Annotated in this window: 100 protein-coding genes and 1 pseudogene (2 of these 101 running past the window's edge); 68 read left to right on the top strand and 33 right to left on the bottom strand. The window is 64.4% G+C overall.

What is annotated here, in order from left to right; translation table 11 throughout:
* The 3 genes from AB7008_RS34755 to AB7008_RS34745 all read left to right on the top strand — a co-directional run.
* On the top strand, window positions 1-955 hold the 3' portion of the coding sequence (locus AB7008_RS34755; protein ID WP_304494236.1) for a CaiB/BaiF CoA transferase family protein. 320 nt of this gene lie to the left of the window's left edge; 955 of the gene's 1,275 nt are visible here — the last part of the coding sequence; its start codon lies beyond the left edge, outside the window; it ends in the stop codon at window positions 953-955.
* Window positions 956-1,161: 206 nt separating this feature from the next.
* The gene (locus tag AB7008_RS34750; protein WP_441260261.1) at window positions 1,162-2,367 is read left to right on the top strand and encodes an acyl-CoA dehydrogenase family protein; all 1,206 of its coding nucleotides are present in this window, start codon (window positions 1,162-1,164) and stop codon (window positions 2,365-2,367) included.
* Window positions 2,368-2,376: 9 nt separating this feature from the next.
* Entirely contained in the window at window positions 2,377-2,940 is a 564-nt protein-coding gene (locus tag AB7008_RS34745; RefSeq protein WP_028156636.1) for a flavin reductase family protein, read from the top strand.
* A gap of 6 nt (window positions 2,941-2,946) precedes the next feature.
* Here the strand turns inward: AB7008_RS34745 and AB7008_RS34740 are convergent, their stop codons facing one another.
* Window positions 2,947-3,873 carry an NAD(P)-dependent oxidoreductase gene (locus tag AB7008_RS34740; RefSeq protein ID WP_028156635.1) on the bottom strand — a complete coding sequence of 309 codons (927 nt, stop codon included), beginning with the start codon at window positions 3,871-3,873 and terminating at the stop codon, window positions 2,947-2,949.
* A 167-nt stretch (window positions 3,874-4,040) separates the two neighbouring features.
* On the opposite strand from AB7008_RS34740, the gene AB7008_RS34735 reads away from it, so the two are divergent.
* From AB7008_RS34735 to AB7008_RS34710, 6 genes are all read left to right on the top strand, one after another.
* Window positions 4,041-5,024 (top strand): ABC transporter substrate-binding protein, encoded by a 984-nt coding sequence (locus AB7008_RS34735; RefSeq protein ID WP_014493744.1) that lies wholly within the window; start codon window positions 4,041-4,043, stop codon window positions 5,022-5,024.
* Between the two features lie 66 nt (window positions 5,025-5,090).
* Window positions 5,091-6,785 carry a dihydroxy-acid dehydratase gene (gene ilvD, locus AB7008_RS34730; protein ID WP_441260260.1) on the top strand — a complete coding sequence of 565 codons (1,695 nt, stop codon included), beginning with the start codon at window positions 5,091-5,093 and terminating at the stop codon, window positions 6,783-6,785.
* A 124-nt stretch (window positions 6,786-6,909) separates the two neighbouring features.
* Window positions 6,910-7,755, top strand: coding sequence for an ABC transporter ATP-binding protein (locus AB7008_RS34725; RefSeq protein ID WP_049826286.1), 846 nt, complete (start codon window positions 6,910-6,912; stop codon window positions 7,753-7,755).
* Entirely contained in the window at window positions 7,752-8,537 is a 786-nt protein-coding gene (locus tag AB7008_RS34720) for an ABC transporter permease (protein WP_304490709.1), read from the top strand. The genes AB7008_RS34725 and AB7008_RS34720 overlap by 4 nt, the downstream gene beginning before the upstream one ends.
* Window positions 8,534-9,301 (top strand): ABC transporter permease, encoded by a 768-nt coding sequence (locus AB7008_RS34715; protein WP_028156631.1) that lies wholly within the window; start codon window positions 8,534-8,536, stop codon window positions 9,299-9,301. The genes AB7008_RS34720 and AB7008_RS34715 overlap by 4 nt, the downstream gene beginning before the upstream one ends.
* 40 nt (window positions 9,302-9,341) lie before the next feature.
* Window positions 9,342-10,388 (top strand): peptidase M29, encoded by a 1,047-nt coding sequence (locus AB7008_RS34710; RefSeq protein WP_028156630.1) that lies wholly within the window; start codon window positions 9,342-9,344, stop codon window positions 10,386-10,388.
* Here the strand turns inward: AB7008_RS34710 and AB7008_RS34705 are convergent.
* The 5 genes from AB7008_RS34705 to AB7008_RS34685 are packed head-to-tail and all read right to left on the bottom strand — an operon-like array spanning window position 10,385 to window position 16,094.
* On the bottom strand, window positions 10,385-11,377 hold the full coding sequence (locus AB7008_RS34705) for a 3-hydroxybutyryl-CoA dehydrogenase (RefSeq protein ID WP_304490707.1): 993 nt from the start codon (window positions 11,375-11,377) through the stop codon (window positions 10,385-10,387). The two genes, AB7008_RS34710 and AB7008_RS34705, sit on opposite strands and share 4 nt — an antisense overlap.
* A 3-nt stretch (window positions 11,378-11,380) precedes the next feature.
* Window positions 11,381-12,469 carry an NAD/NADP-dependent octopine/nopaline dehydrogenase family protein gene (locus AB7008_RS34700; RefSeq protein WP_304490706.1) on the bottom strand — a complete coding sequence of 363 codons (1,089 nt, stop codon included), beginning with the start codon at window positions 12,467-12,469 and terminating at the stop codon, window positions 11,381-11,383.
* On the bottom strand, window positions 12,466-13,992 hold the full coding sequence (locus AB7008_RS34695) for a class I adenylate-forming enzyme family protein (protein ID WP_304490705.1): 1,527 nt from the start codon (window positions 13,990-13,992) through the stop codon (window positions 12,466-12,468). The genes AB7008_RS34700 and AB7008_RS34695 overlap by 4 nt, the downstream gene beginning before the upstream one ends.
* A gap of 2 nt (window positions 13,993-13,994) precedes the next feature.
* On the bottom strand, window positions 13,995-15,284 hold the full coding sequence (locus AB7008_RS34690) for an acyl-CoA dehydrogenase family protein (RefSeq protein ID WP_304490704.1): 1,290 nt from the start codon (window positions 15,282-15,284) through the stop codon (window positions 13,995-13,997).
* A gap of 12 nt (window positions 15,285-15,296) precedes the next feature.
* The gene (locus AB7008_RS34685; protein ID WP_304490703.1) at window positions 15,297-16,094 is read right to left on the bottom strand and encodes an alpha/beta fold hydrolase; all 798 of its coding nucleotides are present in this window, start codon (window positions 16,092-16,094) and stop codon (window positions 15,297-15,299) included.
* Between the two features lie 210 nt (window positions 16,095-16,304).
* On the opposite strand from AB7008_RS34685, the gene AB7008_RS34680 reads away from it, so the two are divergent.
* From AB7008_RS34680 to AB7008_RS34670, 3 genes are all read left to right on the top strand, one after another.
* On the top strand, window positions 16,305-17,066 hold the full coding sequence (locus AB7008_RS34680) for an SDR family NAD(P)-dependent oxidoreductase (protein WP_039152612.1): 762 nt from the start codon (window positions 16,305-16,307) through the stop codon (window positions 17,064-17,066).
* A 31-nt stretch (window positions 17,067-17,097) separates the two neighbouring features.
* Window positions 17,098-17,934, top strand: a complete 837-nt coding sequence (locus AB7008_RS34675; protein ID WP_039152610.1) for an enoyl-CoA hydratase family protein — start codon at window positions 17,098-17,100, stop codon at window positions 17,932-17,934.
* 240 nt (window positions 17,935-18,174) lie between these two features.
* A complete protein-coding gene (locus AB7008_RS34670) occupies window positions 18,175-19,425 on the top strand; it encodes a flavin-dependent oxidoreductase (RefSeq protein WP_441260259.1) in 1,251 nt (416 codons plus the stop codon).
* Between the two features lie 9 nt (window positions 19,426-19,434).
* Here AB7008_RS34670 and AB7008_RS34665 read toward each other — a convergent pair whose 3' ends face one another.
* Both AB7008_RS34665 and AB7008_RS34660 read right to left on the bottom strand, forming a co-directional pair.
* Window positions 19,435-19,890, bottom strand: coding sequence for a cupin domain-containing protein (locus AB7008_RS34665; protein WP_028149662.1), 456 nt, complete (start codon window positions 19,888-19,890; stop codon window positions 19,435-19,437).
* Between the two features lie 27 nt (window positions 19,891-19,917).
* Window positions 19,918-21,093, bottom strand: coding sequence for an ABC transporter substrate-binding protein (locus AB7008_RS34660; protein ID WP_441260258.1), 1,176 nt, complete (start codon window positions 21,091-21,093; stop codon window positions 19,918-19,920).
* 259 nt (window positions 21,094-21,352) lie between these two features.
* On the opposite strand from AB7008_RS34660, the gene AB7008_RS34655 reads away from it, so the two are divergent.
* The 3 genes from AB7008_RS34655 to AB7008_RS34645 all read left to right on the top strand — a co-directional run bounded on the left by AB7008_RS34655 (window position 21,353) and on the right by AB7008_RS34645 (window position 24,182).
* Complete coding sequence (locus AB7008_RS34655) at window positions 21,353-21,862, top strand: MarR family winged helix-turn-helix transcriptional regulator (protein ID WP_014493760.1); 510 nt, start codon at window positions 21,353-21,355, stop codon at window positions 21,860-21,862.
* Between the two features lie 148 nt (window positions 21,863-22,010).
* A complete protein-coding gene (locus AB7008_RS34650) occupies window positions 22,011-23,702 on the top strand; it encodes a benzoate-CoA ligase family protein (RefSeq protein ID WP_441260257.1) in 1,692 nt (563 codons plus the stop codon).
* Between the two features lie 21 nt (window positions 23,703-23,723).
* Window positions 23,724-24,182 carry a RidA family protein gene (locus AB7008_RS34645; protein WP_439711264.1) on the top strand — a complete coding sequence of 153 codons (459 nt, stop codon included), beginning with the start codon at window positions 23,724-23,726 and terminating at the stop codon, window positions 24,180-24,182.
* 18 nt (window positions 24,183-24,200) lie between these two features.
* Here AB7008_RS34645 and AB7008_RS34640 read toward each other — a convergent pair whose 3' ends face one another.
* The 3 genes from AB7008_RS34640 to AB7008_RS34630 form a co-directional block, all read right to left on the bottom strand.
* A complete protein-coding gene (locus AB7008_RS34640) occupies window positions 24,201-24,929 on the bottom strand; it encodes a CBS domain-containing protein (RefSeq protein ID WP_304490698.1) in 729 nt (242 codons plus the stop codon).
* 92 nt (window positions 24,930-25,021) lie between these two features.
* Complete coding sequence (locus AB7008_RS34635; protein WP_304490697.1) at window positions 25,022-25,996, bottom strand: CHAD domain-containing protein; 975 nt, start codon at window positions 25,994-25,996, stop codon at window positions 25,022-25,024.
* 25 nt (window positions 25,997-26,021) lie between these two features.
* Window positions 26,022-27,545 carry an AAA family ATPase gene (locus AB7008_RS34630; RefSeq protein ID WP_441260256.1) on the bottom strand — a complete coding sequence of 508 codons (1,524 nt, stop codon included), beginning with the start codon at window positions 27,543-27,545 and terminating at the stop codon, window positions 26,022-26,024.
* A 183-nt stretch (window positions 27,546-27,728) separates the two neighbouring features.
* Here AB7008_RS34630 and AB7008_RS34625 point away from each other — a divergent pair, with 183 nt between their 5' ends.
* Window positions 27,729-28,568: a universal stress protein gene (locus AB7008_RS34625; protein WP_441260255.1), complete on the top strand. Its 840-nt coding sequence runs from the start codon at window positions 27,729-27,731 to the stop codon at window positions 28,566-28,568.
* 68 nt (window positions 28,569-28,636) lie between these two features.
* Entirely contained in the window at window positions 28,637-31,330 is a 2,694-nt protein-coding gene (locus tag AB7008_RS34620; RefSeq protein ID WP_441260254.1) for a bifunctional acetate--CoA ligase family protein/GNAT family N-acetyltransferase, read from the top strand.
* A 9-nt stretch (window positions 31,331-31,339) separates the two neighbouring features.
* Here the strand turns inward: AB7008_RS34620 and AB7008_RS34615 are convergent, their stop codons facing one another.
* A complete protein-coding gene (locus AB7008_RS34615; protein ID WP_248878971.1) occupies window positions 31,340-31,822 on the bottom strand; it encodes a phage holin family protein in 483 nt (160 codons plus the stop codon).
* Window positions 31,823-32,098: a hypothetical protein gene (locus AB7008_RS34610; RefSeq protein ID WP_264621352.1), complete on the bottom strand. Its 276-nt coding sequence runs from the start codon at window positions 32,096-32,098 to the stop codon at window positions 31,823-31,825. It lies immediately after the preceding gene.
* 177 nt (window positions 32,099-32,275) lie between these two features.
* Here AB7008_RS34610 and AB7008_RS34605 point away from each other — a divergent pair, with 177 nt between their 5' ends.
* From AB7008_RS34605 to AB7008_RS34595, 3 genes are read left to right on the top strand one after another with little or no spacing between them, the layout of a single operon-like run.
* The gene (locus AB7008_RS34605; RefSeq protein WP_441260253.1) at window positions 32,276-33,415 is read left to right on the top strand and encodes an ABC transporter permease; all 1,140 of its coding nucleotides are present in this window, start codon (window positions 32,276-32,278) and stop codon (window positions 33,413-33,415) included.
* Window positions 33,416-33,417: 2 nt separating this feature from the next.
* Complete coding sequence (locus AB7008_RS34600) at window positions 33,418-34,185, top strand: ABC transporter ATP-binding protein (RefSeq protein WP_039152589.1); 768 nt, start codon at window positions 33,418-33,420, stop codon at window positions 34,183-34,185.
* Between the two features lie 3 nt (window positions 34,186-34,188).
* Window positions 34,189-35,292: an ABC-type transport auxiliary lipoprotein family protein gene (locus AB7008_RS34595; protein WP_441260252.1), complete on the top strand. Its 1,104-nt coding sequence runs from the start codon at window positions 34,189-34,191 to the stop codon at window positions 35,290-35,292.
* 6 nt (window positions 35,293-35,298) lie between these two features.
* On the opposite strand, the gene AB7008_RS34590 is transcribed toward AB7008_RS34595, so the two are convergent.
* Window positions 35,299-35,616 (bottom strand): c-type cytochrome, encoded by a 318-nt coding sequence (locus AB7008_RS34590; RefSeq protein WP_028156608.1) that lies wholly within the window; start codon window positions 35,614-35,616, stop codon window positions 35,299-35,301.
* Between the two features lie 152 nt (window positions 35,617-35,768).
* On the opposite strand from AB7008_RS34590, the gene AB7008_RS34585 reads away from it, so the two are divergent.
* The 3 genes from AB7008_RS34585 to AB7008_RS34575 all read left to right on the top strand — a co-directional run bounded on the left by AB7008_RS34585 (window position 35,769) and on the right by AB7008_RS34575 (window position 37,702).
* The gene (locus AB7008_RS34585; protein ID WP_441260251.1) at window positions 35,769-36,482 is read left to right on the top strand and encodes a helix-turn-helix domain-containing protein; all 714 of its coding nucleotides are present in this window, start codon (window positions 35,769-35,771) and stop codon (window positions 36,480-36,482) included.
* 83 nt (window positions 36,483-36,565) lie between these two features.
* A complete protein-coding gene (locus AB7008_RS34580) occupies window positions 36,566-36,691 on the top strand; it encodes a hypothetical protein (protein ID WP_259195858.1) in 126 nt (41 codons plus the stop codon).
* Window positions 36,692-36,973: 282 nt separating this feature from the next.
* Window positions 36,974-37,702, top strand: a complete 729-nt coding sequence (locus tag AB7008_RS34575; RefSeq protein ID WP_028156606.1) for a Crp/Fnr family transcriptional regulator — start codon at window positions 36,974-36,976, stop codon at window positions 37,700-37,702.
* A 4-nt stretch (window positions 37,703-37,706) separates the two neighbouring features.
* Here AB7008_RS34575 and AB7008_RS34570 read toward each other — a convergent pair whose 3' ends face one another.
* Window positions 37,707-38,489, bottom strand: coding sequence for a cyclase family protein (locus tag AB7008_RS34570; RefSeq protein WP_039152580.1), 783 nt, complete (start codon window positions 38,487-38,489; stop codon window positions 37,707-37,709).
* A gap of 429 nt (window positions 38,490-38,918) precedes the next feature.
* Here AB7008_RS34570 and AB7008_RS34565 point away from each other — a divergent pair, with 429 nt between their 5' ends.
* The 5 genes from AB7008_RS34565 (at window position 38,919) to AB7008_RS34545 (ending at window position 42,808) form a co-directional block, all read left to right on the top strand.
* A complete protein-coding gene (locus tag AB7008_RS34565; protein WP_155255959.1) occupies window positions 38,919-39,077 on the top strand; it encodes a hypothetical protein in 159 nt (52 codons plus the stop codon).
* Between the two features lie 22 nt (window positions 39,078-39,099).
* Window positions 39,100-40,071: a TRAP transporter substrate-binding protein gene (locus AB7008_RS34560; protein ID WP_212099594.1), complete on the top strand. Its 972-nt coding sequence runs from the start codon at window positions 39,100-39,102 to the stop codon at window positions 40,069-40,071.
* 76 nt (window positions 40,072-40,147) lie between these two features.
* Complete coding sequence (locus AB7008_RS34555; RefSeq protein WP_014493779.1) at window positions 40,148-40,696, top strand: TRAP transporter small permease; 549 nt, start codon at window positions 40,148-40,150, stop codon at window positions 40,694-40,696.
* Window positions 40,687-41,979 carry a TRAP transporter large permease gene (locus AB7008_RS34550; protein WP_014493780.1) on the top strand — a complete coding sequence of 431 codons (1,293 nt, stop codon included), beginning with the start codon at window positions 40,687-40,689 and terminating at the stop codon, window positions 41,977-41,979. Before AB7008_RS34555 ends, AB7008_RS34550 begins: the two co-directional genes overlap by 10 nt.
* 22 nt (window positions 41,980-42,001) lie before the next feature.
* Entirely contained in the window at window positions 42,002-42,808 is an 807-nt protein-coding gene (locus tag AB7008_RS34545; RefSeq protein ID WP_441260250.1) for an SDR family NAD(P)-dependent oxidoreductase, read from the top strand.
* A 15-nt stretch (window positions 42,809-42,823) separates the two neighbouring features.
* Here AB7008_RS34545 and AB7008_RS34540 read toward each other — a convergent pair whose 3' ends face one another.
* Genes AB7008_RS34540 through AB7008_RS34525 form a run of 4 tightly spaced genes read right to left on the bottom strand, consistent with a single transcriptional unit; the run spans window position 42,824 to window position 47,105 of the window.
* A complete protein-coding gene (locus AB7008_RS34540; RefSeq protein ID WP_441260249.1) occupies window positions 42,824-43,522 on the bottom strand; it encodes a molybdate ABC transporter substrate-binding protein in 699 nt (232 codons plus the stop codon).
* Window positions 43,519-45,651: a molybdopterin cofactor-binding domain-containing protein gene (locus AB7008_RS34535; protein ID WP_441260248.1), complete on the bottom strand. Its 2,133-nt coding sequence runs from the start codon at window positions 45,649-45,651 to the stop codon at window positions 43,519-43,521. Before AB7008_RS34535 ends, AB7008_RS34540 begins: the two co-directional genes overlap by 4 nt.
* Window positions 45,648-46,118, bottom strand: coding sequence for a (2Fe-2S)-binding protein (locus AB7008_RS34530; protein ID WP_441260247.1), 471 nt, complete (start codon window positions 46,116-46,118; stop codon window positions 45,648-45,650). The genes AB7008_RS34535 and AB7008_RS34530 overlap by 4 nt, the downstream gene beginning before the upstream one ends.
* Window positions 46,119-46,133: 15 nt before the next feature.
* Window positions 46,134-47,105 carry a tripartite tricarboxylate transporter substrate binding protein gene (locus AB7008_RS34525; protein WP_304490686.1) on the bottom strand — a complete coding sequence of 324 codons (972 nt, stop codon included), beginning with the start codon at window positions 47,103-47,105 and terminating at the stop codon, window positions 46,134-46,136.
* A 236-nt stretch (window positions 47,106-47,341) separates the two neighbouring features.
* On the opposite strand from AB7008_RS34525, the gene AB7008_RS34520 reads away from it, so the two are divergent.
* Window positions 47,342-49,432, top strand: coding sequence for a molybdopterin oxidoreductase family protein (locus AB7008_RS34520; protein ID WP_441260246.1), 2,091 nt, complete (start codon window positions 47,342-47,344; stop codon window positions 49,430-49,432).
* Between the two features lie 129 nt (window positions 49,433-49,561).
* Window positions 49,562-50,344 (top strand): enoyl-CoA hydratase/isomerase family protein, encoded by a 783-nt coding sequence (locus tag AB7008_RS34515; RefSeq protein WP_441260245.1) that lies wholly within the window; start codon window positions 49,562-49,564, stop codon window positions 50,342-50,344.
* 196 nt (window positions 50,345-50,540) lie between these two features.
* Here AB7008_RS34515 and AB7008_RS34510 read toward each other — a convergent pair whose 3' ends face one another.
* The 3 genes from AB7008_RS34510 to AB7008_RS34500 form a co-directional block, all read right to left on the bottom strand.
* Window positions 50,541-50,969 (bottom strand): GlcG/HbpS family heme-binding protein, encoded by a 429-nt coding sequence (locus tag AB7008_RS34510; protein WP_028156596.1) that lies wholly within the window; start codon window positions 50,967-50,969, stop codon window positions 50,541-50,543.
* A complete protein-coding gene (locus AB7008_RS34505; RefSeq protein ID WP_441260244.1) occupies window positions 50,962-53,937 on the bottom strand; it encodes an FAD-binding and (Fe-S)-binding domain-containing protein in 2,976 nt (991 codons plus the stop codon). The genes AB7008_RS34510 and AB7008_RS34505 overlap by 8 nt, the downstream gene beginning before the upstream one ends.
* 104 nt (window positions 53,938-54,041) lie before the next feature.
* Complete coding sequence (locus tag AB7008_RS34500; RefSeq protein ID WP_441260243.1) at window positions 54,042-54,779, bottom strand: GntR family transcriptional regulator; 738 nt, start codon at window positions 54,777-54,779, stop codon at window positions 54,042-54,044.
* A 133-nt stretch (window positions 54,780-54,912) separates the two neighbouring features.
* Between AB7008_RS34500 and AB7008_RS34495 the strand changes: the two genes are divergently transcribed.
* The 11 genes from AB7008_RS34495 to AB7008_RS34445 all read left to right on the top strand — a co-directional run bounded on the left by AB7008_RS34495 (window position 54,913) and on the right by AB7008_RS34445 (window position 65,905).
* Window positions 54,913-56,115 (top strand): pyridoxal-phosphate-dependent aminotransferase family protein, encoded by a 1,203-nt coding sequence (locus AB7008_RS34495; RefSeq protein WP_441260242.1) that lies wholly within the window; start codon window positions 54,913-54,915, stop codon window positions 56,113-56,115.
* Window positions 56,116-56,167: 52 nt separating this feature from the next.
* Entirely contained in the window at window positions 56,168-57,451 is a 1,284-nt protein-coding gene (locus AB7008_RS34490) for an MFS transporter (protein WP_441260241.1), read from the top strand.
* Window positions 57,452-57,577: 126 nt separating this feature from the next.
* On the top strand, window positions 57,578-58,777 hold the full coding sequence (locus AB7008_RS34485) for a pyridoxal-phosphate-dependent aminotransferase family protein (protein ID WP_441260240.1): 1,200 nt from the start codon (window positions 57,578-57,580) through the stop codon (window positions 58,775-58,777).
* 58 nt (window positions 58,778-58,835) lie between these two features.
* Entirely contained in the window at window positions 58,836-59,633 is a 798-nt protein-coding gene (locus tag AB7008_RS34480) for an enoyl-CoA hydratase/isomerase family protein (protein ID WP_028156590.1), read from the top strand.
* A gap of 296 nt (window positions 59,634-59,929) precedes the next feature.
* Window positions 59,930-60,904 carry a Bug family tripartite tricarboxylate transporter substrate binding protein gene (locus tag AB7008_RS34475; RefSeq protein WP_014493796.1) on the top strand — a complete coding sequence of 325 codons (975 nt, stop codon included), beginning with the start codon at window positions 59,930-59,932 and terminating at the stop codon, window positions 60,902-60,904.
* A gap of 155 nt (window positions 60,905-61,059) precedes the next feature.
* The gene (locus AB7008_RS34470; protein ID WP_441260239.1) at window positions 61,060-61,602 is read left to right on the top strand and encodes a tripartite tricarboxylate transporter TctB family protein; all 543 of its coding nucleotides are present in this window, start codon (window positions 61,060-61,062) and stop codon (window positions 61,600-61,602) included.
* A gap of 9 nt (window positions 61,603-61,611) precedes the next feature.
* Window positions 61,612-63,126: a tripartite tricarboxylate transporter permease gene (locus tag AB7008_RS34465; RefSeq protein WP_028156587.1), complete on the top strand. Its 1,515-nt coding sequence runs from the start codon at window positions 61,612-61,614 to the stop codon at window positions 63,124-63,126.
* A gap of 207 nt (window positions 63,127-63,333) precedes the next feature.
* Window positions 63,334-64,323, top strand: coding sequence for a right-handed parallel beta-helix repeat-containing protein (locus AB7008_RS34460; RefSeq protein WP_304490678.1), 990 nt, complete (start codon window positions 63,334-63,336; stop codon window positions 64,321-64,323).
* 35 nt (window positions 64,324-64,358) lie between these two features.
* On the top strand, window positions 64,359-64,511 hold the full coding sequence (locus tag AB7008_RS34455; protein WP_304490677.1) for a hypothetical protein: 153 nt from the start codon (window positions 64,359-64,361) through the stop codon (window positions 64,509-64,511).
* Window positions 64,512-64,709: 198 nt separating this feature from the next.
* The gene (locus tag AB7008_RS34450; RefSeq protein ID WP_304490675.1) at window positions 64,710-65,573 is read left to right on the top strand and encodes a leishmanolysin-related zinc metalloendopeptidase; all 864 of its coding nucleotides are present in this window, start codon (window positions 64,710-64,712) and stop codon (window positions 65,571-65,573) included.
* Between the two features lie 59 nt (window positions 65,574-65,632).
* Window positions 65,633-65,905, top strand: coding sequence for a hypothetical protein (locus AB7008_RS34445; protein ID WP_304490674.1), 273 nt, complete (start codon window positions 65,633-65,635; stop codon window positions 65,903-65,905).
* Between the two features lie 90 nt (window positions 65,906-65,995).
* Here the strand turns inward: AB7008_RS34445 and AB7008_RS34440 are convergent, their stop codons facing one another.
* Both AB7008_RS34440 and AB7008_RS34435 read right to left on the bottom strand, forming a co-directional pair.
* Window positions 65,996-67,189, bottom strand: a complete 1,194-nt coding sequence (locus tag AB7008_RS34440) for a CaiB/BaiF CoA transferase family protein (protein WP_304490673.1) — start codon at window positions 67,187-67,189, stop codon at window positions 65,996-65,998.
* Between the two features lie 130 nt (window positions 67,190-67,319).
* A complete protein-coding gene (locus AB7008_RS34435) occupies window positions 67,320-67,646 on the bottom strand; it encodes a hypothetical protein (protein WP_304490672.1) in 327 nt (108 codons plus the stop codon).
* Window positions 67,647-67,848: 202 nt separating this feature from the next.
* On the opposite strand from AB7008_RS34435, the pseudogene AB7008_RS34430 reads away from it, so the two are divergent.
* From AB7008_RS34430 to AB7008_RS34410, 5 genes and pseudogenes are all read left to right on the top strand, one after another.
* A pseudogene (locus tag AB7008_RS34430) lies at window positions 67,849-69,138 on the top strand (M10 family metallopeptidase); the annotation flags it as partial.
* Window positions 69,130-71,337, top strand: a complete 2,208-nt coding sequence (locus tag AB7008_RS34425; protein WP_441261264.1) for a CARDB domain-containing protein — start codon at window positions 69,130-69,132, stop codon at window positions 71,335-71,337. The pseudogene AB7008_RS34430 and the gene AB7008_RS34425, both read left to right, overlap by 9 nt.
* Window positions 71,338-71,499: 162 nt before the next feature.
* Window positions 71,500-71,961, top strand: a complete 462-nt coding sequence (locus AB7008_RS34420; protein ID WP_304490670.1) for a tetratricopeptide repeat protein — start codon at window positions 71,500-71,502, stop codon at window positions 71,959-71,961.
* Window positions 71,962-72,447: 486 nt separating this feature from the next.
* Entirely contained in the window at window positions 72,448-74,508 is a 2,061-nt protein-coding gene (locus AB7008_RS34415; protein WP_441260238.1) for a metallophosphoesterase, read from the top strand.
* 351 nt (window positions 74,509-74,859) lie between these two features.
* A complete protein-coding gene (locus AB7008_RS34410) occupies window positions 74,860-77,322 on the top strand; it encodes a hypothetical protein (protein ID WP_304490667.1) in 2,463 nt (820 codons plus the stop codon).
* A gap of 256 nt (window positions 77,323-77,578) precedes the next feature.
* Here AB7008_RS34410 and AB7008_RS34405 read toward each other — a convergent pair whose 3' ends face one another.
* Together AB7008_RS34405 and gspD are read right to left on the bottom strand one after the other, a co-directional pair.
* On the bottom strand, window positions 77,579-78,175 hold the full coding sequence (locus tag AB7008_RS34405; protein WP_304490666.1) for a prepilin peptidase: 597 nt from the start codon (window positions 78,173-78,175) through the stop codon (window positions 77,579-77,581).
* 107 nt (window positions 78,176-78,282) lie between these two features.
* Window positions 78,283-80,562: a type II secretion system secretin GspD gene (gene gspD / locus AB7008_RS34400; RefSeq protein ID WP_441260237.1), complete on the bottom strand. Its 2,280-nt coding sequence runs from the start codon at window positions 80,560-80,562 to the stop codon at window positions 78,283-78,285.
* Window positions 80,563-80,798: 236 nt separating this feature from the next.
* Here gspD and AB7008_RS34395 point away from each other — a divergent pair, with 236 nt between their 5' ends.
* Genes AB7008_RS34395 through gspM form a run of 9 tightly spaced genes read left to right on the top strand, consistent with a single transcriptional unit; the run spans window position 80,799 to window position 88,314 of the window.
* Window positions 80,799-82,487 carry a GspE/PulE family protein gene (locus tag AB7008_RS34395; protein WP_304490664.1) on the top strand — a complete coding sequence of 563 codons (1,689 nt, stop codon included), beginning with the start codon at window positions 80,799-80,801 and terminating at the stop codon, window positions 82,485-82,487.
* Between the two features lie 3 nt (window positions 82,488-82,490).
* Window positions 82,491-83,702: a type II secretion system F family protein gene (locus AB7008_RS34390; protein WP_441260236.1), complete on the top strand. Its 1,212-nt coding sequence runs from the start codon at window positions 82,491-82,493 to the stop codon at window positions 83,700-83,702.
* Window positions 83,703-83,724: 22 nt separating this feature from the next.
* On the top strand, window positions 83,725-84,180 hold the full coding sequence (gspG, locus tag AB7008_RS34385; protein WP_441260235.1) for a type II secretion system major pseudopilin GspG: 456 nt from the start codon (window positions 83,725-83,727) through the stop codon (window positions 84,178-84,180).
* The gene (locus AB7008_RS34380) at window positions 84,143-84,682 is read left to right on the top strand and encodes a pilus assembly FimT family protein (RefSeq protein ID WP_441260234.1); all 540 of its coding nucleotides are present in this window, start codon (window positions 84,143-84,145) and stop codon (window positions 84,680-84,682) included. Before gspG ends, AB7008_RS34380 begins: the two co-directional genes overlap by 38 nt.
* Window positions 84,660-85,055: a type IV pilus modification PilV family protein gene (locus tag AB7008_RS34375; protein WP_441260233.1), complete on the top strand. Its 396-nt coding sequence runs from the start codon at window positions 84,660-84,662 to the stop codon at window positions 85,053-85,055. The genes AB7008_RS34380 and AB7008_RS34375 overlap by 23 nt, the downstream gene beginning before the upstream one ends.
* A 26-nt stretch (window positions 85,056-85,081) precedes the next feature.
* Window positions 85,082-85,786 carry a hypothetical protein gene (locus AB7008_RS34370; protein WP_441260232.1) on the top strand — a complete coding sequence of 235 codons (705 nt, stop codon included), beginning with the start codon at window positions 85,082-85,084 and terminating at the stop codon, window positions 85,784-85,786.
* Entirely contained in the window at window positions 85,783-86,694 is a 912-nt protein-coding gene (locus AB7008_RS34365) for a general secretion pathway protein GspK (protein WP_441260231.1), read from the top strand. Before AB7008_RS34370 ends, AB7008_RS34365 begins: the two co-directional genes overlap by 4 nt.
* Before the next feature lies 1 nt (window position 86,695).
* Window positions 86,696-87,736 (top strand): PilN domain-containing protein, encoded by a 1,041-nt coding sequence (locus tag AB7008_RS34360; RefSeq protein WP_441260230.1) that lies wholly within the window; start codon window positions 86,696-86,698, stop codon window positions 87,734-87,736.
* Window positions 87,733-88,314 carry a type II secretion system protein GspM gene (gspM, locus tag AB7008_RS34355; RefSeq protein WP_441260229.1) on the top strand — a complete coding sequence of 194 codons (582 nt, stop codon included), beginning with the start codon at window positions 87,733-87,735 and terminating at the stop codon, window positions 88,312-88,314. The genes AB7008_RS34360 and gspM overlap by 4 nt, the downstream gene beginning before the upstream one ends.
* Before the next feature lie 7 nt (window positions 88,315-88,321).
* Here the strand turns inward: gspM and AB7008_RS34350 are convergent, their stop codons facing one another.
* Window positions 88,322-91,924 carry an autotransporter domain-containing protein gene (locus AB7008_RS34350; RefSeq protein ID WP_441260228.1) on the bottom strand — a complete coding sequence of 1,201 codons (3,603 nt, stop codon included), beginning with the start codon at window positions 91,922-91,924 and terminating at the stop codon, window positions 88,322-88,324.
* A gap of 409 nt (window positions 91,925-92,333) precedes the next feature.
* On the opposite strand from AB7008_RS34350, the gene AB7008_RS34345 reads away from it, so the two are divergent.
* From AB7008_RS34345 to AB7008_RS34310, 8 genes are all read left to right on the top strand, one after another.
* The gene (locus tag AB7008_RS34345; protein ID WP_441260227.1) at window positions 92,334-92,993 is read left to right on the top strand and encodes a hypothetical protein; all 660 of its coding nucleotides are present in this window, start codon (window positions 92,334-92,336) and stop codon (window positions 92,991-92,993) included.
* 338 nt (window positions 92,994-93,331) lie between these two features.
* Complete coding sequence (locus AB7008_RS34340) at window positions 93,332-94,882, top strand: lipopolysaccharide biosynthesis protein (RefSeq protein WP_245285758.1); 1,551 nt, start codon at window positions 93,332-93,334, stop codon at window positions 94,880-94,882.
* A gap of 3 nt (window positions 94,883-94,885) precedes the next feature.
* Window positions 94,886-96,724, top strand: a complete 1,839-nt coding sequence (gene asnB / locus AB7008_RS34335; protein WP_441260226.1) for an asparagine synthase (glutamine-hydrolyzing) — start codon at window positions 94,886-94,888, stop codon at window positions 96,722-96,724.
* A 3-nt stretch (window positions 96,725-96,727) separates the two neighbouring features.
* A complete protein-coding gene (locus AB7008_RS34330) occupies window positions 96,728-97,813 on the top strand; it encodes a glycosyltransferase (protein ID WP_304490651.1) in 1,086 nt (361 codons plus the stop codon).
* 133 nt (window positions 97,814-97,946) lie between these two features.
* Window positions 97,947-98,546 (top strand): acyltransferase, encoded by a 600-nt coding sequence (locus AB7008_RS34325; RefSeq protein ID WP_441260225.1) that lies wholly within the window; start codon window positions 97,947-97,949, stop codon window positions 98,544-98,546.
* Window positions 98,547-98,574: 28 nt separating this feature from the next.
* On the top strand, window positions 98,575-99,387 hold the full coding sequence (locus AB7008_RS34320; protein ID WP_369525467.1) for a class I SAM-dependent methyltransferase: 813 nt from the start codon (window positions 98,575-98,577) through the stop codon (window positions 99,385-99,387).
* Window positions 99,388-99,389: 2 nt separating this feature from the next.
* Window positions 99,390-100,322 (top strand): NAD-dependent epimerase/dehydratase family protein, encoded by a 933-nt coding sequence (locus tag AB7008_RS34315; RefSeq protein WP_304490648.1) that lies wholly within the window; start codon window positions 99,390-99,392, stop codon window positions 100,320-100,322.
* Window positions 100,315-101,511: a glycosyltransferase family 4 protein gene (locus AB7008_RS34310; RefSeq protein ID WP_304490647.1), complete on the top strand. Its 1,197-nt coding sequence runs from the start codon at window positions 100,315-100,317 to the stop codon at window positions 101,509-101,511. Before AB7008_RS34315 ends, AB7008_RS34310 begins: the two co-directional genes overlap by 8 nt.
* Here the strand turns inward: AB7008_RS34310 and AB7008_RS34305 are convergent, their stop codons facing one another.
* Together AB7008_RS34305 and AB7008_RS34300 are read right to left on the bottom strand one after the other, a co-directional pair.
* Window positions 101,512-102,822, bottom strand: coding sequence for a hypothetical protein (locus AB7008_RS34305; protein WP_304490646.1), 1,311 nt, complete (start codon window positions 102,820-102,822; stop codon window positions 101,512-101,514). It lies immediately after the preceding gene.
* A gap of 43 nt (window positions 102,823-102,865) precedes the next feature.
* Window positions 102,866-103,828, bottom strand: coding sequence for a UDP-glucuronic acid decarboxylase family protein (locus AB7008_RS34300; protein WP_028160193.1), 963 nt, complete (start codon window positions 103,826-103,828; stop codon window positions 102,866-102,868).
* Between the two features lie 219 nt (window positions 103,829-104,047).
* Between AB7008_RS34300 and rfbF the strand changes: the two genes are divergently transcribed.
* Together rfbF and rfbG are read left to right on the top strand one after the other, a co-directional pair.
* A complete protein-coding gene (gene rfbF / locus AB7008_RS34295) occupies window positions 104,048-104,818 on the top strand; it encodes a glucose-1-phosphate cytidylyltransferase (protein WP_014493827.1) in 771 nt (256 codons plus the stop codon).
* Window positions 104,815-105,888: a CDP-glucose 4,6-dehydratase gene (gene rfbG / locus AB7008_RS34290; RefSeq protein WP_441260224.1), complete on the top strand. Its 1,074-nt coding sequence runs from the start codon at window positions 104,815-104,817 to the stop codon at window positions 105,886-105,888. The genes rfbF and rfbG overlap by 4 nt, the downstream gene beginning before the upstream one ends.
* On the opposite strand, the gene AB7008_RS34285 is transcribed toward rfbG, so the two are convergent.
* The 4 genes from AB7008_RS34285 to AB7008_RS34270 all read right to left on the bottom strand — a co-directional run bounded on the left by AB7008_RS34285 (window position 105,852) and on the right by AB7008_RS34270 (window position 111,630).
* Window positions 105,852-107,669, bottom strand: a complete 1,818-nt coding sequence (locus AB7008_RS34285; RefSeq protein WP_441260223.1) for a chloride channel protein — start codon at window positions 107,667-107,669, stop codon at window positions 105,852-105,854. The two genes, rfbG and AB7008_RS34285, sit on opposite strands and share 37 nt — an antisense overlap.
* Before the next feature lie 235 nt (window positions 107,670-107,904).
* Window positions 107,905-109,383 carry a DUF6056 family protein gene (locus tag AB7008_RS34280; RefSeq protein WP_304490643.1) on the bottom strand — a complete coding sequence of 493 codons (1,479 nt, stop codon included), beginning with the start codon at window positions 109,381-109,383 and terminating at the stop codon, window positions 107,905-107,907.
* An 84-nt stretch (window positions 109,384-109,467) separates the two neighbouring features.
* On the bottom strand, window positions 109,468-110,217 hold the full coding sequence (locus tag AB7008_RS34275; RefSeq protein ID WP_304490642.1) for a glycosyltransferase family 2 protein: 750 nt from the start codon (window positions 110,215-110,217) through the stop codon (window positions 109,468-109,470).
* A 12-nt stretch (window positions 110,218-110,229) separates the two neighbouring features.
* Window positions 110,230-111,630, bottom strand: coding sequence for a capsular polysaccharide export protein, LipB/KpsS family (locus AB7008_RS34270; protein WP_304490641.1), 1,401 nt, complete (start codon window positions 111,628-111,630; stop codon window positions 110,230-110,232).
* A gap of 178 nt (window positions 111,631-111,808) precedes the next feature.
* Here AB7008_RS34270 and pseG point away from each other — a divergent pair, with 178 nt between their 5' ends.
* The 3 genes from pseG to AB7008_RS34255 form a co-directional block, all read left to right on the top strand.
* The gene (gene pseG, locus AB7008_RS34265; RefSeq protein ID WP_304490640.1) at window positions 111,809-112,903 is read left to right on the top strand and encodes a UDP-2,4-diacetamido-2,4,6-trideoxy-beta-L-altropyranose hydrolase; all 1,095 of its coding nucleotides are present in this window, start codon (window positions 111,809-111,811) and stop codon (window positions 112,901-112,903) included.
* A 251-nt stretch (window positions 112,904-113,154) separates the two neighbouring features.
* On the top strand, window positions 113,155-114,261 hold the full coding sequence (gene pseI, locus AB7008_RS34260) for a pseudaminic acid synthase (RefSeq protein ID WP_304490639.1): 1,107 nt from the start codon (window positions 113,155-113,157) through the stop codon (window positions 114,259-114,261).
* On the top strand, window positions 114,254-115,343 hold the 5' portion of the coding sequence (locus AB7008_RS34255) for a surface carbohydrate biosynthesis protein (RefSeq protein WP_304490638.1). Its footprint extends 311 nt past the window's final position; only the first 1,090 of its 1,401 coding nucleotides appear in the window; it begins with the start codon at window positions 114,254-114,256; the stop codon falls past the right edge of the window. Before pseI ends, AB7008_RS34255 begins: the two co-directional genes overlap by 8 nt.

Here is a 115,343-nt window from a genome sequence, read left to right as displayed (position 1 = left end):
TGTGGTCGTGGAGAATTTTTCGAGCGGGGTCATGAGGAAATTCGGCCTCGACTACGAGGCGGTCGCGCCGCTCAACCCGCGGCTGGTCTATTGCTCGATTTCCGCTTACGGACGCACCGGGCCGTTCGCTTCACGCCCCGGCTTCGATCCCATCACGCAGGCGGAAAGCGGCTTCATGTCGCTCAATGGGTTTGCCGATGGGCCTGCGGTTCGTACCGGCCCGCCGATCGTGGACATGGCGACGGGGATGTCCGCCTGCAACGCCATCCTGCTGGCGCTGTTGGCGCGCGATCGGCTCGGCCGTGGGCAGCATGTCGAGGTCGCCCTGTTCGACGTCGCCATGGGCATGACCGGCTTCTACGGCATGGCCTATCTGATCAACGGCGAAAACCCTGGCCGGTTCGGCAATTCGCCGAGCGGGTCCCCCACTGTCGGTGTCTATGAAGCTTCCGATGGGCCGCTTTACATGGCCTGCGCCAATGACCGGCTCTATCGCCGGCTGGTGGTCGAGGTGCTGAACCGGCCCGATTTGATCACTGATCCGCAGTTCGCGTCGCGCAAAGCGCGCTCTGAGAACAAGGAGCTCCTGCGGGCAGCCATTGCAGAGGTCTTCGCGAGCGATACCCTCGAGAATTGGATGGCGAAGATGAAGCTGGCCAATATCCCGGTCGGCTATCTTCGAACGGTCGAGGAGGGGTTCAATGCGCCCGAGGCCCGCGAGCGCCATCGCTTGAACAGGATTCCGCACCGTACGGCAGAGTGGGTCCCCAATATCGAACCTCCAATCAATATGAGCCTGACGGGAGCCATTGATCCCGTCGCTGCGCCCCTGTTAGGCGAGCATACCGAAGACGTCCTGCGTGATACGCTCGGCTACGACGAGCGCCGGATTTCGGAGTTCACTCAGCTGGGCGTCTTTGGATCAGGCAAGCCATCGACCTCAGGCCAAGCCTGAGCGGTCGGCTCTGTGGAGCCAGGCATCGCAAAGCTCGCGGAGAGCTGCTTTGAGAAGACGGTATACGCGACATCGCATTCCTGCGAACAGCCGGGGTGCAGGGCGACCACGCAACGTTAACCCTGCCCAGCTTGATTTGGCGAAGTTCCCGCCGCATAACTATGTGAAAGCGAGGGACTCGAATGGCGCCTGGTCAAGAGCCGAGCATGGGCCAGCCGACGGGGCAGGAAGCCGGCGAACGCGCCTATGCGGCAATGATCGCGAGGACCCGGGCGCTCGTGCCGCGGCTGCGAGAGCGGGCTGCCCGCACGGAGGAACTGCGGCATCTTCCGACGGAAACCGAGAAGGATCTCCACGACGCCGGCCTGTTCCGCATGCTGCAGCCGAAGCGCATCGGCGGTGCCGAGCTTGACTATGTCGCTCTTGTCGATTGCGCCGAACTGCTGGGAATGGCGGATGCGTCAGTGGCGTGGAATCTCGCTAACCTGGCAAGCCACCATTGGATGCTCGGCATGTTCGCGCAAAAGGCGCAGGATCTGGTCTGGGACCGCGATCCGGACGCGTTGATTGCGTCCTCTTTCATTTTTCCTGCCGGACGCGCCACGAGGGTCGAGGGCGGCTACCGGTTGCACGGCAGCTGGCCGTTTTCCTCCGGCGTTGCCTCCTGCGAGTGGAACATGCTCGCAAGCGTCGTTTACTCCGACGACGAGGCGGACGGCATCGAGTATCGAATCTTTCTGCTGCCGAAGGGCGATTACAAGGTGTTGGACACCTGGAATGTCGCGGGCCTGCGCGGGACGGGGTCCTGCGACGTCGAAGTCAGGGACGCTTTCGTGGCCGACTATATGACGGTTGCGGTTGGCGATCTTGCCGGCGGCCCGACGCCGGGAAGCAAGGTCAATCCCAATCCGCTGTATGCGCTACCTGTGTTCTCGCTGTTTCCCTACGTCCTCTCCGGCGTCGCGCTGGGGAACGCTCAAGTATGCCTCGACGATTATGCGGAGGTCGCGCGTCATCGCATCTCGACCTACAACCGTGCCAAGCTGAGCGACTTTCAAAGCACGCAGATCAAGATCGCGGACGCTTCGGCCAAGATCGACGCTGCGCGCCTGATCATGCGTTCGGCCTGCGTCAATGCAATGGAAGATGCGAGGCGCGGTCGTATTCCTGATATGGCGACCAAGACCAGATATCGTCGCGATGGCGCATTTTCGGTGAATCTGTGCACCGACGCGGTCTCGATGCTGTTTGCGGCGAGCGGAGCGCGCGGTCTGTTCACGACGGGCGTGTTGCAGCGGCAGTTCCGCGACGCGCACGCGATAAACTCGCATCTTGCGTTCAACTTCGATGCGGCCGGAACCAATTACGGACGGGTGGCTCTGGGCCTGCCGTCCGAGAATCTCACACTGTGAGGCCGGCCGATGAATGATCTGCCGAAGCAGCCGGCCATTTCAGATCCAGCCAATGAACTCGCCAGCGACAACTCGCCGATCGATCCTCGTGATTTTCGCAACGCGCTTGGCACATACGGAACGGGCGTAACGATCATCACGGCCATGGCTGCTGATGGAAAGCCCTATGGTATCACCTGTAATTCGTTCGCGTCGGTCTCCCTGAATCCCCCTCTGGTCCTGTGGAGCCTCGGATTCTATTCCTCAAGCCTCCCCGTGTTTCAGAACGCCAGCCATTTCGCCGTTCACATACTCGGCACATCGCAGCAAACGCTAGCGAACAAATTTGCAAAATCGTCCGAGGACAAGTTTGCCGGGGTCGACTGGACCCCGGGCCTCGGGAACGCGCCGGTCCTTGCCGAGAGTGTCGCCAACTTTCAATGCCGATCGGTCAATCGCTATTATGGCGGTGACCACGTGATTTTTCTCGGAGCGGTCGAGGCCTATGCCTACAGTGCCAAGGAGCCCCTGCTGTTTGCGCGCGGGGGGTATGGCCGGTTCCTGGCTGATGATGAACGCAAGAAGTCGCCATAAGGCGATTCAAGGACGCTCGTCGGCTCGGCGGTCTGTGGCCGAGAGCTTGTAGATTTCCAAAGCGTCCGCGTCGGCGCCGCGTGCAGCCTTGGCCAGCCTGAATATCTGTCCCGCGAGGGTCGCCATCGGCACCGGCGTTGACGTCGCCTGGGCGACATCGGCGACCGTGTCGAGATCCTTGAGCATTGTCGCGATATGGCCAAGCGGCGGCGAGTGGATGCCCTGGACCATGCGCGGCACGAAGAGCTGAAGCGGGATGGAATCCGCAAAGCCGCCGGCGAGCGCCTCGGGCAGCCGGCCTGCGTCAATCCCTGCATTCGAGGCAAGGCGCGTTGCTTCCGCCAGAACGGCCATCGCGCATCCGACGATTACCTGGTTGCAGAGTTTTGTGGTTTGGCCAGCCCCGATCGGGCCCATGTGGGTGAACCTGCGTGCCATGTGCAGCACATAGGGCCGTGCCCGCTCGATGTCAGCAGCTTCTCCGCCGGCCATGATGGCGAGCGTGCCTTCCTCTGCGCCCTTGGTGCCGCCGGACACCGGCGCATCTATCCAGCCCGCGCCATTCGCGTCTTTCAGCCGCGCTGCAAGATCGCGCGCGGCGTCGGGATGGATTGACGAGAAGTCGACGACGAGCTTGCCTGCGCCGGAAGCCGCTGCAAGACCCTCGGGTCCGAAGATCACCTCTTCGACGGCGGCGGCATCGGTCACGCACATGAACACGATATCCGCGTTCGCCAACATGTCGCGGGGGGTGGTTGCGCGCCTGGCGCCGGCCGCGACGAGCGGAGCGACCTTGCCCTCTGAACGATTCCAGACAGCGACCTGATGGCCGGCTTTGAGCAGGCGCCGGGTCATCGGCGTTCCCATCAGTCCAAGGCCGAGATAGCCGAGCCTCTCGACGCCCTGCGGGTTTGTCTTGCTCGCATCAGCCATAGGTTGCCTCCTTCTGTCGCAGCGCAAACGCCGCCTTACCATACATTGCAGGTCGGACAGCGAAACCGTCCGGCTCGCATGGCTTGCCTGATTGTTTGAACCATGAAACATTTGCGCCAGTCGGGTTGGGCGGCGCCGGTCGGCGCCGGAGCAGCGGAGTGGGCATGATGCGAACCGTTTCGAAGTGGATCCTGGCTTTGGGAGCGGCGGCGGCTTTGAGCGCGGGGGCGGGCCCGTCATGGGCACAGCAGACAATTCGCGTCGGCTGGACCATCCCGGCCGAGGAATCCAAGTACTGGATGATGCGCAGGCCGGCCGAGTTTCCCAATATCGGCAAGGCCTACAATATCGAATGGACCCAATTTCAGGGCACCGCGCCGATGACGCAGGCATTGGCGGCCGGCGCGCTGGATTGCGCGACGCAAGCGCCGCTGTCGCTGGCCAACGGTGTGGTCGGCGGCAATCTCAAGGCCTACATCGTGGCGCAGCACGTCTTCGAGAAGCCCGGCGGTTTCTCGGTCTATTGGGCGGTGATGGATGACTCGCCGATCAAGACGATCGCCGATCTCAAAGGCAAGACGGTCGGCATTTCCGTGATCGGCGGCGGCACACAAGGCCCCTTCAACCTGTTGCTCAAGCAGAATGGCGTCGATCCGGCCAAGGACATCAAGCTGGTCGAGGTCGGTTTTGCCGTGTCCGAAGATGCGCTGCGCCAGGGCCGTGTCGACGCGGTCAACATGAACCAGCCGTTTGCCGCACGTGCGGAAGCGAAGGGTGGCACAAGAAAGCTGTTCTCGTTGTCGCAGGCGATGCCGAACATCGTGCACATCCTGGAAGCCTGCCGCGCCGATTTCGTCGACAAGAACCCCGACTTGGTGAAGGCCTACGTGCGTGACATTACCTCAGGTATGAAGAAAGCGCTGGCCAACCGCGAAGAGACGCTAAAGGTCGTGAATGAGGTTCTGAAGGCGCCTATTCCGGTGCTCGAGACCTATCTGCTCAAGGACAACGATTTCGGCCGCGATCCGGGTGCGGCGCCGAACTTCCCCGCGATCCAGAAGATGCTGGACATCTACGCGGAGACCGGAATGCTGCCGAAGCTGGATGCCACGCAGTTCAAGCACGCGACCATCGTCGCGCCGCTGGAATAGGCAACGGGCGAATTGTCCGAACGAGGGGGCGCGGCGTCCCGGACGTTGCATGAAGAAGATGCGCGCATGAAGAAGTTGCGATCACGGGTCACGACTGACGGCCTCGACCGGGCCCCGCACCGCGCTTTCATGCGCGCAATGGGGCTCGACGACGCCGCGATCGCCAAGCCGATGGTGGGCGTCGTCAGCATGAAGGGCGAGCAGACGCCCTGCAATATGACCCACGACTTCCAGGTGGCCGCGGCCAAGACGGGAATCGAGGAGGCGGGCGGCACGCCGCGCGAATTCTCGACCGTGTCGGTCTCCGACGGCATCAGCATGAATCACGAGGGAATGAAGTTTTCTCTCTTTTCGCGCGAGCTGATTGCCGATTCGATCGAGGCCGTCGTTCATGGTCTCGCCTATGACGCGCTGATCGGGTACGGCGGATGCGACAAGACGCTTCCCGGCGTGATGATGGGCATGGTTCGTTGCAACGTACCGTCCATTTTCATCTACGGCGGCAGCTCGCTGCCTGGCCGGGTGGATGGGCGGACTCTCACGGTGCTCGACTCCTATGAAGCTGTCGGCAGCTTCATGACCGGAGAGATCGACGGCGCCACGCTCGAGCGGATCGAGCGCGCCTGCCTGCCGACCATTGGCGCGTGCGCCGGCCAGTTTACCGCGAACACGATGGGGATGGTGTCGGAGGCGATGGGGCTGACCATTCCCAACGTCTCGATGGTGCCCGGTGTGTATGCCGAACGTGCACAGATCTCGCGCCGCGCCGGGCGACTGGTGATGGCGATGCTGGAACGTGGCGGCCCGCTGCCGCGCGACCTCGTGACGCGGAAATCCCTCGAGAACGGCGCGGCGATTGTTGCCGCCACGGGCGGCTCGACCAACGCCGCGCTGCATCTGCCGGCGATCGCGAATGAGGCCGGGATCGCATTCACAATCGACGACGTCGGCGAGATCTTTGCAAGGACGCCGCTGATCGGAAACTTGCGACCGGGCGGCAAGTACACTGCGAAGGATGTCTACGACATCGGCGGCGCTGCCGTCGTGATCCGCGAGTTGATCCAGAGCGGGCACATCGATGGGAGCTGCTTGTCCGTCACGGGGCGCACGCTCGCCGAAGAATATGGCGCGGCCAACGCTCCCGAAGGTGAGGTCGTTTACGCGTCTCGTGCGCCGATCATGCCTGATGGTGGCGTGGCGGTTCTCAAGGGCAATCTCTGTCCAGACGGTGCGGTGATCAAGGTCGCAGGTTTGAAGAGTCAGCACTTCGAGGGTGTTGCGCGCGTCTTCGAAGATGAGGAGGCATGTGTCAAAGCGGTCCGTGACCGCGCCTACACGGCGGGCGAGGTGCTGGTGATCCGCAATGAAGGGCCAGTCGGCGGCCCGGGCATGCGAGAGATGCTCGGCGTTACCGCGCTGATCTACGGGCAGGGCATGGGCGAGAAGGTGGCCCTGATCACCGATGGACGGTTCTCCGGCGCTACTCGCGGCATGTGCATCGGCTACGTGTCCCCCGAAGCGTTCGTCGGCGGTCCGTTGGCGCTTGTTCACGACGGCGACAGGATCCGGATCGATGCCGCAAACCGGCGGATGGATATGCTGGTCGACGAGCAGGAACTCACGGCGCGCCGACGCGATTGGAAGCCGAGGCCGCCCCGTCACCGTGCAGGTGCGCTCGCAAAGTATGCGCGGCTGGTCGGACAGGCGCCGGGCGGAGCCGTGACACATGAGGGCCCTGCCGAATGGCCTTGGTTCGAATGACGCGCCGCGCCCGTGCGAGAATGACCGCCTGTCTGGCAAGTTTCTTGCTAAGCTCAAGCCGCTGATGGAGGACATCAGCGGATCGGTTGTGTGACGTTCGCGCGTGAGTCAAGCGAGAGACGGGATGAGGGTAGTGCCTTCGAGATCGAGCGAATGGGTGAATCCGGTGACGTCACAAAGGCCGGCATCTGCGATCATCGAGATCGACCGCGTCTCCCAGGTTTTCCAGACCTCGGCGCGTAAGGATCATCTGGCGCTATCGGACATCTCGCTGACGATCGAGGAAGGAGCCTTCGTCTCCATCCTTGGTCCGTCCGGCTGTGGCAAGTCGACCCTGCTTTATATCGTCGGCGGCTTCGTCAGTCCGACCAGCGGCGTGGCGAGGATGAAGGGACAGACGATCACGGGCCCAGGTCCGGATCGCGGACCGGTGTTTCAGGAGTTCGCTCTGTTCCCCTGGAAGACGGTGTTGGGCAATGTGATGTATGGCCCGCGCCAGCAAGGTGTGCCTGCCACCGAGGCCGGAGCACAGAGCCAAGCCTTGATCGAGATGGTCGGCCTCAAAGGTTATGAGAACTTTTATCCCAAGGAGCTCTCGGGTGGCATGAAGCAGCGCGTCGCGCTGGCCCGGACATTGGCTTACCATCCTGAAGTTCTGCTGATGGACGAGCCGTTCGGCGCGCTCGACGCGCACACCCGTACACGCCTCCAGAATGATCTCCTGAATATCTGGGAGCGTGACCGCAAGACGGTGCTGTTCGTGACCCATTCGGTCGACGAGGCCGTCTTCCTGTCGGACAAGGTCGTGATGATGTCGAAATCTCCCGGCCGCATTCGGCAGGTGATCGACATCGATCTGCCTCGGCCGCGTCGCCGCAACGAGCTGTTGCTCGATCCGCGCTACCAGAAATACGTCGTCGACATCGAGCGCATGTTCGACGAGGTCGACGAGACCGGATCGCCGTCATGACATCGCTGGCTGCCGCCGCCAGACGTGCCGCCCCGGTGTTCGCTTGCATCGGGCTGCTGGCGGTCTGGCAGGTCGCGTCGCTCTCGCTGAAGAATGACAGCTTTCCGACGGCGATCGAGGCGATCCGCGCGATCCCGGACATCCTTGGCGACAAGGAGTCGCTGATCAACATCCTGGCCTCGCTTCGTCGCATGGCGATCGGGTTCGGCGTAGCCGTGCTCGTTTCGATCCCGCTGGGTCTGTTGATGGGGCGTAGCCGCGCCGTCGCGGCCTTCTTCAGCCCGCTTCTGATGGTGATCTATCCGGTGCCGAAAGCGGCGCTGATGCCGATCATCATGCTTTGGCTGGGCGTCGGCGACATCACGAAGACGCTGGTGATCTTCCTCGGCGTCAGCCTTCCTGTGATCTATCACAGCTTTGAGGGCGCCCAGGCCGTCGAAGAGAAGATGTTGTGGTCGGGCGCCGCGATGGGACTTTCGCCGCTGCAACGGCTGGTGCGGATCGTGTTGCCGGCGGCGCTGCCGGAGATCCTGACCGGATGTCGCACCGGTCTCGTGCTGGCGTTGATCACGATGATCACCAGCGAGATGATCGCTCGCCAGTCCGGCGCCGGTAACATTCTGTTCAACGCGCTGGACATGGGCCAATACGACACCGTCTTCGCGATGATCATCATCGTGGGGGCGATGGGAATTTGCCTCGATGCGATTTTTGAGCGGGTCCGCGCACGGCTGGTGCGCTGGTCCGAGCCTCAGTTCGACATGCCGCTGAGCTTCTCATGACGTCGCGTCTTCCCTCAGCAAACGTCGTTCTCGGGCTCGCGCCAATTGTGCTGGTGATCGCGGTTTGGCAAGGCCTCGTATCGTTCGGCTTTGCGCCTGCGGTCTTGCTGCCGCCCCCGGGATACGTCTTCAGCAGGTTGCTCCAGCAACTCGTGACGTGGACGTATCAGCAGGAGATCGCGGCGACCCTGATCCGGCTGTTTGCCGGCTTTGCGATTGCGGTCGTGCTCGGTGTAAGTATCGGCATCGCCGCGGCCGCCAATCCAGCGATCAATGCGGTGGTTCGGCCAATCGTGCGCGTATTGGCGCCGTTACCTAAAGTCGCACTCTATCCGGCGCTGCTGCTTCTGCTCGGCTTCGGCCACGGATCGAAGATCACGCTGGTGGCGGCGGACGCACTCTTTCCCATTTTGCTGTCTACCTATTACGGCGCATCAGCCGTCGAGCAGAAGCTGATCTGGTCGGCGATGGCAGCGGGAACGCCGCGCTATGAAATCTTGTTCAAGGTGGTCTTGCCGGCCGCAATGCCCTCGATCCTGACCGGCTGCCGGATCGGCCTTGTCATTTCCTGCATCGTGGTGTTTCTGGCCGAGATGATCACGTCGACGGACGGGTTGGGGCATGTGCTGGTGACGGCGGCCCGAACCTTTCAGGCCGTCGACATGTTCGTACCGCTGATCACGATTTCGCTGCTGGGGTTGATCCTGAACGGCTTGCTGGGTGCCGTGCGATCGTATCTCTTGCGGGGCTTCCCAGAAGCGTGATCAGACTGAACAGAAGAAACCAGAAGACCGGGAGTGAACCATGCTGGCGGATCGCATCGAGGCAAAATGGATCGACGCGTTTTGCGAGATCTTTGAACGCTGCGCCGTCAAGGCCGGCGACACCGCGGCGATCCTCTCGGAAACCCAATCGCGTGCGCTGAACGTTCATTTGGCGGAGCTCGCCCTGCTGCGGATGGGCGCGCGGCCGTTTCATGTGGTGATGCCGACGCCGCGTAACCGGAATATCGTGCCGGTTCGCTCGACCGGGGCAAGCGAGGCAATCCAGCGGCTTGGTCCGGTCATCACCGCACTCCAGCAGGCCGGCTTTGTGGTCGATTGCACCATCGAGGGCCTGATGCACGCGGTGGAGACGCCGGAGATCCTCAAGGCCGGTGCACGGATACTGGTGATCTCCAACGAACACCCGGAAGCGCTGGAGCGGATGGTGCCGGATCCCGCACTCGAGAAGCGTGTTCGCGCGGCGGCGAAGTTGTTGCGTGGGACGAAGCGGATGCGCGTGACATCGAAAGCCGGCACGGCGCTCGACGTTGACATGGTCGGTGCGTCCACGGTCGGCGTGTGGGGCTGGACCGACAAGCCGGGCACGCTGGCGCACTGGCCAGGTGGCATCGTGGTTAGCTTTCCCAAGAGCGGAACGATCAACGGGACGTTGGTGATGGCCCCCGGTGACATCAATCTGACCTTCAAGCGCTACCTGGCGTCCCCGGTGAAAATGACGCTGAAAGACGATTACGTCGTCGAGCTGGAGGGCGAGGGCACGGATGCGGCGATGATGCGCGCTTATCTCGCGGCGTGGGGCGATCGCGAGGCCTATGCGGTCTCGCATGTCGGTTTCGGCATGAATCCGGGGGCCCGCTATGAAGCCCTCTCGATGTATGACCAGCGCGACACCAACGGCACTGAAATTCGTGCCGTCTCCGGCAATTTCCTGTTCTCGACCGGCGCTAACGAATTTGCCGGCCGCTACACGGCGGGCCACTTTGATTTGCCCATGATGGGAACGACGATCGAACTCGACGGCGTCGCGGTCGTTCGCGAAGGCGTGCTGCAGGACGTCTTCGGCTAGCCGCGGTCGAGGACGGGTGGGCGCGCCAGGCCGAAATGCCGGAGCAGGTCGACCATGGCCTGAAGCCGCTTCACGCGATAGGCATCGACGTCCATGCCTGAATAATCGAGGAAGCCGGCACCCGTTCGCAAGCCGATCCGGCCTTCATGCATATTGCGGGAAATGACGTCCGGCGCGCGATAGCGGTCGCTGCCGAGCGCGCCTTCGAGGTACCGGCTGGCGTAGTACAAGATGTCGCCGCCGCCCCAGTCGATGAACTCGAGCAGTCCGAGCACGGCATAGCGGAAGCCAAAGCCGTAACGGATCGCTTTGTCGATCTCCTCGGCGCTGGCGACGCCTTCCTCGACCATGCGTGCGGCCTCATTCATCGCCAGCGCCTGGATGCGCGGGACGATGAAGCCGGGCGTCGCGGCGCAGACCACGGGGACCTTTCCGATGGCTTCGAGCAGCGCCTTGACCTCATCGATGATGGCGGCATCGGTGGCTTTGCCTGGCGAAACCTCGACCAGCGGGATCAGATAGGCCGGATTGAGCCAGTGCACATTGAGGAAGCGGCGAGGGTTCACGATCGCACCGGCGAGATCGTCGACGAGGATGGTCGACGTGGTCGAAGCGATGATCGTATCCGGACCGACTTGTTTTGAAGCCGCCTCCAGCACCTCGCGCTTGAGCTCGACGACCTCAGGAACGCCCTCGAAAACCATTCCGGCGCCGGACAGCGCTGCGCCGCTTCGGCTGGGTGGCACCACCGAGACCCGCGCGACAAGCGAATCGACATCTGCCTCGCCCAGCAGTCCCAGCTTCGACAGGCTGGCAAAGGTCTTCCTGACTTCGTCGAGCGCGTCCGCCTCCAGACTGGCGAAATCTTCCGCGGAACGGCCCTTGATGTCGATCATCGTGACCGTATGCCCTGCGTAGGCGAACGCGACGGCGATGCCGCGCCCCATGCGGCCGGCCCCGAGGCAGGCAATGTTGGCGCGGCTGGTCATCGGTCAAAATCCCCTGCGAAGAAGCGCCTGGAACTCGGCTTTGCCGAGATTGCCAAGCCCCAGCGTCTCGAGCGTTCGGCCGCCCTTCGCAAAATCCTCGCCGCAAATCGCGCCGCCGATGGCCAGAAACGCCTTGGCCAACGGTGTGGGCGTGCCCCCCAGGGCGGCGACGGAGACCAGCAGCGACAGCCCAAGCCGCAGATCCTCACGCATATAGCGGTGCTCGGTCAGCACGATCCGCTCACGCCAGTCGCCGGAATCGGTCAGCCGGTCGTGCGAGCCACGGCCATACATCCAGATCTCGCCTTCTTTGGCGTAGTGGTGGGCCAGCGGAAAATGCGGCGCGCCATAGCCAAGCGCTTCGCGCACCGCGATCCGTTCTGCGTCGAGCGCGTCAGTCACCCGGCGGATCGCGGCCTGCGTTCCTTCCTTATGGATGTCCCATCGTTCGAAATGCTCGATCGGGCCGGCGTTCATCACGATCAGTGGCGGGTGAATGATGGGCCCGGCATTCATCAGCGCGCCGGAGAGCGCATCGCCACACGGCTCGATCGCATCAGGGAAAGCGCGTCCGATCACTTCGAGTGCATGCGCGGCCTGATCGAGCGGAAACACGCCGACCGGCAGCCGCTTGGCGCGTATCGTGATCGCGACTTCGAACGGCCCGTGCTTGCGGGTCAGCCAAGGCAGCGTGCCGGTCTCGGCAAAGCTTGCCCTGGCGTGGTTTCCGGCATTCCGCGCGGCTTGGGCGAAGATCATCGAGCCGAATGTGGCGGGCGGCAGGAACACGACCTGGCCGTCCCGCAAATGCGGGGCGAGCAAACGAGCAATGTCCGGCTGCGCGAAGGCAGGGGCGGGGCACAGAATCAGCTCGGTGCTGTCAACTGCTTGGGCGATATCGGTCGTCACCCGTGCGAGCTTCACATCGTGCCGGCCATTGTGATCCTTGACCAGGATGCGCGAGCCGGCGGCGCGATGCGCCGCCACCTGATCGGCGTCGCGGCGCCAGAGCCGGACCTCATGCCCCGACAGCGCAAAGTCGCCTGCGGCCGCGAAAGAGCCGTTTCCCCCACCCAGTACTGCAATCTTCAAGATGCTTCTCCTTGCGCGCGCGACTGCGCATCAAGCTGCTTCAGCAGGAAATGCTGGACCTTGCCCAGCGCCGTGCGCGGCAGGTCGTTGACGAAGACGATGTCGCGCGGAACCTTGTAACGGGCGAGCTGCGTCTGAAGATGCGCTCTCAGCTCCTCCGCTTCGAGCCGGCAGCCGGACCGCCCGATGACATAGGCGATCGGCACCTCGTCCCAGCGCGGGTCCGGCCGGCCGATCACGGCGCATTCGCTGACATCGGGGTGTTCGAGCAGGACGCGCTCGACCTCGGCCGGATAGACGTTCTCGCCGCCGGAAATGATCACATTCTTCTTGCGGTCCCGGACCCAGAAATAGCCCTCGGCATCGCGCAGGGCGATATCGCCGGTGCGATACCAACCGTCGTGCAGCGCATCGCGCGTGGCATCCGCATTGCCCCAATATTCGAAGAACACGGTGGGCCCGTGCACCGCGATTTCGCCCGGCGTACCCGCAGGGACCTCATTGCCGGCCTGATCGATCACCTTCGCTTCGCAGCACAGCCCGGCAAGTCCGGTCGATCCCGCGCGCGAAAGGTCGCCGCCAAGCCGGGTGTAGACTGCGATGGGGCAGGTTTCCGTCGATCCATAGACCTGAAGCACCGGAACATCGCGCGCCACGAAGCGATCGATCAGGTGCGGTGGCACGATGGTCGAGCCGGTCGAGACGGCTTTGAGCGACGAGAGATCGGTCGTTGTCCAAGCGGGATGCTCGCTCACGGCCTGGAGGATTGCAGGCACCATCACCGTCAGGGTCGGTCGTTCCCGTTCAATGGCCGCGAGCGCAGTATCCGGCGTGAAGCGGGCGTGGATGGTGACCGTCGCACCAAGCTGCAGCGCCGGCGTGGTCTGGATGTTGAGGCCGCCGACATGGAAGAACGGCAGCACCGTCAGCACGTGATCATCTGACGTCATGTTGTGCATGTGCTGGCTCATGACGCCGTTCCAGAACAAGGCTTCTTGCCGCAGAACTGCGCCCTTCGGCCGTCCCGTCGTTCCTGATGTATAGACGATCAGAAGCGGGCAGGAGAGATCAGTGTGCGGATTGCGGCCGCTGCCTTCGCTGCGAGCCAGCAGGTCTTCGAATGTCACGCCCCGCGACGGCGTGAAGTCGAGTCCGATAACAGCCGTCCCCGGCGCAAGCTCCGGGAGAACTCCCGCAAATGCCTGCTCGAGTACCAGGACCTTTGCGCCCGCATCGGTGAGAATGAAGCGCTGCTCGGCAACCGCCAGCCGCCAGTTCAGCGGCACCAGCATCGCACCAAGTCGCGCGCATGCGTAGAGCAGAACCAGATAGTCCGGCCGGTTCAGGCTCAGGATCGCGACGCGGTCGCCTCGGCCGACGCCGAGCTCCTGCTTCAACGCCGTGGCGGTCCGCTCGATGCGCGCGGCGAGTGCGGCGTAGCTCAGCCGCTCACCCTCGAAGGCGATCGCCGTCTTGTCTGGCGCGAACGCCGCGTTGCGATCGATCAGACTACAGAGGTCCACGGTCAGTCGTCCGTTTCACCGGCCTCGTACAGCGCCTCGCGCCCGATCCGGTCGAGGCAGAGCTCGGCGGTCCAGGGCAGCATCAGCGAGCCGCAGCGGCTGTCGCGATAGATGCGCTCCAGCGGGAGCGAGCGGAGCATGGCCTGACCGCCGCAGGTGCGGATCGCGAGCGCGGCGAGCTCATTGGCGCCCTCCATCACCGAATATTGCGCGGCATAGGCGCGCAGCACCTGCTCCTTGCTTGGATTGGCGCGGGCCTCGGTGACGGCCTGGAACCAGATCGCCTTGACCTGCTCGAGCTTGATCTGCATCTGCGCGACCGCGATCTGCTTGGTCGGGTACATCCGACGCTTGACCGGCGGCATGCCCGGTACCTCACCGCGAAGATAGCGCACGGTGAAATCATAGGCGGCTTGCGCCAGGCCCATATAGGTCGGCGACAGCGTCAGGAACATGTGAGGCCAGCGCATCGCCGCCTGGAAATAGACGCCGCGTGGCATCAGCGCGGAATCCGCAGGGACGAACACATCCTTGAACAGCAGCGTGCGAGAGACTGTGCCGCGCATGCCGAGCGGATCCCAGTCGCCGACCACCGAGACACCGTCCGATTTCGCGGAGATCGCGAGGTAAAGGGTGTTGCGCCGCGAGGCTCTTTCGCCCTCCTCCATCTCGGTGCAGAGCACGCCGTAATAGTCGGCATGACCGGACAGCGATGCAAAGATCTTCTTGCCGTTGACGATCCAACCGCCCTTCACGGGCTTGGCCTCCGTGCCGAACGCGACGCCGCCGGCCGCGGCCGCTCCGCCCTCGGAAAAGGGCTGCGAGTAGATCGCGCCATCCTCGACAATACGCTTGTAATGAACCGCGCGCCGCCGCTCGTGCTCGGCGCGGGTCTCCACGTCCATGTCGAGATCGTCGGCGAGCGGACCTGACCACAGGGTCGAGCAGACGTGCATGTTCCAGGTGAGGGCGGTCGCGCCGCAATAGCGGCCGATTTCGGCTGCCGCCAGTGCGTAAGTTTGATAGTCGGCGCCGAGCCCGCCATGCTTCTTGGGAACCGCGATACCGAGCAGGCCGACGCGATGCAGGTCGCGATAATTCTCAGTCGGGAAGATCGCCTCGCGATCGTAAGTCGCCGCGCGACCAGCGAACACACTCTGGCCGATCTCGCGGGCGAGCGCGATGATGCCGGCCTGCTCGTCGCTCAAGCGGAATGCGACGGGATCGAAGATCGGAGCATCCAGCGCGACCTTGCCGGTTGCGCCAATGTTCTTTCTGACTTGCATGGTCATTGCGCAGCCACCCTACGTTTTGGTCGCGACGGAATTCAGGAACCGGCCGAGGGCTTCGTCGAATGCGTCAGGGCGTTCAAGGTTGGCGAGATGGCCGACCCCAGCCAGCTCGACATATTCGGCAGAGGGAATGAATGTTGCTGTCTTTGCCATCATGGGGGCAGGCGCGTTGTTGTCCTTGGAGCCGGACAGCAACAGCGTCGGGACGGAAATGTCCTTGAGTGTGCTGCGCTGATCGAAGCCCATCAAAGCCAGCATCATGGCGCGATAGCTCGCCTCGGGCACGCTTGCCATGCACTCGCGCGCAAGCTCCATTCCCTTCGGATCGGGATCGTCGCCGACAAGCTCCTTCACCAAGGAGGGAGCCAGCGACTTCATGGTCTCGCCGCGATCGAGCGGCCCAAGCCGCGCCGCGATGAACGATTTCTGCCAATCGCCATCGGCCTTGCCGAAGGCCGGGCTGGTCTGCGCGAGGACGATCGCGCGGGCCAGTTTCGGAGATTGCGCCAGCCATTTCTGGACGATCATGCCACCGATCGAATGGCCGACCAGAATTGGCGTTGTCGCACCAAGCTGCTCAATGAATTGCTGGAGCGCATCGGCAAGGACCGCGATGTTGACGCTGGCGAGCGGCGCCGACCCGCCGTAGCCCGGCATGTCCCATGCAATTGCGCGGAACTGGGTGCTGAAGCTGGCAAGCTGCTGCCGCCAGGCCCGTGCCGCGCCGCCAATGCCATGCAGGAAGATCAGGGGTGTCGCGTCCGGATCGCCCGCGGCTTCGTAGGCGAAGCGGCCGTCTTTTGTTATCATTGGCGCAGGCTGCGACACGCGACATCCTTTTGCTCGGCCGGGCGATGCTAACAGGCCTGTGGGGGATGGGAAGCGATAATTTTATACTTAAAGCAATTTTCGGGCCGGTCTCTCGCGCGAAGGCGTTCGCGGCGCTACGGCAGCTTCGTTGCAAAAACTTGAAGGTTAAAATATATCGAGGAACGATCAGCAGAGCCAAGGAGCCAGCGCATGTCCGGATTGCCGCACTCGCCGCACGCGCTCGTGACCGGTGGCGGTCGCGGCATCGGCCGCGCCATCGCGGCCTCTCTTGTCGGGGCAGGCGCAACCGTGACGGTGCTCGGCCGGAACGCCGCTGTTCTAGAAGAGGCGGTCAGCGCAGGTGCCGCGCATTTTGCTGCGATCGCCGACGTCTCGAACGAATTATCACTGAAAGCCGCTATCGCTGAAGCGAGCGCGCGAAAGCCGATCGACATCCTGATCGCCAACGCGGGAAGTGCAGAATCCGCGCCGTTCGCGAAATCGGACGCTGCCCTGTTTGCGCGCATGATGGACGTCAATTTCATGGGCGTTGTCCATGCCATCCAGGGCGTTCTGCCGGGCATGAAGAATCGTCCCTATGGCCGCATCGTCGCGATTGCCTCGACGGCGGGGCTCAAGGGCTACGCCTATGTCAGCGCGTATACGGCGGCGAAGCACGCCGTCGTCGGTCTCGTGCGCTCTCTTGCCCTCGAGACGGCCGGAAGCAATGTGACTGTGAATGCGGTGTGCCCGGGTTTCACCGATACCGATCTCGTCGCCGGCAGCATCGAGAACATCATGAAGAAGACCGGCAGGAGCCGCGAGCAGGCGATCGCCGAGCTGGCGAAGCATAATCCGCAGGGACGGCTGATCACGCCCCAAGAGGTGGCGGACACTGTGCTTTGGTTGTGCGGCGAAGGCGCTGGTGCGATCACCGGGCAGGCGATTGCAGTCGCAGGCGGCGAAATCTAGCAGCGCGGAACAAACATACTGAGGAGATCGCATGAGCAGACCAGCCAATCCTGTGACCGTGCCGCTCGCGGATTATTCACCGCAGCACTTCCTGCTGGCGGTGGTCGACGGCGTTGCCACGGTGACGCTCAACCGTCCCGAGCGGAAGAACCCGCTGACCTTCGAGAGCTATCGGGAACTGACGGATTTCTTCCGCGCCTGCGCTTTCGATGATGCGGTCAAGGCCGTCATCGTCACCGGCGCCGGTGGTAACTTCTCGTCCGGCGGCGATGTGTTCGAGATCATCGGCCCGCTCGTGAAGATGGACACCAAGGGGCTGACCGCCTTCACGCGGATGACCGGCGACCTCGTCAAAGCGATGCGGGCCTGCCCTCAACCCATTGTGGCCGCGGTCGAGGGCATCTGCGCCGGCGCCGGCGCGATCATCGCGATGGCATCGGACATGCGGCTCGCGGCGAGCGGCGCGAAGGTCGCGTTCCTCTTCAACAAGGTCGGCCTCGGCGGCTGCGACATGGGCGCCTGCGCGATCCTGCCGCGGATCATCGGACAGTCCCGCGCCTCTGAGCTGCTGTACACCGGCCGGTTCATGACGGCGGAGGAGGGTGAGCGCTGGGGCTTCTTCAGCCGCATCGTCACGCCCGAGCAGGTGCTGCCGCAGGCGCAGTTGCTGGCCAAGCAGGTCGCGGAAGGGCCGACCTTCGGCAACACCATGACCAAGCGGATGCTGGCGATGGAATGGGCGATGTCGATTGAAGAGGCGATCGAAGCGGAAGCCGTTGCCCAGGCGCTGTGCATGACCACGGCGGATTTCGAGCGCGCCTTTGAAGCGTTCGCCAACAAGGTCAAGCCGGTCTTCAGGGGCGACTGAGCCCCGGACTTGCTGCGAGAAGCCGGCACGGTGACTTGCGCCGCGATACCTGCCCGGAACAGATCAGATTTTCCGCAACAGCGTGCGCGACCGGCGGGATCTCGAGGAGCTGAGAATTAAGGCTAAGCCCAAGACCCGGGGCGAGCTCAAGGCGGAGGCGACAAAGCCGCTTGCGGCGGAGTGACCGCCCGTGCGACTTTAGCCCCATTGCCTGGCGTATTTTCGAGTGGAGTAAGGGCGATGAAGGCAATTATCGTCGGTGGTGGTATCGGTGGTCTCACCACGGCATTGATGCTGCGCTCGCGCGGCATCGGATGCGAGATTTTCGAGCAGGCCGACACCATCCGCGAACTCGGCGTCGGCATCAACACGCTGCCGCATGCGATGCGGGAGCTTGCCGGCCTCGGTCTCCTCCAGCAGCTCGACGACGTCGCGATCCGCACCGACCAGCTCTATTACCTCAATCGCCACGGCCAGGAGGTCTGGCGCGAAGCCCGCGGCATCGACGCCGGCCATGACGTGCCGCAATTCTCGATTCACCGCGGCCGCCTTCAGGGCGTCATCCATCGCGCCGTCGAGGAGCGGCTCGGGCCGCAGGCAATTCACACCGGCTGCCGCCTCGGCGCCTTCACGCAGGACGAGGGCGGCGTCACCGCTTATTTCTTCGACCGCTCGGGCGCGCACATTCATACTGCGCGCGGCGATATCCTGATCGGCGCTGACGGCATCCACTCACGCGTTCGCGACACGCTGTTCCCGAACGAGGGACCGCCGTGCTGGAACGGCCTGATGCTATGGCGCGGTGCGCGCGATTGGCCGCTGTTCCTCACCGGCAAGTCGATGATCGTGGCCGGCGGCCTCAACGCCAAGGTCGTGATCTATCCGATCGCAGAGGGATCGAGCTCGGCGAGCCGTCTTACCAACTGGGCGGTGCTAGTGAAGGTCGGCGAGGGCAATGCCCCGCCGTCCCGGAAGGAAGACTGGTCGCGGCCCGGCCGGCGCGAGGAGTTGATGCCGCATGTCGCGCGCTTCTCGGTGCCCTATATCGACGTCAAGAGCCTGATCTCGGCAACGCCCGAGTTCTACGAATATCCGACCTGCGACCGCGATCCCTTGCCTTACTGGTCGTCCGGGCGCGTTACGCTGCTCGGTGACGCCGCGCATCCCATGTATCCGGTCGGCTCCAACGGCGCCTCTCAGGCGATCCTCGACGCGCGCTGCCTTGCCGATGCGCTGGTGCGCGCCGAGCATCCGCGCCAGGCTTTGCTTGAATATGAGAAGAAGCGTCTGCCGATGACCGCTGACATCGTCCGCTCCAACCGGCGCGGCGGCCCCGAGGGCGTCATCGACGCCGTCGAGCAGCTTGCGCCCGATGGCTTCGACAACGTCGACAATGTGCTGAGCTATTCCCAGCGCGAGGCGATCGTGCGTGGTTACGCGACCAAGGCCGGCTTCGCCGCCGTGCCGGGTCTGGCGGCGGTGCGCGCTTAAGACTCGCTGCTAGCCGCCGGGCGGTGGCGGCAGGAAGTGGATGTTGAACTCGGCGGCCATCGCCACCACGTCCTCCGGCTTCTGTTCCTTCATATTGTGAAGGCCCCAGAACAGGTCGAACAGCTTGCGGGTCGGCGACACCCAGAACAGAACCTTCGCGGTCTGCTCCGACTTGTTGAAGATGCCGTGCGGCACGCCCATGCCGAGGCGGATCAGATCGCCCGCGGTCGCCTGCGACTCCGAATTGCCGAGCACGAAGTCGAGCTTGCCCTCGAGCATGTAGAGATACTCATCCTGGTCGGGATGGATGTGCGGCGGCACGAATGTGCCCGGCGGCAATGTCGCGTGCCAGGAGAAGCTGTGCTCGGTATTGCTCTTCGGCACATAGGTCTGGCCGAGGATGTTCCAGGAAATGCCCTGGATCCCTTCATTGGCCCGTGTGATGCCGGTGATTTCGCTTTTCATTGCAGTCCTCCCGTAATGCGGTGCGGCTTAGTTTGCCGCCTTGCAGTCTTTGGCATAACGATCGCCATAGTTCTCGAAGACCTTCTGAACGATCTCGGTCTGGAACTTGCCGTCCGCACGCTTGGCGACCTTGGTAAGATAGAAATCCTGGATCGGATAGCCGTTGGTGTTGAACTTGAACGCGCCGCGCAGAGAGGTGAAGTCGGCCTTCTTCAGCGCAGCCCCAACCGCATCCTTGTTCGAGAGATCGCCTTTCACGGCCTTGACCGCGCTGTCGATCAGCATCGCGGCGTCATACGCCTGGAACGCGTAGGTGCCGGGCACGATGTTGTAGGCGGCTTCATAGGCGGCGACGAACTTCTTGTTCTGGGGATTGTCGAGATTGGGCGCCCAGTTCGCGCCGCCAAACATGCCGACGGCCGCATCCTGCTGCGCCGGCAAGGTCGATTCATCCACCGTGAAAGCCGAGAGCACCGGAATGCTGTCGGCAAGGCCGGCCTGCCGGTATTGCTTGACGAGATTGACGCCGAGGCCGCCCGGCATGAACGTGAACAGCGCATCGGGTTTCTGCGACGAGAGCTTGGAAAGTTCCGGCTGGAAGTCCAGCGTGTTCAGCGGCATGTAGGATTCTTCGACGATCTCGCCCTTGTAGTCGAGCTTGAAGCCCGCCACTGAATCCTTGCCGGCCTGATAGTTCGGCACCATCAGATACATGCGTTTGTAGCCGCGATCCTGCGCGACCTTGCCGAGGATCTCGTGGACCTGGTCGTTCTGATACGACGTCACATAGAAGAACGGGTTGCAGTCCTTCCCGGCGAAAGTCGATGGGCCGGCGTTGGGGCTGATCAGGAACGTCTTGGACTCCGTAATGGGGCGGTGGATCGCCTGGAGGATGTTGGAGAAGATCGGGCCGACCACGAAGTCGACCTTGTCGCGCTCCAGAAGGCCCTTGACCTTCGTGACCGCCGCGTCGGGCTTCAACTCGTCATCGGCGACGATCACCTCGACATCTCGGCCGCCCATCTTGCCGCCGAGATCTTTCACGGCGAGCGCAAAGCCGTCGCGGACCTGCTGGCCAAGCGCGGCGGCGGGGCCCGACAGGGTCACGACCACGCCCAGCTTGATCTTCTCCTGGGCGAGGGAAGGGCTCACCGCGGTGCCGAGCAGCAGGGCGGCAGCGGCAAAGGTTATTTGCGTCTTCATGATGTGTCCCCTGTGACGATCGGGCTTGCGCAGCAAGCCGCGTACTCCAATCCAAGCTTATGCCGATGATGGCGGCCGCGGCAAGCAAGCTCAAGGCGTAGCCATTCTGCGGGCAGTGGCGCATGCAAGCGGCGCGCCAGTTATTTGAAGCCTAAAGAAATTCGAGTGTGGTCGATTGTTGCAGCTTTAGGCTTGCGGCCGGCGCAGATTTATTTGAAGCTCAAAACGTTGGGGAATCCGTGCTGGCGCCAGGCCGGCCATGAGTGACTGCATCGAGATGCTCGATTCCGAGACCAAGGCCGTCGAGACGCCGGAGGACCACGCCGAAGAGCTTCGGCTGTGGCTGCGTCTGCTCACTTGCACGACCCTGATCGAAGGCGAAGTCCGCGGCCGCCTGCGACAGCGCTTCGACGTCACGCTGCCCCGGTTCGACCTGATGGCGCAGCTCGACAAGGCGCCCGATGGCATGACGCTGTCCGACGTCTCCAAGCGAATGATGGTGTCCAACGGCAATGTCACCGGCCTCGTCGAACGGCTGGTGGAATCGGGCCATCTCGACCGGCGCACCTCGGAGACGGACCGCCGCGTCCAGGTGATCCGCCTTACAAAGCTGGGCCGCGCCGAGTTTCGAAGGATGGCTGCGGAACACGAGACCTGGATCGCAGATCTGTTCGCTGACCTGACCCCGAAGGATGTCCGCGAATTGATGCGGCTCCTGGCCAAGACAAAGGCGTCGGCGCAGAAATCGGCCGGTCGCCGCCGGCCGTAGTCCGCCAGCGGGGCACCCCGTCAGTCCCACCTTGCCGCAGGAAAATGCATGGGATGCCCAAAATCCGCTATTGCGCCGAATTGTTTTAAGCCTAAAATGTTTCCCAGATGATGCTGCCGGGTGCTTTCCATGCTGAAAGGAGCGTGCGATGGCCAACGCCGCTAAGGCTCAAGAGTCGGGCTCGTATGACGGCAACGTCGCGACAGCCCACGTCGATACATTCGCACGGCAGCATCTGCCGCCGCGAGAGTTCTGGCCCGAATTCATCTTCACGCGGCCGGAGCTGCACTACCCGCCGCGATTGAACTGCGTCAGTTATTTTCTCGACCGCTGGGTCGAGGAGAGCCACGGCGACGCGCCGTGCGTCATCAGTCCGGCCGTCAGCTACACCTATCGCGAGCTGCAAGCGCTCGTGAACCGCATCGCCAACGCGCTGGTTCGCAAGCTTGGTCTCGTAGCCGGCGGGCGCGTGCTGCTGCGCTCCGCCAACAATCCGATGATGGTTGCGACCTATCTCGCGGTGATCAAGGCTGGCGGCATCGTCGTGGCGACCATGCCTCTGCTGCGCGCCAAGGAACTATCCTATCCGATCCAGAAGGCGGAGATTGCACTCGCGCTCTGCGATGGAAAACTCTCGGAGGAGATGGAGAAGGCGAAAGCGGCGGCGCCCGGCCTCAAGCACGTGGTCTATTGGGGCAATGGCGCGTCGGACTCGCTCGAGGCGCTGATTGCTGATGCGAGCCCGGAGTTCAAGGCGGTCGATACCGCCGCCGATGACATCTGCCTGATTGCCTTCACGTCGGGCACGACGGGCGATCCCAAGGGCACCATGCATTTCCATCGGGATATGCTGGCGGTCTGCGACGCTTATGCGCACAACATCTTGAGGGCAGAGCAGAAGGATCGTTTCGTCGGTTCAGCGCCGCTCGCCTTTACCTTCGGCTTCGGCGGCGTGCTGTTTCCGATGCACATCGGCGCTTCCTTCGTTGTGCTGGAGAAGACGACGCCGGACGACATGCTGACGGCGATCGAGCAATACAAGACCTCGGTCTGCTTCACTGCGCCGACCGCCTATCGCGCCATGATCGGCAAGCTCGCAGGTCGCGACATTTCCTCGCTGCGAAAGTGCGTCTCTGCCGGCGAGACCCTCCCCAAGCCGACATTCGATGCCTGGCTCAAGGCCACCGGCATCAAGCTGATGGACGGCATTGGTTCGACCGAGCTGCTGCACATCTTCATCAGCGCGACCGAGGACGAGATCCGTCCCGGCGCAACCGGCAAACCCGTGCCGGGTTACGAAGCAAAAATCGTCGATGACGACGGCGATGACCTGCCGCCGGGCACGATGGGGCGGCTTGCGGTGCGCGGCCCGACCGGCTGCCGCTATCTCGCCGACGAGCGGCAGCGCAAATACGTCCAGAACGGCTGGAACATCACCGGCGATACCTATCTGATGGATAGCGACGGCTACTTCTGGTACCAGTCGCGCTCCGACGACATGATCGTGTCGGCCGGGTACAACATCGCGGGCACGGATGTGGAGGCGGCGCTGCTGACGCATCCATCCGTAGCCGAGTGCGGCGTCGTCGGTGCGCCGGACGAGGCGCGTGGCATGATCGTGAAGGCCTATGTCATCGCCGCCCCCGGTGTGACGCCGGACGCTCAACTCGCAGCAGAGTTGCAGGAGCATGTCAAACGTGAGATTGCGCCTTACAAATATCCGCGCGCGATCGAGTTCGTGGCGCAACTGCCGAAGACCGAGACCGGCAAGTTGAAGCGATTTGCCCTGCGGCAGTTGGCGCAGGCCGCAGCGACGTCCTCTGGCGTTGCGGCGGAATAAGAGAAGGATGAAGAATTGTCCGTGACGACGCCGAAAGGCCCGCACCTCGCTGTGCTGCCGACAGCAGCCCAGGGCGAAACCGGCTCCAGGGCGCAGGTGCTCCAACCGTCCGGCTGGCCGCTACCGAAAGGCTATGCCAACGGCATGGTCGCCGAGGGACGCATCGTCGTCACCGGAGGCGTGATCGGCTGGGACGCCGAGGAGCGTCTTGCGGACGGCTTTGTCGCGCAGGTGCGCCAAGCCCTGAACAATATCGCCGAGATATTGGCGGAGGCGGGTGCGCGGCCGGAGCACCTCGTGCGCCTGACCTGGTACGTCGTCGACATGGACGAATACCTGGCGAACCTGAGGGAACTCGGCAAGAGCTACCGCGCCACCTTCGGTGCGCACTATCCTGCGATGGCGCTGGTGCAGGTCGTCCGCCTCGTCGAGAAGGCGGCGCGCGTCGAGATCGAAGCCACCGCCGTCATTCCCCGCTAAGCCGCCTTCGGTTCGCGCCTAGCTGGCCTTGGCGAGATTGTCATCCTCAGGCGAATTCAGATAGACGCCCGATACGGTGTCGACCCAGCACAGATGGTCGTGCACCTTCCTGACACCGTCGACGTTCTCCGCCGCGACGACGGCGGCCTGACGCGCGCGTTCCTCAGTGATGACACCGCTGAGATGAACGATGCCGTCCCGGACGATGACGTTCAGTCCGAACGGGCACCAATCGTTTTTCTCCATGGTGTCGATGATACGGCCGCGAATGTGGTCGTCGTCGGCCGTCGGATCCGGTACCTCGCGGGCTAGCCCCGCTACCGCCTGCAACAGATTCGCGCGGGAGACGATGCCAACGACCTTGTCGCCGCGCACCACCGGCAGCCGCTTTACGTTGTTCCGTTCCATGAGATCGACGATCTCCGCGAGCGCCGTATCCTCGGTGATGGTCACAACCGAGGCGGTCATCACCTCCGAGACCTTGCGGCCATGTTCGTGGACGAAATCGCTGGCGGATTCGCCGGGGCCGAGGATGAACCGCAGCCAGCGGCCTCGCTTGCGGCCGGTGCCGATTTCGCTGCGGCGGACGAAATCCCCCTCGGAGACCACGCCGACCAGCTTGCCGGCATCGTCGACCACGGTGAGGCCGCTGACGTGCCGCTTCAACATGATGTTGGCCGCCTCGACGATGCTGGTGTGGGGGGCAACCGAGATGACCGAGCGGGTCATGATCTGGTGGGCGCGCATGGGGAAGCTCCGCAAGTTCACACGAATATCGATGTGTGGAGCTTAGGTCGCCGGCAGGAAGCTGATTTGACTTAAGTCAAGCTGGTCCGCACCTAATCCTCGGGTTCCGCATTCGGGGCGAGGTCGGATGAGCGGAACGGCTTGGCCTTGTCCAGTTTCCGGTAGGCGTTCGAGGCGGTCCGCAACAGCTTCTTTTGGCGTTTCCGGTTGAAGAAACGAATGCCGGCCTCGGGGACGGCCTCGTTCAGTGACGCTGCCAGGGTTTGCCCTCGCGCATCGTCGTTCAATTGCCCGAGGGACCTCTGCGCCTTGCGCAATTGCTTGAGGATCGACTTCTGTTTTGTCAGCGATTCGTCTGCAAACAAATCATCTAGCGACTCGATCGAATAGGTCAGCCGCTTGTTGAGGAGCCGCAGCTTGTGCCGTTTTTCGACGTCGAGCTTGCGGAGTTTCCGCGCCTTCCTGAGCAGCGTCGTTTCCCATTCCGTGAGCTGCGCCGTCGCGTGGTCGGCAAGCGGGCAGCGGCGCAATCGGATGGCCTCCTTGCTGCGCCGGGTCGACCAAGGACCGCTCTCGATCCAGGCCGAGGTCTGCTCGACAAGACGCCGATACCGCGCCGATTGCAGCGCGCGCGCCAGCAGGCGGTGGCTCTCGGCGCGCTTCTCGTCCCAATGCTGAAGCTCGGCGATCACGTCAAGCTCGCCTCCGCTCTCGGCGATAATCCGCTCGATCGCCACGTCGAGGTCGCGCACCATGCCGAGCTGGCTGTTCAGCCATTTCAGTTCGGCCCAGACATTCGGCCGCAGGGCATCGTCGACCATGGGCGAGAAGAAGCGGATGGCGGTGCGCAGATGCGTCAGTGCGATCCGGATCTGATGCAGCGCCTCCGGATCGCCGTGGCAGGTGCCATCGTGCTGGGCGAGGACGGCATCGAGGTGACGGCGGGCGATGATCCGGAACGCGGTGTCGCAGGCCATACCGGGGCTCAGGCGGCCGGGCAGAACATTGCGCCGCGCCGCAGGCTTGGCGCGAGCGGTCGCCATCGAACTCGTGGTGGGTCGCGCCATCCTAGCCCGCGCCAATCAGATTGCCTTATTTGCCCTCAGCGATTACGTCCCGGCAGTTCTGGAGCGTCTGCGCTTGTGTCCCGGATGCATCGATGGTCGCCCAACCGACATGGCCGATATTATAGTGCTCTTGCTGCGCGGCAACCTCTTGCGTGGCGTCGGACGCATCGCCCCGGCGGTCGCCGATTCGCGCCTGGCGGGTGGCGAGGTCGGCGACGAGGAATAGTCCGTTGAGCGGTACGCCGCACTCGCGTGCCAGGGCGGCCATCTCGTCTCGCTCGGACTCGCGCGCAAAGACGGCGTCGACGATTGCCGAATGGCCTTGCGCCAGAACCTGCCGGGCGCGCTGCATCAGCACCTCGTAGACGCGCGCCGTCACGTCAGGCCGGTACGTGGACGGCGGTAGCCGCTCGGTGTGTCCTACCTGAAACATCTGCTTGCGAATGACGTCGCTGCGCAGCACGACGGCGCCGGGCTGTGGCGCCACGGCGGGCGCCAGTGAGCGGGCGAGCACGGATTTGCCGGTGCCCGACAGTCCGCCAACCGCGATCAGGCGAGGGGCGGGGGGATGAATCAAAGCCTGGGCGAGCTCGAAATAGCGGCGCGCCTCGTCGAGAGTGCCGGGGCCGTCGGCATCAGGCCGCCTCAGCCGCGCCAGGGCCACCTGCGCACGGATCGCCGCGCGAATGGACATGAACAGTGGCAGCGCAGCCAGGGCGTCCAGCGTTTCGTCGGGCGCCGTCATCAGATACTGGTTCAGGACGGCACTGGCCGTGGCCGGCTGGTCGTGGCGCAGCAGGTCCATCAGCGTGAACGCAAGATCGTAGAGCACGTCCACAGTCGCCATCTGCGTGTCGAATTCGAGAGCGTCGAACAGGACAGGCTGCCGGTCGATCAGCACGATATTGGCAAGATGCAAGTCGCCGTGACAGCGTCGCACGAAGCCGCGGCGCGCGCGTTCTTCCAGTGTAGCGCGGACGCGCAGGAATGCCTGATGTGAGGACTCGCAGAGTTGCTCGATCCGGGCTGCTTCGAAATGATCGCCATTGCGCAGCCCGGTGCTGTTGCCTTCGATCAGCGCGGAAATGGAGGCAACCCATGCGGCGCCGTCCGCGACGGGCGCTCTCGCATGCGATGCCGCGATCGCATCCGCGATGGTCGGGGCAAGGTCTGCATCCAGCGGGCCGGCTTTTGCCACAAGGTCCAGCGTCCGGTTTTCGTCGAAGCGGAACATGTCGACCGCATACTCGACCGGCCGGCCGCGACCGTCGATCTCGATCGATCCATCCGGCTCCTCCGTGATCGCCACGACGCGGTGATAGATTTGCGGCGCGAGCGGCCGGTTGATCCTGATCTCCTCTTCGCAGGCCGCCTCGCGCTTTTCGAGCGTCGAATAGTCGAGGAATGGAAACTTGACTGCCCGCTTGATCTTCAGTGCGCGTGTCCCGTCCAGAAGCACCGAGGCCGCGTGCGTGTCGATCCGCTTCACGCCGGGACGCGCGCACAACGCTTGGAAGACCCGTTCCTGGGTTGCAGAATCGTCCGTCATCTCTGCGAGCAAATCCAGATGCGTCGGCGGTGAGGCAGCAGGCTAACTCCTAGAGGCGGATCGGGGCCAGTCCTTGACATCGGTCAAAGCCTGTCGTCGGCTGGCCGCGCGGTGTTCCCGCCTTGAGGAGGATCAAGCTTCCCGGTGAAAGGTGGCTTATCCTGACCGGTAAGGAGAATCCCGATGCCCATCAAGGATGTCTTTCTGCCGCTTATCGGCCAACCGCGCGGGCCGGTCCTCGCTGCGATCGCGACATGCGTGGCTGTCGCCGCCGACCTCGGCGCCAGGATCACCGCGCTCGCGCTCGCGGAAGACGATTTCGTGCGGCCGAAGGTCATCATCCCTGGTGATCTCGATTCCGCGGAGGTGAGCGGTTCGCGTGAGGTAAGCGACGTGCAGCAACTCCTCAACGCCTTCACCAATGCAGCCTCCCGCGCCAATATTCGCGCCCAAAGTCGATCGGGTAAGGTGCCGGCGGACCAGATCGCGTCGATCCTGGCCGAGCATGCGCGCTTCAGCGATCTGACGCTGGTTCCCGTGAGGCCGCATGACAGTCAAACGGAGCGCATCATCGAAACGCTCCTGTTCGAATCCGGCCGGCCGCTGCTGCTCTGCCCGGAACAGCATGTGGATGAGCTGCGACCGGAGTTCGAGAACGTCATGATCGCCTGGGATCACTCCGCCCGTGCCGCGCGGGCCGTCGGCGACGCGCTGCCCATTCTTCAGGCTGCGGCATCCGTCCGGGTGGTCACGGTGGCGGACGACCCGACCGACGCGATCGTTCAATCCGGAACCGCGCTCGTCGACCACCTGAGGGAACACGGTGTCTACGCCTCGTTCGAGACGGCGATGGCCCGCGGCAGCTCGATCGGCAAGGTGCTTGGAAGCTGGGCGAATTCCCATGCCATCGATGCGATCGTGATGGGCGCTTACCATCATTCCCGACTGAACGAGATCGTCTGGGGTGGTGTGACAAAGACCGTCATTGGCCAGCCGCCGTGCTGGGTTATGATCTCGCACTAGGCGCATCGCCAGTTTATCGGCCGATCGTCAACCATCGGAACCGCCACCGACCGGGCGCATATGCTTTCATGTCAACCTATCGCTTGAAGAGTCTGCTGTCGCCGCGTTCGGTTGCGCTCGTCGGCGCGAGCGCCCGCCCGGTCTCGGTTGGACGCGCCGTTCTCGAGAACATTCACAAGGCCGAGTTCAAGGGGCGGTTCGGCCTCGTCAATCCGCGCCATGCCGAGATCGGCGGCATCGCTGCGGTGGGCAGTCTGGACAGGCTGGACTTCGTGCCCGAGCTCGTGGTCATCACCGCGCCGGCGCGAGAGGTCCCCGGCATCATTGATCAGGCCGGACGTCGGGGCTCGGCCGGCGCGCTGATCGTCTCGGCGGGCCTCGGTCAGGGACCGGGATCCCTGCACGAGGCCGCGATCGCTGCGGCGCGCAAATACGGCATGCGGCTGATTGGGCCGAACTGCCTCGGCATCATGATGCCCGGCGTCAGCCTCAATGCCAGCTTCGCCGCACACATGCCGGGGGCGGGCAACCTCGCGCTGATCTCGCAATCCGGCGCGATCGCGGCCGGAATGGTGGATTGGGCTGCGCAGCGCGGCGTCGGGTTCTCCGGCATTGTCACGATCGGCGATCAGATCGACGTCGATATTGCCGACCTGCTCGATCATTTCGCGATGGACCACAAGACCCGCGCGATCCTGCTTTATATCGAAGCCATCAAGGACGCGCGCAAGTTCATGTCGGCGGCACGGGCCGCGGCGCGCGTAAAGCCGGTCGTCGTGGTGAAGTCCGGCCGCATGGTGCAGGGCGCCAAGGCGGCGGCAACCCATACGGGCGCGCTCGCCGGCGCCGACGCCGTCTATGATGCCGCGTTCCGCCGTGCGGGTGTCCTGCGCGTCTCCGATCTGCGCGAGCTGTTCGATTGCGCCGAGACGCTCGGTCGCGTTGAACCGCCGGCGGGAAAGCGTCTCGCCATCCTCACCAATGGCGGCGGCATCGGCGTCCTGGCCGTGGATCGGTTGGTGGACCTTGGCGGAATCCCGGCGTCCATCTCGGCTGAGACGCGCAAGCGCCTCGATGCTGTGCTGCCACCGACCTGGTCCGGTGCAAATCCCGTTGACATCGTCGGTGATGCCGATGCATCGCGCTACGCGGCGGCGCTGGAGGTGCTGCTCGCAGACCCTGATAATGATGCCGTCCTCGTCCTCAACGTGCAGACCGCGATCGCCCCGGCGGCCGACATCGCCGCGACCGTGACCGAGCTCGTCGGCAAATATCGCGAGCAGCAGCGCCGATGGGCGAAGCCCGTGCTGGCGGCTTGGGTCGGAGCCGATCAGAACATCATTCAGGCGCTCTCCGGCGCGGGCATTCCGAATTATCCGACCGAAGATGATGCGGTGCGCGGCTTCATGCATCTCGTGCGGCATCGCGAGGTCGTGGAGGAGCTGAGTCAGGTTCCTCCTGCGATGCCCGACACGTTCGTGCCTGACGCCCGGGCTGCCAGGCAGATCGTCGCCGCTGCGATCGCGGACGGCCGCAAATGGCTCGATCCCGTCGAGATCAAACACCTGCTCGGGGCCTATGATATCGCGATGGTACCGACCCGTGCTGCTGATGATGTCGAGCAGGCCGCCGCCTACGCCAGCGAGATGTTCGCGCAGGGCGTCACAGTCGTGCTGAAGATCATGTCGCGCGACATCGTCCACAAGTCGGACGTCGGCGGCGTCGTCCTCAATCTGACCACGCCGGAGGCCGTGCGCGCGACTGCCACCGACATTCTCGCGCGGGCGAGGAAGCTCCGTCCCGAAGCCCGCATCGAGGGCGTCATCGTGCAGGCGATGGTCGTCAAGGCGAAGGCGCGCGAGCTGATCCTCGGTCTTGCCGACGATCCCACCTTTGGCACCGTCGTCGTCTTCGGCCGGGGCGGGACGGCGGTCGAGATCATCAACGACAAGGCACTGGCGCTTCCGCCGCTCGATCTGCAACTCGCGCGCGACCTGATCGGCCGCACGCGCGTATCACGACTGCTGAAGGCCTATCGCGACGTACCCGCGGTCGAGCAGGACGCCGTCGCGATGGTGTTGGTCAAGCTCGCCCAGATGGCCGCTGACATTCCCGAGATCCGGGAGTTCGACATCAACCCACTGCTTGCGGACGAGACCGGCGTGACCGCGGTCGACGCCCGCGTCGCGGTGGGGCCGCCGCAGCGCAAATTCGCCGGCTCCGGCCCGGCCAACTTCGCCGTCCGGGCCTATCCATCGCAGTGGGAGCGCCGCCTGGCGCTCAAGGACGACTGGCGGATCTTCGTACGGCCCTTGCGTCCGGAGGACGAGCCGACCATCCACGAATTCCTGCGTCACGTCACGGCGTACGACCTCCGCCTGCGCTTCTTCGCGCCGATGAAGGAGTTCACCCACGAGTTCATCGCGCGCCTGACCCAGCTCGACTATGCGCGCGCAATGGCCTTCATCGCATTCGACGAAGCCACCAATGAGATGGTCGGCGTGGTCCGGCTCCATTCGGACTCGGTCTATGAGAGCGGCGAATATGCGATCCTGCTGCGCTCCGACCTCAAGGGCAGGGGGCTCGGATGGGCGTTGATGCAGTTGATCATCGACTATGCGAGGTCGGAGGGTCTGAAGACCATCTCGGGTGATGTTCTCAGGGAGAACACCACAATGCTTGAGATGTGCCGCCAGCTCGGCTTCGACGTGAAGCCGGATTCGACCGAGCCCGATCTCTGTGAAGTCAGGCTCAAGCTCTGATCGTTCCGATCACGAGTGCGCTTCGCGCGATGCGGCGGCTTCCGTGGCCGTTTTCCGCAGACTCTTGACGATGATCGCGATCAGCGGCACCAGCACCGGCACAATCGTGCTGAGCGGATGATGGACCGCGCCTGACACCTGGGCCTGGAGCGCCCGCGCCTCGAGCTGCAAAGCTTCGATGGATGCGCCGTGAATTTCATTGGCGAGCTCGATGTCGCGGCCGGATGGAGGACGGCCGGCAACGATGAAGAGAACCGCCGCGATGGCGAAATTGACAGCGCCGAGGATGGCAGCCGCCGCAATTGCGCTCCAGATCTGGACCAGCGCGAAATAGGCCGACAGCTCCAGCATCAGGAGCCCGAATGCCGCGATCAACGCCGCGAAGGCCCGCAGGCCGAGACCGATCAGCAGATGGCGCAGCCTGATGTCCGCGATGATCCTGTCGGTGCGCCACAGCACGCGCAGATGTTTGACGACATTTTCCATGTTCATCTAGTGTCTCCTCAGCATGAAGCCGACGACCACGCCGAGCGCGAAAGCCGAGGCCAGCGACGTGACCGGGCGTTCCGCAATGAGGCCCTGAAGCTGCTCCTGCTCGTCGCTGACGGTTTCTCCGAGCTCGGCAAGCGCGGCCTTGATCTGATCGGCCAGAACCTCGGCCCGGTCTATCGAGCTGTCGAACATCTCTTCGCCTGCGGTGCTCAGCAGACGCGTGACGTCAACCTTCAACGCTCGCAGCTCTTCGCTCATCCTGTCGCTGTTGAACATGGATTTGAGAACTCCCTTGAAATGGAAGCGAGCCTAAGGCCCGGGGGCGCGGCCGCGCTTGATTTGCGTCAAGGGACGGCGCGTGGGCCTGGTGTTGAGACAGGTCAACCCGGCCGCCACATGCTGGCCTAGAAGTGGCGGCTGAATGGGGGCCAATCGTCCCGATGAGGTGGAAGCGTGAACGAACCGCTGTTGCTGGCAACGCCCTCCGGCGATGCGCTGAAATTGTGCCCGGAAGGGCCGTGGACGGCAGCCAACGTGTCGGCGCTCGAAACGCTGTCCCGATCGGTCGGAGCGGATGTCGATCGATCCAGCGCCGTGACGCTGGACATGTCGGGCGTCAGTGCGCTCGACACGCTCGGCGCCTGGGTGTTGGAGAAGCTGTCGCGACGGGCCGCATCGTCCGGGTCCGGCAGATCGGCCGAATTCGTCGGCGTTGCCGATCATTTCAGCGGCCTGATGGATGAGGTGCGTCAGGTCAACCGCCACCCCCCGGCGGTTGCGGCCGCGCCAAACCCGATTCTGCTGAGGCTCGGCGATCTCGGCAAATCCACGGTTGGCGCGCGCGAAGACGTCACGATCTTTCTTCAAATGCTGGGTGCATTGTTCATCGCCGCGATCGGCGTACTGCGCCGGCCACGCTCGCTGCGGCTGACATCGCTTGTCTATCAGCTCTACCGGATCGGCTGGCAGGCCATTCCGATTGTCGTTCTCATTACCTTCCTGATCGGTGCCATCATCGCCCAGCAGGGGTTCTTTCATTTCCGCAGGTTCGGTGCGGAGTCCTACACTGTCGACATGGTCGGCATCCTGGTGCTGCGCGAGCTGGGTGTGCTGATCGTCGCTATCATGGTCGCGGGACGTTCGGGGAGCGCGTACACCGCCGAGCTCGGCTCGATGAAGATGCGCGAGGAGATCGATGCGCTCTCGACCATGGGCCTCGACCCCGTCCATGTCCTGATACTGCCGCGAGTAGCAGCCCTGGTCATCGCGCTGCCGATCCTCGCGTTCATTGGGGCGGTTGCTGCGCTCTATGGCGGAGGACTGGTCGCGCAATTCTACGGCGGCATGGCACCGGCGATCTACGTCGCGCGGCTGCATGAGGCCATCTCCGTCACCCATTTCGAGGTCGGCATCCTGAAGGCGCCCTTCATGGCGCTGGTGATCGGGATCGTCGCCTGCAGCGAAGGATTGCGCGTGAAGGGCAGCGCGGAATCGCTCGGGCGGCAGACGACCACGTCGGTGGTGAAGTCGATCTTCCTGGTGATCGTGCTCGACGGCCTGTTCGCGATCTTCTTCGCTTCGATCGGAATGTGACGATGGACGAATCGCAAGAGGCATTGGCGATCCGCGTTCGCGACCTCGTCGTCGGCTTCGGCCGCCAGACCGTGCTTGACCATCTGTCGCTCGACGTCCGCCGGGGCGAGATCCTCGGCCTCGTCGGTGCGTCCGGCGGCGGCAAGTCGGTCTTGATGCGCACCATCATCGGCCTCATCCCGCGCCAGGGCGGGAGCATCGAGGTCATGGGACGGCCGATCGGTGGCCGCACTGAGCGCGCGGCCACGACGTGGGGCATTTTGTTCCAGCAAGGTGCGCTTTTCTCCTCACTGACGGTTCGTCAAAACGTGCAGTTTCCGCTCCGCGAAAATCTCGTGCTGTCGCAGGAGCTGATGGACGAGATCGCCATCGCCAAGCTCGAGATGGTCGGGCTTCGGGCGCAGGACGCCGACAAATATCCGTCCGAACTCTCGGGCGGCATGACCAAACGCGTGGCGCTGGCCCGCGCACTCGCGCTCGATCCGCCGATCCTGTTCCTGGACGAGCCGACCTCCGGTCTCGACCCAATCGCCGCCGGCGATTTTGACGCGCTGATCGGGACGCTGCAGAAGACCCTCGGCCTCACCGTGTTCATGGTCACCCATGATCTTGCGAGCCTCACCACGGTCTGCGACCGCGTCGCCGCGCTCGCCGACGGCAAGATCGTGGCGATCGGCCCGATGCGCGAATTGCTGCAATCCGAGCATCCCTGGGTGCGCGCCTATTTCCATGGCAAGCGCTCGCAGATGCTGCAACACGAGATGAGATGAGACATGGAAACCCGCGCTCCCTACGTGCTGATCGGCAGCTTCGTGTTGGCCGCGATCCTCGCGGTGTTCGGCTTCGTCTATTGGCTGAACAACACGGGCGGCATTGGGCCGCGTGCGAACTATCACGTGCAATTCCAGAGTCCGGTGCCGGGCCTGCTGGTTGGTGCCGGCGTACTGTTCAACGGCATCCGGGTCGGCGAGGTGACGCAGATCGGCCTCGCGCCGGATAATCCGCGCTTCGTCAATGCGACGATCTCGGTTACCTCGACGACACCCGTGCGTACCGACACCAAGGTCGGGCTTGATTTCCAGGGGCTGACCGGCGTGCCGGTGGTGACGCTGGAGGGCGGCGTGATCGTTGCCAAGGCCGGCGAGCCCGTAACCCTGATCGCCGAGGCCGGTGCAGGCCAGAGCATGACGCAGGCTGCGCGCGACGCGCTGCGACGGGTCGATACTGTGCTGGAGGACAATTCTGGTCCACTGAAGGACACCATCGCGAACCTCAAGACATTCTCCGACGGGCTCGCGCGCAACACCGGCAAAATCGACGGTATTCTGGCAGGCCTGGAAAAGATGACCGGCGGCGGGACGCCGGCCCAGAAGATCACCTACGACCTGCGCACGCCGCAGAATCTTGGGCCGGCCGGCAAGACGCTTACGGCGTCACTGGCGATTCCCGAGCCGACCGCGGTTGCGATGCTCCAGACTCAGCGGATGCTGTTTGCGCCCAGCGGGGACAATCCGGGTTTTGCGGAATTCCTCTGGGCCGACAGCATCCCGAAGCTGGTCCAGGCGCGGCTGATCGACAGTTTTGAAAATTACGACATCGCCCACGCGCCGCTGCGCACGGCCGACCTCGGACAGGCGGACTACCAGCTTCTGATCGACATCAGGCGTTTTCGGATCGCCACGGAAGGCGAGGCCCGGGTCGAGATCGGACTGTCGGCACGCATCGTCGACAAGAACGGCAAGGTGATCGCGTCGCGCCTCGTCGAGACCAGCGAGAAGCTTGACAAGGTCGAGCCGGGCGCAGCGGTCGCAGCGTTCGACGCAGCCTTCGCCCGCATTGCAAAGGAGCTGATCGGCTGGACAGTTCAGGCAGTCTGACGCCCTCTATTCCAGCGTCTTCAGGTAGGACAGGAGATCGTGGATCTGGTCTGGATTGAGCTCGAAGGCCGGCATGTTGGTGTGGCCGGTCGAAATACCTTCGGCCAACGCTTCCTCGAGGGCCTCGATCGGATAGCGGTTGTGCAGCGTGCGCAACGGCGGCGCTATCCTGAGCGGGCTTTTCGAGACCCGATCGATCGCATGGCAGCGCGCACAACTGGCCCGTGCAAATGCCTTGCCGCGCTGTTCTGCGGTCGGAGCCGCCAGCACAGGCGTGATCAGAAACAGCCCAATCAGGCCGTGGCGCAGCGCAGTTTGCAGCATGGAAGGTGATCCCGTCTAACTCTGGAGGCAGAATATGGCGGGGACGTCTGCCAAAATTGATCTGGGTCAACTGCCTTTGGCGCAGTGCAGTAAAATGCAGCCAGTGCGGTGGACTCGGCCTGACGCGGAGCAGCCGGCGCTTGGAGCGGTGGATGAAGGCTTCCGTGGTGACGATCGAGCCGAACGGGCATTTCTGTAGCGATTGTGCGGTCCGCGACTTCGCGGTGTGCTCGTCGCTGGACCCGGCCGAGCTCAGGGAATTCGAGCATCTGGGGCGCCGCGTCCATTTTGACGGGGGCGAGACCGTGTTCTCGGAGGAGGACATCGCGACCTCGTTCTACAACGTCCTGGAAGGCGTCATGCGGCTCTACAAGCTGTTGCCCGACGGTCGGCGGCAGATCGTGGGATTTGCTTTGCCCGGCGATTTCCTGGGGATGAATATTTCCGGCCGACACAATTTTTCGGCCGATGCGATCGGTGGCGTCACAGTGTGCCAGTTCGCGAAGGCGCCCTTCGGCCGTTTCGTCGAGAGCCGGCCGCATCTCCTCAGGCGGATCAACGAGCTGGCGATTCGCGAGTTGAGCCAGGCGCGCGACCATATGGTCCTGCTCGGCCGCCGCTCAGCGGACGAGAAGGTCGCGACGTTTCTGCTCACCTGGCGCGAGCGGCTATTTTCGCTGAAGGGGGCGTCGGACACGGTTCAGCTGCCGATGAGTCGTCAGGACATCGCCGACTACCTAGGCCTGACCATCGAAACCGTCAGTCGCACCTTCACCAAGCTGGAGCGACATGGGGTGATCGAGATCGTTCAAGGCGGCATCAGCCTGCTCGATCCGGCGAAAGTCGAGGCCTTAGCTGCGGCCTGATCCGGCGCTCGCCATTTTTGATCCCAATCAATGACGGCGGTCGAGCGGCGCCAATAATGCCCCAAATAACAGGGGAGGGCATCATGCCGACTGACGCGCTGCTGGTGACGATGGCTGTCGTGGTCGTTTTTGTCACGTTCGCCGGGGCTTTGGCATGGGCAGACCGGCAAACCAGCGCAGGACGGCCCGATTCGGACGCCAAGCACTGACGCTCCTGAGATCACAATCGCGTTTTACCGTGCTTGCCGCGGAGGCTTCCACGGCCAGCTCGTGGCCGTTCGGCAGCGCCTCAACGCAATGGTGCGCGCGATAGCTGCAACTCTGCATCGACCGGGACACGCTGGCTCATCCCCCGGATGCCGCCTTGGCGCCCGACCGCGGCATTTTCGCCGTATTTGGCTCAAACCGTGCACATGCTTTCCGGTTGAAAAGCCTGCTAACGTTGACTACGCAGGAACTCCAGTGCCTCGCAGTCTTAGGAGCCCAGCGGCGTGCCTCAGGACAAGACCGGCGACCCCCGACAAGCTGCGGGCAACAAATTATCGGTCCTGCGCAAGCACCCGATCTTCGCGGATCTGGAGCCGGATGCGCTCGATCAGCTCTGCCGCTACGCCAAGCACACCACGGTGAAGCGCGGAGCGACGATCGCCGCCAAGGGCGACCCCGGCAACAACCTGTTCGCGGTGATCACGGGAACAGTGAAGATTTCCTCTTCGTCGCCAGATGGAAGGAACGCTATTCTCAATCTGATCGGTCCTGGAGAAATCTTTGGCGAGATCGCGGTTCTCGATGGTGCGCCGCGCTCGGCCGACGCGACCGCCAACACCAATTGCGAACTCTACATCATCGACCGTCGCGACTTCTTGCCATTCGTGAAGAGCCAGCCGGCGCTGGCGATGAAGTTCATCGAGCTGCTTTGCGCGCGCCTGCGCTGGACCAGCCAGCAGGTCGAGCAAGTGATCCTGCAAAATCTGCCGGGCCGGCTTGCGAGCGCGCTGCTCGGTCTCACCGAAGAGCGCAAGTTAGACTCCGGCAGTGGCACGCTCGCCATCACGCAGCAGGAGATCAGCGAGATGGTGGGGATGACGCGCGAGAGCATCAACAAGCAATTGCGCGCCTGGGCCGGCCGCAACTGGGTTCGTCTCGAGCACGGCGCCATCGTCGTGCTGGATACCGATGCGTTGCGCGACCTCGCCGAGAGCGGCCTCGACGGCGAGTGAGGCCTCAGATCTGATTGTCGACGATGGCGACCGCTCGGGTCCACCCTGCGGACGCCCGCTCGATCTTTACCGGGAAGCATGAGACCGTGAATCCGGTCGACGGCAGCTTGTCGAGATTGTGCAGCTTCTCGAGATGGCAATAGCCGATGTGTCGTCCCGCCTTGTGACCTTCCCAGATCAGGCCGGCATCTTTTGTTTCGGCATATTTCTTCGCGGTGTAGACGAACGGCGCGTCCCAGCTCCAGCCGTCGGTGCCGGTCAGCCGCACACCGCGTTCGAGCAGGTACATGGTGGCCTCATAGCCCATGCCGCAACCGGAGTTGACGTAGTCGGCCTGGCCGAATTTGGCGCCGGCGCTGGTGTTGACGACCACGATCTCCAGCGGCGACAGCGTGTGCCCGATCCGTTTCAGCTCCTTCTCGACATCGTCGGCAGTCACCACGTACCCATCGGGCAGGTGGCGGAAGTCGAGCTTCACGCCGGGCTGCAGGCACCATTCGAGCGGCACCTCGTCGATGGTCCATGACCGCTCGCCGCGATTCATGGTCGGGTGGAAGTGCCAGGGCGCGTCGAGATGCGTGCCGTTGTGGGTCGACAGCGAGACCTGCTCGACCGCCCAGCCCTGGCCATCCGGCAAATCCTCCGCCTTGAGGCCGTCGAAGAACTGCAGCATGCGGGGCAGGCCCTGCTGGTGATCAATATACTGTATCGTCGGGTGATTGCCCGGCGGATCGGCCGTCACGTCGTTTCCGAGCGGCACGGAAATATCGATCAGCTTCCGCGGCATGGGCATTTCCTCGCAATGTTCCGTTTCGGCGCATCTTGGGCGGGCTCCACCTGTGGCGTCAAGTAACGGACCGGTGCAGGCGATTTCGGAAAAACGAGGCCATTCGGCGATCGCACCCTCGAAGTGATGCATGATCGATCGATGCAACTCCAGCATTGATCGATGCTGGATTTGGCTTGGACTCAGAATGCCGCCCGCCCTAGGGACGACGTTGGCGACATCGCGCTGATCAGCGCGCATCGCACAAGGATGGGGCGACCGTCACGTCTGCACCTCCAAGCCGCAACCAATAGCGGTCGATTCTAAGACCAGAGGAATGTCCATGGATATGACGAGCATCGTCACCTCGCGTCCGGCATTTGCCGACGGTGAGGCGGGATTAAAGGGAAGCCGGCGCCTGCCGCGCAAGTCCCCGCCGGAGAGGGCGCGATGAAGCTCGCACCTTCCCTCGCCGTGATCATCCACCAGTTAAATCCGCTCGACTCCGCCGCGCAATCCTACCAAGGTGGTGCGTTTGTAACGCTTGACTTTACACCTGAAGTGGAGCGACCCAAGGCGGCCTGCAGTATCGGCCCAACGACGACATAATCAACTCAGGAGGAAGCCCCAGATGAAGACACTCACCGGTATCATCGCAGCCGCCGTACTGGCGGTCTCAGCGCCGCTGGCGACCGCACGCGATTTCCGTTCGGCCGACATCCACCCCACCGATTATCCGACCGTCGAGGCCGTCAGGTTCATGGGCAAGCAGCTCGCGACGGCGAGCGGCGGCAAGCTCGGCGTGAAGGTGTTTCCCAATGGAGCCCTTGGCTCCGAAAAGGACACCATCGAGCAGCTGAAGATCGGCGCCCTCGACATGATGCGGATCAACGCATCGCCGTTGAACAACTTCGTGCCTGAAACCATCGCGTTGTGCCTGCCCTTCGTCTTCCGCGACACGCAGCACATGCGCACCGTCCTTGACGGACCGATCGGCGACGAGATCCTCGCAGCCATGGAGCCCGCCGGCCTGGTCGGGCTTGCCTATTACGACAGCGGCGCCCGCTCCATCTACACCGTCAAGGCGCCGGTCAAGTCGCTCGCCGACCTCAAGGGCCTGAAGATCCGCGTCCAGCAGTCCGACCTCTGGGTCGGCATGATCCAGAGCCTCGGTGCCAACCCGACGCCGATGCCTTATGGCGAAGTCTACACCGCGCTCAAGACGGGCCTGGTGGACGCAGCCGAGAACAACTGGCCGTCCTACGAGTCTTCGCGTCACTTCGAGGCCGCCAAGTTCTACAACGTGACCGAGCACTCGCTCGCGCCCGAAGTTCTCGTGATGTCCAAGAAGGTCTGGGACACGCTGAGCAAGGAGGATCAGGCGATGGTCCGCAAGGCGGCCAAGGAATCGGTGCCGGTCATGCGCAAGCTCTGGGACGATCGCGAGCAGGCTTCCCGCAAGACCGTCGAAGCCGCAGGCGTTCAGGTCGTGACCATCGCCAACAAGACGGAATTCGTCGACGCAATGAAGCCGGTGTACGACAAGTTCGCAGGTGACGAAAAGCTGAAGGGCCTCGTCAAGCGGATCCAGGACACGAAGTAAGACCACAGCGTCGGGTCCGGCGTCGCCGCGAGGCGGGCGCCGGACCCTCGCGAAGGGGACGCGCAAGGAGACGCCGATGACAGACCCACATGTCGCAAGCCACGAGCAGGAGGTAACCGGCCGACCGTCGACCGGCTTGCTGTCGCGGATCAATGCCGTCGTTGCTCGCCTCGGCATGTATCTGTCCGTGACCGGCCTGCTCGTCATCGTCACCATCGTGTTCTACCAGGTGTTCGGACGTTACGTGCTCAATTCCAGCCCGACCTGGACCGAGAACCTTGCGCTGGTCCTGATCCTGTATGTCACGCTGATCGGCGCCGCCGTCGGCGTTCGCGATGCCGGACACATCGGCATGGACAGCTTGCTGGTGATGCTTCCGGATCATCTGCGAGAGAAGATCGAGCTCGTGATCCACGTTCTGGTGGCCGTGTTCGGCATTGCGATGGCGTACAACGGCTGGATCCTCGGAGCGTCGGTCGGAACCGTGAAGATCCCCAATCTCGGGCTTCCCGAGGTCATCCGCTACGTCCCGCTGATCGCCTCCGGCGTCCTGATCGTCTCCTTTTCAATCGAGCACATCATTGCGCTCCTGCGCGGCGAAGAGGTCGTCCCCTCATGGAACTGATCATTCTCGGCGCAACCTTCTTCGGCTTCCTGATCCTCGGCGTACCCGTCGCCTTCGCGATCGGCCTCTCGGCGATTTGCACCATCCTCTACGAAGGCCTGCCGGTCGCCGTAATCTTTCAGCAGATGATGTCGGGGATGAACATCTTCTCCTTCCTCGCCATCCCGTTCTTCGTCTTCAGCGGTGAGCTGATGCTGCATGGCGGGGTCGCCGACAAGATCGTGCAGCTCGCCAAGAATCTCGTCGGACACATCCGCGGCGGGCTCGGCATGTCGAACGTGGTCGCCTGTACGCTGTTCGGCGGCGTCTCCGGCTCGCCCGTGGCCGACGTGTCGGCGATGGGCGCGGTGATGATCCCGATGATGAAGAAAGAGGGTTTCGACACCGACTACGCGGTCAACGTCACCACCCACGCTTCGCTGGTGGGCGCGCTCATGCCGACCAGCCACAACATGATCATCTATGCGCTCGCCGCGGGCGGCAAGGTCTCGATCGGCGCGCTGATCGCGGCCGGCCTCCTGCCGGCGCTCGTGCTGATGGTGTGCATGCTGGTTGCCGCCTACGCGGTCGCGGTGAAGCGCGGTTATCCCGCCGGCAAGTTCCCGGGCTGGGCCGAGGTGTTCCGCTCGTTCGCGGCCGCGCTGCCCGGCCTGCTGATCGTCGGCATCATCCTGGCGGGCATCCTGTCCGGCGTCTTCACGGCAACTGAATCCGCAGCCGTCGCGGTCACCTACACGATCCTGCTGACGTTCTTCATCTACCGCACCATGACCTTGCCGAACTTCCTGCGGGCTGCCGCCAAGGCCGTGAAGACGACGGGCGTGGTGCTGCTGCTGATCGGCGTCTCCACCATGTTCCAGTATTTGATGGGACTCTACGAGGTGGCCGACTTCGCCGGCGACTTGATGAGCAAGGTGTCCTCGCAACCCTGGGTCATCTTCCTGCTCATCAACGTCATCCTGTTCGTGCTCGGCACGTTCATGGACATGGCGGCGACCATCCTGATCTGCACCCCGATCTTCCTGCCGATCGCGATGAAGGCGGGCATGGATCCCGTGCAATTCGGCATGCTGATGCTGATCAACTGCGCGCTGGGCCTGAACACCCCGCCGGTCGGAACGACGCAATTCGTAGGCTGCGCCATCGGCGGCATCTCGGTGGGCGCGGTGATGCGCACCATCCTGCCGTTCTATGCCGCCCTGATCGCAGCTCTGATGTTCGTGACCTACGTCCCCGCGTTCTCGCTGTGGCTGCCCCGCCTGCTGATGGGCTACAAGGGATAGCAGCAACAGGGAGAATCCGTTCGTGACTGACTATCGCAAGCTCTTCGATCTCACCGGCAAGACCGCCGTGGTGCTCGGCGCCGCCTCGGGCATCGGCAAATCGTCGGCCGAGGCGCTGGCCGGGCTCGGCGCCCGCGTCGTTTGCGCGGATCGTGCGCTTGATGCCGCCGGGGCGACGGCAGCCGGCATTCGCGACAAGGGTGGCTGGGCGGATGCAGCTAGCTGCGACGCCGCGAGCGCTGCGGACGTCAATGCGCTCGCCAAGATCGTCATGCAGAAATTCTCGCGGCTCGACATCGCCGTGACGACGCCCGGGCTCAACATCCGCAAGACCATCCTCGACTACACCGAGGAGGATCTCGACCGCGTCCTCAATCTCAACGTCAAGGGTACGGTCTGGTTCTTCCAGGCCTTCGGCCGTATCATGGTCGAGCAGAAAGGCGGCAGCATCATCGCCTGCTCTTCGGTGCGCGCGGTGACCATCGAGCCGGGCCTTGGCGTCTACGGCTCGACCAAGGCGGCAATCGGCCTCCTGGTGAAGGGCTTTGCTTCAGAGGTCGGCCACGCTGGCGTCCGCGTCAACGCGATCGCGCCGAGCATTGCGGAGACCGCGCTGACCGGCCCTTTCAAGCAGCGGCCCGATATCTACAATCTCTACGCCGGCCACACCGTGTTCAACCGCTGGAGCAGTGCCGACGAGGTCGCGACGGCGGTCGCCTATCTTGCTTCGGACGCCGCGAGCTATGTCAGCGGCAGCACGCTGTTCGTCGACGGCGGCTGGACCGCGGTCGATGGTCCGCCGACCGGTCTCACCCAGCTGCATAAATAGGGCGGCCGTCGGCACCTAGCCGGTAAAGCCCATGCTCCGGCGCAGCTCCTTCCGGTCTGCGCCGGTCAGCAGAGCGATCAGCGCGGCCGCTTCTGTCGGATGTGCGGCCCGCGCGGTCACGCCGGCCGTGTACATCGTCACGAGCTCGCAGCCCGGCGGCAGCGATCCTGATAGCGCGATGCCGTCGGTCGCGATGATCTCGGTCGCCTGCGTGCATCCGATCGGCCGTGCGGCGGTGGACGACGCCAGCTCCCGCATCGCGGTCGCTCCGTTCGGAAAGATCTTGAGACGCGATGCGACCTCATAGGCGATCCCAAGCTGATCCAGCACTTTTGCGACATGCTGTCCCGCGGTCGAGGCTTTGGTGTCCGGAACGTAGATGGCATCCGCGGATCGCAGCACCTCGCGGAGATCGGCCTCAGTCTTCACCGTGACTTTCGGATCGCGGTTACGGACCGCCAGCGCGGTCTCGACCCGGCCGATATCTGCGATCGAGGAGGAGACGACGAGCTTCTCCGCGGCAAGCTTCGCAAGGAGCGCCTGCGTCAGGATCACGAGATCCGCCGACGTGCTGGCGCGCAGCTTGTCGGCCATGATGCCGACCGCGCCGAACTCGCCATCGATGCCGAATCCGGTCCACGTCTTGAAAGGCTCGCTGAGGCCGCGCACCAGGCCTTGCGCCGCGCCGCCGCTCAAAATGGTCACTGTCGTCACGATGCAAGCTCCATGGCTGCGATGATCTTGTCGCGCGTGATCGGCAGGTCGCGTACGCGCACGCCAAGGCAATCGTAGACCGCATTGGCGATCGCCGCCGTCACGGGGCCGTGCGCGGCCTCGCCGGCGCCGACCGGCTCAATCTCCGGCCGCTGGATGATTTCGACATCCACCGCCGGCACCTCGCTGAAAGTCAGGATCGTGTAGTCCGTCCATGACGTTGAGGTGATGCGCGTCCGGTCGAAGCGGACGCGTTCCTTCAGCACCCAGCTCGTGGCCTGGATCGCGCCGCCCTCGATCTGGTTGATGACGCCGTCCGGATTGATGGCCTCGCCGACGTCGACTGCAAGCGTCAACCGCCGGACGCGAATGTCGTCGGTGCCTTCGATCTCGGCGATCGCGGCGCAATAGGCGCCCGTGTTCTTGTAGCGGGCGAAGCCGACGCCGTGGCCGATGCCAGACTGTTTTTGCGGTTTCCACTGCGCGCGCCGTGCCGCGGCGCGAATGACGTCGCTGGCGCGCTCGTCGCGGAGATGACGCAGGCGGAACGCGATCGGGTCCTCGCCGCGCAGGACCGCGATCTCGTCGAGTATGGATTCGATCGCGAACACATTGCCTTGCCCGCCCAGGGTCCGCAGCGCCGACGTGCGCACCGGCATCGTCAGCAACCGGTGGCTCGTGATGGTCCAGGCCGGAAGGTCGTAGAGTGGAACGGAGTTGCGGTCGCCGCCCCCGCCATTGGCGGCCGGTGGGTTCGTCGAGATCATGCGCGGGTAGGAGGTCGCGATCTCGGTCGCCGCAAGCAGCGCCGGCTGCGCCGCGCGTCCCGGCCGCGCGGCGTGGCCGTTGCTCCAGATCGCATGGCGCCAGCCGACGATCTCGCTGTCCGCATCGAGATCGGCCTCGATCTCGATGGCCATCGCTGCGCCAAACGGCGCATGAGACATCTCGTCATGGCGCGACCACTGCACCCGCACCGGGCGGCCGCCGGCGCCTTTCGCCAGCAACACGGCATCGAGCGCGACGTCGTCGGCCGCATTGTGCCCATAGCAGCCGGCCCCCTCCATATGCTCGACGACGATGTTTTCGGCCGGCAGCTCGAGCACGATCGCAAGATCGGCGCGCAGCAGATAGACGCCCTGGCTGTGTGTCCAGACGTGGATACGATCGCCGTCCCATCGCGCCATGGCGCAAGATGGCGCGATCGAGGCGTGTGCGATGTAGGGACGGGTGTACTGCCGGCGAAGGGTGCGCGCAGCTCTCTTCGTCGTTGCCGCTGCTCTGGTGTCGATGACGGTGGTTTCGACCGGCTGGCCCTTCAGAAAGCCCGCGAGATCGTCTTCGTCGGGCAACGGCTCGCCGGCCGACCAGGTTGCGCCCTTGCGCAAGGCTTTCAGTGCGGCTTCCGCCGCAGCCTCGCTATCGGCAACCACGCCGGCAAAGCCGCCGTCGCGGACGATCGCGACGAGGCCGGGAACGGCGCGCGCCGCCGTCTCGTCGAGCGCGATCAGTCTGGCACCCGAGATGTCAGGCCGCAGCACGCGGCCGTGTACCAGGTCCGGCAATGGACAATCGTGAATGAAGCGCGGTCGCGCGAACACCTTGTCGGGAATGTCGACCCGCTGGACCGAATGTCCGGCGACACCGCGTGTGGCAGCGGGCTTCGCCACGGCGCCCGCGGTAGCCTCGCGGTCGAGCGAGACGTCGCCAGCCAGCTCCCAATAGCTTGTCCTGACATTGCCGGGACCCGAGATCGTGCCGTCATCGACATCGAGCAGCGCCGCATCGACGCCGAGACGCTCCGATGCGGCGGTGAGGAACCGCTGGCGGACCTCGGCGCAGACATGTCGCAGCGCGCGGCCGGATTGCTGGACCGAGAGGCTGCCCGAGGTGACACCCTCGTTCGGGCTGGCCGCCGTCGAGGCGCGGATCAGCTCGATCCTGCCGATATCGACGTCGAGCTCGTCCGCGGCGATCTGCGCCAGCGCCGTGACGATGCCCTGGCCGATCTCGACCTTGCCGGGCGAAATTGCGACACCGCCTTCGCCGCTGAACCGCACCCAGGACGACAGCTTTGGATTGGCCGCGAGGCTAACCGGCAGTTTCGGGACGGGGGACGGCACACTCATGACGTCGCCGTCTCTGCTGCCGCGCGCAGCACGGCGCGGACCATGCGATTATGCGATCCACAGCGGCACAGATTGCGATCGAGCGCGGCTCTGACCTCGGTCTCCGTCGGCGAGGGATTGCGCTTCAGCAGCGCCGCCGCGCTGATCAGGATCCCCGAGACGCAATAGCCGCATTGCATCGCCTGCTCGGAGACGAAGGCGCGTTGCAGCGGATGCGGCTGCTCGGCCGTGCCGAGGCCCTCCACGGTGACGACGTCCTTGTCCGCCACCGACCACATCGGCATGTCGCAGGAGGCCATCGCGCGGTCGCCGACCATGACGTAACAGGCGCCGCACTCACCGGCCCCGCAGCCGAAATGCGGACCGGTGAAGCCGAGCCGGCCGCGCAGCACATCGAGCAGCGTCTGGTCGGGATCGGTCTCCACGGCCATCGCCGCGCCGTTGAGCTGAAATTGAATGGTCGGCATGATCGCTCCGCGACCTCAGGACTTGTCGAACTTCTTGACGACATCGGCCCATTTCTCGATATCGCCGCGGAGGAATTTGTCGAATTCCCCCGGCGTCATGTACATGGGTACGGCACCCTGCTCGGTCCAGAGCTTCACGATGTCCGGTCGCTTCACCATTGCGTTTACGGCGGCATTGAGCTTGTCGATGACAGGCCTCGGCGTGCCGGCCGGGGCCATCAGGCCAAGCCAGATCGTGGCCTCATAGCCTGCTACGCCGGCTTCGCCCGCGGTCGGCACGTTCGGCAGTACGGCCGAGCGCTCCTTGCCGGTGGTCGCGAGCGCGCGGACCTGGTTCTCGCCGATATTCGGCGCCATCGCCGGCACGGCGTCGATCATCATCTGCACCTGTCCGCCGATCACGCCGCTGCGCGCCTCGCCGCTGTTGCGGTAGGGCACGTGGACCACATCGATGCCGGCCATGGCTTTGAACAGCTCGCCGGCCATGTGATAGGGCGTGCCCTGGCCGGAGGAGGCGTAGTTCAGCTTGCCCGGCTGCGATTTGGCGAGCGCGATGAACTCCTGCAGCGTCTTCGCCGGAACCTGCGGGTTCACGACGATGACGAGATCGGAATAGTTCACCGGCGCGATCGGCGCGAGGTCGCGCATCAACTCGTATTTGCGCTTGTCCGGTGTCAGCAGCGACTCATTCGCGGTCTGGGTGTTGGACATCATCAGCAGCGTGTAGCCGTCGGCCGGCGACTTCGCCGCTTCGACCGTGCCGATGACGCCGCCCGCGCCGGTGCGGTTCTCGACCACGAAGGGCTGGCCAAAGCTCTCCTGGAGCACGTTGCCGATCAGCCGGGCCGCGACGTCCGCCGGCCCGCCGGCCCCAAAGGGCACCACGATCCGGACGGCGTGGTTGGGATAATCTTGCGCGGATGAGGGGGCTGCGGAGAATGCGGCAAGCAGGCCGGCGGCGAGCGCCAGCATAAGACGTCGGGCCATCACGCCCACCTCCCTGATATCGTTTTTGTTGGCCGACACTGTAACGGCAGGGGATATGGACTGTCGACGCCTCACAAAGTCGGTCGCGCCGGGAATATCGGACGGTTTTCGGTGTGACCGCGGCCGATTTCGCGGTCGCGGCAGGAGCCGTCTGCGCATGCGGGTTGAGCAATTCGCATGGGAAATGCCGGCAAAATGCTCTCGGCTGGCCGGTATTTTGATGTTACGAACTGGGCATGAACCAGCACGCCAAGATCGAAATCCGCCATTCGACCTGTCCGCACGACTGCCCCTCGGCCTGCGCGCTCGATGTCGAGGTGGTCGAAGGCCGCAGCATTGGCCGCGTCCGAGGTTCGAAAAAGCAGACTTACACGGCTGGCGTCGTCTGCGCCAAGGTCGCCCGTTACGCCGAGCGCATCCATCACCCCGAGCGGCTGATGTATCCGATGCGCCGCACCGGGCCGAAGGGCTCCGGGCAGTTCGCGCGGATCTCCTGGGACGAGGCGCTGGACGAGATCGCGGATCGCTTCAATCAGGCCGAGCGCGAGTACGGCGCGGAATCTATCTGGCCTTATTACTACGCCGGCACGATGGGGCTGGTGATGCGCGACGGCCTCAATCGCCTCACGCATGTGAAGAAATATTCGCGCTTCTATCAGACCATCTGCGCCAATGTCGGGCGCATCGGGTTCGCGATCGGCACCGGCAAGATTGCCGGCGTCGATCCGCGCGAGATGGCGCTCTCCGACCTCGTGGTGATCTGGGGCACCAACCCGGTCAACACGCAGGTCAACGTGATGACGCATGCTGCCCGTGCTCGCAAGGAGCGCGGCGCCAAGATTGCCGCCATCGACATCTACGACAACGAGACCATGAAGCAGGCTGATATCAAGATCATCCTGCGGCCCGGCACCGATGGCGCCTTCGCGTGCGGCGTGATGCATGTCCTGTTCCGCGATGGCTACGCCGACCGCGCCTACATGGACAAGTACACGGACTGCCCCGATGAGCTCGAGGCGCATCTGAAGACGCGCACGCCGGAGTGGGCGTCCGCGATCTGCGGCGTGCCGGTACCGGAGATCGAGGCCTTTGCGAAACTGGTCGGCGAGACCAAGCGGACCTTCTTCCGGCTCGGCTACGGCTTCACCCGCTCGCGCAACGGCGCCACGCAAATGCACGCGGCGCTCTGCGTCCCCGCGGTGACCGGCGCCTGGCAGTATGAAGGCGGTGGCGCCTTCTTCAACAATTACGCGCTGTGGCACTTCAATGAATCCCTCATCGAGGGGCACGACGCGATCGATAAGACCACGCGTGCGCTCGACCAGTCGCAGGTCGGCCGCATCCTCACCGGCGACGCCGAAGCCTTGCTCGGCAAGGGGCCGATCAAGGCGATGCTGATCCAGAACACCAATCCGATGACGGTGGCACCGGAGCAGGCGCTGGTGCGTCAGGGGTTTGCGCGCGAGGATCTGTTCGTGGCGGTGCACGAGCAGTTCATGACCGAGACGGCCGAGATGGCCGACATCGTGCTGCCGGCGACCATGTTCATGGAGCATGATGATCTCTATTACGGCGGCGGCCACCAGCACATCTCGGTCGGGCCGAAGCTGATCGACCCGCCCGGCGAATGCCGCTCCAACCATCAGGTCATGCAGGCGCTGGCGCCGCGGCTTGGCGCGAAGCATCCGGGCTTCGAGATGACGCCGCGCGAATTGATCGACGCGACGCTGAAGCTCAGCAACCACGGCGACATCGCTGGTCTCGAAGCCGACATCTGGCGCGACCTGCAACCGGACTTCCGGACTTCGCATTATCTCGACGGCTTTGCCCATGCGGACAAGAAATTCCATTTTAGGGCGGATTGGGCCCATCCGCCGTTCGGCCAGACGATGGGCGATTTCGACAAGATGCCGTCGCTGCCGGACCATTGGGCGGTGATCGAGCATGCCGATCAAGCCCATCCGTTCCGGCTCGCGACGAGCCCCTCGCGCAGCTTCCTCAACACCACCTTCAACGAGACGCCGTCCTCGCAGGCGCGCGAAGGCAGAGCGAGCGTGATGATCCATCCGCTGGATGCGGCCGCGCTCGACATCGCCGACGGCGACGCCGTGACGCTCGGCAACACCCGCGGCGAGACCACGCTGCTCGCAACGCTGTTCGACGGCGTGCGGCGCGGCGTGCTGATCGCGGAATCCGTTCACCCGAACAAGAATCATATCGGCGGCCGCGGCATCAACGTGCTGACTGGAGCGGATACGATTGCGCCGATCGGGGGAGCTGCATTCCACGACAACAAGGTCTGGATCAGGAAAACGGTCTCCGCCTGAGCGCACGCTTCGCTCGCTCGCCAATTTGTGTCGAGGCGCTAAAGCAACGCCTCGCTGCAGATTGCCCTTGCGCCTGCCGCCCGAGCTGCCGCAAATGGCTGCAAACGGGAGCAAGGAAGCGAGCGTACCATGACCGACACCACAGCAATCATCACCGAAAAGCGTGGGCAGGCGTTCTGGATCACCATCAACCGGCCGGAGAAGCGCAACGCGCTGAACGGCGAGGTCATCGCCGGCATCACCAAAGGCTATCGCGACGCGCATGACGACAAGGACGTCCGCGTCATCGTGTTGACGGGGGCAGGTGACAAGGCGTTCTGCGCCGGCGCCGACTTGCAGAATTCCGGCGCGGCGTTCGCGATGGATCATTCCAAGCCGAATGTCGACTATGCCGATCTGCTACGGTTGTCGCAGAACGCGACGAAGCCGGCGATTGCGCGGGTCGGTGGCGTCTGCATGGCCGGCGGCATGGGCCTGTTGTGCATGACCGACATGGCGATTGCGGCCGATCACGTCATCTTCGGCCTGCCGGAGGTGAAGGTCGGCGTATTCCCGATGCAGGTGCTGAGCCTGTTGCAGAGCATCGCGCCGCCGCGACTCGTCAACGAATGGGCGCTCACCGGCGAGCCGTTCGACGCCAAAGCGGCGCATGCTGCGGGCTTGCTCAACTACGTCGTGCCTACAGCCGAGTTGGATGCCAAGGTCGACTGGCTGATCGGCCGTATCGTTGACAAATCCCCGACCGCTATCCGCCGCGGCAAATATGCCATGCGCGCCATCGCCTCGATGTCGTTCGACGAGAGCATCGCCTACACCGAAAGCCAGATCGCGCTGCTCGCAATGACCGAAGACGCCAAGGAAGGCCTGAAGGCCTTCGGCGAGAAGCGGAAGCCGGTCTGGACGGGGCGGTGAGGGGGACGGAGCGCGATGCGACTAGACCCGTCATCCTGAGGTGCGAGTGGCGCGATGCGTTCGGCATCGCGCCGGGAGCCTCGAAGGATGTACGGCCGAGATGCAGCCGGGCCGTCGCCCTTCGAGGGCCGCTGAAGAAGCGGCCACCTCAGGGTGACGGGGATGGTTTAGTGCGACGCGCCCCCGGAATGACGAGCTACCCCGCGTTCGCCTTCAGCCCGGCCGCCTGGATGCCGGCGACCGCACAGGCCTCGTCATTGTCCGAGGTGTCGCCCGACACGCCGACGGCACCGAGCAGCGTTGCGCCATCCATGATCAGAACGCCGCCCGGGACCGGCACCAGCGCGCCCTTGGCGATGGTGTTCACGGAATCGATGAAATAGGCCTGCTCCTGTGCGCGCTGGTACAAGGCGCGCGAGCCCATGCCCATGGCGAGCGCACCATAGGCCTTGCCGTGGGCGATCTCGGCGCGCATCAGGCTGGTGCCGTCCTGCGCCGCGGCGATCTTGAGCACGCCGCGTGCGTCCAGGATGGTGACGACCAGCGGCTTGAGCTTCAGCTCGGTGGATTTTGCGAACGCGGCGTCGAGGATCTTGCGGGCGGTGTCGAGCGTGAGGTCAGCCATGGCTGGTTTCCTTTTTGGTGTGAGAACTGGAATTTGCTCCGGCGCGGTCGAGGCTCATCGCCAGCACGCGCGCGACGTGAAGCGCTTCGCGCTGGGCGCCGTCGTGGATCTGATGTCGGCAGGAGGTGCCGTCGGCGACGACCAGCGTATTCTGGTCGGCGCGCCGCACGGCGGGCAGCAGCGACAGCTCAGCCATCTCGATCGAGGCATCATAGGTATCCGCGCCGTAACCGAACGCGCCGGCCATGCCGCAGCAGCTCGATTCGATGGTCTCGACCTTCAGGTCCGGAATGAGGCGCAGCACCTGCTCGACCGGCTTGAAGGCGCCGAAGGATTTTTGGTGGCAATGGCCATGCACGACGGCCTTGTCGGCGACGGTACCGAGCGGCAGCTGCAGCCTTCCGGCCTCCGCTTCGCGCATCAAAAATTCCTCGAAAGTCAGCGCGTGGGCGCCGACGGCCCTGGCATCGTTGTCCTTGCGCAGCGAGGCGAGCTCGTCGCGCAGCGTCAGCAGGCAGCTCGGCTCGAGGCCGACGATCGGCACGCCGCGGGCGGCAAAGGGCGCGAACGCGGCCACGAGGCGGTCGAGCTCGGCCTTGGCTTCGTCGACGAGACCGGCTGAGAGGAATGTACGGCCGCAGCAGAGGGGGCGACTGCCGCTCGAAGGCTTGGGCAGGTGCACGCGATAACCACCCGCCGCGAACACGCGGAGCGCGGCGTCGAGATTTTCGCGCTCGTAGATGCGATTGAAGGTGTCCGTGAACAACACGACTTCGCGGCCGGTCTCCGGCCCGACCGCTTCCGCGGGCGGCACGAACACGTCGCCGCGAAAGGCGGGCAGGGTGCGGCGCGCGCTGATGCCGGCAAAGCGCTCGAACAGCTTTCGGAGCAACGGGCTGCGGTTGCGCAAATTGGCGAGTGGCGCGAAGTGCGATGCGAGACCGGCATAGCGCGGCAGGTAGCCGACCAAGCGATCGCGCAGGGTCAGGCCATGGGACGCTGCGCGGGCAGCGAGCACCTCGATCTTCATCTTGGCCATGTCGACGCCGGTCGGGCATTCGTGGCGGCAGGCCTTGCAGGAGACGCAGAGTTTTAGGGTCTCCATCATCTCGTCGGAGGACAACGCGTCGGGACCGAGCTGGCCGGAGATGGCGAGCCGCAAGCTGTTGGCGCGGCCGCGGGTGACGTCCTTCTCGTTGCGCGTCGCGCGGTAGGACGGGCACATCACGCCGCCCTCGAGCTTGCGGCAGGCGCCGTTGTTGTTGCACATCTCGACCGCGCCCTGGAATCCGCCGCCGGCGCCGGGATAGGCGGACCAGTCCAGCCTGGTCTTCAGCTCGGTGACGCGATAGTCGGGCCGGAAGCGGAACAGCGAGCGATCGTCCATCCGGGGCGCATCGACGATCTTGCCGGGATTGAGGACGCCCTCGGGATCGAAGCGGCTCTTCACCTCCCTGAAATCGGCGACGAGACGCTCGCCGAACATGGTCTCGTGGAATTCCGAGCGTACCAGGCCATCGCCATGCTCGCCTGAATGCGAGCCTTTGTATTCGCGGACCAACGCGAAGGCTTCCTCGGCGATGGCCCGCATCGCCTTGACGTCCTTCTCCAGCTTCAGGTTCAGCACGGGCCGCACGTGCAGGCAGCCCTCGGAGGCATGCGCATACATCGTGCCGCTGGTGCCGTGCTTTGCGAAAACCTCGCTCAAGCGCGCGGTGTAGTCGGCCAGATGCGGCAGCGGCACGGCGCAATCCTCGACGAACGAGACCGGCTTGCCCTCCTGCTTCATCGACATCATGACGTTGAGGCCGGCGGCGCGGAAATCGGCGATGCCGCTTTGGAGTGCGGGCTCGGTGATCTCCACCACGCCGCCCCATTTGCGCTGCTCGTTGTTCCAGCCGAAGCCGAGATCGCTCATCAATTCGCCGAGTTGCTTGAGGCGCAGGAGATTGTCCGCCTGGTCCTCTTCGGCGAACTCCACCACCAGAACGGCATCCGGATCGCCCTTGATAGCGGCGGAGATGATCGGCCTGAACATCGCGATGTCGCGGCCGAGCGCGAGCATGGTGCGGTCGACCAGCTCGACCGCGATCGGCTTGAGCTTGACGAGGTGCTGGGCGGCGTCCATCGCCTCGTAGAAGCTCCCGAAGTGGCAGATGCCGAGCGCCTTGTTGCGGATGACAGGCCACAGCTTCAGCTCGACCTTGGTGGTGAAGGCGAGGGTGCCTTCCGAGCCGACCAGGAGATGCGCCATGTTGTTGCGCGCATTGCGCGGCGTCAGCGCATCGAGATTGTAGCCGCCGACACGGCGCTGCACCTTGGGAAAGCGCGCGGCGATCTCGTCGGCCTCGCGGGCGCCGAGATCGAGCATATCGCGGAACAGCGCTCGCGCACTGTCGTTCGCATCGAGATCGGAGAGGTCGCGCGACACCTCGCCGTAGCGGCCCAGCGTGCCGTCGGCGAGCGCCGCCTCCATCGACAGCGTGTTGTCGCGCATGGTGCCGTAGCGAAGCGAGCGGCCACCGCAGGAATTGTTGCCGGCCATGCCGCCGATCGTGGCGCGCGAGGCCGTGGAGACGTCGACCGGAAACCACAGGCCGTGCTTCTTGAGCTGACGGTTGAGATCGTCGAGCACGATGCCGGGCTCGACCACGCAGGTGCGGCCGGCGACGTCGAGCGACAGGATCCGGTTCAGGTGCTTCGAGAGATCGACCACGAGGCCGTCATTGACGGTCTGGCCGCATTGCGAGGTGCCGCCGCCGCGCGGAGTGACCTTCAGTCCCTCGTCACGGGCGATCGCCAGTGCCCGCAAGGCCTCATCCATAATCCTGGGCACGACCACGCCGGTCGGCATGATCTGGTAGAACGAGGCGTCGGTGGCATAGCGGCCGCGGCTGAAGCCGTCGAACAGGACGTCGCCAGTCATTTCCGCGCGCAGGCGCCGTTCGAGCGAGGAGGCGTTTGTCATCCCTGGTCCCGGATTGACCCAGCGAGGCCCAGCCTTGCTGAGTTATTCATTATTTCTCATGACCGATTATATTATGAATTCAAAATGAGCAAGTCGGCGGCCCCTCAGGGCGATACCGGCGCGTCCTCTTGGGGCTCGGTCAGGTGCTCGATCGCGGCCGCCCGCTTGTTGCGGAGGTGCTGGAACAGGATGTCGCTGAGCTCGCTGGCGGCGCGGCGGCGCAGCGCGTCGAGGATGGTCTCGTGCTCGCGCATCGCTTCCGCCCAGCGCTGCCGCTTGCGGGCGAAATTGGCGGAGTAACGGACCCGGCGGATGCGGCCTGCGAAGTTGGCGTAGGCGCTCTTCAGCGTCTCGTTGCGTGCGGCCGCGACGATGCTTTCGTGGATGCGTTGGTTGGTCTGGAAATAGCCGTGCATGTCGCGATGCAGATAGTGCCCGTACATCTCGTAATGCAGCTGCTCGATCGCGGTGATTTCCTCATCCGTAATGGCCTCGCAGGCGAGGCGCCCGGCAAGGCTCTCCAGTCCCGCCATCACGTCGAACAGCTCCTCAAGGTCGCGCTGGCTGAGTTGGCGGACGCGCGCGCCGCGGTTGGGCAGAAGCTCGATCAGGCCCTCGGAAGCCAGCACCTTCAGGGCCTCGCGCAGCGGCGTGCGGGAGATCCCAAGCATCGCGCAGAGCTGGCGCTCGGGGACGCGCGCGCCGTCGGGAATATTGCCCTCGACCACGTAGTCGCGCAGCCGCAGCAGGATCTCGCCGTGAAGAGAGGCCTCCTGGCGGTCGCCGCCATTTGCGGCTGGTGGGGCGATCGGAACCCCGGTGTCGGGAATCGTGGATTTCATTTGCAGCACAATAGTTTGCCTGTTTGATCGCGTCGATGTTCACAATCGAATACCAAAATTCGATTGAAAGGACAAAAAATGAATGCAAAATAGCCTCCGAAGCCGGCCAGAGCCCGCCGACAGGGAGGTTTTCATGCACCAGGGACGCCATTTCCTTCAGATTCCAGGCCCGAGCCCGGTCCCCGAGCGCGTCCTGCGCGCCATGGACATGCCGGTCATCGACCACCGGAGCGCGGAATTCGGCGAGCTCGGCCGCGCCGTGCTCGAAGGCAGCCAGAGAATTTTCCAGACCGCGGGCCCGGTCGTGATTTTCCCATCGTCGGGGACGGGCGCCTGGGAGGCCGCGATCGTCAACACGCTGTCGCCTGGTGACCGGGTGCTGATGGTCGAGACCGGCCATTTCGCCACCCTGTGGCGGCAGATGGCGGGACGATTCGGCATCGAGGTCGACTTCGTGCCCGGCGACTGGCGCCGCGGCGCCGATCCCGCGTTGATCGAGGCGAAGCTCACCGAGGACAAGGCGCGCGCGATCAAGGCCGTCATGGTCGTGCACAACGAGACCTCGACCGGCGCGACCAGCCGCATCGCCGAGATCCGCGCCGCGATCGACCGCACCGCGCATCCGGCGCTGCTGATGGTCGACACCATCTCCTCGCTCGGCTCGGTCGACTACCGCCACGACGAGTGGAAGGTCGATGTCAGCGTGAGCTGCTCGCAGAAGGGTTTCATGCTGCCGCCCGGCCTCGGCTTCAACGCGATCTCGGAGAAGGCACGCGCAGCCGCGAAGATCAACAAGATGCCGCGCTCCTATTTCGACTGGGAGGAGATGCTCAAACCCAACGCCAACGGCTTCTTCCCCTACACGCCGGCGACCAATCTGCTCTACGGCCTGCGCGAGGCCATCGCGATGCTGCTCGAAGAGGGGCTCGACAACGTGTTCGGGCGCCATCAGCGGCTGGCTGCCGCGACGCGGGCCGCCGTCAGTCACTGGGGCCTCGAGATCCTCTGCCAGGAACCCTCGGAGTTCTCGCCGGTGCTCACCGCGGTGTTGATGCCACCGGGCCACGACGCCGATCAGTTCCGCAAGATCGTGCTCGACAATTACAACATGTCGCTCGGCTCGGGCCTGTCGAAGGTCGCCGGAAAAGTCTTCCGCATCGGCCATCTCGGCGAATGCAACGCGCTGACCCTGCTCGGTGCGCTCACCGGCGTGGAGATGGGCCTGTCGGTCGCGGGCGTGCCGCATCGCTCCGGCGGCGTCGACGCCGCTATGAAGCTTCTGGAGCAGCGCCCGCAGGGCAATGCCTCGCCGCATCTGAAAGTGGTCGGCACCTAGGTCGCGCGGGACACGCAAGGCCAATCATAAAAAACAGTCAGGGAGGGTGGAGATGGGAATTCGGTTCAAGGCTACGCATGTCGTCTTGGCGATGCTCTGCGCGATGTATTTCATCACCTATGTCGACCGGGTGAACATCGGCACCGCCGCGAGCGAGATCCAGAAGGAGCTGGGTCTGTCTAACACCCAGCTTGGCCTCGTGTTCTCCGCCTTCGCCTATCCCTATCTGCTGTTCCAGGTGATCGGCGGCTGGGTGGGCGATCGTTTCGGGCCGCGCAAGACGTTGTTCTGGTGCGGCATGATCTGGGCGGCGGCGACCATCTCGACCGGCTTCGTCAACGGTCTTGCCGCATTGTTCGTCGCGCGCTTCGCGCTCGGCTTCGGCGAGGGCGCGACCTTTCCGACGGCAACGCGCGCGATGCAATACTGGACGCCCGCGAACCGCCGCGGTTTTGCGCAGGGACTGACCCATTCCTTCGCCCGGCTCGGCAACGCCGTGACGCCGCCGGTGGTGGCGCTGCTCATCCTCTGGCTGACCTGGCGCGGCGCGTTCGTCGTGCTCGGTCTCGTCAGCCTGGTCTGGGGCGTCGTCTGGGTCTGGTACTTCCGCAACGAGCCGAAGGAGCACGCCTCCATCACCGAGGCCGAGCTGGCCGCACTGCCGCCGCGCCCGACCGGCGAGCGGCCGCGCGTGCCGTGGGGGCCGCTGCTCGGACGCATGTGGCCAGTGACGTTGACCTATTTCTGCTACGGCTGGTGCCTGTGGCTCTATCTCAACTGGCTGCCGCTGTTCTTCAAGAACAACTACAATCTCGACATCAAGAACTCGGCGCTGTTCGCCTCCGGCGTGTTCTTCGCCGGCGTGGTCGGCGACAGCGTGGGCGGCGTGCTTTCGGACAAGATCCTCGATCGCACCGGCAACGTCCGTCTGGCGCGGCTGAGCGTCACCGTTGCGGGATTTACGGGCGCGCTGCTTTCGCTGTTTCCGATCCTGTTCGTCCACGACATCACGATCGTCGCGTTGTGCCTGTCGGCCGGCTTCTTCTGCGCCGAGCTGGTGATCGGCCCGATGTGGTCGATCCCGATGGATATTGCCCCGAAATATTCCGGCACCGCCTCGGGACTTATGAATACCGGCTCGGCCTTCGCCGCCATCGTGTCGCCGCTCGTTGCCGGCTTCGTGATCGACGCGACCGGCAACTGGTACCTGCCGTTCCTGATGTCGATGGGGCTGCTGATGCTCGGTGGCTTTTCCGCCTTCCTGATGCATCCGGAGCGTCCGTTTACGGAGGCCGACGGGCGCCTGCCGGTCGGAAAGGTGGTGGCCGCGGAGTAGGGGAAGCGCGGCCGGGGCGAGGCCCGCCGCTTATGCATGGGAGGCGCCTTTAGGAGAGGGGACAAGCCGGTCAAATGGTGCTATTCGGCGGCCATCAAAACCAAGGCTAGACCGGGAAGGACGCCGATGACCGTGCACACTGGAAGGCATTTCTTACAGATTCCAGGACCGACCAACGTGCCCGACCGGGTGCTGCGGGCGATGGACATGCCGACGCTGGACCATCGCGGTCCGGAGTTCGCCGAGCTCGGTTTTGCGGTCCTCGCCTCGATGCAGCGGGTGTTCCGCACCCGGCAGCCCGTGATCATCTTCCCCTCGTCCGGCACCGGCGCCTGGGAAGCGGCGATGGTCAACGTGTTCGCCCCCGGCGACAAGGTTTTGATGTGCGAGACCGGCCAGTTCGCCGTGCTGTGGCGCGGCATCGCCGACAAGTTCAAGCTCGACGTCGACTTCATCCCGAGCGACTGGCGCCATGGCGCCGACCTCGCCGAGATCGAGAAGCGCCTTGCCGCCGACAAGCAGCACACGATCAAGGCGGTCTGCGTCGTTCACAACGAGACCTCGACCGGCTGCGTGACGCCGCCGCTCGAGGTGCGCAAGCTGCTCGACCGCGTCAAGCATCCGGCCCTCCTGATGGTCGACACCATCTCCGGCCTCGGCTCGATGGAATACGAGCACGATGCCTGGGGCATCGACGTCTCGGTCGCCGGCTCGCAGAAGGGCCTCATGCTGCCCCCGGGCCTCGGCTTCAACGCCGTCTCGGAGAAGGCGCTCGCGGTGGCGAAGGCCAACCCCGGCATGCGCTCCTACTGGGACTGGCAGGAGGTCATCTCCTTCAACAAGCTCGGCACCTTCCCCTACACGCCCGCGACCAATCTGCTCTACGGCCTGCGTGAAGCGGTCAAGATGCTGGAAGAGGAGGGGCTGGAGAATGTCTGGACCCGCCACAAGCGCCACAGCGCCGCGACGCGCGCTGCGGTCAAGGTCTGGGGCCTGGAGACGCAGTGCGCCGATCCCGCCGCACACTCGCCGGCGCTGACCGGCGTGCGCGTGCCCGATGGACACGACGCCGACGCCTTCCGCAAGGTGGTGCTCGAAAACTTCGACATGTCGCTCGGCACGGGCCTGAACAAGGTCAAGGGCAAGGTGTTCCGCATCGGCCATATCGGCCATTTCAACGATCTGATGCTGATGGGCACGCTCGCCGGCGTCGAGATGGGCCTGGATCTTGCAAAGATTCCGCACCGGAGCGGCGGCGTTTTGGCGGCCATGGACGTCCTGAAGGGACGCGACGCGGTGCCGATGGCCAAGGCACAGGTCGCTTAAAGGCCCAGGTGGCCTGAAGGCTCAGGTGGCCTGAACTAACTTAGAAAGTGAGCGCGCGATGAACGCACCGACGACGACCAACGAAGACCTGCTCTACTCCGTCCAGGACGGCATCGCGCGGATCACCTTCAACCGCCCCCAGGCGCGTAACGCAATGACCTTCGCCATGTATGACCGCATGGCGGAGATCTGCCAGGAGATCAACGCCGACCGCTCGATCAAGGCGCTGATCCTGACCGGCGCCGGCGACAAGGCCTTCGCCTCGGGCACCGACATTTCTCAATTCCGCGCCTTCAAGACCGCGCAGGACGCGCTCGACTACGAGGCCCGCATCGACCGCGTGCTCGGCACGCTCGAGCAGTGCCGCGTGCCCGTGATCGCGGCGATTGCGGGAGCCTGCACCGGCGGCGGCGCCGGCATCGCGGCCTGCTGCGACCTTCGCATCGGTACCGAAACCACGCGCATCGGCTTTCCGATCGCACGCACGCTCGGCAACTGCCTGTCGATGTCGAACATCAGCCGCGTCGTCTCGCTGGTGGGACCTGCCCGCACCAAGGATCTGATCTTCAAGGCGCGCCTCGTCGAGGCGCAGGAAGCGCTGTCGCTCGGCCTGCTCAACGAGGTCGTGCCCGACGTCGAGACGTTGCAGCGCCGTGCCGACGAGACCGCCAAGCTCGTCGCAAGCCATGCTCCGCTCACGCTGGAAGCAACGAAGGAGGCGGTGCGCCGCATCCGCCGCACGCTGTCGCGCGAAGAGGGCGAGGACCTGATCCTCAAGGCCTATATGAGCGAAGATTTCCGCGAGGGTATGGACGCCTTCCTCAACAAGCGTACACCGAACTGGAAGGGCAAGTAGCGCAGGCCTAGGTCTCTTGCGGCGCCTAGGCAAACGCCTGTCTCGGTGCAATCGCCCGACACGGCAGACATAGATTTTCGCCTTCAGGACGTTGCTCAACCGTTGTGCGGCTGCGCGCTGCAACGGCTCGCGTTTTGCAGGCCCGTCTCTTGCCATCCATCTCATTCCAAAGTCATAAGTGAAGCGGCGCCGGGCGGCTTGAACTGGCCGGCGTTCGCCCGCACAATGCAACTCGCCTTACTTCGCGAATTGCCAATCCAAACAAGAACATAGGGAAGATGCGCGTGAGACATGGAATGAAGGCCGCAATCACGCTGGCCGCCGCGCTTTGCGGCGCGCCGGCTTTTGCCGGCTGGGAGCCGACCAAGCCCGTCGAGATCGTGGTGGCCGCCGGCGCGGGCGGCGCCTCCGACCAGATGGCGCGGATGATGCAGGCCGCCATTCAGAAGAACAATCTGATGAAGCAGCCGATCGTCGTCTCGCTCAAGGGCGGCGCCTCGGGCGCGGAAGCGCTGATGTACATGAAGTCCAGCGAAGGCGACCCGAACAAGGTGCTGATCGCCTATTCGCTGATCTACATGCTGCCGCTGTCGGCGAAGATCCCGTTCAACTGGCGCGAGCTGACGCCGGTCTCGGTGATCGCGCTCGACCAGTTCGTGCTGTGGGACAACAGCGCAGGTCCGAAGACGGTGAAGGAATTCGTCGCGGCCGCGAAGGCGGCGAGTTCGCCGTTCAAGATGGGCGGCACCGGCTCCAAGCGCGAGGATCACGTGCTGACCGTCTTCCTCGAGCAGAAGACCGGCGCGAAATTCTCCTATCTGCCCTACAAGTCCGGCGGCGAGGCCGCGACCCAGCTCGTCGGCAACCACACTGAATCCAACGTCAACAACCCGAGCGAAAATCTCGAAGTCTGGCGTGCCGGCCAGGTGCGTCCGCTCTGCGTGTTTGACAAGGAGCGCATTTCCTACACCAGCAAGGTGACGGACACGCAATCCTGGGCCGACATCCCGACCTGCAAGGAGGAGGGCGTCGACGTCCAGTATCTGATGCTGCGCGCGATGTTCCTGCCCGGCAAGGTCACGCCGGAGCAGCAGGCGTTCTATGTCGATCTGTTTCACAAGGTGACGCAGACCGCGGAATACAAGGACTACATGGAAAAGCAGGCGCTGAAGCCGATCTTCCTCACCGGCAAGGACATGGTGCAATTCCTCGAGGAGGACGACGCCACCAACAAGTCGCTGATGACGGAAGCCGGATTCGTCGCGAAGTAATCACACCCTCCACGTCATGCCCCGCGAAGGCGGGGCATCCAGTATTGCACAGAATTCGACGAAAGACGGCTTCTGCACGGAGTACTGGATCATCCGCCCCAGTGCGCAATTGCGCACAAGGCGGATGATGACAGCGCAACTTGATCTGGCAGAGCATGTCCCAAACCGATCTTGAAATCGTCGTCGACGATCCGACCGCGCCTGAAGACGACTCACCCTCTGTGGTCTCCTCCGGCACGATCGAGATATTCGTCTGCCTGCTGTTGCTCGCGTTGGCCGCAACGCTCAGCTATGACAATTGGCGCACCGGCGCCTCCTGGGATTCGACCGGGCCCGAGCCCGGCTATTTCCCGTTCTATCTCTCCGTCATCCTCGGTGGCGGCAGCCTCTATGGCCTGATTGCGGCCTTCGTGGCGCACCGCGCGGCATCCGAAAGCTTCGTCACGCGTGCGCAAGCGCGCCGCGTGATGGCGGTGTTCGTACCGACGCTGCTGTTCTGCCTGGTGATGCAGTTCCTCGGCCTCTACGTCGCAAGCTTCCTCCTGATCGCGGGCTTCATGCGGCTCGTCGGCAAGATCGCGCTGTGGAAGTCGCTGCTCACTGCCCTCCTGTTCACGGCGATCATGTTCATCACCTTCGACATCGCCTTCGACGTCATCATGCCGAAAGGGCCGCTCGAAGCGGCCTTCGGCTACTAGGCGCTCACGATGGAAGCTTTCGGTCTCTTGCTTCATGGCTTCGCCGTCCTGCTGACGTGGAAGACGCTCGTGCTGATGATGGTCGGGCTGGTGCTCGGCATCTTCGTCGGCGTGCTGCCCGGGCTCGGCGGCCCCAACGGCGTTGCGATCCTGCTGCCGCTCACCTTCACGATGGATCCGACCTCGGCGATCGTGATGCTGTCCTGCATCTACTGGGGCGCGCTGTTCGGCGGCGCCATCACCTCGATCCTGTTCAACATCCCCGGCGAGGCCTGGTCGGTCGCGACCACGTTCGACGGCTATCCGATGGCGCAGCAGGGCAGGGCGGCGGAGGCGCTGACCGCGGCGTTCACGTCCTCCTTCATCGGCTCGCTCGTCGCGGTGCTGCTGATCACCTTCCTCGCGCCGATGATCTCCTCCTTTGCGTTGAAGTTCGGTCCGCCCGAGTTCTTCGCCGTTTATCTGCTGACCTTCTGCTCCTTCGTCGGTCTCGGACGCGAGGCCAAGCACAAGACGGTCATCTCGATGTCGCTCGGCCTTCTGCTCGCGGGCGTCGGCATGGACACCGTGTCCGGCCAGTTGCGCATGACCTTCGGCTCGTCAGAGCTCTTGCGCGGCATCAACTTCCTCGTTGCCGTCATCGGCCTGTTCGGCATCAGCGAGATCCTGTTGACGATGGAGGAGCGGCTGGCGCTGCGCGGACACGCGGCGAGCATCTCGCTCCGCGTCGTGCTCGGCGTCTGGAAGGACCTGCCGAAATACTGGGTGACGCTGCTGCGTTCGTCCTTCATCGGCTGCTGGCTCGGCATCACCCCGGGCGGCGCGATCGCGGCCTCCTTCATGGGTTACAACCTCGCAAAACGCTTCGCCAAGGATCCCGAGAGCTTTGGCAAGGGCCGCATCGAGGGCGTGTTCGCACCGGAGACGGCGGCGCATGCCTCCGGCACCTCGGCGCTGCTGCCGATGCTGGCGCTCGGCATTCCCGGTTCCGGCACGGCCGCGATCCTGCTCGGCGGGTTGATGGTGTGGGGACTCAATCCGGGGCCGCTGCTGTTCGTGGAGCACAAGGACTTCGTCTGGGGCCTGATCGCCTCGATGTATCTCGGCAATGTTGTCGGCCTCGTGCTGGTGCTGACGACGGTGCCGATCTTCGCCTCGATCCTGCGGGTGCCGTTCGCCGCGGTGGCGCCGATGATCGTGGTGTCCTGCGCGATCGGCGCCTATGCGATCCAGAACGCGATGTTCGACATCTGGCTGATGCTGGGCTTCGGCGTCGTCGGCTACGTTTTCAAGAAGATCGGCATCCCGCTCGCGCCGTTCACCCTGGCGCTCGTACTCGGCAACCGCGCCGAGGATGCCTTCCGCCTGTCGATGATCGGGTCCGGCGGCAACCTCAAGGTGTTCTGGTCGAATGGCCTCGTCGGCTCGATCACAACCTTGGCGATTGTGCTGTTGTTTTGGCCTGTGATCGACCGCTTGCTGCGCTGCGTCGGATGGCCGCGGCAGACCAAGCCTGCCGCTTGAGCCAAGCGGATTGGAAACCCCATTAGGGTAGGTGTCGCGTAAGTCCGATAAAGTTCAAAGCCCGTGTCGCTGAGTGCAGTTTCTCCCCCGAATCAATCGCGATGTGGGGAATAGTGCATTCCATGACTATTGCCGCTCGCGAGGGTGTGATATCGCTAACAATTGCAGGTTGTTGTTCTCTGTTACATCGGAATTGATCTTCGGCTCATGACGCCGAACGATCTATTGCAATCATTTTTTTACTTGGAGACGGAAATGAAGAGGTTATGTGGGCTGCCTTTTGTAATCGCCGGGGCAATCATCGCACTTTCGCTCCTGACGAGTCCCGCCAGCGCTCAAGCGAGCCGCACTTGGGTGTCGGGTGTTGGCGACGACGTCAATCCGTGCAGCCGTACGGCGCCCTGCAAGACCTTCGCTGGCGCGATTTCGAAGACAGCGGTGAACGGTGAGATCAATTGCCTTGATCCTGGCGGCTTCGGCGCCGTGACCATCACGAAGTCGATCACCATTGACTGCCACGAGGTGTACGGTTCGATTCTCAACGCCTTAACCAACGGCATCAACGTCGCATTCGATTCTTTCGCGGGAACCGACGTCCGCAAGACGGTGAACCTCCGCAACCTCAACCTGCAGGGATTCGACACCGGCCTTACCGGGATTCGTATCTTTGGTGCGGGGGCGGGGAGCTTCGTCAACATCGAGGACTGCCTGATCAACGGCAATTTCGGCTCGCCCGGCACGGGCATTGCCGATCAGCGGACCAACGGAACGCTGAACGTCGTGAACACCACGATTCGGGATATGGGAGGCAGCGGCTTTACGATTGCAAGCGCGGCTGCGGGCTTGATCAAGGCGACGCTCAGCAACGTCAAGGTGATCAACGCGGCCAGCGGTATCGGCGTGGGCGCCGGCGCCGCCGTTCACCTCAGCAATTCGGTCGTGTCAAGCAACTCGGTTGCCGGTATTGCCATCTCGGGTGGCGGCATCAACATTGACGCCACGACGATCTCTTTCAATACGATCGGCGTCAAGCAAGTCGGCGGAACGGTCAACCTGTCCAACAACGATCTTTCGTTCAACAGCACCGGCGTGTCCGGCACGGTCAACTCGCATTCGAACAATCGCTTCACGAACAACGGTGCCGGCGGAACGATCACGCCAATCGGCGGCACGACCAATCCGACCGGATTGCAATAAGAGCGAGAGTCGCATCGGCTCAGCGATGACGTGAAATGCAAAAGCCCCGGCTCGCCGGGGCTTTTGGTATTTGCAACTTTTTCCGTCCCGGCGTGATGCGGGCCGTCGCGTTGAGCCGGCTCGATCAGGACCTGAGCGAAGCTGCCGCCGTTCAAATCGGGAGAGCGAAGCTGGCGAAAATTTACTGAGCGCATCTCTGGTCTGGCGCAGTATCTGCGGTGGTCCTCCTGATCGCGGTGACGATGAAGCGAAAGCCCGGCGGTGACGCCGGGCTTTCGTTATTTCATCGTGAAACGGTCAGAGCCTGTGACGCTTCCCGCGCTTGTCAGCCACGTTAATCAGCATCAGGATACAAGCGTAGATAGAGCTTCATTGATCTGTTCTTTTTGGAGGACATCATGGCTGTTGAGCATTATCGAGCCCGGAAAGGCGAGGAGATTTCACACGCGGCCGCCGCTGTAGCTGCCGGAGGCTACACGATCGAAGTTCGGTTCCTGGGCGGGCTGACGCCTAAGCAGAAGGCTGCGTTCAAGCTTGCTGCAAACCGCTGGACACACGCGATCGTCGGCGATCTGCCCGATGTCACGGTCGGTGGCGAGAGGATCAACAATCTGCGTATCACGGCGCAGGGCACCGACATCGACGGCCCCGGGAGGATTCTCGGTCAGGCGGGACCGAGCCGCTTGCGCCCGCAGAATGCCGGAGCCGCCGCGTTCCTGCCGGCGACGGGCGACATGCAATTCGATACGGCCGACCTCGCGGCGATGGAGGCGGATGGCACCCTCAACGACGTCATCACGCACGAGATGGGGCACGTGATCGGCATCGGCACGATCTGGACGAACAAGAAATTGCTGAAGAGGGTCGACCGCAACAATCCGACGTTCAACGGCCCCAACGCCATGCGCGAATACGGCAAGCTCCGTGGTTCCGCAGGGTCGCTGCCTGTTCCCGTCGAAAACACCGGCGGGGAGGGGACGGTGGACTCGCATTGGCGCGATACCGTGTTCGGCGCAGAACTGATGACCGGCTTCGTCAATCAGGGCGGCAATCCGATGAGCCGGGTGACGATCGCAAGCTTGCAGGATCTCGGCTATCAGGTGAACATGGACGCTGCCCAGCCGTATCGGCTGCCTGATCATCTCCATATGGCTGAGGCGGGGCTCGTTGCCGCGCATGCTGAAAGGGCAAGAGGCATCGTGCTCACGCGGATTCCGATCACGTTGCCCGAGGAGAGCCTTGGCCCCTAAGGCTAACTCTTGGCCAAGCAGGCTCCTCGGCAATTCAGGGGTACAGGATCATGGAGGGCATGAAGCGACCGGAAGCAATCGTGCTTCCAGATTCGTCACTGATCCCGTCGGACTGCCTGATCTCGCCGCCGCCCAACCAGTTCACCCACGAGGTGGCGAGATCGCAGCCCTTCTATGCCTCGCAGGGCGCGCCGAGCGATCCACCGACCGGCCAGTTCGAGGCGGGGGCCAAGGTCGTGCTGCTCTACCATGACGGCGGCGACCTTTGTCGTGTCGTCGATGCTGCCGGCCGCTATGTCGGCACGCGCTTCGACGGTTTACGCAAGATCTAGATGGTTGCGTAAGCCGTCAATGCGCGGCCGATGGTGATCACCGCGGCGATCCGGGTCCGAAAGGCCGGCCGTCGAGACGCGGCCGTTCTTTCACACCACCTTGGCGTTCCGGAGCGTCGCGATCTCGTCTGCACTGAGGCCGAACTCCTTCAAGATCTCGTCGGTCTGCTCGCCGAATTCCGGCGGCCGCGCCACCATCTTGCTCGGCGTGCGCGACAGCGTGACGGGTTGGCCGACCAGTCGAATGTGGCGGTCCTCGTCGTTCGGCACGTCCTGCGCGATGCCGAGATGTTTGACCTGCGCGTCTTCGAACATCTGGTCGATGGCGTAGATCGGTCCGCAGGGCACGCCGGCGTCGTTGAACTCGCGGACCCAGGTCTCGGTCGACTTCGTCACCGTGCGCTTTTCGATCTCGGCGTTGAGCGCGTCGCGGTTCTTGGAGCGGGCCGGCGCGGTCGCATAATCGGGATGGCTGTAGAGCTCCGGCGCGCCGATCGCCTGCGCGCAACGCTCCCAGATCCGCCCGCCGGTGGTGGCGATGTTGATGTAGCCGTCCGAGGTCTTGAACACGCCGGTCGGGATGCTGGTCGGATGGTTGTTGCCGGCCTGCTTGGCGACTTCCTTCTCCATCAGCCAGCGCGCGGCCTGGAAGTCGAGCATGAAAATCTGCGCTTGCAGCAGCGAGGTCTGTACCCACTGGCCCTTGCCGGAGACCTCGCGCTCGAGCAGCGCGGTGAGGATGCCCATGGCGCAGAACAAGCCGGCCGTGAGGTCGGCGACGGGAATGCCGACCCGCATCGGCCCCTCGCCCGGCGCGCCGGTGATCGACATCAGTCCGCCCATGCCCTGGGCGATCTGATCGAAGCCTGGCCGCTTGTGGTAGGGGCCGTCCTGGCCGAAGCCGGAGATGCTGCCGTAGACGATACGCGGATTGATCTCGCGCAGGCTCTCATAGTCGATGCCGAGCTTCTTCTTCACGTCGGGACGGAAATTCTCGACCACCACGTCGGCCTTGGCGGCGAGGCGCTTGAACACGGCGAGCCCGCGCTCGTCCTTCAGGTTCAGCGTCATCGCCCGCTTGTTGCGGTGCAAGTTCTGGAAGTCGGACCCCCGCCGCGGCCCGCCCGGCTGCTCGCCGCCGGAATCCTCGGTCAGCGCGTCGATCTTGACGACATTGGCGCCCCAGTCCGCGAGCTGCCGCACGCAGGTGGGCCCGGACCGGACACGGGTCAGATCGAGCACGGTGAAGCGCGACAGGGCTTCCGAGGCATGCGGAAAGGGCATCGTGAAAGGCTCCGGGTCAGATTGCGGAGTCACCATAGTGCCGAAACATCATGCGGCAAGTCTGCGCCGGCGCGGATGCCGCCTGTCGAAATGCAGTGCTTGGTGCTGCTTGCTGCGTTGCAGGAAGGGATCAGCGCGACAGGCGCTTCAGCTCGTCGCGTGCCTGCGCGGCCAGGGGGTCATCGCCGTGGCGCGCAATGAAGAGCTCGAACGCCTCCCTGGTTCCCTTCTGACGTGCGGTCTCGTATTCCCGGGTGACCGTCGCCGCGGGGTCCCGGGCCATAGGCATGGAGGGGGCGCGTCCCGCCTGACCGCTTTCATTGCCTTTGTCCTTGCCGCCGTCGTCTGCATTGGCTTTCCCGACCATGGCGGGCTGTTCTCCGATGGGCAGACGATCCGGCCCGGCGAACACCGCCATGACCCCGATGAGACCGACTGAAAATAGGCCTGGTTTCATGATTTCCTTTACAGATCATACCCGCGGGCGGGACCTGAATCCTTGCCCTCGGCCCGTGCCGCTACTTGATTTGATGGCTAATACGGCCTTATGAAAGGGGGGCCGGAGGCCGCTGCCGAATTTTAACCAAACATATAACTCTCAAGCTAGAATCTCGCGCCTTCGTCCGCGAATCGCGTGATCCGTTGCTCCGGAGAGTCCATTGGCTAATTCTGTTACCGTTGGTGCAACCAACAACGCCGATATTGACGGCTTGCTGTCGGGCTACAAGTGGACCGGCACGATCACCTATAGCTTTCCCGACTCGGCCAGCGACTACTCCAATCCTTATTACGGCGGCAACAGTGAGCCGACATCGTCTGGCTTCGCCGCGGCGCCAAGCGCGATGCAGTCGGCGATCAACTACGCGATCGGACTGATCCTCGGCTACACCAACGCCAGCATCCAGTACGTGGGGACCGACGGCGCGGACGTCATGATCGCGCAGTCGTCGAAGCCCCCGACCTCCTACGCCTACTATCCCGGCGACTATGCGGCCGGCGGCGACGTCTGGTTCGGGACCTACTACAATTACTCGCTCGCCAAGCTCGGCAATTATTATTTCACGACAGCGATGCATGAGCTCGGCCACGCTCTCGGTCTCAAGCACAGCCAGGAGACCGGCGGCCCCGCCAATGTCGCGGTGCCGAGTGCGCATGATGACAGCGAATACACCATCATGAGCTATCGCAGCTATGTCGGCGCCTCGACGACCGCCGGCTACAGCAACGAGGCTTACGGATATCCGCAGACCTACATGGCCAACGATATCCTCGCGCTCCAGACGATGTACGGCGCGAACTATGCGACCCAGGGCGGGAACACCGTCTACTCCTGGAATCCCACCACGGGTCAGGAGTTCATCAACGGTGTCGGGCAACTCGCCCCCGGCGGCGGCACCGGCAACTCGGCCAACCGCATCTACGAGACGATCTGGGACGGCGGCGGCATCGATACCTACGATCTGTCCAACTATACGACGAATCTGAGCATCAATCTCAATCCCGGCGCGACGTCGCTGTTCTCAACCGTGCAGCAGGCCAATCTCGGCGACAACCAAAATCTCGGCTACGACCATTACGCCTCAGGCAACGTCTACAACGCCTATCTCTACAACAACGACGCGCGCTCCTATATCGACAATGCCACCGGCGGCTCCGGCAACGATACGATCATCGGCAACGCCATCGCCAACGTGCTGAACGGCGGCGCCGGCAACGATACGATCACCGGCGGCGGCGGCAACGACACCATTATTGGCGGCGCCGGTACCGATATGACGGTGTATTCGGGCAACAGGGCGAATTACGCGATAGCCTACAGTGCGGTCACGCAGACCTTTACCGTGGTTGATCAGCGCTCCGGTTCTCCCGACGGCACCGACACGGTGACCGGCGTCGAATCGTTCCAGTTCGCCGATGGCGTGGTGGCAAGCTCGGTCCTGATGGGGCCTCCCAAGCCCGACCTGTCCGAATTCATAACTGTCAGCCAGAGCTCCGTACCGGCCGGAGGTAATGCGACGATCGATGCCTACAACATGAATCTCGGTGACGCAGTGGCGGGGCCGTCCGTCGCGGGCATCTATCTCTCCACCGACGCGACAATCACCACATCGGATACGCTGCTTGCGACGGTGTCGACCTCGATGACCCTCGCGACGGTAAGTCAGCCCGGCTATTACGACCATCAGACGATCATCGTCGCGCTCCCCGGCAATCTGGCGCCTGGTACCTACTACATCGGTGGTATCGGCGACTACAACAACCAGCTCAGCGAGCGCGACGAGACCAACAACAGCTACAATTCGGTCCAGATTACCGTGACGGCGCCGGGCCATCCTGACCTGATCGAATATGTGGCCGTGGACAAGACGACCGTTGCCGCCGGCAGCAGCCTGACGATCGATGCCTACAACATGAATATCGGCAACGCCGTGGCGGGCCCCACGACGGCTGCAATCTATCTTTCGACCGACGCGACGATCACGACGTCGGACACGCTGCTCACGACGCTGACGACAGGCTCGACGCTGGCCACCGTCAGCCTGCCCGGTTACTACGATCAAAAGACGGTCAGTGTGACGCTGCCCGGCAATCTGGCACCCGGCACCTACTACATTGGCGGCATTTCCGATTACAACAATCAGCTGACCGAGAGCAACGAGACCAACAACACCTACAACGCGGTGCAGGTCACGGTGACGGCGCCGCCGCAGCCTGATCTGATCGAATATCTGGTCGCGGCCAAGACCACCGTTGCCGCGGGCAGCGGCCTGACGATCGATGCCTACAACATGAACATCGGTAACGCGGTGGCCGGCCCCACGACGGCTGCAATCTATCTTTCGACCGACGCGACGATCACGACGTCGGACACGCTGCTCACGACGCTGACGACAGGCTCGACGCTGGCCACCGTCAGCCAGCCTGGCTATTACGATCTTCATACGGTCACCCTGACGCTGCCCGGCAATCTGGCGCCTGGCACCTATTACGTCGGCGGCATTTCCGACTACAACAATCAGCTGACCGAGAGCAACGAGACCAACAACACCTACAACGCGCTGCAGGTCACGGTGACGGCACCGGCGCAGCCTGATCTGATCGAATATCTGGTCTCGTCCCAGACGACCGTTGCCGCCGGCAGCGGCCTGACGATCGATGCCTACAACATGAACATCGGCAACGCCGTGGCGGGCCCGACGACGGCTGCAATCTATCTTTCAACCGACGCGACGATCACGACGTCGGACACGCTGCTCACGACGCTGACGACAGGCTCGACGCTGGCCACCGTCAGCCAGCCCGGCTATTACGATCTTCATACGGTCACCTTGACGCTGCCCGGCAATCTGGCGCCTGGCACCTATTACGTCGGCGGCATTTCCGACTACAACAATCATCTGACCGAGAGCAACGAGACCAACAACACCTACAACGCGCTGCAGGTCACGGTGACGGCGCCGCCGCAGCCTGATCTGATCGAATATCTGGTCTCGTCCCAGACCACCGTTGCCGCCGGGAGCGGCCTGACGATCGATGCCTACAACATGAACATCGGCAACGCCGTGGCGGGCCCGACGACGGCTGCAATCTATCTTTCGACCGACGCGACGATCACGACGTCGGACACGCTGCTCACGACGCTGACGACAGGCTCGACGCTGGCCACCGTCAGCCAGCCCGGCTATTACGATCTTCATACGGTCACCTTGACGCTGCCCGGCAATCTGGCGCCTGGCACCTATTACGTCGGCGGCATTTCCGACTACAACAATCAGCTGACCGAGAGCAACGAGACCAACAATACCTACAACGCGCTGCAGATTACCGTGTCTGCCGCGGGCAGCTCGGTGACGTCGCATGCGCCAGCCGCTTCGCCGTCGTCGACGCAGGCAGCGACGAATGGAGACGCTGGCTCGGTCGGCGCTCTGCTTGTCGGGCATACGCACGTTCAAGACAATTTCGCGCTATCGCAGACGGACAACGCGCAAGGCGGCCTCTACTGGGCGGAGCATTCCCAACTCGCGCAGCTGGTCTCAGTGCTGGCGGCCAGGACCCAGCAACTGACAGACCTGACGGACGCTCATTTCGTGTTCGATAACGTGTCCGAGATGGCGCAGCACCATGTCGGCGATTTTCACTTGATCTGATCGATACGCGGTCGAGCTGCCGCTCTGGATTCTCCGGCGTCCGTACACTAGTCTGACGACCCAGACGGGTGAGCGGGTGAGATGAAGACCCTTGATCGGGGGCTTCGCCCGACGGTTTTGCGGGGACGGATGCGAGGCTCGGCGCGACGAGGACTTTGGGTATTGCTTGCGTTTGTGCTCGCCGCGCCCGCCCACGCCCAGTCGTTGCGCCAGGGCGTCGCCGCGTTCCAGCGCCAGGATTATGGGACGGCCTCCCGCATCTTCATTCCGCTCGCCGAGCGCGGCAACGCGCGGGCGCAGACCTATCTCGGTTTCCTGTTCGAGACCGGCCGCGGGGTGCCGCAGAACTATACGGAATCCGCGATGTGGTACCGCCGCGCGGCGGAGCAGGGCGACAGCCGCGCCCAATATTCGCTGGGCCTGCTCTACGACCGCGGCCAGGGCGTGCCGCAGAACATCGTGGAAGCCTCCAAATGGCTGAACCTGTCGACGGCGGCCGCGCCGCCGCCGGCGCGCGAGGCGCGGGCCCGGATCCGTGACGCCGTCACCACCAAGATGACGCGCGGGGAGATCGCCCAGGCCCGCCTGCGGGCGCTGGAATGGGCGCCGAGCCGCGAGCATTGAGCCTCCGGCGCCTCGCTCTCCGCGACCTCAAAACAAAAAAGTCGAAAACAACCCCATGCACAGTAGCCGGGGACCGCCGGCGCGGCGCCTCACGCCTGCGCCGGAACGACGGTTTGTCCTGATATCATCGTGCCTTGGTATATTTCGCCCGACGAATGGAATGCTCGGCGCGGTTGCTGCTCTGTTCGGGACGATTTCCGGCCTCTCTGATTGGCTGAAGAATCGATCTCCAGATCGAAACCGTCAGAAGTCCCGCTTGGACTCCTCGGTGAAATGAGAGGGAAACAACAGACCTGTGAGCACCCGACCAAGCGACCACGATCGGAAGCTGCCGGTTGATAGCCGATGGCGTTGCACGGCCTGATCGCGGCGCGAGCGTTTGATAACATCAGTCATGATACATTTCTTTAATCCGAATGTTAATTTCGATCGCTAGAGACCCGCCTACCGTCGCAATTGCGACCGAGTAGGAACAGGCAATCTTCTATGAGCAATGACGACATCGACCGCGCTGGAAACCATCGTTCCGGCAGCAACAATTCCACGCGCCAAATGATCGATCGCCGCGCGGTCCTCCAAGGCGCCGCCAGCCTTTCCGTGCTGGCGCTCGGCGCGGGCGCGGCAAAGGCGCAGACCAGCAGTCCGTCATTGACCAGCTTCTCGATCGCGGTGCTGCCCGACACGCAATTCTATTCGCGTTACGCGACGACCGACGAAAGCCAACAGTTTCAGAAGGCCTATGGTTCGACGCCGTACGACGCGCAGACTCAGTGGATTGCCGACAACGCCGCGAAATACGGCGTCCGCTTCGTCATCCATCTGGGTGACGTGGTCGACCAGCAGAACAAGCCGAACCAGTGGATCGTGGCCGACGCCGCGATGAAGAAGCTGGAAGATGCCAAGGTCCCTTATTCGATCCTTGCGGGAAACCATGACGTCGTCACCGACAACGACTACCATACCCCCTGGGATCAGAATTCGGGCACCGACGCCCAGCGCAGCCTCAACGCCGAGCCATATTTGAAGTGGTTTCCGAGCACCCGCGCAGCGCAGCAGTCGACATTCCGCGAGCGGGACAGCAGCGGCTTCCACGAGTACCACATCTTCCAGACGAACGGCGTGAAGTTCATGGTGCTCTCGCTGTCCTGGCGCATTTCGGACGGTGCCATCGCCTGGGCGCGCGACGTGATCGACCGCAACCCGACGCTGCCCGTCATTCTTTCCAACCACCAGCTGCTCAACATCGACAGCGACGGCCTGTCGCCGCTGGAGACCGATTACGGCAAGATGCTGTGGGACAAGCTGATCCGCGACAAGGATCAGATCTTCATGACGCTGAACGGCCACTACCATGGCGCGGCGTATCTCTCCAAGGTCAACGATTTCGGCAATCCGGTTCACCAGATGGTGGTCGACTATCAGATGGATTATCAGGGCGGCAACGCCATGATGCGGCTCTACGAAATCGACCTCACCAACAACAAGATCGACGTGATGTCGTTCTCACCCTGGGTGGTGCAGAAGCCGAAGAACACGCTCAACCAGTTCGATCACGCCGAACTGACGGCGTCGAACAACAGCTTCTCGATTCCGATCAATTTCAAGAGCCGATTCGCCCGGTTCACGCGCTTCAGTCCGAGCAAGGTGCTGACCGGACCCGCGATCATTCCGACCGTGCGCGCCGACCTGCTCGCCGGCTATGTCGATCCGCCGACGCCGGAAGTCGTATTGCCCGCGGATACCGAGGACTACCCGCATGTCGCCGATACCGTGGCGCACTGGCGCGCGCCCTCCACGGTCGTCGAGGGGCAGGTCGTTCCGATCGGCGGGATCCTGCCTGACGTCGCCGGCGGCAACAATCTGATGCGTGCGGCGCTCGTCGCGTCCGCCCAACTCGGCGACGTCGTGTGGACCACGGACAAGCACCGTCTGTCCTCCGCCGCGGGCAGCGTGGTGTTTCTCAACACCGACAATACGGTCGGTCGCCTCAACGCCTTCCTGACGGCGTCAGCCGCCTCGCTCAACGGCCGGAGCTTCTGGAACGGCTACACGGTCGAGGCCTTCGTGAAGATCCCGGCCGGCTGGACCGCAAACCTGCACAAATGGGGCAATATCCTCGGTCGCGTGGGTAACCGCGGCAACGTTCCCGGCGGCTATCAGGGCGGCGATCCGGAGGCGTCGAGCGTCCTGTTCGCCATCTCGAACCTGCGCGAAGTGCAGTGGGAAGTGGTGCCGGCTTCCGTTTCGCACTACGCGCAGACCAACTGGTCGGGCGAGATCATCCGCGATAGCTGGTATCATATCGCGATCGTCAACGATCCGGCGACCCTCACCACCACCCTGTACATCGACGGCGCGCCGGTATTGCGCAACGTGGGCAATGCGGCGATCGGCATGCGCTCGCAGAGCACGCCTCAGCCCTGGATCCTCGGCGCCGGCTGGTGGAACGGCGTGCTGTCCGACGGCTTCTTCGGTGCGGTCGGAGAGATCCGCATGGTCTACCGTCCGTTCGGTCGCGACCAATGGCTGACTGCGCGCCGAACCTGACCTGACCGCGTCCAGGCGACGCGATCATTGACACAGACAAAGTGGAGCTCGTTGCAACGAGCTCCACATTTTTTTGGCCGCATGTCCGAATGCGACAGCGATCGCGCCGCCGTTGTCTGAGCGTTGTCGCGCGATGTTGTGCACACCTCGGATGCAATCGGCCCCATGATCACTTCATTCACACAATACATAACATACTATCAAATTTATGATATATTGCGATGCAATACGGACGCTCTCACAACCTCTTGCCCATAGGCCAGCGGACGACATCCGTGGCCGGCACAGTTTGAATGAAAGCGATCCAGAACTATGGCTGCTCCCGTTGTAAAAGTCGGCTCCGAATTCTCCGTGAACACCAATACGACCGGCGGCCAGGAGGCGCCGACCGTCACCGGGCTCGCCAATGGCGGCTTCGTGGTCACTTGGGATGACGCCAGCGGAACGCTGGGCGATGCCAGCGGCACCGGCATCAAGGCGCAGGTCTTTGCTGCCGACGGCAGCAAGGTCGGTTCGGAATTCCGCGTCAACACCGAGACCGCGGACGGCCAGCTCGCACCGGTGATCACGGGCCTTTCCAATGGCGGCTTCGTCGTCACCTGGTTCGACAACAGCCAGACGCTCGGCGACAGCGAGGGCACCAGCATCAAGGCACAGGTGTTTTCGGCCAATGGCACGCCGGTCGGGTCGGAAACCCTCGTCAACAGCTCGACGTCCTATTCGCAGTTCGCGCCGACCGTCACGGGTCTTTCCAATGGCGGCTTCGCCGTCACCTGGACCGACGACAGCGGCGAGGGCGGTGACGACGACGGCACCAGCATCAAGGCGCAGCTGTTCGCGGCCGATGGCAGCAAGGTCGGCCCGGAATTCCTCGTCAATACCGAGACCGGCGGCAGCCAGGACAACGCAACCATCACGGGGCTGGCCAACGGCGGCTTTGTAGTGACCTGGGAGGATCTCAGCGGAACGCTCGGCGATGACAATGCCACCAGCGTCAAGGCGCAGATGTTCGCGGCTGACGGCAGCAAGGTCGGCAGCGAATTCCTGGTCAACACCGCGACGGCCTCCGACCAGCTCAAGCCAACCATCTCGGCGCTGCCCAATGGAGGCTTTGTCGTGACCTGGTACGATTTCAGCCAGACCGGCGGCGACACCAGCGGCAGCAGCATCAAGGCGCAGATCTATGCGGCCGATGGCAGCAAGGTCGGCAGCGAATTCCGCGTCAACACCACGACGGTCAACTCCCAGTTCACGCCGACGGTGACGGCGCTCAGCAACGGTGATTTCGCCATCGCCTGGCAGGACTGGAGCGGTGCCGGCGGCGACGCCAGCGGCAGCAGCATCAAGCTGCAGGTGTTCACTGCGGATGGTCGGAAGGTCGGCGCTGAATTGCTGGTCAACACCAGCACGGCGTCCAACCAGTTGCATCCCTCGATCGCCGCCTATGCCGACGGTCGCTTCGTCGTCACCTGGCAGGATGCCAACGGAACCGACGTCAAGGCGCAGGTATTCTCGGTCGATACCGTAAAGCCGGTGCCGGTCCTGTCGGCCGTGACGTCCACAAGCCCCTGGGTTGCGGTGCTCGCCGGTTCGGTCGACGTTGACGCCGCCGGCCAGACCCTCACGCTGCGCGACGGTACGTCGCAAAGCGGCGGCTGGAGCACGACGGCGACCGTCGACGGCAACGGCGCCTGGAGCGCCGAATTGTCCTGGGACCGGTTCAACACCGCCATCGATCTCGTCGTCACTGACGCGGCCGGCAACACCGGTGTCTCGAACTACGTGTATGGCACCGCCAGCGGCCGGACTTTCGGCGCGGGCAGCCATCAATACATTTACGGCACGGCGACCGATTACGTCGTCGGGAACGGCGCGGAGCAGCACGTCTATGCCAGTGGAACGGCCATCGGCACGACCCTGAACGCCGGCAGCATGCAGATCAACTGGGGCACGGAGCACGACACTGCCGTTGCTTACGGTGCTTTGGAATATGTCTATGGCATCGCCACCGGTTCGACGATCGCCGGCCGGCAATTGATCGGAGCCGGCGGTACGGCCAACACGACGCTGATCGTCGGCGGCGGCGAGCAGGACATCTACGGCGGTGGCACGGCGACCGGCACCACCATCCAAGGCGGGTTACAGGCCGTCTACGGCACGGTCGACCAGACCGTGATCGGCAGCGGCGGCGTGCAAATGGTCCACGGCACGGCTTCGCACACCGCTGTCAACGATGGCGGCGAGCAGCGCGTCTATGAGAGCGGAACAGCCATTGGCACCACGCTGAACGCTGGCAGCATGCAGATCGACTGGGGCAGCGCCACCGGCACGACCATCAACGGCGGCATTCAGTACATCTGGGGCACGGCGAGCGATACCACGATCGTCTCCGGTACGCAGTATGTCGGCGCCGGTGGCAGCGCCAGCGGCACCACCATCGGCGCACATGGTCTCGAATATGTCTACAGCGGCGGAACGCTCACCGACGTCACCTTCGGTGGGGGATCTGCGAGGCTGGTGCTTGAGCAGTCGTCGGCCTTCAGCGGGACGATCGCCGGCTGGCAGGATGGCGTGGAGCTCGATCTCGGTGACATCGCCTTCGGCGAAACCACCTCGCTCGGCTATGCGGCAAACGCCGAGAACACAGGTGGCACGCTGACGATCACCGACGGCGCTCATACGGCGTCGCTGCACCTGCTTGGCCAATACAGCGCCGCGGACTTCGCCCTCGCCGCGGACGGCCATGGCGGCTCGATCATCACCAATCCGGTGGATCAGTCCCAGGCACAGCTTTCCATCTCGCACGCGGCGTAAGCTGACGACGAAGCCAGGGCGGGTCCGCTCGGGCAAACGGAAACAGATCAGAGGGGCGCGCCTCATTGGCGCGCCCCTTTGGATTCTCCGCTGTTCATTCGGCCAGAACGGCAGTTGCTGCCGTTGCGACGGCCGCCACCTTGGGCTGGTCGGGCCGTAACCCCGACAAGCGAGCTGCGACGTCTGGTCCCTGTCGGCGCGCGGCCAGCAGGCGTCAAGCTGGCATCACCGGTCGGTGCAGCTGTCACATGCCTGACTAGCCCGGCCAGCCGCCGAGCCAGTTGGTGTACCAGCTTTCGCCCAGCCAACCGACCCAGATTGCAGGGGCGAGGAAAAGCCCGAACGGCAGGAAGGCCGTGCCGCGGAGCCGCTCCTTTCTTCGGGCAGCATTGGCGAGATAGGCCGCGATCGCGGCCAGCGCCGCAAGCTCGATCACTGCGACCACGGTCGCGAGATCGAGCCAGGCGCCGCAGACCGCGGCGAGCTTGACGTCGCCGAGCCCGAGCCCGTCGCGGCCGCGCCAACGCCGATAGAACGCCATCAGGAGCAGGAGCGGCAGCGCCACGGCGGCCGCGCGGGCCACGGGCCAAAGCAGGGCCTCGATGCCGATATCAGGCACGAACGCGCCGGCGCGGAGCAAAGCGAGCGCAAATGCCGCCGCCGTCAGCTCATTCGGAATGAGGTAGTGGCGGGCATCGTTCGCTGCGATCGCGAGCATCAGGGCGGCGAGATAGGCGCCGTACAGGCCTTCCGCGCCCGGTGCGCTGACGAGACTTGCGAAAACACCCAGCAGCAGGGCGATGCTGAGTACGAGTGCAGGGCCCGTCCCCTCGGGCGCAGCCTGATCCGTCACGCCGCTAAAGCGCGACGAGATTTGAACCGATCGTCATCGCGCTTTGGCTCCTTGGTTTGAGCATGATCATTTTCGGAAGACCGCTTCACGCTTTTTCGGATCATGCCTTAGCGCGCTGCCTTGGGTGGGCTTACGGTGATGACGGGATTGCTGGTCCCGACCAGGCGGCTGTTCATCTTGCTGCGCATCTCCTCGGCGATGACATGGGCATCGACACCGTCCTTGATCACCGTCGGGCGGATGAAAAGGATCAGCTCGGTGCGGTTGCGCGTGTTGGTCTGGTGCGAGAACGCGTCGCCCACGCCGGGAATGGAATCGAGGACCGGAATGCCCTGGCGCTGCCTGTTCTCGGTCTCGCTGATCAGGCCGGCGAGCAGCACGGTCTGGCCGCTGGTCACGGCAATCGAGCTCTTGACGCGGCGCTGCGAGATCGTCGGCGTCAGCGAGTTGGCACTGCCGGCAGCGACGCTCGAGATCTCCTGCTCGATATCGAGTACGACATTGCCGTTGGCGTTGGCACGCGGCAGCACGCGCAGGATGATGCCGGTGTTCTTGTAGTCGATGGTGTTGACCACGGTATTGTTGGCGGTCAGCACGGTCGCCGTGCCGGTCGAGAACGGCACCTGGTCGCCGACCTGAAGGGTCGCCGACTGGTTGTCCAGCACCACCAGAGACGGATTCGACAGCACCTTGACATTGGTGACGCCGTGCAGCGCATCGAGCACGACGCGCGGCGAGTTCTCGGCGCCGATCAGGAAGTTGAAGCCCGGCAATGCGCGGCCGAGCAGGGCGCCTGCCGCGGCGTTAACGGCGTTGCTCGTGCCCTCGATATTGCTGCCGATCGTGCTCGAATTGCTGATGCCCGAGATGGTGTTGGAGATCGAGCCTTGCTTGCTGGCGAGGAAGAACTGTACGCCGTAGTTCAACTGGTCGTTCAGCGTCACCTCGGCGATCGTCGCCTCGATCGCGATCTGGCGCTGCGGCCGGTCGATCTGCCGGATGGTCTGCTCGACGATGCGCTGCGCCTCCTGATTGGCGTAGACGAGCACGGCGTTGTTGGTGACATCGGCGGTGATCCGCACATTCTGGAGGATGCCATTGATGCCGGGCCTCGCCCCGCCGCCCGAAAGGCTGCCGGAGCCGTTGTCCTGCGTTGACATTGCGGACGCGGCCGGAGCGGACCGGGCGCCGAGCGCCGATCCCGGAGGCGCGGTGACCGGCGTTGCGGCGCCGGCGCCGGCGGTCGGCAGCGCGCTCAGCGACGCCACCGGATTGCCGGATGACGAGGTCGAAATGCCCGCCCCAGGCGCGAGCTGGCTCGATGCGCTGTCGAGTGTCGAGCCGCTCGTCGCGCTCTGGCTGAACAGCATGTCGTTCAGCATCGTCACGACCAGCTTCGAATTGCCGTAGCGCAACGGATAGGATTTCAGGTTCACGCCCTCGGTGTCGGAGCGGTCGAGCCGCGCGATCCAGGTCTGCGCGCGCTTGAGATATTCCGGCTTCTGGCTCACCACGAGGATCGAATTGAGCCGCGAGATCGGCTGGAACTTGATCACGTTCTGGCTCATGCCGCCTTCGCCCGAATCCATGATCTTCTCGATCTCGGTGATCACGGGTTCGGGCGAAGAGTTGCGGACCGGGAAGATGCCGACGGATTGTCCGCGCATCCAGTCGGCGTCAAAGGACAGAATGGTGTCGACCGCGGTGGCACGGTCGGCGCCGCTGCCGCTGACGATCAGCGTGTTGCGGGCGCTGTCGGGCCGCATGGTCGAGGCCTTCACGCCGAAGGCATCGAGCAGCTTGAAGATGTTCTGGACCGAGACGTAGCGCAGCGGCACCACCGTGATGCCCTGGCCGGCCGCGGCATTGGTCGAGCGATCGACGCCGCCGGGACCGGCTTCCGGCGCCGGCAGCAGGCGATATCCGGTACGGTCGCGCACCAATGCGACGCCCGACATGCGCAGCGCGTTTTCCAGCACGTAGAGCGCGTCCGCCTTGGGCACGGGCCGCACCGAGGCAAGCGTGACGGTCCCCTGCACGCGTGGATCGATCGTATAGCCGACGTTGAGCACGTCGCCGAGGATGACCTTAGCGACGGTCGCCACGGGCGCGTTCTCGAAATTGAGGTCGTAGCCGCTGCCGCCGGACTCGTCGCGTTCGGCAAGCGCGCCGCCTTGTGGCGTTGCGCCGTCGCTGAGGTAGATTGCCGGCCTCGACGATTTGGCTTGGGCAATGCCGGCCGCGCCTGCATCCGCAGGTTGTCGCGGCTGGAGATCGAGGGAGCGGATCTTGTCGGCGATGTCCTGGGCGCGCGGATCCTTTGGATCGGCTTCGATCGACTGGTCGGCCGTGACGATGCAGGCGGCAAGCAGGAAAGCGGACGACAACAGAACGATCGTTCCAGTCAACGCTGAGCGGTGGCGCAAAAGCGGCTGGACCACTTCGAACAAAATACGCCTACCGACACTGGCTGTGATGGAGATTGCATCCGCCCCCCCTCGGTTCGGATGCGCAATAATTTGCGCCACGATTATGTTTTTGCTAGGAAATAAGTCAAGGGCAAAGACCTTTCATCGGCGACGGAAGCTGTTGCTTTCAGGTAACAAGGCAAGCTGGGACTGCGATGCGAGACCTTTCCGCAGAGAGCTTCCGGCAGCATCTCCTCGAAAAATATTCTTTGCCGCCGCGGGCGCACGCCCATGTGGAGAACTCGGCCAATCCGGCGCTGACCCGCCCGCTGCTCGAATTGTGGGAAGCGACCGATCTGTCGGCCGCCGAATTCGCCGACGAGGTGTCCGACTATTTTGGCCTGGCGCGGCTCGGCCTGCCGCAGCTGCTCACAACCACGCCGTGTCTCGACGGTTTTTCCCGCCGCTTCCTGCGTGAATCCACCATCTTCCCGTTTCGTGCGCCCAATGGCGGCTATCGGTTGGCGATCGCCGATCCCTCCGACACCGCTGCGGTCCGCGCGGCCGAGATCGTGTTCGGCGAGGCGGTCGAGGTCGTCGTTGCCTCGTTCGAGGACATCACGACGGTGCTCGATCAGCGCACGGATGCGACCGATGCGAAGGCCGGGGACGGTGTGCGCAGCATCGCGCAGCAGTCCGACGACGACATCGAGAGCCTGCGCGATCTCGCCAGCGGCGCGCCGGTGGTGCGTGCGCTCAACGATCTCCTCGAGCGCGCGGTGGAATTGCGCGCCAGCGACATTCATGTCGAGCCGTTCCGCGCCGGGCTCACGGTGCGCATGCGCGTGGATGGCCTGTTGCGTGCGCTGCCGTCGCCGCACGGCATTCCGCCGCAGGCGCTGATCTCGCGCATCAAGATTCTCGCCAGCCTCAACATCGCGGAACGGCGCCTGCCGCAGGACGGTGCCGCGCGCGTGCGCGTCGGGCGCGGCGAGATCGACGTTCGCGTCGCGACCATGCCGACGCAGCATGGCGAGAGCGCCGTCATTCGCCTGCTGCCCCGCGACCGCGGCCTGCTGGAGCTGAGCAAGCTCGGTCTTGCCACGCGCGACGAAAGCGCGATGACGCGGCTGCTCGCGATGCCGCACGGCATGATCGTGATTACCGGACCGACCGGCAGCGGCAAGACCACGACGCTCGCCACCATGCTGTCGATCCTCAACGAGCCGACGCGCAAGATCCTGACCATCGAGGATCCCGTCGAATACGAGATCCCCGGCATCAACCAGTCCCAGGTCAAGCCGTCGATCGGACTGACCTTCGCTTCCGCCATGCGCGCCTTCGTGCGCCAGGACCCCGACGTCATCATGGTCGGCGAGGTCCGCGACGCCGAGACCGCTCATATCGCGATCCATGCCGCACTGACCGGCCATCTCGTGCTGACCACGCTGCACACCGAGACCGCGGCCGCCGCCGTGCCGCGCCTGATCGATCTCGGCATCGAGGGCTTCCTGCTCAAGTCCACGCTGCGCGCGGTGGTCGCGCAGCGCCTGGTACGCATGCTCTGCGACCGCTGCAAGGTGCCGCATACGCTGACCGAGGCGGATCTCGCCAAGGACCCGCGCTTTGCGGTGATCGGATTCAAGTGCGGTGAGGTCGTGCACGAGGCCGGCGGCTGCGAACGCTGCGGCGGCACCGGCTATCGCGGGCGCAACGGCGTGTTCGAGATTCTGGAAATGTCCGACGAAGTGCGCACGCTGATCGGCCCGCAGACCGACTCCCATTCGATCGATGCCGCCGCGATGCGCGGCGGCATGACGACGATGCTGGAGGATGCGGTCGCCAAATGCCGGGCCGGGCTGACGACGGTCCCCGAAGTCTTCCGCGTCACGACGGTGCGCTAGGGCATGCCGAACTATCGCTACCGCGCGCTCAATACCAACGGCGAACTGGTCTCCGGGGCCATCGCCGCGCCCGGGCCCGGCGACGTCGCGGAGCGGATCGAGCGACTCGGCCTGGTGCTAGTCGACAACGTCACGCCGGAAGAGGGCGGCGCGACCGGCGGTGTGCTCAGCCTCTTCAACAGGCCGAAGCCGGAAGACGTCACGATCCTCACCCGCGATCTCGCGCTGCTGCTGCGCGCCGGCGCCCGCATCAATGACGGACTGGAGCTGCTCGCGACCGATCCCGATCTCGGCCGGTTGCGCCCCGTCGTCGCCGACATCCGATCGCGCGTCGTCGCGGGCGAGAGCTTTGCCGAAGCGCTGGCGCGGCACGAGGGGCTGTTTCCGCCGATGTATATCGCGCTGGTGCGGGTCGGCGAGGCCTCGGGCTCGCTGGACCAGGTGCTGGAGGTGCTGGCCGGCGAACGCGCGCGCAGCGAGGCGTTGCGGCGCCGGTTGTCGGATGCGATCCGCTATCCGCTGTTCGTGCTCGGCGCGGCCGGCTGCGTGCTGCTGTTCTTCCTGACTTTCGTGTTGCCGCAGTTCGCCAGCGTGTTGCAGGATTTCGGCGCCAAGGTCGATCCGATCGTCGGAATCTTCCTCAACATCTCGACCTTTCTGCGCGGCAATTCCGATGCGGTGCTGGCGGGCCTTGCGGCCACCATCGCCGCCATTTGGCTCTTGCTCCGGCAGGAGCGCGTGCGCCGCGGCCTCACCAATGCGATCACGCGGCTGCCGGCGATCCGCAACGTGATGAGCGCGTACCGCACGGCGCTGTTCTGCCGCAATCTCGGCCTGCTGCTCGGCAGCGGCGTCAACCTCACCGTCACGCTGCGCATCCTGATCGACATGATGGCGACCACGGGCCCGTCCGCGGTCTGGAGCGAAGCCGCCGATCGGGTTCGGCATGGTTCAAAACTCTCCGACGCTCTGGCCGAGACGGAGGCGCTGCCGCCGATGGCGGTGCGCATGCTGAGGTTGGGCGACGAGACCGGGCAATTGCCGATGCTGTCCGGCCGGGTCGCCGAATTCTACGAGACCAAGCTGCAGCGAACGCTCGACCGCGCGGTCGGCATCGCGGGGCCGGCGGCGATCATCGCGATCTCGCTCGTCGTCGGCGGCCTGATCACGTCGGTGATGACGGCGCTGATGTCGGTGAGCCAGATTGTCGGATAAGCAGGTAATGGGAGGGGTAGAAGTGACCAAACATCCGTCGTTTAGGCGCGGCCGGCGGCGCGCGCGGCGAGGGGAGACTGGCTTCACCCTGGTCGAGATGCTGGTGGTCATCACCATCATCGGGATGATCATGGCGCTGGTCGGCCCGCGGGTGCTGAACTATCTCAGTGAGTCCAAGGCGAAGGCTGCGAAGATCCAGATCGAGAGCTTCTCCAGCGCGCTCGATCTCTATTATCTCGATGTCGGCCGCTATCCGACCTCCAATGAGGGCCTTGTGGGACTGACGCGCACCAACAATCAGGCCGGCTGGAACGGGCCGTACCTGCGTGGCGGCGTGGTGCCGAACGATCCCTGGGGCCACGTCTACGTCTATCGCTCGCCGGGCGCGAGCGCGCCCTACGAGATCATCTCGCTCGGATCGGACGGCCAGGAAGGCGGCAGTGGAACGGCAGCCGACATCGCCAGTGGCGCGCGCTGAAGGTCTTCGCGAGGCGCAAGACTTCAACGCACGGGGCTTCAACGCGCAAGGTTTCAACGCGCAAGGCTTCGCGCTGATCGAGATCCTGTGCGTGCTCGCGATCATCGGCCTGCTCGCGGCGATCATCCTGCCGGCGATTCCGCGCACGACGACGCGCGCGAGGCTCGAGAGCTACGCGGTCGAGACCGCGGCATTGCTGAAAGCCGATCGCAACGCGGCGCTGCGCCGCCAGGTGAGGGTGGTGACGCAGGTGGACGCGGAGGGGCGCGCGATCCGTTCCGGCGTCACCGGGCGGACCATCCGCCTGCCGGGCGACGTGGTCATGCAGGCGACGCTGGCGTCGCGCTGCGCCGATCGCGCGACGGGGCGGTCGATCGACTTCTTTCCGTCGGGCATGTCGTGCGGCGGGACGATCGCGCTGGCGCGGCCGGGCATGGGTTATGAGGTGCGCGTCAACTGGCTGACCGGAGGTGTCGAGATTGTCCCGCAGAAGCTGCTCTGACGCCGCCGGCTTCACCCTGATCGAGGCGCTGGTCGCGCTCGCGATCATCGCGGTCGTGCTCGGGACGATCGGCTCGGTCATCGCCACGACGGCGAAGGGCACCCGCTCGATCGACCAGCATCTGGTGCTGTCAGGCACGGCCGAGCGGCTGCTTGCGGACCTGCCGGCGCGCGGATTGCTGAAGCCCGGCCGGCAGAGCGGCGAACTCGCCGGCAGCCGCTGGCGCGTCGATGTCGCGCCGATGAGCGTGGCGGGCGGCAATCCCGCCACCGATCGCTTCGTGCCGATGGCGGTCAATCTGCGCCTCCAGCGCGCCGACGGCAGTGCGATCCAGGTCACGACGGTGAAGCTGGTGCCCAGGGGATCACAATGAAGGGCGTCGCAATGAGGGAGCCGGCGATGAAACGCCTGCGCCGCGCGCTCGCCGATGAGGCCGGCTTCACCCTGCTCGAAGTGCTGCTCGCGACCCTACTCATGACCGTCATCCTGGCGGCGCTGGCGACGGTGACGGCGCAATGGCTGCCGAACTGGAATCGCGGCATCGCCCGCGTGCAGCGGGCCGAGCGCCTCGCCACCGGACTCGACCGCATCGTCGCCGACCTGTCGGTCGCCGAGCAGGTGCCGGTCAACGGCGACGCGAGGGCGCCGCTGTTCGACGGCGCCGAATTGTCGGTGACCTTCCTGCGCACCGCGCTCGGTCCAAGCGCGCGTCCGGGACTCGAATTCATCCGCCTGATCGAGAAGGCGGATGCGCAGGGGCTCCCGCTGGTGCGCGAGCGCGCGCCGTTCCAGCCGATGCCGACCGACGGGCAGATCCGCTTCGTCGATCAGGTCGTGCTGATCCGCGCGCCGTTCCGGGTGAGCTTCTCCTATGCCGGACCGGACGGCCAGTGGCAGCCGATCTGGCGAGGCCAGCCGCAACTGCCGGACCGCATCCGCATCACCGTGCGCGACGGCGCCACCGGGCAGGTGCTGGCGGTGTCGGCCGCGGTGGTTCCGCGCATCACGGCACCGGCGGAATGCGCGCGGGCCAAGAATCCGGCGACATGTGTGGCGTCGCAGAACCGGCCGCAACAGGCGCAGAAGGAGGAGCAACAGCTATGAGCGGCGCGAGGCACATCGGCGCGCTTCGCGACGGCCGCGGCTTCATCGTCGTCGTGGTGCTCTGGATGCTGGCGGCGCTGGCCGCGCTCGCGCTGATCTACCTGACCTATGTCACCAACACCGCCGTCACGGTCGCGGTCAACGCGGACAGGCTGCAGACTGACGCGCTGGTGAACGCCGGCCTCGAGCTCGCAGCCTACCGGCTGACGGCGCAGAACGAGGCCACGCGTCCGACCAGCGGCACCTTCAACGCCCGTGTCGGGGCCGGCCGGGTGAGCGTCACGTTCCGTTCGGAGGCGGCACGCATCGACCTCAACATGGCGCCGAGGCCGATCCTCGCGGGCCTGATGACGGCGCTGGGTGTTTCCGCGGACAATGCGTCCGTCTATGCCGACCGTATCGTCGCCTGGCGGTCGTCGACGGAGCCCAGCCAGGACAATCCGGAGGATTCCTACTACCGCACGCTCGGCGCGTCCTATCTGCCGCGCCATGCGCCGTTTCCGCACAGCGACGAGCTCTGGCTCGTGCGCGGCATCCCGCCCGCCGTGGTCGAGCGCGTGCTGCCCTTCGTCACCGTGTTCAGCAACATGCGGACGGTGAACGTGCTCGACGCCGCGCCGCAGGTGGTGGCGGCGCTGCCGGGCATGACGCCGCAGACGCTGCAACAGGTCTTGCGCGACCGCACCGATCCCAACATCGACCCGCGCTCGCTGGTCGGGCTCGCCGGTGGCGGCGCTGCGACAATCGAGGGCGCGAAGGCGTACCGGCTCACGGTAGCCGTGGAGGCGCCGTCGCACCGGCAGAGCTCGGCCGAGATCGTCATCCTGCTTCTCGAAAGCGGCGATGAGCCGTATCGTGTATTGTCGTGGCACAACGCCTTCGACGGCTCCGCCGGAAAGCCCCTGTGAGATGAGTTCGCTCAGTTCCCTTCGCGCGATTGCCGATGCCTGGACCGGCGCCGTGGCCGGTACCATCGTCGCTGCCCTGGAACGGATGGTGTCGCCGCGCGTGGTGCGGCTGGTCGAGGGCGAGACCGGCGCGTTCGCGCTGGAGGCTGCGAAGTCGGAGAACATCCCGAAGGAGATCGCGTTCGAGGACGGCAAGTTCGCCAGTCCCGATCTGGCGCAGATCGTCCGCGGCAGCCGCGTCGAGATCGTGCTGCGGCCGTCGCGCTTCCTGTTTCGCCCGCTGGAGCTGCCGGCCCGCGCCGCGGACTTTCTCGACGGTATCGTGCGGGCGCAGATCGACCGGCTGACGCCGTGGAGCGCGAGCGAGGCTGTGTTCGGTTGCAGCCGGCCATCGCCGCATGGCAGCGAGAGCATCACCACCGAGATCGCGGCCGCGCCGCGCCGGCTGGCGATGGGTTATGTCGAGGCGTTGTCGGGCTTCCACCCGTCCGCGATCGCGATCGCGACGGAGGCGCCCGCGGGCGCGCGCATCAAGGTGTTCGAGCAGAGGTCGCGCGGCGCGGTCGATCCTGCGCGGCTGAGCCGGACGCTGCAGGCGGTGCTGGCTTTCGCCGCAATCGCCGCGGTCGTCGGATCGGTCGCCGCAAGCTATCTCGCTGACAGCCTCGGCGCGCAGGAAGCCGAGCTCGACCGGCAGATCACCCAGCGCCGCGCGGCGCTCCGCTCGGGCGGGGACGGTGGCGAGCGCTCGCCGCTGGTGCTGCTGGAGCGACGCAAATACGAGACGGCGGCGAGCGTGATCGTGCTGGAATCGCTCAGCCGCATCCTGCCGGACCACACGTTTGTCACCGAGCTGCATCTGGCCGGCAACAAGCTTCAGATCGGCGGCATCACGCGTGATGCGCCCTCGCTGATTCCCTTGATCGAGCAGTCCCAGCATTTCACCCGCGCGACCTTCTATGCCCCGACCACGCGTGCCCCGTCCGATCCCGGCGAGCGCTTTCACATCGAGGCGCAGATCGAACCGAGGAACGCGCCATGAGCAGCGCAGGAATCGCGAGCGGAAATGCGGTTACACGTGCGCTCGCCGGCTCGCCGCTGATCGCGGTTACGCTCTATCTCGCGGTAACGGGCGGGCTTTTGCTGATGGCGGGCCTGTCGATCGCCGATGTCATCGCCCATCGTCAGGCGCTCGCGCAGACCTCCGACCTGCTCGACCAGCTGCGCGGCCGCAAGGGCGGCGCCAAGAACACCGCGGCAGCAATGGCCGAGCATCCCGGCACCCCGTTCCTGGAAGGTCCGACCGTTACGGTCGCCGGCGCCAGTCTGCTGCAGCGGGTCGCGGCAGCGGTCGGCAATGTCGGCGGCTCGGTGCAGTCCTCGCAGGTCGACGTATCTGGCGCGCAGGCCAAGGACGGATTCGTCGGCCTCGTCGTGAGCTGCGAGCTGGACCAGTCCGCGCTCCAGAAGGTGCTCTACGATCTCGAAGCCGGCATGCCGTTTCTGTTCGTCGATCAGCTCGACGTCCAGGTGCCCCAGACCACCGCGCTGAACGAGGCCGGCACCGGCCGCGTCAGGGTGATTTTGGGAGTTTCCGGCCAGTGGCAGGCGGGAAAGTAGGATCAGCTCACCAGCTGTACTTGAAGACGCCCTTGCCGGAATAGCTGGTGACGTTGCCGGAGAACTCGCCGTCGAAGGTGCCGGCGATCGAGAAGCCACTCAACCATTTCATCTCGGCGCTGGCGCTGAGGAGCGCGGAGTCGGCGTCGACCCTGGCGCCGTTCACGACAAAGCTGGTGCCGGGCAGGGTCTGGAACAGCGCGGTGACGGCACGGCTCGGATTGTAGTCGTGCGCCCAGGCGGCGCGGCCGCGCAGCGTCAGTACGCCGTTCTGCATCGCATAGGCCTTGTCGGTGCGCAGGCCGAGCTCGGAGCGGGTGTCGGTGAGGGACTGCGAGGCGTAGTTCAGTGCGAACAGGCCGCCGCCATTGAGGCTGACTTCGGAGTAGTTGGGCAGGTTGAAGTTCGTCACCTGCGCCGCCGCATAGGGCGTGATGCCGACCAGCGGCGTCGCGAAGCGATAGCCGCCCTCGAAGCGAGCCGAGAACGTGTCGGCCTTGAAGCGGCCCTGCAGCTGGTCGAAGCCGCCAGGCGCCACGGTGCGGTTGGTGGTGACGTCGTGCCAGCCATAGGCGAGCGCAGCCGAGACGTAGGCAGGTCCGAAATTATGCCGGCCATAGACGCCGGCCTGGAACATGTCGGCCGAGCCCGAGCCCATCGCATTCGCAACCGAGTAGTTCAGCCCGCCGCCGCCGAGCGCGAAGCCGACCAGCGTGTCCACCGAGACCCTGTAGTCGGCGCCGGCGGCGCCGCCCCAGACCCGTGCGGTCAGGTCTTGCGAGCCGACCTGCGCATTGCCGCCGACATCGGCCGAGCCGCCATAGCCGGCGGCCCAGACGCTCCAGCGGCTGCTCGGCTGCGACGAGAGCAGCGGCGCCTTGGTCGCCATCGCGTAAGCCTCGCGCTCGCGCGCATTGGCCGGACGCATCTTGGCGTAGGCGGTCATGTCATCGCTCTCGGCGAATTGCGCGACGCTGCCCGCCTTGGCAAAGCCGCCCGAGCGTCCGATCACGGTCGGATCGAGCATCAAATTGAGGAACTGGCCGTCGGCGTTGATCGCGGACTGGATGATGCCGGTGCCGAGCTCGCCCGAGGCGCTCGTCAGCCCCGCCGGCGACAGCGCGGCGAAGGCGGCGGGAATGCCGCCGGTCGCGTTGAAGAAGTTGGTCAGCGTGTTCGCGACGTTCTGCTGGTTGACGTTGAGCCCGCCTGCCTGCGCGAAATCGACGTTGACGTTGAGGAACACGTTGCTGGTGTCGTAGCTCAGCTTCGCGTTGATCGTCGGCATGTTGGAGACGACGGTCGGGTTGAAGGTGGTGTTGGTGAGGCTGCCGGCCGCGGTCAGGATCGTGTACTGCTTCTTGACCGTCCCCGAGGTGAAGTTTGCGCGCACCGTCGCGCCGCCGAGGTCGGTCGCGCCCGTGACCTGGGTGAGGCTGGCATTGCCGGAGGAGACCTGCACCAGATAGGTCGAGGCCGCCGTGAAGATCAGCGATCCGTTCACCGTCAGCGGGCCGAACGGGTTCGCCGCGCTGCCCGGCGCAAGCGTGCCGCCGTTGACCTGGACGCCGGCCACCGTGCCGCTGCCGGCGAGCGTGCCGCCGGTGTTGACCGTGATCGGGCTGTTCAGGATCGAGCCGTCCACCACCAGCGTGCCGCCATTCACGGTGGTGGCGCCGGTATAGGTGTTGTTGCCGGACAGCGTCTGCGTGCCTCCGGCGACGGTCAGGCCGCCACCGAAGCCGGCATCGTCGATGACACCGGAGAAATTGCCGATGCCGTTGGTGATCGTCAGCGTGTTGGCGCCGAGATTGACGTTGCCTGAGCCCGCCAGCGATTTGATCGAGGTGCCGCCGTTGAGCAGGCCCGCGATGTCGAAGATGCCGCTGGCGATGACGTTGCTGGAGGTCGAGATGCTGCCATTGAGGCCGCCGACATAGATCAGATCGAGCTCGCCGCCGGCCGCAATGGTCGTGGTGCCGGTATAGGTGTTGGTGCCGAACAGCTGCTGCATCGCGCCGTTCGCGATCGCGAGGTTGCCGCCGGTGCCGCCGCCGATGCCGCCGTCCTGGATCACGCCGCCGAAGAAGCTGCCGTTGGTGATGGTCAGCGTTTTCGATCCCAGCGAGACGACGCCCGCAGTGCTGGCGGAGAAGAGGCCGCCGACCGAAGCGCCTGACGTGGTCTGGGAAATATCGAGCGTTGCGCCGCCGCCCGCGAGGGCGACATAGAGCGAGTTCGCAATCGATCCGCTGCCCTTCAGCGCGAGCGTTGCGCCCCCGTCGATCTGAGTGACGTTGCTGTAGGTGTTCACGCCGCCGAGCGTCTGGACGCCGCCGCCGACCTCGAGGCCGCCGGTGCCTTGAATGACGCCCGCGAATTCCGTCGAACCGTTGGTGACGAACAGTCCCTTGCTGCCGAGATTCACGAGGCCGCTGGAATTGCCGGCCAGCGTCGTGATGGCGGCAAATGAGGGGATGATGGCGGAAATGTCGAGCGTAGCGTTCACGGTGACGAGGCTGGAGCCCGAGATGATGCCGAAGCCCGACAGTGCCAGCGTTCCGGCCGAGACGGTCGTCGCGCCGGTGTAGCTGTTGCCGCCGGTCAGCGTCAGCGTGCCGGTGCCGACCTTGGTCAGGCCGCCGTCGTTGCCGGAGATCACGCCGTCGACCTGGGTCGAGGCGTTGTTGCCGCCCGTGGTCAGCGTCTTGGCGCCGAGCACGTAGTTGCCGGCGCCTTCGATCGAGCCCGCGGTCATGCCGGTGCTGGTGAGGCCCGAGATGTCGACGGTGCCGCCTGTATTGGTGATGAAGCGGGCGTTGCCACCGGTCGCCGTGCCGGTGAAGCTCGTGGTGGCAAAATTCTCGGTGGTGATGGTGGCGCTGCCGGCGGAGGCGGAGCCGGCGAAGCTCAGCGAGCCGCTGTTGGAGATCGTCGACGTGCCCGCGGTGGCCGAGGTGTTGAACGAGAGGAAGCCGGTGGCGGCATTGGTGATGTTGGCGTTGTTGGCCGAGCTCGCGTCGTTGAAGTTCATCACGATGTTGTTCGTGATCGTCGCAGTGCCGGCGTTGCTGTTGCCGTTGAACTCGACATCGCCGTTGTTGGTGATGTTAGCCGAGCCCGCGGTGCTGGTGTCGTTGAAGATCATCGCGCCGGCAGAGACGTTGTACGTCACGACGTTGCTGCCACCGCTCGCGCTGCTCGAATTCGTGAACACCATGCTGGAGCTGACGTTGAACGTCTGGACATTGGTCGAATTGTTCGAGATGCCGGCGCCGTTCACCACGAAAATGTCGTTGGTGGTGACGGTATAGGCTTGCGCATTGGGTGCGGCGGTGAACACCACGGAGCCGATGTTGACGACACCGTTGCCGTCGACCGTGTTCGGGCCGGTGTTGGTGAAAGTGGCGGTGCCGTCCGGTACGTCCGGATTCGATGTCCAATTCGTGCCGTCCGTCCATTCGGTCGTGGCGCCGGCCCAGGTGCCATCGACGGCATGCGCGGCGACCACGCCGAGCGCGGTGGTGGCGAGCAGGGTCGCCAGCGAGTGCCGAAGGAGGGACCCCAGCGCGTATCCGGTCCCCTTGCGCCCCATCGTCGGTCCAGCCATCGGTATTCCCAAATCGAAAAACGAATCATCGAAAAATACGGAACTCGAGCGTGTGGTGGAGCCGTGCGCCTGCACCATAATCTCATGGCGTCGCAGCGGCGGGCAATGAATGGAGGTCTATTTGCGCCGGGTTCTTGCCCGTACCGCGTGCAATTTCAACGAGCGTGGCCGTTGGGCAACATTTTCACGCGTTGCAATATGCGAGGCAGGAAGCTCATGGATTGCAGTCCGGCTTGGGATCAAACCGGTGCCGGTTGATGGCGAGGCGCATCGGAACTAGTCTGATGGGCGAGGCTTGCCGCGTGCTGGCGTGACAACCATTCGCAAGGGAATTTCGATGTCCGGGGGGCTGAGACCGACGGGATTGGCCATGCTGTGCGCGGCCGCCGCGTCATGCTGGGTCTTGAGCATGATCCTGGGTGTTGCCGAGACCGCGGCTGCCACCTCGTCGCGCATGGACATCCTGTCCGACGATGCCCCGCCCAGCGCCGCCGAAAGCGTCGATGTCGGCGCCATGAGGCCGATCGCGCGGCCGTCGCAGGCGGCGAGCAAGCCGATCCCCCGCGGCAATCCGCTGTGGTCGGTGCCGCTCTCGGCGCTGACCGTGACCCAGGAGCGCCCAATCTTCTCGGCGATGCGCCGGCCGCCACCGCGCGCGGTGGCCGCGTCCCCGATCGAGGAGGTGAACGTGCCGGCGCCGCCCAGGCCGGTCGAGGGACCGCCGCCGCTGCTGCTGGTCGGGGCCGTGGTGGGCGAGGGCGACGCCATCGCGATCTTCGTGAACCGCGCCGATCAGAAAGTCGTGCGCCTGCGCCAGGGCGAATCGCTCGGCGGCTGGTCGCTAGCCGAGGTTCAGCCGCGCGAGGTGACGCTCAAGCAGGGCGATCGCAGCGAGGTCCTGGCGCTGCAGCGGCCGGATCCAGCGGCCTCTCCCCGGACCCCGCCTTCGACCCCGACCGATTCCGCGAGCGCTGAGGGTAAGCTGGTCACGCCGACAACGGGCGACGCGTCGTTCGCTCCTTTCGTGCCCCGTTCGACGCCAAAGGGCGGCGAGTCGGACGGGCTCTGAGCGCTGGCGGCTGGATGCCGGTGCCGGCCCGCAAGCCGTTCAGAACCGCGGCCGATGCCTTGCCTCAGCAATTGAACCACCTTAAGACCCGCTCGATGCCCAATCCGATGGCACAAGGCGGTCGCGCTGGCGCCCGCAGGGCCGATCGCTTGCCGGGAAGGATGCGGCTTGTCCGACACGCAAATTGACGCGCCCGGCGAGGCCGGCGTTCGAGCGGACCCGGCGGTTGCTATCGACATTCCGGGTGCTGGCTGCTAGCCCGGTTTCGCGATACCTAGGGGGGAACTCTGATCGGCGAGGTCGCAAAGGCGTGATGGGGTGAAGGCCGGGTGGCTGGCATGGCGTTGAAAAAAAGACCGCCCGATCTGCTGGGTAACTCGGCGTGGAATGCGATGGCCTTCCTTGTGGCCGTGGTGCTGAACCTGGCGATCCTGCCTTTCGTGATCGCTCGCCTCGGTCTCGCTGCATTCGGTGTCGCGGGTCTTGTGACCGCATGCATTGCGCCTGGGCTGGTGTTCAGCAACGCGCTCGGACTGTCGACGGCTCGCGAGCTTGCACAGCGGCTGGAGCCATCCGACCGCGAGGATGCGCGGCGCCTGTTCGCGACGGCGATCACGGTCGCGGCCGGAGCGGGCGGCCTGATCACCATTTTCTTTTGGGTTGCCGGAGCTCCACTGGCGCGTCTTGGCTTTCATCTGGCAGGTCCAGCGGCCGACGATCTTGGACTGGCCTTCACGCTGGCTGGCGCCGGTTGGTTGTGCCAATGCCTATCCGCGGTCTTCGTCTCGTTATTCACCGCGCGGCAAGACTATCGCCGGATCGCATCGATCGGCATTGGCAGCACGGTGACCTCGACCCTTTCGATGCTGCTGTTCATTCCGGCCGCGCCATACGCCTCGACTTTCCTTGGCTGCCAGGCGCTCGGCTTCGCGGCCGGCCTGCTGATGGCGCTGGTCTGGTCCCGCGGCATAAGGCAATGGCTGGCACTGCCGGCGTTGCATCGCGAGGCGCTCGGCAAACTGGTTCGGATGGGCGGCTGGCAAGTTGCCGCACAAGGGGGGGCACTGCTTGCGGGGCAGGCCGATCGATATCTGCTTGGCGCGCTCCTGCAACCTCAATTCGTCGGTTTCTATGGCGTGGCGCAGCGCCTCCAGGAGGCAACCTATATCGGCATCCTCAAGGTCGGTGAGATCCTGTTTCCGTTCTTCAGCACGCTGCAAAAGGAGAGCGAGGATCGCAAGGTCGACCTGCTGTTCCGATCGTCGTGGATCTTGAACGTCCTTGCCGCAAGCGCCCTGGGTGCATTGATCCCCGTGGCCGGTCCGCTGCTGCATGTCTGGACCGGTGCCGAGGTCGCGGCTGAGGCTGCGCGGGTGCTCGTCGTCATGTCGATCGCCGGCATCCTCGGATCGAGCGCGAACGTGTTCGGCTTCTATCTGCTGGCGCAGGGACGGTCGCGCTCCAATGCGCTCATCGCGTTGATCACGGGCGTCGTCACCGTCGTCACCAGCGCGATCGTCTTGCCAAGCTTCGGATGGCAGGCTGCAGGCTGGAGCGCCTGCGCCGGCATGATCGCGCAGATGGCGACCATCGTCATGCTGTTGCGCCGTAGTTTTGACCTCCCCGGCATTTGGCCGCGTGTCATCCATTGTGTGTTGATGCCGCTCGGCATCGGGATCGCGACGGCCCTGGCGCTGCGCTACGGTCTCGACCGCGCACCATTCCAGCTTGCCCCGTCCTGGTGGTCCGTGGGAGGCGCCGCGTCGCTGACGGCTGCGATCATCTTCGTCGTCGAAGTTGCCGCGTCGCAGCTGGGACCCTACCGAAGCGCCTGCTGGCAAGACTTGCGGGCAATTCTCAGTCGCTTCGTACCCCTGAAGGCCATCTAGGACATGTGCGGAATCGCCGGAATCGTCAATTTGCGCGGCAATGCGGTCGAGCCGTCCGACATCTCGCGACTGACCCGCCTGATCGCGCATCGTGGTCCGTTTGGCGAAGGAACCTGGTTCAGCCCGGACCGGACTCTCGCATTCGGCCACCGTCGCCTTGCGATCATCGATCCCGGCGAGGGCGGCTATCAGCCGATGCTGTCTGCGGACGGCCGTTACGTCATTGTTTTCAACGGCGAGATCTACAATTTTCTCGAGCTGCGCCGCGAGCTCGAGGCGCGGGGCGCGGTGTTCCGTAGCGAATCCGATACCGAAGTGATCCTGGCCGCCTGGGAAGCCTGGCGGGAAGACATGCTGCCGCGCTTCAACGGCATGTGGGCCCTGGCGATCTTCGATACGAGCACGCGCGAATTGTTCCTCGCGCGCGATCGCTTCGGCATCAAGCCGCTGCTTTATGCCATGTCGCCGGAGCGATTTGTCTTCGCCTCCGAGCAGCGGGCGCTGGTGCGGAGCGGACTGATCGATCCCTCGGTCGATCTGGAGGTGGCGCGTCGGCTGTTGCTCGACGCTTTCGGGATCGAGGGAAGCGAGCGGACCTTGTTTCGGCAGGTTCGCCGTCTGCAGGCCGGCCATTGCATGTGGCTGCGCCAGGGCAAGGTCAGCGTCCGGCGCTGGTGGCGGACCGTCGATCATTTGCCGTCGGTGCCGACTACGGAATCCGAGCGCGTGGCCGGCTTCCGCGAGCTGTTCCAGGATGCCGTGGCCCTGCGGATGCGCAGCGATGTGCCGATCGGGACGTGCTTGTCCGGAGGCTTCGATTCATCGGCAGTGATCTGCACCATGGCGTCGCACGAGCAGGCCGGGATGGGGCCGCGCGACAGTACCGCGTGGCGCCACGCCTTCGTCGCGACGTTCCCGGGTGCATTGAATGACGAGCGGCCGATGGCCGAGGAGGCCGCAGCCTGGGCCAAGGTCGAGCCCACGTTTCTTGAAATCGGGCAGGCCGATGCGCTGACGGATCTCGACCGGATTCTTGACGATCTCGACGACGTCTATATCAGCCTGCCCAGCGCGGTATGGCTGATCTATCGGCAATTGAGGCAAAACGGTGTGACGGTGTCGCTCGACGGCCACGGAGCGGACGAGTTGATGGGCGCCTATTTGCAGGAAGGACAGACGTTTGCGTTTCGGATCCGGAACGCGGCAGAAGACCTGGCGTCGCGATCGCCGCTGGCGCGTCGCGGCGTGGACTTCCTGCGCATGTTGGCCCTGAAGCGTCAGGGCGTCTATTTTCTGCGTGGCGGCCTGCGCGATCTTCCGGCCTCGTTGCCGCTGGTCGCGGAGGATGATGTGCTGCCGCGTGAATGGGGCGGCCTGAACCGCCGCCTCTACCGCATGTTTCACAGCACGGTGCTGCCTACCATCCTGCGCAACTTCGATCGACTCTCGATGGCCCACGGCGTCGAGGTCCGCATGCCCTTCATGGATTGGCGCCTGGTGACCTACACGATGGCGCTTCCCGAAAGCAGCAAGTCGGCGGACGGCTACACCAAGGCTGTCGCCCGGCGGGCGATGGCGAACCTGATGCCGGAGTCGATCCGCACGGCGCGCCGCAAGGTCGGCTTCAACTCGCCGATGCCCGAATGGCTGAACGGAGCCTTGGCCGGCTGGACGGCAGACCTGCTCGCTCGCGAGGTGCCGGCGTTTGCCGAACTGGTCGATGAAACGGCCTTGCGCCGGGCGGTCAGCCGCTTGACGGCGTCGAAGACGTGGGACTGGGAGGCGGTCGGACGGATCTGGCCGTATCTGAACATGAAATGGATGTTGGCAAGGTACGCATAGACAATGCGCCTATTTCAGAATTTTGGCCTTTACCCGTCCTATGTGCCACGGCTGAACAAGCTGGCGGCGGGTACCCAGAGCTTCGCGGAGCGGCGGGACGTGTTTCTGCACGACCGCTTCGGTGCGTCGCATTTCCTGTTGCCGGTGCTCGATGGATCGGCGGAGGCCTTCTTTACCAATGGTGACGACGAGGTCCTGCAGCGGCGCTGGGCGCGCGAGCAGGGTATGTCGGGCGAGCCGACGCTCGATGCCATCCTGCTCGCACAGATCGAGCACCACGCCACCGAGGTGTTCTACAACCTCGACCCCGTGCGCTATCCCAGCGCGTTCGTTGCCAAGTTGCCGGGCTGCGTGAAGAAGACGCTGTGCTGGCGCGCGGCGCCATCAGGAAATGCCGACTTCACCGCCTATGGCGCCGTGGTTGGAAACTTTCCTTCGATCCTCGACATGTGGCGCAGCAAGGGATGCCGCGCCGAATTGTTCTTCCCGGCGCATGATCCCGTGATGGACGAGTATGGTCACGGCGAGCGTCCGTTCGACGTTGTCTTCGTCGGTGGCTACTCGCGCCACCATCGCGCGCGCGCCAAGACGCTGGAGCAGGTCGCGCATCTCGCCGGCAGACGCAATATCGTGCTGTGTCTCGATGCATCGCGCCTGACCAGGCTGGCCGAAAGCGCGATCGGACGATTGCTGCCGCTGCGACAGCACCGGCGTCCAGAGGCTGTCGCCAAAATCGCCCAGCCACCGGTATTCGGGCGCGATCTCTATGAACTGATCGGCTCGGCCAAGATCGTGCTAAATGGTGCGATCGACATGTCGGGCAGCGATCGCGGCAACATGCGTTGCTTCGAGGCGATGGGGTGCGGTGCCCTGCTGATGTCGGACGCCGGGCACTATCCGGTGGGAATGGATTCTGAGACGATCGTGACCTATGACGGCGGCAGCGACTGCCTGGCCAAAATCGAGACGTCCCTGAACAACTGGACGGAGATGAAGGCAGCCGCCGAACGCGGCCGCGCCGCAGTCCGAGATTTGTATAGCAAAGAGCAACAGTGGGCTCTATTTAGAAGCCTCTTGGAACGTCTCTAGGAGCAAGCATGCACGTCCTAGGATCTGCCATGACGCTCAAGAGCGATGGTCGGGCAGCGGCAGGCGGCTTTGCTGCAGTCGGTGCTGCGAAGGCAAGGCTGGCGTGATGGCAGCTTCGCTCCCGATTCGTGCGTTGGATATCCTGCTCGGGTGGAAAAGCTGGCGGTCCGGCGCGGTCACGGTCGGGCGCAAGACGTCGGTGGCTTGGCGTCGGCTGCGTCGCGTGCGAGGCAACCGGCTGACGATCGGGGACGAGTCGATCATTCACGCCAACATCACTTTCGAGGACGAAGGAGCCGACGTTCGCATTGGCAGCCGGAGCTATGTTGGTCTGTCCAATCTGATCTGCTTTCGCAACGTCTCGATCGGAGATGACGTGTTGGTGTCCTGGGGTGCCACCATCGTCGACCACGATTCGCACAATCTCCAGTGGGATTTGCGGCGCAACGACGTGCGCGATTGGGGCCGCGGCCACAAAGACTGGAGTCACGTTCCCACTGCGCCGGTCGTGATCGCCGACAGGGCGTGGATCGGATTCAACGTGACCGTTCTGAAGGGGGTGACCATCGGCGAGAGCGCCGTCGTTGCCGCGTGCTCCGTCGTGACGCGCGATGTCCCGCCCAATGCTCTCGTCGCAGGAAACCCGGCGCGCGTCATTCGCATGCTCGATGACAGCGACCCGGTGGAAAGGCAGGCTGTCGCAACGCAGGAGCTTCGCCTGGATGACCGGTGACCGGCAATTCCGAACATGGGAGGAAGCAGTGGTCTGGCTCCGCAATCAGCCGGATCAGGGCCAACTCGTACGTGACGCCTTCTACGACGATCCGCTGGCTGCGGCTGCCGAGCGTTATTTTCGAAGCTCCGAATGGCAGGCGGTTGCGGCGTTGCTGTCCGGTCGCTCCGGTTCGGCACTCGACGTCGGTGCCGGTCGCGGCATTGCGAGCTACGCACTGGCCCGCAGCGGATTTGAGGTGACCGCCCTCGAGCCCGATGGCAGCGCGATCGTCGGCGCCGCAGCGATCCGCGATCTTGCGGCGCAGGCGGAGCTGGCCATCCACGTTGTCGAGGAGTTCTCCGAGCGACTGCCATTCGCTGACGAGACATTCGATCTCGTATTTGCGCGCGCCGTGCTGCATCACACGCGCGATCTCGACGGTGCGTGCCGTGAGATGTTTCGTGTGCTTCGCCCCGGCGGCATGCTGATCGCCGCGCGCGAGCACGTGATCAGCAAGGAAAGCGACCTTCAGCAATTCCTCGATCAGCATCCGCTGCATCACCTCTACGGCGGCGAGCATGCTTACCTTCTCGACCGCTATACCGGTGCGCTGACGTCGGCCGGCTTTGCTGAGGTCGAGACATTGGCTCCGCTGCAGAGCCCTATCAATCTATTCCCCTACACGATGCAGACGCTGCGATCCGCAGTCGTGGAGAAACTGACACGGAGGATTCCGGTCGCTCCGCTGTGGCGTGCCGCGTTTGCATCGCAACGCGTCTTCGCTTCCCTGCTCTCGCTTGCCGAGCGCTTTGACCACCGGCCTGGCCGGCTCTATTCGTTCGTCTGTCACAAGGCCTAACGATGTCCATGTGGGTTACCGGTGCGAACGGGTTCATCGGCCGCCATCTCGTCCGCGAGTTGGCGGGCGGCGGGCATGCGGTGCATGGTGTCGGCCATGGCGCCCTCGATCCGGGCGATGCGCGCGCGCTCGGCTTGCAGGCCTGGATCAACGGCGAGGTCGACGCGGCCAACCTGAATGCGCTCGCTGCTGCGCACGGACTGCCGTCGCACGTCTTCCATCTCGCCGGTGGATCGTCCGTCGGATTGTCGATAGAGCGTCCGTTCGAGGATTTTTCGCGGACCGTAGCCAGTACGGCGCGCCTGCTTGAATGGCTTCGAAGCTTTGCGCCCGCGAGCCGGCTGGTGGTGGTGTCGAGCGCTGCGGTCTACGGTGCCGATCATACCAGTCCGATTCCCGAAAGCGCGGCGCTGGCGCCGATGTCGCCCTACGGCCACCACAAGCGGATGATGGAGCAGCTGTGTCACAGTTACGTCCAAAGTTTCGGCGTTCGCTGCATGGTCGTGCGATTGTTCTCGGTCTATGGTCCCAACCTTCGCAAGCAGCTTCTGTGGGACATCTGCTCGCGGCTGCGGAACGAGCAGCGCACGCTTAATCTCGGAGGGACGGGGGCCGAGATCAGGGACTGGACCGACGTTCGCGACGTTGTTCGCCTGCTGGCGCGCGTCGCGGAAGCGCCGTGGCAGGACGATTTTGGCGTGATCAATGGCGGCTCCGGGCGCGGCGTGAGCGTGGCCGGCATTGCCGAAGGCCTGATCGGGCATTGGGGCGGCAACACGGTCGTGCGGTTTTCCGGCGTCGCGCGGCCGGGCGATCCGACGAGCCTGCTGGCCGATAACGGGCGCGTGCTCGACATGAATTTCGATTGGCACATCCCGCTGGAGCGCGGCCTGGCCGACTACGTCGAATGGTTCAGGGGCCAAGCCCGTGCCTGAGCGCGCGCCGGTGCGGATCGCCTTCACCAACATTCCGCGCCGCCTATGGGCGGGAGGCCATAACTATCAACGCAATCTGTTCGAGGCGCTCAACAGGCACGCGCCGGGATCGGTGACGCCCGTGCTGTTTGCCGGAACGGCTGATGATTCCGAGGAGATCGTGGCGCTGGCCGGCATTCCCGCCGTCGAGGTCGTGCGCTCGCCGGTGTTCGATCATGCCGCGACCGGCCTTGCCCGTGCGACGGACCTCGCCCGCGCGATTGCCTTTGGTCTGGACGGTCCCGCCGTCGCCGAGTTCAGCACTCGCAAGATCGACATGGTGTTCGAATCCGCGCGCTTCTTTGGCTGGCGTCTGCCGTTCCCGGCTATCGCCTGGTTCCCGGATTTCCAGCACCGCTTGCTCCCGCATCTTTTCTCGAGGAGCGCCTATTGGCGGCGTGATCTCGGCTTTCGGATCCAGCTTGCCTCCGGCCGCCACGTCATGTTGAGCAGCGCCAGCGCACTTGGTGATCTCAAGAAATTCTATCCGGGCCTGTTGAACGCCGTCTCCGTGGTCCGGTTTGCGACCGAACCGCCGGCCAGCCTCCTCGCCACGAATCCGTCCGACGTGATCGCAAGCTACGGCTTGCCGCCGCGCTATTTCTATCTGCCGAACCAGTTCTGGCGTCACAAGAATCACCAGCTCGTCGTCGATGCGCTTGACCTCTTGAAACGCAGGGGGCTGGACGTCGTCGTCGCGGCCTCGGGAAGCACGCTGGACTTTCGCGAGCCCGGTCGTTTTGAAGCGATGATGCAAGAGGTCAAAGCGCGCGGCCTCGAGACGAACTTCCGGCATCTCGGAATGATCCCGCTCGACCATGTCTACGCGCTCCTGCGCGCATCGGCGGCGCTCATCAATCCTTCGGAGTGCGAGGGGTGGAGCACCACCGTCGAGGAAGCAAAGTCGTTTGGTGTCCCGATGCTGCTGTCCGGCCTCGAGGTGCATCGCGAGCAGACCGAGGGCCGCGCGCGATATTTCGGCATCCGCGATGCCGAAGCCTTGGCCGAGCACATGTCGCAGGTCGCGCGATCGGCCGATCCTGGGATCGTCCGCGACCTCCTGCCCAATCTCGATGAGCGCGTCAAAGCCTTCGTTGCCGATTTCGTCCGGCTGACCGCGGATGTGATGAAGAATCCGGGAGCTCCCTAGTCAGGGTTTCCCGTCCGCATCGAAGATGCCTCGCGGCGTCACATACCAGAGCAGGAAGAGAAGCGCGGCGCCGTGGGTCACCATGGCGACGGAAAGCGGCGTGTTGAGCAGAACGTGCGGTAGCGTGCCACTGGAGATCAGCACGAAGCGCTGCGGCAGTCCTGCCGAGGCCCGGTTGCCCAGAGCCAGGATGAAACCCGCCGCAAGTGCTGTCAGGGGCGCAAGGTAAAGTCCGACCGAGGCGACACCCTCCGTCGCGAACAGGGAGGCGTTGAGCATGCCGAACCCGTACGTTTCCTGCATCACTACCGACAGTTGATCCTGGTAGGCGCAAGGCATTACGGTTTTCAGCAGCGAGATCTGACAGAAATGGGTCAGCGGATGGCTCGCAAAGAAATCGTTGTAGATGTCGAGCGCACTCGATGTCGTCGCGATCATCCGGATGTTGACGAGGTCGAAATATCGGCCGACGAATCCGTTGAGGCTTGCGCCTGTTGCGACGTTCCCGACGAGGCCGATCAGCATGGGAATGAAGATCGAAAGGATGACCGAAGTTCGCGCCGGCGCAAAGCGTGACAGCACGGTCAGCGCGAACAGCCACGCGGGCGTGAAGAAGGTAAATTTCGTCAGTGTGATCGGATAGAAGAAGAGGAGCAGGATCACGACCAGCACGGCACGCCAGCGATGGCCGAGTAGCCAGTAACAGGCGAAGGCGAACGGCAGCAATGTGCTGGAGACCCAGCCGATGAGATATCGCACCGGGCCGGGAAATGCGATCTCGCCGCGGTAATCGTAGATGTTTGCGATCGCGACCAGGCGGAAATTGTAGGTCGAGGCGACGGCGATGGTGCCGATGGAGATCGCCAGGATCAGCGTCAACAGATGCTCGAAGCGGGCATTCGACAGTGCGACGAGCTGCCGGAACGGCGCCCGCACGAACAGCATGGGCAACAGCACCAGTACCAGCGACAAGCCCGCCGAAAACCCCGCGAGCAATCGCGGATAGCCGTATTCGGAGAAGACGTCGATCCACAGGAAGCCGAGGATCATCGTGTAGAAATAGAAGCCAACGAAATAGCCGAAGCTGAACCGGGCGGCAGCGAACAGCAGCGAGACGATCGAGAAGGCGGACGCGATGGCGACCGCGATCCAGACGCGGTCGCCGCTGAAGTGGATATAGGACTGGAAAGTCGCAACCCTGATCAGGGACAGGCAGGCGACAGCGCTATGCAACAGCACCAGAGTCGTCAAAGCGGCCCTGGTGTCGAGCCGGGCTCGCAGGTTGCTGATGATGTCGGACAGAGCGCTCATGGCGGACGGGCTCGCTTGCGGACGGGGTGAGCTGCGAGCGGGATCAGGCGATTTCGAGCGAGTGCTTGAAATAAGCGATGGTCTCCTTCAGGCCGTCCTCGAGCGCAACCTTCGGCTCCCAGTTCAGCGTCGCCTTCGCCTTGGCGAGGTCGGGCTGGCGCTGCCGCGGGTCGTCCTGCGGCAGCGGCTTGAACACCAGCTTCGAGCGCGAGCCCGTGAGCTCGATGACTTTCTCGGCGAGCTCGCGGATCGTGAACTCGGAGTTGTTGCCGAGATTGATCGGGCCGGTGACGTCTTCGTTCGTCACCATCAGCCGCAGGATGGCCTCGACGAGATCGTCGACATAGCAGAACGAGCGGGTCTGTCCGCCGTCGCCGAACACGGTGATCGCCTCGCCCTTGAGCGCCTGGACGATGAAGGACGACACCACGCGCCCGTCATTGGGCTGCATGCGCGGGCCGTAGGTGTTGAAGATGCGCGCGACCTTGATCGGCAGGCCATGCTGGCGCCAGTAGTCGAAGAACAGCGTCTCGGCGCAGCGCTTGCCTTCGTCGTAGCAGGAGCGGATGCCGATCGGGTTGACGTTGCCCCAATAATCCTCGGTCTGGGGATGGATCAGCGGATCGCCGTAGACCTCGCTGGTCGAGGCCTGGAAGATCCGCGCCTTGAGCCGCTTGGCGAGGCCGAGCATGTTGATGGCGCCGTGCACCGAGGTCTTGGTGGTCTGCACGGGGTCGCGCTGGTAGTGGATCGGCGAGGCCGGGCAGGCCAGGTTGAAGATCGCGTCGACCTCGATATAGAGCGGGAAGGTGACGTCGTGCCGGACCGCCTCGAACAGCGGGTTTGCGATCAGATGGGCGATGTTGCGCCGGCTGCCGGTGAAATAATTGTCCGCGGACACCACCTCGGCGCCGGCGTCGAGCAGCCGCTCGCAGATGTGCGATCCGATGAAGCCGGCGCCCCCGGTCACGAGGATGCGGCTGTTCTTGTAGCTTTCAAACGGCATTATCGGTTCCAGCTGGGTCTCGGGGGGGCGGCCTCGCCAAGTGCGGCCGGCAGAGTGGTATCGGCTACGGGCAGAAAGGCCAATAGGTTTGCATTTAGTAATATATTACCGCTGTGAATATCCCAAGGTTGCGCCTGGACGGTTTTTCAGCTGTCTCTGGTTCGTATAGAAGCCGTCAGGAATGCAAGGGGATCCGTGTTCCCGTTTGGAGCCAGGTGAATGAAGGTCGTAATTCTCGCGGGTGGTCTAGGAACCCGAATTGCCGAAGAGACCAGCACGCGGCCGAAACCGATGGTCGAGATCGGCGGCCGGCCCATCCTGTGGCACATCATGAAGATCTACAGCCATTACGGCTTCAATGATTTCGTGATCTGCCTCGGCTACCGGGGCTACATGATCAAGGAGTACTTCGCGAACTACTTCCTGCACATGTCCGACGTCACCTTCCATCTCGCCGAGAACCGGATGGAGGTGCATCGTGAGACCGCCGAGCCCTGGCGGGTCACGCTGGTCGACACCGGCGAGGACACGCAAACCGGCGGCCGGCTGAAGCGGGTGCTGCCTTACGTCGCGAACGAGCCGTTCTTTGCGCTGACCTATGGCGACGGCGTCGCCGACATCGACCTCGCCGCCGAGATCGCCTTCCACAAGGCGCATGGGCGCAGGGCCACCGTCTCGGTGGTGCGGCCCGCGAAACGGTTCGGCGCGGTCGCGATCGAAGGCGACCGGGTGGTCAATTTCGAGGAGAAGCCCAATGACGACGGCGGCTGGATCAATGGCGGATTCTTCCTGCTGTCGCCGTCGGTTGGGGAGCTGATCACGGGCGACAAGACGATCTGGGAGCGCGAGCCGATGGAGCAGCTCGTGCGCGGTGACGATTTGCGCGCCTATGTGCATCCCGGCTTCTGGCACCCGATGGATTCGCTGCGCGATCGCAATTTCCTCGAGGCCGAGTGGGCGGGCAACCGGGCCAAATGGAGGGTCTGGTGACGGATCCGACATTCTGGCGCGGCAAGAAGGTCTTTCTGACCGGGCATACCGGCTTCAAGGGCGCGTGGGCCTCGCTGCTGCTGCGTCGTCTCGGCGCCACCGTCTACGGCTATGCACTGCCGCCGACGCATCAATCCGCGCTGTTCGTGACGGCCCGCATCGCCGACGACATCAAGCACCGCGTGGCCGACATCCGCGATCTCTCGGCGTTGCGCGGCGCAATGGCAGAGGTCGATCCCGACGTCGTCATCCACATGGCCGCGCAGGCGCTGGTGCGCCCGTCCTATGAGGAGCCGGTCGAGACGTTTGCGACCAACGTGATGGGCACGGTGCACGTGCTGGAGGCGGCACGGCAGCTTCGCTCGCTTCAGGCGATGCTGATCGTCACCACCGACAAATGCTACGAGAACAACGGCACGGGCGCGGCCTTCCGCGAGAGCGACCGTCTCGGCGGCGACGATCCCTACAGCAACAGCAAGGCCTGCGCCGAGCTCGTGACGCACTCCTATCGTCACAGCTTCTTCAATGCGAAGGGCGCGGCGCGTGTCGCGACTGCGCGCGCCGGCAATGTCTTCGGCGGCGGCGACTGGGCGCGCGACCGTCTGGTGCCCGACGCGATGCAGGCCTTCCTCGCTGGCGAGGCGCTGCGCATCCGCAATCCCAATTCGGTGCGGCCGTGGCAGCACGCGCTCGATCCGGTGCTCGGCTATCTCAAGCTGGTCGAGCGGCTGGCGGGCGACGACCATTTCATCGGCGGCTGGAATTTCGGGCCCGACGCGGCAAGCGAGGTGCCGGTCGGGACCGTGGTCGAACATCTGATCGCGCTGTGGGGCGACGGCGCGCGCTGGACGGCCGATGCCGGCCCGCATCCGCACGAAGCCGCCTATCTCAGGCTAGACTGCGCCAAGGCGCGCGGCGAGCTCGGCTGGACGCCGCGGCTCGATCTGGCCCAGGGTCTGCGCCTCACCGTTGACTGGTACAAGGCGCTGCGCGAAGGCCGGGACCTGCGCAAATTCTCGCTCGACCAGCTCGATCAGGTCGTCGGCGCGTCGTCGAGGACGGTCGCGTGATGTGACGGCTCGCGGCGGCCGGGGCCGAAGAAAGCGGACCGCCGCGTCTCGACCGATCTTGCCGTGGCGCGAATGCGCAGGAGATCCTTGCGGGCGACCAGGCCGACGAGATGCCCGGTCTCGCGCTGGACGATCGGCACCCGCCCGACATCGGCCAGAACCATCCGATCGGCAACATGCGACACGGGCTCGTCGGGATAGCCGAGCGTGAGCGAGCGGTCCGAGGCGCAGTCGAACAGGGTGTCGCGGCCGTCGGCGCTTTCCGCGCGCCACCGCAGGACGTCCGAGCGGCCGACGAGACCGGAGACCCGTCCGCCGGCATCGATCAGCGGATAAGACTTGTGACGTCGTTCCCCGCCGGAGAAGAACGATACGGCTTCGCCGACGGTCATCGTTGCGGGCAGAGTATCGACATCCTTCACCATCACCTCGTTGACGCGAAGCAGGTCGAACGGGTCGATGCCGTATTCGCGCACGACGTGCTGGCCGCGCCGCGCGATCTTCTCGGTGAGAATCGAGCGCTTGAGCAGCAACACGGTGAGCGCATAAGCCGCGCTCGTGGCAATCAGAAGCGGTCCAAGCATTGCAAAGTCGCCGGTCAGCTCGACGGCAAACAGTATCGCGGTCAGCGGTGAGCGCATGGTGCCGCCCATCATTGCGGCCATGCCGATGAGCGCCCACGCACCATGCGCGCCCGGCAGCAACTGTCCTTCGAGCCAGCCGGCGCAGCCGCCGAAAATGAGAAGCGGCGCGAGGACGCCGCCGGAGGTGCCCGATGCCAAGGCAACGATCCAGATCGCCGACTTCACGAGCAGGATCAGGACCGTCGCCGACACCGCAATGTGGTCGTTGAGCAGGTCGCCGATGATATCGTAGCCGACACCGAGCGCGCGCGGCTCGATCAGGCCGCCGGCGCCGACGAACAATCCGCCGATCGCCGGCCACCACATCCAGTGAATTGGCAGGTGGCCGAAGAAGTCCTCGGCCTTGTACAGGAGAGTGGTCAGCAATCCCGATTGCAATCCTGCGGCGATGCCGATGCCGATACAGGCAAGCGGTCCCCACCACGGCAAATCGAGCTGGCCGGCGAACGGAAACAGCGGCCCGGTGCCGATCAGCCAGGGCCGCAGCGCCGACGACACCACGCAGGCGGCGATCACGGGAATCAGGCTGCGCGGCTTCAGCTCGAACAGGAGAAGCTCGACGGCGAGCATGACGGCGGCGACCGGGGTTCCGAAGATGGCCGTCATACCCGCAGTCGCCCCGGCGACCAGCAACGCCTTGCGCTCGGCGGCGGTGAGATGGAAGCATTGGGCGAAGAGAGAGCCGACGGCGCCGCCGGTCATGATGATCGGGCCCTCGGCGCCGAACGGGCCGCCAGTACCGATCGAGATGGCCGACGACAGCGGTTTGAGGACGGCGACTTTCGGCTGGAGACGGCTGCCGCCGATGAGGATGGCCTCGATCGCCTCGGGAATTCCGTGGCCGCGAATCTTCTCCGAGCCAAAGCGCGCCATCAGGCCGATGACGAGGCCGCCGACGGCTGGAGCCGCCACCATCCAGGCGCCAGGTTTCACGCCCGACAGCGAGAGCGTCTGCGTGCTCAGCGTTTGCAGCCATACCGCATTGGTGACGATCGCGATGGCGTGCAGCAACAGCCACGCCGTCGCCGCGCCGCCGGCGCCGACGAAGACGGCCATGGCAACCAGCATCAGAACACGCCGGTCTGTCGTGAAGTCGCCAAGGCGCGGCAGGGAATTGGCGGGGATGGAGCGTGGCATCTTGGTCCGATCGGGAACTACGCAATTATAAGGATGACGGAGCAGAGCCGGTCACAGCCGCCGGCTCGGCGGAAATATATCGTAAGGCGATATAAATCAATGGGTCATTGATGGCGGGAAGATCGAGTCGAAAATAAGTTGAAAGGCCGCTTGGCGCGGCAATTCCAGAATCGCGGCGATGCGCGCCTGCCGGGAGACTGCGTGTTTGTTCAACTCTCTGGCAAAGAGCGGCCGGTCAAAGCGGCACGTCGGCGACGTAGATGGCGGACTTGCGATAATATCTGGCGATGCAGTCGTTCGGCAATCGGTCGGCATTGGCCGTGACGTCGGCGGTCATCAGCAGAGAGGGTGTCCATTTATGCCAGGGAACGGCGATCACCGGTTCGATGCTTGTTGTCAGGAGGACGTGCCGGGCGACGCTTTCCTCCCAGTACGGGTAGAGGTCTTGCCACTGCTTGCGCAGTAGCGACGACGTTGAGCTGAAGCCGAGCGAGGCGATCATGAGAAGCGCAAGGCTGGTCGGCAGCGTGACCGGGTCGAGGAGGCCGCGATAGCGGCCTGCCGAAAGGCGCTCGCGCAATTGCCTGCGGTGCGCCCGGACCAATAGTCTGACACTCAGCATCAGTCCGAACAGCAGCAGGATCAGTGCCTCGTTCTGCGCTCTTTCGACGAGCCGGAACCCCGTCGCATACCGATGCGTGAAATATTCGAAGTAGCAGCAGGCCAGGCAGGTGGCGACGATGCCGAGCGCCAGCATCTTGCCGTTGGCATGTGCCGGCCTCGCTGGCTCCGGCTCGACGAGGGCGATGGCGCCTGCGGCGATCAGCGAGACGACGATTGCGGGCTCGCGGAAAAATCGGCCGAGCCCGACGAGCGAGTCGCGCAAGCCGTTGATCAGCGACGGCAGGAGGTGACCGCCATTCGGGAGCTGCTCCATGCGCGCGCTATTGCCGCTGGCCGATACCACGACGACGAAGCCGACGGCGATGGCGACGGCGATCAGGCCGTGATGCGCGATCTGGCGCGGCTGACCGAAGAGGTGGCGCGCGAGGAGGGATCCGGCGAGGATCAACAGCAGCCAGACGCCGGTGAACTCGTTGCACATTGCGGCGACGAGTCCGCCCAGAGCCATGCCGATGGTGAGCAGCCAGGAAAACTCGGTTTCGGTGTCGAGCGCCCGGGTGCACTCGCCCAGGATCAGAATGGTGAGGAGCGCAGGCGGGACGTAGCAAATCAGGCCCGTCAGCCAGTAGAGCAACTCGCGCAGGTTCGGCGTCGCGCTGACCACGGTGCCTGCAAATGCGAAGGTGAGGAAGGCCAATTGCAGCGCGCCGGCGCGAGGCCATGCGCGGACCGTCGCGACAGCCAATCCGAACAGGAACAGGCCCGCAGCCGCAGCCAGCGTCAGCGAATAGGCCGACAGCAGGCTGACATTCGCGGCCGCGGAGATCGCCGGCGGAAGTTGGCCCAGGATCAGGACCATGACCCGGCCCGACAGCGATTGATAGAAGATCGAAATGGTCTGGACGAACCCGTGGCGCGCGTGCAGATCCGCGAAACAGAAATCATCGTGCTCGGGCGCGCTGAGCAAGGTCAGCGCAAACAGGCAGGACAGAAACGCCGCGGGAAACAGGCTGCCCAGCGCCCACGCAAGGCTGGCCCTGCGCTCGGCAACAGGACGCGTCGCCGACGCCATAGCGTCTTGATTGTACACCCAAAGCCCCCCCGGTGCCCCGGGGCAGACTAGTGACAACCGATCCAGCTCGCAACGTTCATTTCGGGCAAATCTCGCGTACCGCTAGAATTGCCGCCGCTTGAGCCAGGCGCGCGCGCTCCAATGGCCGAAGCACCAGGCCGATTTGAGCAGTGGCAGCTGCTCGACGTTGCGGTAGACGTTCCAGACCCATTTGGCGGAGCGCACCGGGCGGCTGGAGACGGACGAGCCCCTGACGCGGTAGCGCGCCAGATCCTCGTTGAGGCCGTGGGCGATATGGCCGCGCCGGAGGATGGAGAGCCACAGGCAGAAATCGTCGTAGCCTTCGTTGGTCATCGCGACGGGCCCGGCGATCTCGCGGTCGACCAGCGCGGTCAGTGTCGCGATCGAGGTGTTCTTCAGAAGCTGATCGTAGCTGAGCTGCGCCGGCACCGCGATCAGCCGGCCGGACATGGTGTTGGCCTCGTCGATGCGGCGAAACGCAGTGTAGCTCAGCGCGGCGCGCCTCTCGCGGGCAAAGGCGATCTGGCGCTCGAGCTTGGCGGGAAGCCACAGATCGTCGCTGTCGAGGAAGGCGAGATAGCGGCCCTTGGCCTGGTCGATCGCGGCCTGGCGCGCCAGCGCCGGACCGCCGTTCTTCGGCAACCGGATCAGCTTGACGCGGGGGTCGCGTTCGCCGATCTCCGCGATGATCGGGGGGGTGCGGTCCGTCGAGCAGTCATCGGCGATCAGCAGCTCCCAGTCGTCGAAAGTCTGGGCCTGCACCGAATGGATGGTTTCCTCGATGAAGCGCTCGACGTTCCAGGACGGCATGATGATGGAGACGAGAGGCATCGCGTGATCCGTTCAGTGAGCAGCCACAGGCTCGGCGAGCGCGGCTCGCAACGAGGCCGTGAACGTGTCGAGCAGCCCGGGATCGCCGATGTAGAGCTCGCCGGGAAACGAGCGCCGCCACGCGGCTTCGAAATAAGGCGCTCCGCTGGCCGGGTCGAACGGTCCGGCCCTGAGCGCCTCGCGCAGGCGCTTCGGCACGTCGGCGAGACGGTCGGTCGAATAGACCAGCGGGCAGGTGCGATAGAACGCATCGCCCATCACCACGACCGGCTTGCCCAGCAGCAGCGCCTCGGCGCCCGACTTGCTGTTGACGGAGATGACGGCATCGGCCCGGTTGAGGACAGCGTAATTGTTGGTCTGCGGCGGCAACAAGACGAGATTGTCGAAGCGCCGTGCGAGCTCGAACAGCCGATCCGCCGAGATCGCGCCGATCTGCGCGGGGTGCTCCTTGACGACGAGCAGGTGCGAATCCGGAATCGTCCGCAGCAGGAAGTCGACGGTCGCGACCTGGTCGAGATAATCGGGCGCGCGCAGCGTCAGCGCCATGTCGGCGGGAACGTGGAAGGGATAGTAGACGAACGGCGTCTCGGGGATCGGGCGATAGAGCTTGCGCAGCCGCGCCGCGTTGACGGCCATCATCGCGTGCACCCTCGCGTGCCGCAGATTGTGTCCGAACTCCTGGTGCTTGCCGAGCGCGAACTGGTCCCACAGCTTTTCGGCGAGGCGGCGCGAGTTGCGCAGGTTCACCACCTTCTTGAAGGCCGCCGAGTAATGATGCGCGTCCTTCTTCGGGATCACGATCGCGCGCTGGTTCAGCGTGGCATCGAGATAGGATTTCACATCAGCCGAGACGTCGTCGGCGGGCTTCGCCATCATCTCGGGCGCGCCAAAACTGTCGGGCGTGAAATACATCCGTCCGCGAAAGAACGATGGCTCGATGAACCAGTTGCGGATGCCGCGGCGCTTCGCGGCGTAGAAGCTCGTGATCACGGAGAGGAAGCCGCCGAGCTCCTGCACCAGCTCGGCGCGTTTGCCTTGGCTCTCCAGCCGGTCGAGCAGCGCCTCCATGGCGTTGGTGTAGATCATGAAGCGACGGCGCAGCGCGGCGGTGTCGCGGATGCCGAATGTGAAGCGCTCGTGGCTGAACAGGAAGTTGGAGCCGTCCAGGCCGTAGGCTTCGATGCGGGCATCGAAAGCCTGCCGGTCATCGGGCGAGGGGCCGGTCTTGAGGCCTTCGCGGTACATGTTCATGACCGGGACGCCTGCGGCCGCCGACATCTCGGCGCTCCGATCGTCGAAGGCGAGCAGCTCGACCGCATATCCCGCCGCGCGCAGCCGCTGCGCCACCGGAATCCAGAATCGGGTCTGGTATTCGGCCAGCGTCGTGATCAGAAGGGTTTTCTCGGGCGACATGCGGGGCGGGGTTGCTCGGTTGCGGTTTCCGCATATAGAAGCCTGCACGATAGCTCAAGGGTGGATTGGGGCCGGTTCCACCGCCGAAGTGTGGTAGGAGACGGCCCTATCTGGCCCACCGTGGCGGGCACCGGTGCCGGCGGCCCGGGGCGGGATAGAGGAAGGCGGGCGCAAAGCGATGAATAAGCAGGTCGTCTTCCGCGTCGATGCTTCGGTCGAGATGGGGCTTGGTCACCTCACGCGGTGTCTCACGCTTGCCGACGCCCTCGCCGCGGACGGAGCGCGATCGTGCTTCCTCATGCGCAGCCACGCAGCCGGGCTGGCACACCTTGTCGAGAGCCACGGACACGCGGTGCGGCTGCTATCCGATCCGCTCGTCCGGCCGGCCGGGGCTGACAACGGCGGCGGGCCCTACGTGCATTGGCTGCCGACCAATTGGCTGGAGGACGCAGACCAGACCCGCAGCGCCCTCGACGAGATCGGTGCAGCCGAATGGCTCATCGTCGATCATTACGCCCTCGACGCAAGATGGGAGCAAGCCTGCCGGCGCAACGGCATGCGCATCCTCGCCATCGACGACCTCGCCGACCGTGCGCACGACTGCGAGATACTGCTCGACCAGAACCTCGTATCGCAGATGGAGACGCGCTATCGCGACCGCGTCTCGGTCACCTGCGTGCAACTGCTCGGGCCCGGCTACGCGCTGCTTCGTCCGGAGTTTGCCGCGCAGCGTGCGCTCCTCACCCGGCGCAGCGGCGCGATCAATCGCATCCTGATCTGCTTCGGCGGCTCCGATCCGAGCAATGAGACCGCGAAGGCGCTGGAGGCGGTCGCGAGCCTTGCGATGTCGCGCCTTGCGGCGGATGTCGTCATTGGAGCGACCAATCCGCATGCGGCGTCGGTGGATGCGCTCTGCCGCGGGATAGCGAACGTCACGCTGCATCGCGGAGCGAACAATATTGCCGAACTGATGCGGCGCGCCGATCTGTCGATCGGTGCTGGCGGCGTGATGAGCTGGGAGCGTTGCTGCCTTGGCCTGCCGACGGTGGCGATCGGCATTGCCGAGAACCAGGCCGACGTCCTCACGGCCCTCGCAGCAGCCGGGGCGATTGTGCATGTCGGTGCAGCCGCGTCGGTGACCGAGGCGGCGATCGCGCAGGTGCTGCATTCGCTGTTGCGCAATCCGGGGCAGGTGCGGTCGATGGGCGAAATCGCATTGGCCCTCGTCGACGGCGACGGCGCGCAGCGTGTCCGCCGCGCAATTTTCTCCTGACTTTCCAATGGGAAGCGAGCCTGAGACCCTGCCCATTCGGTTGACTAATCGATGGTCCGCGCCTATGGCGGAGCTGCTTGGGGATGGTTCGCGATGCAACCGTTTCGGGACGATCGGCTACCAAAGACGATGCTGGACTGTTATCGGAATGGCGTGAATCGGCCCGCGACAATAGGTGGCTAGACAAACGAGCCGGCCGGGGCGCCGTTTGATACGATGGAACCGCGACCCGTGAGCGTTAGGAGCAATCGATGACGGACAAGATCTCAGTTGCGGGGCGCTCGATCGGCCGGTCGCACAAGCCGTTCATCATCGCGGAAATGTCGGGCAACCACAATCAATCGCTCGACCGGGCGTTGGCCATCGTCGATGCCGCGGCGAAGACCGGCGCGCACGCGCTGAAGCTGCAGACCTATACCGCTGACACGATGACGCTCGATCTCGATCAGGGCGAATTCTTCATCGACGATCCGAACAGCCTGTGGAAGGGCAACTCGTTGCACAAGCTTTACCAGCAGGCTTACACGCCCTGGGAATGGCACAAGCCGATCTTCGAGCGAGCCCGTGCCCTTGGAATGATCCCGTTCTCCTCGCCGTTCGATGCGACCGCGGTGGATTTCCTCGAAGGGCTCGGCGTGCCCTGCTACAAGATCGCATCGTTCGAGAACACCGACCTGCCGTTGATCCGCAAGGTCGCCTCGACCGGCAAGCCGATGATCATATCGACCGGCATGGCGAATGTGGCCGAGATCGACGAGGCCGTGCGGACCGCGCGGGAGGCTGGCTGCAAGGAGCTGGTTCTGTTGAAGTGCACCAGCACCTATCCGGCGACACCTTCCGACACCAATCTCCTGACCATTCCGCATTTGCGCGGCATGTTCGGTTGCGAGGTCGGGTTGTCCGACCATACCTTCGGCATCGGAGCGAGCGTCGCCAGCGTGGCCCTCGGCGCCAGCGTGATCGAGAAACATTTTACGCTGGCGCGCGCCGATGGCGGAGTGGACTCCACCTTCTCGATGGAGCCCGCCGAGATGGCCTCGCTGGTGGTCGAGACCGAGCGCGCCTGGATGGCGCTCGGCGAGGTCCATTACGGCCTGACCGGGAAGGAGAAGGACTCACGGGTGTTCCGCCGCTCGCTCTACGTGGCCGAGGACCTCGCGGCGGGGGATGTCCTGACCGAGAAGAACCTGCGGATCATCCGCCCCGGCCTTGGACTGCCGCCGAAATATTTCTCGACCCTGATCGGCAAGAGCGTCGGCCGCGCCGTGCGCAAGGGCACGCCGATGAGCTGGGACCTTCTGACGCCAGCTGACGCTGCGGAGCCGCGACAGGCCGTGCCGAGGAACGCCCGTGCCTGAGCAGCCGCATGTCTGCCTGATCGTCGACAATCCGCTTCGTGACCTCGAGGGGTTGGTTCTGCTCGGGCGGGAGCTAGCGACGCGAGGCGTGAAGGTCACCCTCGTTCCCATGTACGAACAGGGCTTCGACGTTCCGGCGCTGCAACCCGATCTGGTGCTGTTGAATTACACGCGACCAAACAATGCCGACCTGATCAAGCGTTACAAGCGGGCAGGCATGCTGGTCGGCGTGCTGGATACCGAGGGTATCGGCGGCAACAATGCCGACGAGTTTGCCAAATTGGTCAAGACCGCGGGCTCTCCCGATCTGCTCGACCTCTATTGTGTCTGGGGACAGGCGCAACGGGCGGCCTTCCTCAAGCACGGGACCGTGCCCGCGCATATCCTGCATGCCACCGGGTGTCCGCGATACGATTTCTGTGCGGGGCCGTGGCGCGCGGCACTGTCCAAGCCGTCGGTCGGTGCGGGGTATGTGCTCCTCAACACGAATTTTCCGACGGTCAATCCGCGTTTCTCCAGAGGTCCGGATGATGAGGTGGAGACCATCGTCAACGCCGGCTATTCCAGGGACTACGCAAATCAGGTCGTCATCGAGGCGAGGCACGCCTATCAATCGACGCTCGAGATGTCGAAGAAGCTCGCCGAGCATTTTCCCGACGTGCATTTCGTGCTGCGTCCGCACCCGTTCGAAAACATCAGATCATACGATGCGTTGGCCGCCTACCCGAATTTCGAGGTGCGGCAGGAAGGCACGTCGATCGAGTGGATCAATCGGGCATCCCTGCTGATCCACCAGAATTGCTCGACGGCCATTGAAGCAACGATGCTGAATGTCGAGCCGCTGAGCATGGAGTGGTTCAATACGCCTTCCCTGCGTGTTCAGGCCGCCGCACAGGTCAGCCGTCCGGTCGCGTCGGAATCGGATCTGATCGCGTTGGTCAAGGATGGGCTGGAAAGGCGGATGCCCTCGGTTGCCGATGAAACCGCGCAATTCCGCCGCCAGATCATCAGCGATCTCTTTACAGCCATCGACGGCGCAAGCTCGATCCGCGTGGCCGATGTCATCCTCGACACAATCGCGA

The sequence above is a fragment of the Bradyrhizobium sp. 521_C7_N1_3 genome (genome assembly GCF_052075975.1).
Taxonomy (GTDB): domain Bacteria; phylum Pseudomonadota; class Alphaproteobacteria; order Rhizobiales; family Xanthobacteraceae; genus Bradyrhizobium; species Bradyrhizobium japonicum.
This window is presented reverse-complemented; position numbering and strand designations above follow the sequence as displayed.

Bases quoted from the DNA above. Each gene is read 5' to 3' on its own strand.
- AB7008_RS34750 (WP_441260261.1), top strand. From the start codon at position 1,162: ATGGGCCAGCCGACGGGGCAGGAAGCCGGCGAACGCGCCTATGCGGCA.
- AB7008_RS34745 (WP_028156636.1), top strand. From the start codon at position 2,377: ATGAATGATCTGCCGAAGCAGCCGGCCATTTCAGATCCAGCCAATGAA.
- AB7008_RS34740 (WP_028156635.1), bottom strand. From the start codon at position 3,873: ATGGCTGATGCGAGCAAGACAAACCCGCAGGGCGTCGAGAGGCTCGGC.
- AB7008_RS34735 (WP_014493744.1), top strand. From the start codon at position 4,041: ATGCGAACCGTTTCGAAGTGGATCCTGGCTTTGGGAGCGGCGGCGGCT.
- ilvD (WP_441260260.1), top strand. From the start codon at position 5,091: ATGAAGAAGTTGCGATCACGGGTCACGACTGACGGCCTCGACCGGGCC.
- AB7008_RS34725 (WP_049826286.1), top strand. From the start codon at position 6,910: ATGAGGGTAGTGCCTTCGAGATCGAGCGAATGGGTGAATCCGGTGACG.
- AB7008_RS34720 (WP_304490709.1), top strand. From the start codon at position 7,752: ATGACATCGCTGGCTGCCGCCGCCAGACGTGCCGCCCCGGTGTTCGCT.
- AB7008_RS34715 (WP_028156631.1), top strand. From the start codon at position 8,534: ATGACGTCGCGTCTTCCCTCAGCAAACGTCGTTCTCGGGCTCGCGCCA.
- AB7008_RS34710 (WP_028156630.1), top strand. From the start codon at position 9,342: ATGCTGGCGGATCGCATCGAGGCAAAATGGATCGACGCGTTTTGCGAG.
- AB7008_RS34705 (WP_304490707.1), bottom strand. From the start codon at position 11,377: ATGACCAGCCGCGCCAACATTGCCTGCCTCGGGGCCGGCCGCATGGGG.
- AB7008_RS34690 (WP_304490704.1), bottom strand. From the start codon at position 15,284: ATGACCATGCAAGTCAGAAAGAACATTGGCGCAACCGGCAAGGTCGCG.
- AB7008_RS34685 (WP_304490703.1), bottom strand. From the start codon at position 16,094: ATGATAACAAAAGACGGCCGCTTCGCCTACGAAGCCGCGGGCGATCCG.
- AB7008_RS34680 (WP_039152612.1), top strand. From the start codon at position 16,305: ATGTCCGGATTGCCGCACTCGCCGCACGCGCTCGTGACCGGTGGCGGT.
- AB7008_RS34675 (WP_039152610.1), top strand. From the start codon at position 17,098: ATGAGCAGACCAGCCAATCCTGTGACCGTGCCGCTCGCGGATTATTCA.
- AB7008_RS34670 (WP_441260259.1), top strand. From the start codon at position 18,175: ATGAAGGCAATTATCGTCGGTGGTGGTATCGGTGGTCTCACCACGGCA.
- AB7008_RS34665 (WP_028149662.1), bottom strand. From the start codon at position 19,890: ATGAAAAGCGAAATCACCGGCATCACACGGGCCAATGAAGGGATCCAG.
- AB7008_RS34660 (WP_441260258.1), bottom strand. From the start codon at position 21,093: ATGAAGACGCAAATAACCTTTGCCGCTGCCGCCCTGCTGCTCGGCACC.
- AB7008_RS34655 (WP_014493760.1), top strand. From the start codon at position 21,353: ATGAGTGACTGCATCGAGATGCTCGATTCCGAGACCAAGGCCGTCGAG.
- AB7008_RS34650 (WP_441260257.1), top strand. From the start codon at position 22,011: ATGGCCAACGCCGCTAAGGCTCAAGAGTCGGGCTCGTATGACGGCAAC.
- AB7008_RS34640 (WP_304490698.1), bottom strand. From the start codon at position 24,929: ATGCGCGCCCACCAGATCATGACCCGCTCGGTCATCTCGGTTGCCCCC.
- AB7008_RS34635 (WP_304490697.1), bottom strand. From the start codon at position 25,996: ATGGCGCGACCCACCACGAGTTCGATGGCGACCGCTCGCGCCAAGCCT.
- AB7008_RS34630 (WP_441260256.1), bottom strand. From the start codon at position 27,545: ATGACGGACGATTCTGCAACCCAGGAACGGGTCTTCCAAGCGTTGTGC.
- AB7008_RS34625 (WP_441260255.1), top strand. From the start codon at position 27,729: ATGCCCATCAAGGATGTCTTTCTGCCGCTTATCGGCCAACCGCGCGGG.
- AB7008_RS34620 (WP_441260254.1), top strand. From the start codon at position 28,637: ATGTCAACCTATCGCTTGAAGAGTCTGCTGTCGCCGCGTTCGGTTGCG.
- AB7008_RS34615 (WP_248878971.1), bottom strand. From the start codon at position 31,822: ATGAACATGGAAAATGTCGTCAAACATCTGCGCGTGCTGTGGCGCACC.
- AB7008_RS34610 (WP_264621352.1), bottom strand. From the start codon at position 32,098: ATGTTCAACAGCGACAGGATGAGCGAAGAGCTGCGAGCGTTGAAGGTT.
- AB7008_RS34600 (WP_039152589.1), top strand. From the start codon at position 33,418: ATGGACGAATCGCAAGAGGCATTGGCGATCCGCGTTCGCGACCTCGTC.
- AB7008_RS34595 (WP_441260252.1), top strand. From the start codon at position 34,189: ATGGAAACCCGCGCTCCCTACGTGCTGATCGGCAGCTTCGTGTTGGCC.
- AB7008_RS34590 (WP_028156608.1), bottom strand. From the start codon at position 35,616: ATGCTGCAAACTGCGCTGCGCCACGGCCTGATTGGGCTGTTTCTGATC.
- AB7008_RS34585 (WP_441260251.1), top strand. From the start codon at position 35,769: ATGAAGGCTTCCGTGGTGACGATCGAGCCGAACGGGCATTTCTGTAGC.
- AB7008_RS34580 (WP_259195858.1), top strand. From the start codon at position 36,566: ATGCCGACTGACGCGCTGCTGGTGACGATGGCTGTCGTGGTCGTTTTT.
- AB7008_RS34570 (WP_039152580.1), bottom strand. From the start codon at position 38,489: ATGCCGCGGAAGCTGATCGATATTTCCGTGCCGCTCGGAAACGACGTG.
- AB7008_RS34565 (WP_155255959.1), top strand. From the start codon at position 38,919: ATGAAGCTCGCACCTTCCCTCGCCGTGATCATCCACCAGTTAAATCCG.
- AB7008_RS34560 (WP_212099594.1), top strand. From the start codon at position 39,100: ATGAAGACACTCACCGGTATCATCGCAGCCGCCGTACTGGCGGTCTCA.
- AB7008_RS34555 (WP_014493779.1), top strand. From the start codon at position 40,148: ATGACAGACCCACATGTCGCAAGCCACGAGCAGGAGGTAACCGGCCGA.
- AB7008_RS34550 (WP_014493780.1), top strand. From the start codon at position 40,687: ATGGAACTGATCATTCTCGGCGCAACCTTCTTCGGCTTCCTGATCCTC.
- AB7008_RS34535 (WP_441260248.1), bottom strand. From the start codon at position 45,651: ATGAGTGTGCCGTCCCCCGTCCCGAAACTGCCGGTTAGCCTCGCGGCC.
- AB7008_RS34530 (WP_441260247.1), bottom strand. From the start codon at position 46,118: ATGCCGACCATTCAATTTCAGCTCAACGGCGCGGCGATGGCCGTGGAG.
- AB7008_RS34525 (WP_304490686.1), bottom strand. From the start codon at position 47,105: ATGGCCCGACGTCTTATGCTGGCGCTCGCCGCCGGCCTGCTTGCCGCA.
- AB7008_RS34520 (WP_441260246.1), top strand. From the start codon at position 47,342: ATGAACCAGCACGCCAAGATCGAAATCCGCCATTCGACCTGTCCGCAC.
- AB7008_RS34515 (WP_441260245.1), top strand. From the start codon at position 49,562: ATGACCGACACCACAGCAATCATCACCGAAAAGCGTGGGCAGGCGTTC.
- AB7008_RS34510 (WP_028156596.1), bottom strand. From the start codon at position 50,969: ATGGCTGACCTCACGCTCGACACCGCCCGCAAGATCCTCGACGCCGCG.
- AB7008_RS34505 (WP_441260244.1), bottom strand. From the start codon at position 53,937: ATGACAAACGCCTCCTCGCTCGAACGGCGCCTGCGCGCGGAAATGACT.
- AB7008_RS34500 (WP_441260243.1), bottom strand. From the start codon at position 54,779: ATGAAATCCACGATTCCCGACACCGGGGTTCCGATCGCCCCACCAGCC.
- AB7008_RS34495 (WP_441260242.1), top strand. From the start codon at position 54,913: ATGCACCAGGGACGCCATTTCCTTCAGATTCCAGGCCCGAGCCCGGTC.
- AB7008_RS34490 (WP_441260241.1), top strand. From the start codon at position 56,168: ATGGGAATTCGGTTCAAGGCTACGCATGTCGTCTTGGCGATGCTCTGC.
- AB7008_RS34485 (WP_441260240.1), top strand. From the start codon at position 57,578: ATGACCGTGCACACTGGAAGGCATTTCTTACAGATTCCAGGACCGACC.
- AB7008_RS34480 (WP_028156590.1), top strand. From the start codon at position 58,836: ATGAACGCACCGACGACGACCAACGAAGACCTGCTCTACTCCGTCCAG.
- AB7008_RS34475 (WP_014493796.1), top strand. From the start codon at position 59,930: ATGAAGGCCGCAATCACGCTGGCCGCCGCGCTTTGCGGCGCGCCGGCT.
- AB7008_RS34470 (WP_441260239.1), top strand. From the start codon at position 61,060: ATGTCCCAAACCGATCTTGAAATCGTCGTCGACGATCCGACCGCGCCT.
- AB7008_RS34465 (WP_028156587.1), top strand. From the start codon at position 61,612: ATGGAAGCTTTCGGTCTCTTGCTTCATGGCTTCGCCGTCCTGCTGACG.
- AB7008_RS34460 (WP_304490678.1), top strand. From the start codon at position 63,334: ATGACGCCGAACGATCTATTGCAATCATTTTTTTACTTGGAGACGGAA.
- AB7008_RS34455 (WP_304490677.1), top strand. From the start codon at position 64,359: ATGCAAAAGCCCCGGCTCGCCGGGGCTTTTGGTATTTGCAACTTTTTC.
- AB7008_RS34445 (WP_304490674.1), top strand. From the start codon at position 65,633: ATGAAGCGACCGGAAGCAATCGTGCTTCCAGATTCGTCACTGATCCCG.
- AB7008_RS34440 (WP_304490673.1), bottom strand. From the start codon at position 67,189: ATGCCCTTTCCGCATGCCTCGGAAGCCCTGTCGCGCTTCACCGTGCTC.
- AB7008_RS34435 (WP_304490672.1), bottom strand. From the start codon at position 67,646: ATGAAACCAGGCCTATTTTCAGTCGGTCTCATCGGGGTCATGGCGGTG.
- AB7008_RS34425 (WP_441261264.1), top strand. From the start codon at position 69,130: ATGGGGCCTCCCAAGCCCGACCTGTCCGAATTCATAACTGTCAGCCAG.
- AB7008_RS34415 (WP_441260238.1), top strand. From the start codon at position 72,448: ATGAGCAATGACGACATCGACCGCGCTGGAAACCATCGTTCCGGCAGC.
- AB7008_RS34395 (WP_304490664.1), top strand. From the start codon at position 80,799: ATGCGAGACCTTTCCGCAGAGAGCTTCCGGCAGCATCTCCTCGAAAAA.
- AB7008_RS34390 (WP_441260236.1), top strand. From the start codon at position 82,491: ATGCCGAACTATCGCTACCGCGCGCTCAATACCAACGGCGAACTGGTC.
- AB7008_RS34370 (WP_441260232.1), top strand. From the start codon at position 85,082: ATGAAACGCCTGCGCCGCGCGCTCGCCGATGAGGCCGGCTTCACCCTG.
- AB7008_RS34365 (WP_441260231.1), top strand. From the start codon at position 85,783: ATGAGCGGCGCGAGGCACATCGGCGCGCTTCGCGACGGCCGCGGCTTC.
- AB7008_RS34360 (WP_441260230.1), top strand. From the start codon at position 86,696: ATGAGTTCGCTCAGTTCCCTTCGCGCGATTGCCGATGCCTGGACCGGC.
- gspM (WP_441260229.1), top strand. From the start codon at position 87,733: ATGAGCAGCGCAGGAATCGCGAGCGGAAATGCGGTTACACGTGCGCTC.
- AB7008_RS34350 (WP_441260228.1), bottom strand. From the start codon at position 91,924: ATGGCTGGACCGACGATGGGGCGCAAGGGGACCGGATACGCGCTGGGG.
- AB7008_RS34345 (WP_441260227.1), top strand. From the start codon at position 92,334: ATGATCCTGGGTGTTGCCGAGACCGCGGCTGCCACCTCGTCGCGCATG.
- AB7008_RS34340 (WP_245285758.1), top strand. From the start codon at position 93,332: ATGGCGTTGAAAAAAAGACCGCCCGATCTGCTGGGTAACTCGGCGTGG.
- asnB (WP_441260226.1), top strand. From the start codon at position 94,886: ATGTGCGGAATCGCCGGAATCGTCAATTTGCGCGGCAATGCGGTCGAG.
- AB7008_RS34330 (WP_304490651.1), top strand. From the start codon at position 96,728: ATGCGCCTATTTCAGAATTTTGGCCTTTACCCGTCCTATGTGCCACGG.
- AB7008_RS34315 (WP_304490648.1), top strand. From the start codon at position 99,390: ATGTCCATGTGGGTTACCGGTGCGAACGGGTTCATCGGCCGCCATCTC.
- AB7008_RS34305 (WP_304490646.1), bottom strand. From the start codon at position 102,822: ATGAGCGCTCTGTCCGACATCATCAGCAACCTGCGAGCCCGGCTCGAC.
- AB7008_RS34300 (WP_028160193.1), bottom strand. From the start codon at position 103,828: ATGCCGTTTGAAAGCTACAAGAACAGCCGCATCCTCGTGACCGGGGGC.
- rfbF (WP_014493827.1), top strand. From the start codon at position 104,048: ATGAAGGTCGTAATTCTCGCGGGTGGTCTAGGAACCCGAATTGCCGAA.
- AB7008_RS34285 (WP_441260223.1), bottom strand. From the start codon at position 107,669: ATGCCACGCTCCATCCCCGCCAATTCCCTGCCGCGCCTTGGCGACTTC.
- AB7008_RS34275 (WP_304490642.1), bottom strand. From the start codon at position 110,217: ATGCCTCTCGTCTCCATCATCATGCCGTCCTGGAACGTCGAGCGCTTC.
- AB7008_RS34270 (WP_304490641.1), bottom strand. From the start codon at position 111,630: ATGTCGCCCGAGAAAACCCTTCTGATCACGACGCTGGCCGAATACCAG.
- pseG (WP_304490640.1), top strand. From the start codon at position 111,809: ATGAATAAGCAGGTCGTCTTCCGCGTCGATGCTTCGGTCGAGATGGGG.
- pseI (WP_304490639.1), top strand. From the start codon at position 113,155: ATGACGGACAAGATCTCAGTTGCGGGGCGCTCGATCGGCCGGTCGCAC.